At 74.7% G+C, this 115343-nt stretch carries 94 protein-coding genes and 2 pseudogenes (2 of these 96 running past the window's edge); 46 read left to right on the forward strand and 50 right to left on the reverse strand.

Annotation, left to right across the window (positions count from 1 at the left end):
- The 10 genes and pseudogenes from OG982_RS00620 to OG982_RS00665 form a co-directional block, all read left to right on the forward strand.
- Positions 1 to 170 carry the final stretch of a DUF4132 domain-containing protein gene (locus OG982_RS00620; RefSeq protein ID WP_266790744.1) on the forward strand. Its footprint begins 685 nt before the window's first position, so 170 of the gene's 855 nt are visible here — the last part of the coding sequence; its start codon lies off the left edge, out of view; it ends in the stop codon at positions 168 to 170.
- Positions 167 to 5110: a DNA-binding protein gene (locus OG982_RS00625; RefSeq protein WP_266790742.1), complete on the forward strand. Its 4944-nt coding sequence runs from the start codon at positions 167 to 169 to the stop codon at positions 5108 to 5110. The genes OG982_RS00620 and OG982_RS00625 overlap by 4 nt, the downstream gene beginning before the upstream one ends.
- A 134-nt stretch (positions 5111 to 5244) precedes the next feature.
- On the forward strand, positions 5245 to 6399 hold the full coding sequence (locus tag OG982_RS00630; protein WP_266790741.1) for an AAA family ATPase: 1155 nt from the start codon (positions 5245 to 5247) through the stop codon (positions 6397 to 6399).
- Positions 6396 to 9976 (forward strand): annotated as a pseudogene (locus OG982_RS00635) (DUF5682 family protein). The gene OG982_RS00630 and the pseudogene OG982_RS00635 overlap by 4 nt, the downstream one beginning before the upstream one ends.
- Positions 9973 to 12123: a hypothetical protein gene (locus tag OG982_RS00640; protein ID WP_266790738.1), complete on the forward strand. Its 2151-nt coding sequence runs from the start codon at positions 9973 to 9975 to the stop codon at positions 12121 to 12123. The pseudogene OG982_RS00635 and the gene OG982_RS00640 overlap by 4 nt, the downstream one beginning before the upstream one ends.
- Positions 12124 to 12244: 121 nt before the next feature.
- Positions 12245 to 13003, forward strand: coding sequence for an HNH endonuclease family protein (locus OG982_RS00645; RefSeq protein ID WP_266790736.1), 759 nt, complete (start codon positions 12245 to 12247; stop codon positions 13001 to 13003).
- A gap of 50 nt (positions 13004 to 13053) precedes the next feature.
- Positions 13054 to 13275 (forward strand): hypothetical protein, encoded by a 222-nt coding sequence (locus tag OG982_RS00650; RefSeq protein WP_266792307.1) that lies wholly within the window; start codon positions 13054 to 13056, stop codon positions 13273 to 13275.
- A 175-nt stretch (positions 13276 to 13450) separates the two neighbouring features.
- On the forward strand, positions 13451 to 13642 hold the full coding sequence (locus OG982_RS00655; RefSeq protein WP_037796998.1) for a DUF5302 domain-containing protein: 192 nt from the start codon (positions 13451 to 13453) through the stop codon (positions 13640 to 13642).
- A gap of 356 nt (positions 13643 to 13998) precedes the next feature.
- Positions 13999 to 14409, forward strand: coding sequence for a rodlin (locus OG982_RS00660; RefSeq protein ID WP_266790732.1), 411 nt, complete (start codon positions 13999 to 14001; stop codon positions 14407 to 14409).
- Between the two features lie 229 nt (positions 14410 to 14638).
- Positions 14639 to 15523, forward strand: a complete 885-nt coding sequence (locus OG982_RS00665) for a glycoside hydrolase family 19 protein (protein WP_266792306.1) — start codon at positions 14639 to 14641, stop codon at positions 15521 to 15523.
- A gap of 159 nt (positions 15524 to 15682) precedes the next feature.
- Here the strand turns inward: OG982_RS00665 and OG982_RS00670 are convergent, their stop codons facing one another.
- The 3 genes from OG982_RS00670 to OG982_RS00680 form a co-directional block, all read right to left on the reverse strand.
- Positions 15683 to 18445 (reverse strand): LuxR family transcriptional regulator, encoded by a 2763-nt coding sequence (locus tag OG982_RS00670; RefSeq protein ID WP_266790730.1) that lies wholly within the window; start codon positions 18443 to 18445, stop codon positions 15683 to 15685.
- Between the two features lie 223 nt (positions 18446 to 18668).
- Positions 18669 to 20438 carry a S8 family serine peptidase gene (locus OG982_RS00675; RefSeq protein WP_266792305.1) on the reverse strand — a complete coding sequence of 590 codons (1770 nt, stop codon included), beginning with the start codon at positions 20436 to 20438 and terminating at the stop codon, positions 18669 to 18671.
- A gap of 389 nt (positions 20439 to 20827) precedes the next feature.
- Positions 20828 to 21577 (reverse strand): DUF1838 family protein, encoded by a 750-nt coding sequence (locus OG982_RS00680; protein WP_266790728.1) that lies wholly within the window; start codon positions 21575 to 21577, stop codon positions 20828 to 20830.
- Positions 21578 to 21780: 203 nt separating this feature from the next.
- On the opposite strand from OG982_RS00680, the gene OG982_RS00685 reads away from it, so the two are divergent.
- From OG982_RS00685 to OG982_RS00695, 3 genes are all read left to right on the forward strand, one after another.
- Positions 21781 to 22779, forward strand: a complete 999-nt coding sequence (locus OG982_RS00685; protein ID WP_266790726.1) for a DUF1996 domain-containing protein — start codon at positions 21781 to 21783, stop codon at positions 22777 to 22779.
- Positions 22780 to 22878: 99 nt separating this feature from the next.
- Positions 22879 to 23475: a sigma-70 family RNA polymerase sigma factor gene (locus OG982_RS00690; RefSeq protein ID WP_266790724.1), complete on the forward strand. Its 597-nt coding sequence runs from the start codon at positions 22879 to 22881 to the stop codon at positions 23473 to 23475.
- Positions 23472 to 24194 (forward strand): zf-HC2 domain-containing protein, encoded by a 723-nt coding sequence (locus OG982_RS00695; RefSeq protein ID WP_266790722.1) that lies wholly within the window; start codon positions 23472 to 23474, stop codon positions 24192 to 24194. The genes OG982_RS00690 and OG982_RS00695 overlap by 4 nt, the downstream gene beginning before the upstream one ends.
- A gap of 331 nt (positions 24195 to 24525) precedes the next feature.
- Here the strand turns inward: OG982_RS00695 and OG982_RS00700 are convergent, their stop codons facing one another.
- The 6 genes from OG982_RS00700 to OG982_RS00725 all read right to left on the reverse strand — a co-directional run bounded on the left by OG982_RS00700 (position 24526) and on the right by OG982_RS00725 (position 29513).
- A complete protein-coding gene (locus OG982_RS00700) occupies positions 24526 to 25257 on the reverse strand; it encodes a hypothetical protein (protein WP_266790720.1) in 732 nt (243 codons plus the stop codon).
- Positions 25258 to 25333: 76 nt separating this feature from the next.
- A complete protein-coding gene (locus OG982_RS00705) occupies positions 25334 to 26572 on the reverse strand; it encodes a cytochrome P450 (RefSeq protein WP_266790718.1) in 1239 nt (412 codons plus the stop codon).
- Positions 26569 to 27144, reverse strand: a complete 576-nt coding sequence (locus OG982_RS00710; protein WP_266792304.1) for an ATP/GTP-binding protein — start codon at positions 27142 to 27144, stop codon at positions 26569 to 26571. The genes OG982_RS00705 and OG982_RS00710 overlap by 4 nt, the downstream gene beginning before the upstream one ends.
- Positions 27145 to 27190: 46 nt before the next feature.
- Entirely contained in the window at positions 27191 to 27589 is a 399-nt protein-coding gene (locus tag OG982_RS00715) for a DUF742 domain-containing protein (protein ID WP_266790717.1), read from the reverse strand.
- Entirely contained in the window at positions 27586 to 27987 is a 402-nt protein-coding gene (locus OG982_RS00720) for a roadblock/LC7 domain-containing protein (protein ID WP_266790716.1), read from the reverse strand. The genes OG982_RS00715 and OG982_RS00720 overlap by 4 nt, the downstream gene beginning before the upstream one ends.
- Entirely contained in the window at positions 27984 to 29513 is a 1530-nt protein-coding gene (locus OG982_RS00725; RefSeq protein WP_266790714.1) for a sensor histidine kinase KdpD, read from the reverse strand. The genes OG982_RS00720 and OG982_RS00725 overlap by 4 nt, the downstream gene beginning before the upstream one ends.
- A 312-nt stretch (positions 29514 to 29825) precedes the next feature.
- Between OG982_RS00725 and OG982_RS00730 the strand changes: the two genes are divergently transcribed.
- Genes OG982_RS00730 through OG982_RS00740 form a run of 3 tightly spaced genes read left to right on the forward strand, consistent with a single transcriptional unit; the run spans position 29826 to position 32157 of the window.
- Entirely contained in the window at positions 29826 to 30806 is a 981-nt protein-coding gene (locus OG982_RS00730) for a RimK family alpha-L-glutamate ligase (protein ID WP_266790712.1), read from the forward strand.
- Positions 30803 to 31630, forward strand: a complete 828-nt coding sequence (locus tag OG982_RS00735; RefSeq protein ID WP_266790710.1) for a RimK family alpha-L-glutamate ligase — start codon at positions 30803 to 30805, stop codon at positions 31628 to 31630. Before OG982_RS00730 ends, OG982_RS00735 begins: the two co-directional genes overlap by 4 nt.
- Complete coding sequence (locus OG982_RS00740; RefSeq protein ID WP_266790708.1) at positions 31627 to 32157, forward strand: MepB family protein; 531 nt, start codon at positions 31627 to 31629, stop codon at positions 32155 to 32157. The genes OG982_RS00735 and OG982_RS00740 overlap by 4 nt, the downstream gene beginning before the upstream one ends.
- Here OG982_RS00740 and OG982_RS00745 read toward each other — a convergent pair.
- Positions 32144 to 32917, reverse strand: coding sequence for a hypothetical protein (locus OG982_RS00745; RefSeq protein WP_266790706.1), 774 nt, complete (start codon positions 32915 to 32917; stop codon positions 32144 to 32146). The genes OG982_RS00740 and OG982_RS00745 overlap by 14 nt on opposite strands.
- Positions 32918 to 33038: 121 nt before the next feature.
- On the opposite strand from OG982_RS00745, the gene OG982_RS00750 reads away from it, so the two are divergent.
- Entirely contained in the window at positions 33039 to 33902 is an 864-nt protein-coding gene (locus tag OG982_RS00750) for a DMT family transporter (RefSeq protein WP_266790705.1), read from the forward strand.
- Positions 33903 to 33965: 63 nt separating this feature from the next.
- Complete coding sequence (locus tag OG982_RS00755) at positions 33966 to 35018, forward strand: zinc-dependent alcohol dehydrogenase family protein (protein ID WP_266790703.1); 1053 nt, start codon at positions 33966 to 33968, stop codon at positions 35016 to 35018.
- A gap of 30 nt (positions 35019 to 35048) precedes the next feature.
- Here OG982_RS00755 and OG982_RS00760 read toward each other — a convergent pair whose 3' ends face one another.
- The 12 genes and pseudogenes from OG982_RS00760 to OG982_RS00815 all read right to left on the reverse strand — a co-directional run bounded on the left by OG982_RS00760 (position 35049) and on the right by OG982_RS00815 (position 49634).
- Positions 35049 to 36017 (reverse strand): antibiotic biosynthesis monooxygenase, encoded by a 969-nt coding sequence (locus OG982_RS00760; RefSeq protein WP_266790701.1) that lies wholly within the window; start codon positions 36015 to 36017, stop codon positions 35049 to 35051.
- 7 nt (positions 36018 to 36024) lie between these two features.
- Positions 36025 to 38742: a molybdopterin-dependent oxidoreductase gene (locus OG982_RS00765; protein ID WP_266790699.1), complete on the reverse strand. Its 2718-nt coding sequence runs from the start codon at positions 38740 to 38742 to the stop codon at positions 36025 to 36027.
- A complete protein-coding gene (locus tag OG982_RS00770; RefSeq protein ID WP_266790697.1) occupies positions 38739 to 39566 on the reverse strand; it encodes a xanthine dehydrogenase family protein subunit M in 828 nt (275 codons plus the stop codon). The genes OG982_RS00765 and OG982_RS00770 overlap by 4 nt, the downstream gene beginning before the upstream one ends.
- Before the next feature lie 217 nt (positions 39567 to 39783).
- Complete coding sequence (locus OG982_RS00775; RefSeq protein ID WP_266790695.1) at positions 39784 to 40611, reverse strand: PaaX family transcriptional regulator C-terminal domain-containing protein; 828 nt, start codon at positions 40609 to 40611, stop codon at positions 39784 to 39786.
- Positions 40612 to 40682: 71 nt separating this feature from the next.
- Positions 40683 to 41390, reverse strand: coding sequence for an Asp/Glu racemase (locus tag OG982_RS00780; RefSeq protein WP_266792303.1), 708 nt, complete (start codon positions 41388 to 41390; stop codon positions 40683 to 40685).
- Between the two features lie 88 nt (positions 41391 to 41478).
- Positions 41479 to 42390, reverse strand: a complete 912-nt coding sequence (locus tag OG982_RS00785; protein WP_266790694.1) for a fumarylacetoacetate hydrolase family protein — start codon at positions 42388 to 42390, stop codon at positions 41479 to 41481.
- Positions 42391 to 42407: 17 nt separating this feature from the next.
- Positions 42408 to 43535: a cupin domain-containing protein gene (locus tag OG982_RS00790; protein WP_266790692.1), complete on the reverse strand. Its 1128-nt coding sequence runs from the start codon at positions 43533 to 43535 to the stop codon at positions 42408 to 42410.
- Positions 43532 to 44554, reverse strand: a complete 1023-nt coding sequence (locus OG982_RS00795; RefSeq protein WP_266790690.1) for a carbon-nitrogen hydrolase family protein — start codon at positions 44552 to 44554, stop codon at positions 43532 to 43534. Before OG982_RS00795 ends, OG982_RS00790 begins: the two co-directional genes overlap by 4 nt.
- A 14-nt stretch (positions 44555 to 44568) precedes the next feature.
- On the reverse strand, positions 44569 to 46869 hold the full coding sequence (locus OG982_RS00800) for an FAD-dependent monooxygenase (protein ID WP_266790688.1): 2301 nt from the start codon (positions 46867 to 46869) through the stop codon (positions 44569 to 44571).
- On the reverse strand, positions 46860 to 47408 hold the full coding sequence (locus tag OG982_RS00805) for a thioesterase family protein (RefSeq protein WP_266949840.1): 549 nt from the start codon (positions 47406 to 47408) through the stop codon (positions 46860 to 46862). Before OG982_RS00805 ends, OG982_RS00800 begins: the two co-directional genes overlap by 10 nt.
- A gap of 60 nt (positions 47409 to 47468) precedes the next feature.
- Positions 47469 to 49079: pseudogene (locus OG982_RS00810) on the reverse strand (AMP-binding protein); the annotation flags it as partial.
- Positions 49080 to 49202: 123 nt separating this feature from the next.
- Positions 49203 to 49634, reverse strand: coding sequence for an ATP-binding protein (locus tag OG982_RS00815; RefSeq protein ID WP_266790686.1), 432 nt, complete (start codon positions 49632 to 49634; stop codon positions 49203 to 49205).
- A 208-nt stretch (positions 49635 to 49842) separates the two neighbouring features.
- Between OG982_RS00815 and OG982_RS00820 the strand changes: the two genes are divergently transcribed.
- Complete coding sequence (locus tag OG982_RS00820; protein WP_266947688.1) at positions 49843 to 50796, forward strand: alpha/beta hydrolase; 954 nt, start codon at positions 49843 to 49845, stop codon at positions 50794 to 50796.
- A 160-nt stretch (positions 50797 to 50956) separates the two neighbouring features.
- Positions 50957 to 51685: a phosphatase PAP2 family protein gene (locus tag OG982_RS00825; protein WP_266790683.1), complete on the forward strand. Its 729-nt coding sequence runs from the start codon at positions 50957 to 50959 to the stop codon at positions 51683 to 51685.
- 46 nt (positions 51686 to 51731) lie between these two features.
- Here OG982_RS00825 and OG982_RS00830 read toward each other — a convergent pair whose 3' ends face one another.
- From OG982_RS00830 to OG982_RS00840, 3 genes are all read right to left on the reverse strand, one after another.
- Positions 51732 to 52739, reverse strand: coding sequence for a LacI family DNA-binding transcriptional regulator (locus OG982_RS00830; protein ID WP_266790681.1), 1008 nt, complete (start codon positions 52737 to 52739; stop codon positions 51732 to 51734).
- Positions 52740 to 52866: 127 nt separating this feature from the next.
- On the reverse strand, positions 52867 to 54420 hold the full coding sequence (locus OG982_RS00835; protein WP_266790680.1) for a carboxylesterase/lipase family protein: 1554 nt from the start codon (positions 54418 to 54420) through the stop codon (positions 52867 to 52869).
- A 98-nt stretch (positions 54421 to 54518) separates the two neighbouring features.
- Positions 54519 to 55253: a phosphatase PAP2 family protein gene (locus OG982_RS00840; protein WP_266790678.1), complete on the reverse strand. Its 735-nt coding sequence runs from the start codon at positions 55251 to 55253 to the stop codon at positions 54519 to 54521.
- 1044 nt (positions 55254 to 56297) lie between these two features.
- Between OG982_RS00840 and OG982_RS00845 the strand changes: the two genes are divergently transcribed.
- The 3 genes from OG982_RS00845 (at position 56298) to OG982_RS00855 (ending at position 60320) form a co-directional block, all read left to right on the forward strand.
- Positions 56298 to 57578 (forward strand): MFS transporter, encoded by a 1281-nt coding sequence (locus tag OG982_RS00845; protein WP_266947689.1) that lies wholly within the window; start codon positions 56298 to 56300, stop codon positions 57576 to 57578.
- Between the two features lie 143 nt (positions 57579 to 57721).
- Entirely contained in the window at positions 57722 to 58633 is a 912-nt protein-coding gene (gene surE, locus OG982_RS00850) for a 5'/3'-nucleotidase SurE (RefSeq protein ID WP_266947691.1), read from the forward strand.
- A 79-nt stretch (positions 58634 to 58712) separates the two neighbouring features.
- Positions 58713 to 60320: a carboxylesterase/lipase family protein gene (locus tag OG982_RS00855; protein WP_266947693.1), complete on the forward strand. Its 1608-nt coding sequence runs from the start codon at positions 58713 to 58715 to the stop codon at positions 60318 to 60320.
- A gap of 35 nt (positions 60321 to 60355) precedes the next feature.
- Here OG982_RS00855 and OG982_RS00860 read toward each other — a convergent pair whose 3' ends face one another.
- Entirely contained in the window at positions 60356 to 61435 is a 1080-nt protein-coding gene (locus OG982_RS00860; RefSeq protein ID WP_266790671.1) for a DUF2330 domain-containing protein, read from the reverse strand.
- Between the two features lie 153 nt (positions 61436 to 61588).
- On the opposite strand from OG982_RS00860, the gene OG982_RS00865 reads away from it, so the two are divergent.
- Entirely contained in the window at positions 61589 to 62095 is a 507-nt protein-coding gene (locus OG982_RS00865; RefSeq protein WP_266790670.1) for a hypothetical protein, read from the forward strand.
- An 87-nt stretch (positions 62096 to 62182) separates the two neighbouring features.
- Here the strand turns inward: OG982_RS00865 and OG982_RS00870 are convergent, their stop codons facing one another.
- Genes OG982_RS00870 through OG982_RS00890 form a run of 5 tightly spaced genes read right to left on the reverse strand, consistent with a single transcriptional unit; the run spans position 62183 to position 66898 of the window.
- The gene (locus OG982_RS00870) at positions 62183 to 62848 is read right to left on the reverse strand and encodes an HAD family phosphatase (RefSeq protein ID WP_266790668.1); all 666 of its coding nucleotides are present in this window, start codon (positions 62846 to 62848) and stop codon (positions 62183 to 62185) included.
- Positions 62845 to 63948, reverse strand: a complete 1104-nt coding sequence (locus tag OG982_RS00875; protein WP_266947694.1) for an ABC transporter ATP-binding protein — start codon at positions 63946 to 63948, stop codon at positions 62845 to 62847. The genes OG982_RS00870 and OG982_RS00875 overlap by 4 nt, the downstream gene beginning before the upstream one ends.
- 6 nt (positions 63949 to 63954) lie before the next feature.
- The gene (locus OG982_RS00880; protein WP_266947695.1) at positions 63955 to 64878 is read right to left on the reverse strand and encodes an ABC transporter permease; all 924 of its coding nucleotides are present in this window, start codon (positions 64876 to 64878) and stop codon (positions 63955 to 63957) included.
- On the reverse strand, positions 64866 to 65765 hold the full coding sequence (locus OG982_RS00885; protein WP_266790663.1) for an ABC transporter permease subunit: 900 nt from the start codon (positions 65763 to 65765) through the stop codon (positions 64866 to 64868). The genes OG982_RS00880 and OG982_RS00885 overlap by 13 nt, the downstream gene beginning before the upstream one ends.
- A complete protein-coding gene (locus OG982_RS00890) occupies positions 65765 to 66898 on the reverse strand; it encodes an ABC transporter substrate-binding protein (RefSeq protein WP_266949841.1) in 1134 nt (377 codons plus the stop codon). Before OG982_RS00890 ends, OG982_RS00885 begins: the two co-directional genes overlap by 1 nt.
- Before the next feature lie 280 nt (positions 66899 to 67178).
- Here OG982_RS00890 and OG982_RS00895 point away from each other — a divergent pair, with 280 nt between their 5' ends.
- Positions 67179 to 67925 (forward strand): GntR family transcriptional regulator, encoded by a 747-nt coding sequence (locus OG982_RS00895; RefSeq protein ID WP_266792299.1) that lies wholly within the window; start codon positions 67179 to 67181, stop codon positions 67923 to 67925.
- Here the strand turns inward: OG982_RS00895 and OG982_RS00900 are convergent.
- A complete protein-coding gene (locus OG982_RS00900; protein WP_266947697.1) occupies positions 67922 to 68764 on the reverse strand; it encodes an NAD-dependent epimerase/dehydratase family protein in 843 nt (280 codons plus the stop codon). The two genes, OG982_RS00895 and OG982_RS00900, sit on opposite strands and share 4 nt — an antisense overlap.
- A gap of 71 nt (positions 68765 to 68835) precedes the next feature.
- On the opposite strand from OG982_RS00900, the gene OG982_RS00905 reads away from it, so the two are divergent.
- A complete protein-coding gene (locus OG982_RS00905) occupies positions 68836 to 69015 on the forward strand; it encodes a hypothetical protein (RefSeq protein ID WP_266790659.1) in 180 nt (59 codons plus the stop codon).
- A complete protein-coding gene (locus tag OG982_RS00910) occupies positions 69012 to 70538 on the forward strand; it encodes a hypothetical protein (RefSeq protein ID WP_266790658.1) in 1527 nt (508 codons plus the stop codon). The genes OG982_RS00905 and OG982_RS00910 overlap by 4 nt, the downstream gene beginning before the upstream one ends.
- Before the next feature lie 65 nt (positions 70539 to 70603).
- Here OG982_RS00910 and OG982_RS00915 read toward each other — a convergent pair whose 3' ends face one another.
- Positions 70604 to 71368 carry a response regulator transcription factor gene (locus OG982_RS00915; protein ID WP_266947699.1) on the reverse strand — a complete coding sequence of 255 codons (765 nt, stop codon included), beginning with the start codon at positions 71366 to 71368 and terminating at the stop codon, positions 70604 to 70606.
- Positions 71365 to 72153 (reverse strand): sensor histidine kinase, encoded by a 789-nt coding sequence (locus OG982_RS00920; RefSeq protein ID WP_266790654.1) that lies wholly within the window; start codon positions 72151 to 72153, stop codon positions 71365 to 71367. Before OG982_RS00920 ends, OG982_RS00915 begins: the two co-directional genes overlap by 4 nt.
- A 286-nt stretch (positions 72154 to 72439) precedes the next feature.
- On the opposite strand from OG982_RS00920, the gene OG982_RS00925 reads away from it, so the two are divergent.
- From OG982_RS00925 to OG982_RS00935, 3 genes are all read left to right on the forward strand, one after another.
- Positions 72440 to 73168: an ABC transporter ATP-binding protein gene (locus tag OG982_RS00925; protein ID WP_266790652.1), complete on the forward strand. Its 729-nt coding sequence runs from the start codon at positions 72440 to 72442 to the stop codon at positions 73166 to 73168.
- Positions 73165 to 75474, forward strand: coding sequence for an ABC transporter permease (locus tag OG982_RS00930; protein ID WP_266790651.1), 2310 nt, complete (start codon positions 73165 to 73167; stop codon positions 75472 to 75474). The genes OG982_RS00925 and OG982_RS00930 overlap by 4 nt, the downstream gene beginning before the upstream one ends.
- Before the next feature lie 84 nt (positions 75475 to 75558).
- Positions 75559 to 79140, forward strand: coding sequence for an AAA family ATPase (locus OG982_RS00935; protein ID WP_266947700.1), 3582 nt, complete (start codon positions 75559 to 75561; stop codon positions 79138 to 79140).
- On the opposite strand, the gene OG982_RS00940 is transcribed toward OG982_RS00935, so the two are convergent.
- Together OG982_RS00940 and OG982_RS00945 are read right to left on the reverse strand one after the other, a co-directional pair.
- Entirely contained in the window at positions 79119 to 80078 is a 960-nt protein-coding gene (locus OG982_RS00940; protein ID WP_266790647.1) for a hypothetical protein, read from the reverse strand. The genes OG982_RS00935 and OG982_RS00940 overlap by 22 nt on opposite strands.
- Before the next feature lie 62 nt (positions 80079 to 80140).
- Positions 80141 to 80848: an ABC transporter ATP-binding protein gene (locus OG982_RS00945; protein WP_266790646.1), complete on the reverse strand. Its 708-nt coding sequence runs from the start codon at positions 80846 to 80848 to the stop codon at positions 80141 to 80143.
- A gap of 167 nt (positions 80849 to 81015) precedes the next feature.
- On the opposite strand from OG982_RS00945, the gene OG982_RS00950 reads away from it, so the two are divergent.
- The 4 genes from OG982_RS00950 to OG982_RS00965 all read left to right on the forward strand — a co-directional run bounded on the left by OG982_RS00950 (position 81016) and on the right by OG982_RS00965 (position 89643).
- Positions 81016 to 84282 carry an FtsX-like permease family protein gene (locus OG982_RS00950; RefSeq protein WP_266947702.1) on the forward strand — a complete coding sequence of 1089 codons (3267 nt, stop codon included), beginning with the start codon at positions 81016 to 81018 and terminating at the stop codon, positions 84280 to 84282.
- The gene (locus tag OG982_RS00955) at positions 84279 to 87080 is read left to right on the forward strand and encodes a hypothetical protein (protein ID WP_266947704.1); all 2802 of its coding nucleotides are present in this window, start codon (positions 84279 to 84281) and stop codon (positions 87078 to 87080) included. The genes OG982_RS00950 and OG982_RS00955 overlap by 4 nt, the downstream gene beginning before the upstream one ends.
- A gap of 8 nt (positions 87081 to 87088) precedes the next feature.
- The gene (locus OG982_RS00960) at positions 87089 to 88072 is read left to right on the forward strand and encodes an ABC transporter ATP-binding protein (protein ID WP_266792298.1); all 984 of its coding nucleotides are present in this window, start codon (positions 87089 to 87091) and stop codon (positions 88070 to 88072) included.
- Positions 88073 to 88182: 110 nt separating this feature from the next.
- A complete protein-coding gene (locus OG982_RS00965) occupies positions 88183 to 89643 on the forward strand; it encodes a condensation domain-containing protein (protein WP_266947705.1) in 1461 nt (486 codons plus the stop codon).
- A gap of 20 nt (positions 89644 to 89663) precedes the next feature.
- Here OG982_RS00965 and OG982_RS00970 read toward each other — a convergent pair whose 3' ends face one another.
- Positions 89664 to 90893, reverse strand: a complete 1230-nt coding sequence (locus tag OG982_RS00970) for an RNA polymerase sigma factor (RefSeq protein ID WP_266792297.1) — start codon at positions 90891 to 90893, stop codon at positions 89664 to 89666.
- A gap of 72 nt (positions 90894 to 90965) precedes the next feature.
- Positions 90966 to 91325, reverse strand: a complete 360-nt coding sequence (locus OG982_RS00975; RefSeq protein ID WP_266790641.1) for a YciI family protein — start codon at positions 91323 to 91325, stop codon at positions 90966 to 90968.
- 211 nt (positions 91326 to 91536) lie between these two features.
- Between OG982_RS00975 and OG982_RS00980 the strand changes: the two genes are divergently transcribed.
- Positions 91537 to 91914 (forward strand): hypothetical protein, encoded by a 378-nt coding sequence (locus OG982_RS00980; protein ID WP_266790640.1) that lies wholly within the window; start codon positions 91537 to 91539, stop codon positions 91912 to 91914.
- 191 nt (positions 91915 to 92105) lie between these two features.
- Here OG982_RS00980 and OG982_RS00985 read toward each other — a convergent pair whose 3' ends face one another.
- From OG982_RS00985 to OG982_RS00995, 3 genes are read right to left on the reverse strand one after another with little or no spacing between them, the layout of a single operon-like run.
- Positions 92106 to 92375, reverse strand: a complete 270-nt coding sequence (locus OG982_RS00985; RefSeq protein WP_266790639.1) for a hypothetical protein — start codon at positions 92373 to 92375, stop codon at positions 92106 to 92108.
- Positions 92376 to 92430: 55 nt separating this feature from the next.
- The gene (locus tag OG982_RS00990) at positions 92431 to 93753 is read right to left on the reverse strand and encodes a Dyp-type peroxidase (protein WP_266947706.1); all 1323 of its coding nucleotides are present in this window, start codon (positions 93751 to 93753) and stop codon (positions 92431 to 92433) included.
- Positions 93754 to 93755: 2 nt separating this feature from the next.
- Positions 93756 to 94412 carry a molybdopterin-dependent oxidoreductase gene (locus tag OG982_RS00995; protein ID WP_266947708.1) on the reverse strand — a complete coding sequence of 219 codons (657 nt, stop codon included), beginning with the start codon at positions 94410 to 94412 and terminating at the stop codon, positions 93756 to 93758.
- A 256-nt stretch (positions 94413 to 94668) separates the two neighbouring features.
- Between OG982_RS00995 and OG982_RS01000 the strand changes: the two genes are divergently transcribed.
- From OG982_RS01000 to OG982_RS01010, 3 genes are all read left to right on the forward strand, one after another.
- On the forward strand, positions 94669 to 95019 hold the full coding sequence (locus OG982_RS01000) for a co-chaperone YbbN (RefSeq protein ID WP_266947709.1): 351 nt from the start codon (positions 94669 to 94671) through the stop codon (positions 95017 to 95019).
- 88 nt (positions 95020 to 95107) lie between these two features.
- A complete protein-coding gene (locus tag OG982_RS01005) occupies positions 95108 to 96295 on the forward strand; it encodes a cytochrome P450 (protein ID WP_266947711.1) in 1188 nt (395 codons plus the stop codon).
- 5 nt (positions 96296 to 96300) lie between these two features.
- Positions 96301 to 96495, forward strand: a complete 195-nt coding sequence (locus OG982_RS01010; RefSeq protein ID WP_266790634.1) for a ferredoxin — start codon at positions 96301 to 96303, stop codon at positions 96493 to 96495.
- Between the two features lie 45 nt (positions 96496 to 96540).
- Here OG982_RS01010 and OG982_RS01015 read toward each other — a convergent pair whose 3' ends face one another.
- Positions 96541 to 97542: a BtrH N-terminal domain-containing protein gene (locus tag OG982_RS01015; protein ID WP_266790632.1), complete on the reverse strand. Its 1002-nt coding sequence runs from the start codon at positions 97540 to 97542 to the stop codon at positions 96541 to 96543.
- A 111-nt stretch (positions 97543 to 97653) separates the two neighbouring features.
- Between OG982_RS01015 and OG982_RS01020 the strand changes: the two genes are divergently transcribed.
- Positions 97654 to 98007, forward strand: a complete 354-nt coding sequence (locus OG982_RS01020) for a DUF1304 domain-containing protein (RefSeq protein WP_266949842.1) — start codon at positions 97654 to 97656, stop codon at positions 98005 to 98007.
- The gene (locus tag OG982_RS01025; protein ID WP_266790630.1) at positions 98004 to 98570 is read left to right on the forward strand and encodes a TetR/AcrR family transcriptional regulator; all 567 of its coding nucleotides are present in this window, start codon (positions 98004 to 98006) and stop codon (positions 98568 to 98570) included. Before OG982_RS01020 ends, OG982_RS01025 begins: the two co-directional genes overlap by 4 nt.
- 101 nt (positions 98571 to 98671) lie before the next feature.
- Here the strand turns inward: OG982_RS01025 and OG982_RS01030 are convergent, their stop codons facing one another.
- Positions 98672 to 98878 carry a cold-shock protein gene (locus OG982_RS01030; protein ID WP_266790628.1) on the reverse strand — a complete coding sequence of 69 codons (207 nt, stop codon included), beginning with the start codon at positions 98876 to 98878 and terminating at the stop codon, positions 98672 to 98674.
- Between the two features lie 67 nt (positions 98879 to 98945).
- Positions 98946 to 99329: an HGxxPAAW family protein gene (locus OG982_RS01035; RefSeq protein WP_266790626.1), complete on the reverse strand. Its 384-nt coding sequence runs from the start codon at positions 99327 to 99329 to the stop codon at positions 98946 to 98948.
- A 91-nt stretch (positions 99330 to 99420) separates the two neighbouring features.
- On the opposite strand from OG982_RS01035, the gene OG982_RS01040 reads away from it, so the two are divergent.
- Positions 99421 to 99915 (forward strand): MarR family winged helix-turn-helix transcriptional regulator, encoded by a 495-nt coding sequence (locus tag OG982_RS01040; RefSeq protein WP_266947712.1) that lies wholly within the window; start codon positions 99421 to 99423, stop codon positions 99913 to 99915.
- Positions 99916 to 100212: 297 nt separating this feature from the next.
- Positions 100213 to 101589: a DEAD/DEAH box helicase gene (locus OG982_RS01045; RefSeq protein WP_266792296.1), complete on the forward strand. Its 1377-nt coding sequence runs from the start codon at positions 100213 to 100215 to the stop codon at positions 101587 to 101589.
- A gap of 81 nt (positions 101590 to 101670) precedes the next feature.
- Here the strand turns inward: OG982_RS01045 and OG982_RS01050 are convergent, their stop codons facing one another.
- The 4 genes from OG982_RS01050 to OG982_RS01065 form a co-directional block, all read right to left on the reverse strand.
- A complete protein-coding gene (locus OG982_RS01050) occupies positions 101671 to 102606 on the reverse strand; it encodes a class I SAM-dependent methyltransferase (protein WP_266790622.1) in 936 nt (311 codons plus the stop codon).
- 219 nt (positions 102607 to 102825) lie between these two features.
- Positions 102826 to 103359, reverse strand: coding sequence for a hypothetical protein (locus OG982_RS01055; RefSeq protein WP_266790620.1), 534 nt, complete (start codon positions 103357 to 103359; stop codon positions 102826 to 102828).
- 95 nt (positions 103360 to 103454) lie between these two features.
- Positions 103455 to 103985, reverse strand: coding sequence for an SRPBCC family protein (locus OG982_RS01060; protein ID WP_266790619.1), 531 nt, complete (start codon positions 103983 to 103985; stop codon positions 103455 to 103457).
- Between the two features lie 69 nt (positions 103986 to 104054).
- Positions 104055 to 105143, reverse strand: coding sequence for an NUDIX domain-containing protein (locus OG982_RS01065; RefSeq protein WP_266947714.1), 1089 nt, complete (start codon positions 105141 to 105143; stop codon positions 104055 to 104057).
- Positions 105144 to 106121: 978 nt separating this feature from the next.
- Between OG982_RS01065 and OG982_RS01070 the strand changes: the two genes are divergently transcribed.
- The 4 genes from OG982_RS01070 to OG982_RS01085 all read left to right on the forward strand — a co-directional run bounded on the left by OG982_RS01070 (position 106122) and on the right by OG982_RS01085 (position 113704).
- The gene (locus OG982_RS01070) at positions 106122 to 106478 is read left to right on the forward strand and encodes a hypothetical protein (protein WP_266947716.1); all 357 of its coding nucleotides are present in this window, start codon (positions 106122 to 106124) and stop codon (positions 106476 to 106478) included.
- Positions 106479 to 106598: 120 nt separating this feature from the next.
- Positions 106599 to 108350 (forward strand): RNA ligase family protein, encoded by a 1752-nt coding sequence (locus OG982_RS01075; RefSeq protein ID WP_266947717.1) that lies wholly within the window; start codon positions 106599 to 106601, stop codon positions 108348 to 108350.
- Complete coding sequence (locus OG982_RS01080; RefSeq protein ID WP_266947719.1) at positions 108350 to 111217, forward strand: poly(A) polymerase; 2868 nt, start codon at positions 108350 to 108352, stop codon at positions 111215 to 111217. The genes OG982_RS01075 and OG982_RS01080 overlap by 1 nt, the downstream gene beginning before the upstream one ends.
- Positions 111218 to 111544: 327 nt before the next feature.
- Positions 111545 to 113704 (forward strand): discoidin domain-containing protein, encoded by a 2160-nt coding sequence (locus OG982_RS01085; RefSeq protein WP_266947721.1) that lies wholly within the window; start codon positions 111545 to 111547, stop codon positions 113702 to 113704.
- A gap of 50 nt (positions 113705 to 113754) precedes the next feature.
- Here the strand turns inward: OG982_RS01085 and OG982_RS01090 are convergent, their stop codons facing one another.
- Together OG982_RS01090 and OG982_RS01095 are read right to left on the reverse strand one after the other, a co-directional pair.
- Positions 113755 to 114672, reverse strand: coding sequence for an NADP-dependent oxidoreductase (locus OG982_RS01090; RefSeq protein WP_266949843.1), 918 nt, complete (start codon positions 114670 to 114672; stop codon positions 113755 to 113757).
- Between the two features lie 132 nt (positions 114673 to 114804).
- Positions 114805 to 115343, reverse strand: the 3' end of a protein-coding gene (locus OG982_RS01095; protein WP_266947722.1) for a GH1 family beta-glucosidase. Its footprint extends 817 nt past the window's final position; the window shows 539 of its 1356 coding nt (coding positions 818–1356); the start codon falls outside the window, past its right edge — the gene reads right to left on this strand; its stop codon occupies positions 114805 to 114807.

Below are 115343 nucleotides of genomic sequence, written 5' to 3' on the forward strand. Positions count from 1 at the left end.
GCGAGCCGTACTACGACGACGAGCAGACCACCGGCGGGCTGAGCTGGCACGACGAGGACGGCCGGGCGGTGCGCCTGGTGGAGGTCGGACCGGTGGCCTGGTCCGAGGGCATGCGGATGGCCGCGGCGCTGTACGCCGGCCGGAAGATCGAAGAGGGCGGGAACGCGTGAACACGACCACCGAGAACAAGAAGGGCCGGGCCGTGAGCGAGGCCGAACTGCTCCTCAAGGCGGGCGCCGTGCTCCCGCCGGGCACCCCGGACGCGGGCGCCCAGGCCGTCGACTTGACGGCGCGGGCCTACCGCCACCCGGCGCTCGCCGAGGACCGGGTCGTCGTCCGGCTCGCGGCCGCCGAGCTCGGTCCGGCCGAGGACCTCGCCGCCGGGTTCCTGGGGCTCGTACCCGAGGAGGGCGAGCCGCCCGTGGTGGGCCTCGGGCAGCGCCAGGCCCTCGGGTTCCCCGAGTGGGTGCTGGTGCACCACCCCGAGGACGGGCACCACGCGCTCGCCATCGTCCCCGAACTCGACCGGGCCGCCCGGCAGGCCAAGACCAAGCCCAAGGCCGCGCTGGACGCGTGCCTGGAGATGGCCGGCCGGCTCGCCGCCGCCGTCCCGCACTTCCTTCCCGTCTTCTACGAGCAGGCCGCGCGGGTCTTCCTGGCCGTCGAGAACACCACGTACGCCGGGCAGCTGTTCAGCCGTGCCCGCAAGGCCGAGGCGCAGCACGGGCTGACCGTCGACGAGGAGCGCCTGGACGCGGCCTTCCTGGAGTTCGCGCTGGCCGGAGCACTGCCGGTGAAGGTGCTCACCGGGTACGGCAAGGAGCTGGCGGTGCGGGTCTCCCCCGCCGAGGCCTTCGAGCGGTTCCGCCGGCTGTGCGTACGCCGCACCGCGGGCGGCCTGGCGCCGTCCGCGCAGGTCGCCGTCGAGCTGCGCCGCCTGGCCAAGGCCGCGGGGCTGACCGGCACCGAGCCCGAGCAGGAGTACCTCGCCGAGCTGCTGCCGCTGCCCGCCACGCTGCGCGCCGCGTACGGCTGGTGGACGGCGCACCGCGGCGCGCTGATCGCCCTCGCCCGCCGGGTCCCCGCCGTACGGGGGACCCTGCTCGGGCTGACCCTGCCGGGCGGCGGGGACGGCGACCTCACCGGCCTGTGGCTGGACGTCCTGGAGGAGTCCGGCGCGACCGCGGGGCTGACCGGGGAGCAGGTGCCCGCCGAGGAGCGCTCCCCCGACGGCACCGCGGGCTGGCTGGAGCGCTTCCACAAGGCCCGCCACACCGGCTGGGGGCAGCGCCCCACCCCACCGTTCCTGCTCGACATCGTCGAGCGCAGCGCGGCGCGGCTGCGCGCCGAACTGGCCCGGCCCGGCCGGGAGGACGGCCTGCGGGTGACCGTGCAGGACGTCGACCTGGTGGACCTGCTCCTCTCGCTGGAGATCCCGGTCGCCGCTCCCGACCCCAAGGGCAACGCCCAGCTGAACCTGAGCGACTGGGCCCGCGCCGAGCAGCGCCGCGATCTGGTCGCCCTCGGCGCCGACGAGCGGTTCCACCCCGCCTTCCGCGCGGCCCTGAACGGCCTGAGCGACGCCGGCGAGGACATCGTCCGCCGCGTCGCCGCAGCGCCCGGCGGGCGTCCGCTGCTGACGGAGTGGGTGCGCGAGGTCGCCCGCTCGTCGAAGGCCGCCGGGCTGCCCGGGGTGCCCGACGCGATCCGGCGGCTCACCTGGCTGCCGTACGAGGCGCTGGAGCTCGCCCCGGAGGAGGTCGCCGCGGCAGCCGCCACCGACCTCGGGGAGACCCTCGCGCGCACCCTGCGCGCCGGCCTCCTGGAGGAACTGACGTGGCCCGCCTGGGAGAGCGCGGTCGCCGAGATGCGGCCCGGCCAGGGAAGGCAGGACCTGACCGTCGTGGAGGCCTGGCCGTACCTGATCGTCGCCAACCAGACCCAGGTCCGTGTCCTCGACGCCGACGGGGCCGTCCTCACGCACGACCTGCGCGCCCCGAGCGGCAACTCGTACCAGTACGGCTTCCACTACGTCGACGGGGCCCTGCTCGTCTTCTGGTCGTCCTGGAGCACCAACACGACGGAGGGCTACTGGCACACCGCGCCCGACGCCGTCTTCACCCTGGACACGAACGGGCAGCGGCACTGGCAGCTGCGTTCCGATTCCACCACCCTGCCGCTGCCGGGCGGCGGGCGGGCCACCGGCGCCGGCGTCCTGCACGCGGGTGACACCGCGCTGCCCGCCGAGCGGGAGATGCTGTCCGACGGCACCTCGTACTGGGTGTGGGAGGGATGGGACCGCAACCGCGCCGAGACCCCCGAGCCGGGCTGGCGCGAGTACGACCCCACCGCCCCCGCCGGCGCCTCCCACGGCCGCCGGTCGCTGCCTGGCGTCCTGTCCGACGCGCTGCGCGGGCACCCCGAGGGCGCCAAGCTGTCCTTGGCCTCCTGCCGGCTGCGGCCCGCTCCCACCGTCGAGGGTTCGGTGCTCGGCGCGCCCGTGGACGGCCTGCTCGGCTGGCGGCCCGTGCACGTGCGCGGCCGGGGCTGGCACGCCTGCGACCTCGCGGGGCGCACCGTCACCGCGCCCGAGGGCCACGACATGCCCCTCGCCGCCCTGGTGTTCCCCGGCGACGAGCGTCCACGCGCCCTCAGCGCGCGCTGGCGCCAGGTCAGCCTGGCCGACCCCGACGGGGTGGTCACGCTCCAGTCGCGCGACGGCCACCGGGCCGCCGGGTACGCCACCGGCAGCGTCGACCTGCCGCCGCTCGACCACTGGTACGCGCTGCGCCCGCGCGACCCCGAGTCCTCGGCGGCGCTGCGCGCGGCCGACCGGGAGACCGTCGGCGCGCTGCTCAAGGCCGCGGTCGAGGTCCGAAAGGCCGAGGAACTGCCGGACCTGGTGAGCGCCGCGCTGCCGGGCGTCACGGACCCGAAGATGATCGGCGGCGTCGTCGAGGCACTGCGGTTCGCGGTCACCCAGCAGAAGTCCCTGGACCGGGTCGCCGCCCGGCTGCACCCCGAGACCGGGGCGGTCGCCGAGACCGTGCGGGGGCCCGTCGACCGGCTGATCGGCGATGCCCTCAACGGCCTGACCGGCACCGGCTACTACAGCTGGGGCGGGGACAACGACACCGCGCACCGTTTCCTGCGCGAGCTCGCCGCCGCCCGGGCCCTGGCGGACGCGCCCGAGGTGCCCGGCCGGCTGCACTTCGAGATGCCCGTTCTGCCGTACAGCGGGCTGCCGTTCACGCCGCTGCTGGACCACCCGGCGGCCATCGCCTACCGGGCCGTCGCCGTCGGCACGTCCGAGGAGGAGCGCGCGGCGCTCGTCGCCCTGCTCCAGCTGGTGGACGAGCTCGGCCTGGACTGCGCCGAGGGCTCCGCCGCGCACTGGCGCCGGGTCCTGATCCACCTCGACCAGCGCCACCTCAGCACCCCCGACGGCCTCGCGCGGAGCGTGCCGCACCGCGCCGTGCTGCCGCTGGGCGGCGGCGCCGTGCTCGGCCTGACCGAGCACGACACCTCCGTGCCGGACGGCCACCAGTTCGGGGCGCTGCTGTACGACCCCACCGGCCGCCTCGACGTCCCCGGCCCGTACACCGCGCTCGGTGACGCCCCGCTCGGCGAGCGGGAGCACGGCCAGGGCTGGCTGGCCGCCTTCCTCGGCGAGGCCGCCGAGCGGGGCTCTGCGCCCTTCCTCCCGGAGGCCGCCGAGGAGTTCTCCCGGCTCACCGGGGTCTCGGGTGTGATGGCCAAGCTGATCGTGGCGGGGCTGCCGCGCGTCGACAGCTGGCAGGGCAACTTCCTGCCCGCGGACGAGCGCAAGGTGCTCGGCGTCAAGGCGACCGAGGCGGGCCACGCCCGCGACGAGCTCAAGGCGCTCGCCGCCGACGTGCGGCAGGCCGTGGTCGCGGCGCTGCTGCCCGCCGACCCGGCGCGGCTGTGGAGCGAGGGGCCGGACGTGGCCGCGGCCGCGGCGGTGTGGAACCGGCGCGTGGGCCGCCGCACGCCGGTACCGGACTGGCTGGCGACCGAGGCCGCCCGGATCGTCCGGCACGGCTGGGCGGGACAGCGCGGACTGCCCGCGCTGCTCGATCCGGCGGCGGCCCCGGAGCTCTCCACCGACGTGGCCTGGAAGGTCGTCGGCGACCACGTCGAGGCGGCCGTGCCGACCGAACGGCCCTTCACCTCGGCCGTGCTGACGGGCTCGCTGGCCCTGGCCGCCTGGCTCGCCCACCGGCTGCCCGCGGGCGACGCGCTGCGCGCCGGCCTGCCGCCGGTGCTCACCGCCCTGCGACAGCGGCTCGCGGCGCCCGAACTGCTGCTCAGCTACGGGGGCTACGCCGACCTGACCGACTTCCGCAAGGCGGCCGGGAACCCGACCGAGACCGGCGCGGGCTACGAGCGCTACGGCGCGGTCGTCCTGCCCACGCACGACTTCCGGCCCAAGCCCGCGCTGCGGCCGGCGCTGCTGGACTCCACCGGCTCGGACCCGTACCTGCCGCTGCTGCGCGGGGACGAGCAGCGGCCGGACGCCGTCGAGACGGCGCTGCGGGCCGTCCACGAACCGGCGTTCGCCCGGCTGCTCGCCGACCCGGGCGCCCCGGCGGCGGGCGAGGCGGACGCGGACGGCACCTGGTGGCCGCAGGATCCGAGCCGCTCCGTCCCGGGGCTGGTGGCGGAGGCCGCCGAGGCGTACGGGCTGGGCGCCGACGCCGCGGCGCTGTACCTGACGCTGCTCGCGATGCCCGACCCGACCGACCGCAACATCGCGCGCTGGACGGGCTGGAAGCCGGCCCGCCTCAAGGCGGCCCGCGCCGAACTGGCCGCCACCGACCTGGTGGTGGAGGCCAGCCGCAGCCGGGCCGGACGCTCGCTCTTCCTGCCGGGCGGGTGGGCCGAGATGTCCTCGCCCGTGCTGCCGCTGGAGGCGTGGAAGCTCTCGATGTACGGGCCGGCCGGCGGCCGGTACCCGACGCTGGGGGTTCTGGTGCCCACCGAGCCGGTCGCGGAGCTGTACGAGCGGGCCTGGCGGCGGGTGCGGGAGGGCGACGCGCCGCGCTTCGAGGAGCTCAAGGTCAAGCGCACCCGCACGCGGCGGCGCTGACACCGGGCGCCGGCACCCGGCGCTGACACCGGGCCCTCCCGGTGGGCGCGGCGTTGCCCCGCGGGGTGCGCCGCGCCCGCCCCTCCCTTTTGCCTCACATCCGAATTCCCGCATCACCTCAGAGGACGACCCTGATGACCACCACCGAACAGCCCGCACCCGCCCGGCAGGTCATGCCGGCCGAGGAGCGGTACGCCGCCGAACTGGCCTTCCTCGCCGCCCAGGACACCGGGCCGCGGCCGCCCGGCTGGGCGCTGACCCCGCGCGCCGTCGTCACCTTCGTCTGCGGCAGCGACGGCGCCGAACTGGCCCTGCCGGGGCGCCGCGCGGGGCTGCCGGCCAAGCTGGTGATCGCCCCGAAGTTCGTCGGCGAGCGGGCGCTGGTGGAGCGCTGCGTGGTCACCCTCGCGGGTGAGCGCGGGCTGCTCCTGACCGGCGAGCCCGGTACCGCCAAGTCCATGCTCTCCGAGCTGCTGTCGGCCGCCGTCTGCGGGACCAGCGCGCTGACCGTGCAGGGCACCGCCGGCACCACGGAGGACGCCTTCCGCTACGGCTGGAACTACGCGCTGCTGCTGGCCCAGGGGCCGAGTTCGGGCGCGCTGGTCGACTCTCCGGTGCTCTCCGCGATGCGAACGGGCCGGGTGGCGCGCGTCGAGGAGATCACCCGCTGTCTGCCGGAGGTGCAGGACGCGCTGGTGTCGATCCTGTCCGACCGGCGGGTGAGCGTGCCCGAGCTGACCGCCACCGAGGACGCGGTGGTGTCCGCCGCCCCCGGTTTCACGGTCATCGCCACCGCCAACCTGCGCGACCGCGGGGTCTCGGAGATGTCCGCCGCGCTGAAGCGGCGGTTCAACTTCGAGACGGTCGCGCCGATCGCCGACGCGGACGCGGAGGCCACGCTGATCCGCCGGCAGGCGGTCGCGGCGGTGCAGCGGGCCGGGGCGTCGTTCGGGGTGGACGACGCGGTGCTGGACGCGCTCGTCACGGTCTTCCGGGACCTGCGGTCCGGGCGCTCCGCCGAGGGCTGGGACGTGGAGCGGCCGGGCACGGTGATGTCCACCGCCGAGGCGGTGCAGGTGGCCGCGTCGCTGGGGGTCGCGGCCGCGTACCTGCCGGGCGGGGACGTGCTGGACCTGCTGCCGGGGCATCTGCTGGGTGTCGTACGCAAGGACGACCCGGCCGACCACGGGCGGCTGCTGGGGTACTGGGACGGCCCGGTGCGGCGCCGCGCGGAGGACGGTTCGGCGATGTGGCGGCGGCTGTGGGACCTGCGCGGGAGCCTTCGGTGACGGAGCTGATCGATCCGCGGCCCGCGGTGGACGCGCTGGCCGCGAGCCGCGAGCCGTACCTGCTGGGGGTGCGGCACCACAGCCCCGCGCTGGCGGCGGTCGTTCCGGCGCTGCTGGACGAGGCGGGGGCGGAGGTCGTCTGCGTGGAGCTGCCGGCCGACTTCCAGCCGTGGCTGGAGCACCTGGCGGACCCGGAGACGGTGGCGCCGGTGGCGCTGGCCGGGGCCGGGGCGCAGGGCCGGCTGGCCTTCTACCCGTTCGCGGACTTCTCCCCCGAGCTGGCGGCGATCCGCTGGGCGCGGGAGCGCGGGGCGGAGGTCGTGTGCTGCGACCTGCCGCTCGGCGATGCGGGGTGGACGGCGCCGGGCGGGGCCGAGGCCCCGGTCCCGGGGCGGCGGCCGTTCTCGGACGCCCTGTCCGCGTCCGGGACGGGGCGCGACGGTGACGACCTGTGGGACCGCGCGGTGGAGGTGCTCGCCCCGGGCTGCTCCCCGGAGGCGGTCCGGCGCGCCGCGCTGGGCGTCGGATGGGGGCTGCGCGCGGACGCGCCCGTCCCCGCCACCGACCTGGCCCGCGAGGCCCGCATGCGCGAGGTCATCGCCGGCGCCGCGTCCGGCGGCCGCCGCGTGGCCGCCGTCATCGGCGCCTTCCACGCCCCTGCCCTCCTCGCGGCGGTTCCCGCCGCCGGCGCTTCGCCGCCGGGCCGGCCGTGCCGGCCCCGCGCGACGCCGGCCCCGACGCCGGCCCCGGCGCGGGACCGGCTCCGGGCAGGCCCGCTCCCGGGAACCCCGGCGCGGACACCGCCGGTACCGGCGGCGGTGACGTCGTGACGTCGCTCGTCGCGTACGCGTACGAGTTGCTCGACTCGCGGTCCGGGTATCCCGCCGGGATTCGGGATCCGCTCTGGCAGCAGGCCGTGCTGGAGGCCGGTGGGGTGCCGGAGCGGGTGCGGGATGCCGCGTCCGTCGCCATCGTCGGGGTGTGCCGGGAGTTGCGCCGGGTCGGGCACGTCGCCGGGACCGGGGAGGCGGCCGAGATGCTGCGGGTCGCCTGTGACCTGGCCGGGCTTCGGGCGCTGCCGGCTCCCGGGCGCGGGGAGCTGCTGGAGGCCGTGAGCACCGTGCTCGGCCAGGGGCAGCCGCAGGCCCGCGCGCTGGAGGCGGTGCTCGTCGGGACCGGCCGCGGCCGGGTCAGCCCGCACGCCCCGCGGTCCGGGCTCGGGCCCTCCGTCGAGGCCGAACTGGCGGAGCTGAGGCTGCCGTCCCCGCAGGAGCCCGCGTCCCGGGAGGTCCGGCTCGACCCGCTGCGCTCGCCCCTCGACGCCCGTCGCGAGGTCATGCTGCAACGGCTGCTGGTCTGCGGGGCCTCCTACGGGGAGCAGCTGTCCGTGGCGGCCACCGGCGACGGCGCCGCCCTCGGCACCAAGTGGCGGCTGTCCTGGACGCCGTCCGTGCCCGCGCGCCTCGATCTGGCGGGGGTCCGCGGCGTCAACGCCGCCCAGGCGGCCGCCGGGACGCTGCGTGACATCGCACGCCGGGCCACCGCGGAGGGCGGCCCGACGCCCGCGCAGATCCTGGCCGGGCTGGGCGCCGCCGCGCGGTGTGACCTGCCCGAACTGGTCGACGTACGACTGGACGAGGCGGCGGCCGTGCTGCCCGAGACCGCCGGCCTGCCCGAACTCCTCGAAGCGCTCGCGCTGCTGGAAGGCCTGCGGCGCGGGCACTTCCCCGGTACGTCCGCCGGGGCCCGGGCGGCCGCCGCCGAGCTGACCGGCGAGCTCCTGGAGGCGGCGGTACGGGCCCTGCCCGGCCTGGCCGGCAGTGACGACCCCGCCGACGCGGGCGCCCTGGTGGCCTTCGCCGACCGGGCCGCGGGCCGGCACCTGGGGCTCCGGATCGACTCCGCCCTGGCGGAACTGGCCGACAGCGCGTCCCCGCTGATGCAGGGCGCGGCCCTGGCCGTACGGGTGCTCCTGGACCTGGATCCCGCCGCCGGACTCGGGGGCCGCGCCGCCGGCTGGATCGACGGCGCCGTCACGCCCGAGAGCCGGCGCGCCCTGGCCCGTCGCCTCGGCGGCCTGCTCACCGCCGCGGGCCCCCTGCTCCAGTCCTCCCCGGCGGCGCTCACCCCGCTGCTGGACCGCGTGGACAGCCTCGCCGACCAGGCGTTCCTGGACCGGCTCCCGGCCCTGCGCGGCGGCTTCGACGTACTGGCTCCGGCGGCCCGCGGGCGGCTGCTGGACACCGTCACCGAGCGGCTCGGCGACCGGATCGACGTGTCGCTGGAGGCACCGCCCGCGCTGCTCGCCCTGTGGGCGGCGGCGGACGCGGCCGGACGCGCGGCGCTCAAGGCCCTGCCGCTGCCCGCCCCGGACACGGAGGCCGATACGGAAGCGCAGGCGGATGCGGTCGCCGACGCGCCGGCCGGGGCTGCCCGCGGCCCCGTTCCGACGGATCGCCGGCTGGCTCCGGCCGACCGGTGGCGGCTGTTGCTCGGCCGCCAGCGCGACCGGCTTCCGGCCGACGCGCGCCGCTACGCCCGCGCGCTCGACGAGTTGTACGGCGCCGGGCGCGGCGAGGGTGCCTCCGATGTCGAGGGCGGCACGGGCCCGGGCGGCGGCCAGGACCCCTCCTTCCCGACGGCCCGCGAGTGGTCGGCGGAGCTGGAGGCGCTGTTCGGCGCGGACGTACGGGAGGAGGTGCTGGCCGACGCGGCCGGCACGGGGCGCACGGACGTGCTGGCCCAGCTCGACCCGGCGCTGGTGCGTCCCTCGGTGGAGCTGCTGACCTCGGTCCTGTCGCTGGCCGGGGGCATGCCGGAGGCGCAACTCGCCCGGCTGCGCCCGCTGGTCAAGCGGCTGGTGGACGAGCTGGCCAGGGAGCTGGCGACCCGGCTGCGGCCGGCGCTGTCGGGCATCGCCACCCCGCGCCCGACCCGCCGGCCCGGCGGCCGGCTCGACCTGGCCCGGACCCTGCGGGCCAACCTCGCGCACACCCGGCGGCTGGACGACGGCCGGGTGGTGGTCGTGCCGGAGCGCCCGGTGTTCAGCACGCGGGCGAGCCGGGAGGCCGACTGGCGGCTGATCCTGGTCGTGGACGTCTCCGGCTCGATGGAGGCCTCCGTCATCTGGTCGGCGCTGACGGCCGCCGTGCTGGGCGGGGTGCCGACCCTGTCCACGCACTTCCTCGCCTTCTCCACGCAGGTGGTGGACCTCACCGACCGGGTCGAGGACCCGCTGTCGCTGCTGCTGGAGGTCCGGGTCGGCGGCGGTACGCACATCGCGGCGGGTCTCGCGCACGCCCGTTCGCTGATCACCGTGCCGAGCCGGACGCTGGTCGTGGTGGTCAGCGACTTCGAGGAGGGCGCGCCGCTCGGCGGGCTGCTCGGCGAGGTCCGCGCGCTCGCCTCCAGCGGCGCCCACCTGCTGGGCTGCGCCGCGCTCGACGACGCGGGCACGCCGCGGTACTCGGTGCCGGTGGCGCGGCAGCTCGTCGCGGCCGGGATGCCGGTGGCCGCGCTCAGTCCCCTCGCCCTCGCCCGCTGGGTGGGCGAACGCCTTCGTGGAGAATCCAATTGAGCACCACCGACGAGTCGAACACGTTTCCCCTGCCGGCCATCGCCCCCGAGGTGTTCGCCGAGGCGGTGGAGAACCTGAGCGCGCGGCTGCGCAAGAAGCTCGACGCCGCGATCGAGGGCTGTGCCGGCGCCGCCGGTGCCGGTACCGGTACCGTCCGGGACGCTGACGGGAGCGTCAGTTTCCGGTTCGGCGAGGACGCCGTGGTGACGCTCCGGCCCGGGCCGTCGGGCGCGGTCACGGAGGCGGAACAGGCCGTCTGCACCTGCCTGCTGGCGCCACGCTGCCTGCACCGGGCGGCGCTTCTGGGGGCGGCGCCGATCGCCGATGCCGATGCTCTGGCCGAGCGGGACGGGGATGCGCTGGCCGAGCCGGGCGCGAACGCCGAACCGGTATCCGCCCAGGGCCGGCAGCAGCCGGACCGGGACCCCGAGGCAGGCACAAGCGCCGAAGCGGACGCGGGCGCCTGGACGGTGTCCGCGCATGGCGCGAACGCGGCCGCGGGCGCCACGGCGGCCGCGGGCGGCCAGGCAGGCGCGGGCGCCGAAGCAGGCACGGGCGCCGGGCCGGTGTCCGCGCGGGGCACGAAGGCGGCCGCGGGCGCCGAGGAGGGCGCGGGCGCCAGGCGGGGTGGTGGTGGCGGGGCTGGAGTGGGAGGCGAGGCCGGGCGCGGCCTCGTCGTTCAGCGGGGCGGACGGACCGAGGTGGCGGGGGGTGGGGACGGGCAGGGGCTTACCGCCGCGCAGGCGCGGGCGGCCGGGGCGCTGTGGGAGGCGGCTGCCGAGGCGCTGGCTGCGGGGGTCACCGCCGGTGGCGCCGTCGTTCAGGCCGAGTTGCTCCGGGCCGCGCACACCGCGCGGATCGCCGGGCTGCCGCGCGCCGAGGCCGCCGCCCTGCGGGTGGTACGGGGTCTGCGCGCCGCCCGCGACCGCAGCGCCGCCCAGCGGCTCTCGGAGCTCACCACGGCCTTCCGCGAGCTGCTGTACACCGCCGGGCTGCTGGCCTCCGGCGCGGCGGACGCCGGCCTGGTCGGCACCGTCCGCCGCGCCTACGAGGCGGGCGGGAGCCTGCGCGTGTACGGGCTGTGCCGCGAGCCGGTGTTGTCCGCCACCGGGTACGGCGGTGTGGTCACGCACCTGCTGGGCCCGGACGGCGCGCGCTACTCCGTGTCCGACGTCCGCCCCGGCGGCCTGGCCCGCGCCCGGGGCGCCGGCTCCGCCTCCGTGGCGCTCGGCGGGGCGGTGCTCGACCACGCCGGGCTCGCGCGCGGCGGCCTGCGCGTCGTCGGCGCGACCGTCTCCCCCGAAGGGCGGCTCGGGGCCGGGCGCGGGGTGCGGGCGACCCCGGTGGGCGGGGTGGGCTGGGGCGAGGGGCCGACGGCGGCGCTGTTCTCCCGGCCGGCGGCCGAGGCGGTGGCCGCGATGCCCGCCGAGGACGCCGAGCCGGGTCTGCTGGGCTGCGACGTCCGGGTGGTCGGGGCATCCGGCGACCACGTCCTGGTCCGCGAGCTGACCCCGGGCGCGCCGCTGTTGCGGCTGGCGCCCGCCCATCCGCATCCGGAGCTGCCGCACGCGGCCAACCTGCGCCGGATCGCCGGTCGTCCGGGGCTGGAGCTGCGGGTGCTGGGGCGCCCCGACCTGGACCGGGCCGCGACGTTGCGGCCGCTGGCGGTGGGCGCCGTACCCGGGGCGCGGTACACGCTGCGGCTGCCGCCCGAGTGGCTCGGCCGGGCGGACCTCGGCTACGACCGGCTCCAGGGCGTGCACTTCCCAGGTGATGCCGAAGGCCTCGTACCAGAGGTGCCGGCGTCCGCGGTCGCGCCGGCGAGCGGTCCGGATCCGCTGGCCGACTCCCCGTTGTGGCGGGTACGGCGGCTGCTGGAGACGGGAGTCGCGGGCGGCCGGCGAGCGGTCGCCGAGGCCGCGCGCGGCGCGGAGCCGCTCGCTCTCGCCGGGCCGTTGCGGCGGTCCGGGTTCGGCTCGGCGGCGGAGCTGGCCGCCGCGCTCACCGCGGAGGCGGACCGGCGGCCCCGCGACGCCTTCGGCCGGCTCGCGGACGCGTCGGCCGAGCGGTACGCCTGGGCGTGGCTGGCGGCGGCCGCCCATCTCGCGGCGGCGGAGCGGTCGTTGGTGGCGGCGTCCTGGGCGTGATCCCGGGCATGCCCCCGGTGTGACCCCGGCCCTCGGGGCGGCGCCGCCCTTCCGGCGGTTGGATGTCCGGATATGGGTAGTCTTCCCGGGTCGGAGTGCGGAGTCTGCTCGGGGTGGGGTCATGGGACGTCAGATACGTGTACGGGGCGGCGCGCTGGCGGTGGCGCTGGTGCTGGGCCTGTCCGGGTGCGCCGGCTCCGGCGGCGGCGCGGACGGCAAGGGGGACGGCAAGGCCGACGGCAAACCGGGCGGGCAGGCGAGCGGGAAGGCGTCCGCGCCGACCTCGGCCCCTCCGGCGGCCGGCGGCAAGCCGGCCGCCGGGGACGTGCTGCCCGGCATGGTCACCGCCGCCGAGGCGCGCACCCGGCTGGCCGGGCTGAAGGTGGCCAAGGCGGGCACCATGGTCGGCTACAGCCGGGACAAGTTCACGCACTGGGCCGAGCAGGGCAACAAGTGCGACACCCGCGAGGTCGTCCTCAAGCGGGACGGTTCCGGAGTCAAGCAGGACGCCGAGTGCCGTGCCGTGTCGGGCAGTTGGAAGAGCCTGTACGACGGGGCGGCGCTGGGCGACGCGGGGAAGCTGGACATCGACCACATGGTGCCGCTCGCGGAGGCCTGGCGCTCCGGCGCCGCCGGCTGGGACGCCGCCCGGCGCAAGGCCTTCGCGAACGACCTGACCCACCCGCAGCTGCTGGCCGTGTCGGCGTCGTCCAACCGCTCGAAGGGCGACCAGAGCCCGGACCTGTGGCAGCCGACGGACAAGAGCAGCTGGTGCCAGTACGGGCGGGCCTGGACCACCGTGAAGTCCGACTACGGCCTGACCGTCACCGAACCGGAGAAAGCCATGCTGACCACCATGATCGACACGTGCGCCCGGTGAACGCGCCCCAGGAGTGGCGGGACGAGGTCCTGGCCGGGCCGGGCGGCGCGATGACCGACGAGGTCGGAGTCATCACCGGACCGCTCACGCTCCGTACCGTCGCCGGACCGGACGGCAAGGTCCGCTTCGAGGTCCAGTACACCGACGCGGACGAGTGGTACACGCTCAGCGGCAGCCCGCTCCCGCACGGTGATCCGCACACGCTCCACCGGGCCACGCTGGCCGCGATCCGAGCGGGGAACGGGGCCCAGGCACCGGCCGCTCCCGCCTGATCCCGGGCGCGACGGCCGGCGCGGAGCCCGTGCGGAGGAAGTGCGGGAACGGTGCGCGGCCGGCGCGGGGACGGTGCCGTCGCGGCGGCCGTCCGCCACGTCCGGCGGGAAACCGCTGGTCAGCGGGCACGGCAGCTGACAGACTGAAACGGCTTGATCACCCCAGGAGGACAAAATGGCTGACGAAACAGACACCCCGCAGGACGAGTCGCCGGCCGACGCGGCCAAGCGCAAGTTCCGGGAGGCGCTGGATCGCAACGCGGCGAACGCCCACGCGCAGCAGGCCCACCAGAACCGGGCCAAGGTGCAGGGCTCCAGCAGCGGCGCCGGCGGCAAGAACAAGAAGGTCCGCCGCAAGACCGGCTGACCCTCGCCCTCACCGTCGAGGAGCTCAGTCTCGCCGTCCCGACGGCGGGACCGGGCGACTCCGCCCGGCCCGGCCCATCGGCCTGGTCGGCGTCGTTCCCGGGCTCCCCACACCTCCGCGCCGATCATCGAGGGTGACGGCGACCGCGCGATCCCCGCCGGGCGGCCCACCTCCAGGTTCGGCGTGACCATCGCCGCCGTGACCTCGGACCACCCCGACGACAGGGGGGCGCCTCCGGCGCATGGGGGGCGAGTTGTTGGGCCGCACGGGTGACGGGCGATAACCATGAGTCGTGGTGGCAGTTGACCAGCATGTCCCGCCGGGGAACGACTCATGCGACAGAAGGATTCTCAGAGATGCTGAAGAAGTTCATGACCTCCGCCGCGATCACCGCCACCGCCCTGGGCGCGGGCGCCTTCGCCGCCTCCCCGGCGATGGCGATCGGCAACGACAACGGCGTCAACACGATCAACGGCAACCACTCCTCGCAGATCTACGGCAACCAGGAGACCGAGGGCGCCATGAGCCCGCAGCTCAACGTGGTCCAGGGCTCCCTGAACAAGCCCTGCATCGGTCTGCCGTTGAAGGTGAACGCGCAGGGGCTGCTCGGCGCCGTCCCGATCAACGTCCAGGACATCAACGTCCTGTCGAACCCGCAGAACCAGCAGTGCACCGAGAACTCCACCCAGGCCAAGGGCGACGAGCCCCTGTCGCACATCCTGGACAACATCCCGGTACTCTCCGGCAACCTCTCCGCCGGCAGCTGATCCGTTTCCTCCGGTCCGGCGTGACGACCTTCGTCGTCACGCCGGACCGGCGTTTTGCGGCGGGTGCCAGGCTCCCGGAGCGCGAGCGGAGCAAAGGATTCATTTGGTCTAGACCTTGACAGGTCCAGACCACCTTCGGTTCAGTGGCCGTAGTCGCCGCCCCCACGGCAACTCCCCCCACCGAAGGAGCAGTTACGTGATACGTGCGCTACGCCGCCGTGCCCTCTCCCTGGCCGCCGCCGCTGCCGTCACCCTCGGCCTCGCGATCGCCCTCCCCGCCTCGTCCGCCGCGGCCGCCCCGGCCTGCGTCGGCGCCTGGGCCTCCTCGGCCGTCTACACCAACGGCATGACCGCCTCGTACGGCGGCCACAACTGGCAGGCCAAGTGGTGGACGCAGGGCGAGACGCCCGGCACCACCGGCCAGTGGGGCGTCTGGTCGGACCAGGGTGCCTGCGGTGGGGGCGGTGGCCAGGACCCGGACCCGGGCAACCCCTCCGGATTCGTGGTCAGCGAAGCCCAGTTCAACCAGATGTTCCCGAACCGGAACTCCTTCTACACCTACAACGGCCTGGTCGCCGCGCTGTCGGCGTACCCCGGCTTCGCCAACACCGGCGACGACACCGTCAAGCGCCGGGAGGCCGCCGCCTTCCTAGCGAACGTCTCGCACGAGACGGGCGGGCTGGTGTACATCGTCGAGCAGAACACGGCCAACTACCCCCACTACTGCGACGCGACGCAGCCGTACGGCTGTCCGGCGGGACAGGCCGCCTACTACGGCCGCGGCCCGATCCAGCTGAGCTGGAACTTCAACTACAAGGCCGCCGGCGACGCCCTCGGCATCAACCTGCTCGCCAACCCCTACCTCGTCGAGCAGGACCCGGCCGTCGCCATGAAGACGGCGCTCTGGTACTGGAACACCCAGAACGGCCCGGGCACGATGACCGCGCACGCGGCGATGGTCAACGGCGCGGGCTTCGGCGAGACGATCCGCTCCATCAACGGCTCCCTGGAGTGCAACGGCGGCAACCCCGGCCAGGTCCAGAGCCGCGTCTCGAAGTACCAGAGCTTCACACAGCTGCTCGGTGTGACGCCGGGGAACAACCTCAGCTGCTGATCCGACCGCCGGGGGCCGTCGCCCTCGCCGCCGACGATGACCAGGGTGCCGCGCGGGACGACCGCGCGGCGCGGGTCGGCGAGGGCGGCGACCCCCGGCCGCGAAGGGCTCCGACGTCGAAGGGCTCCGGCCGCGAAGGGCTCCGGCCTTTGACGGGCCTCAGCCCGTGCGGAGCGCGGTGGCCAGCTGGGCCCGGGAGCGGACGTCGAGTTTCTGGTAGATCCGGGTCAGCCGGGACTCCACCGTCTTGACGCTGAGGAACAGCTTGGCCGCCGCCTCCTGGTTGCTGGCGCCCTGGCTGACGAGGAGCGCGAGCTTCGTCTCGGCCTCGGTCAGCGCCGCCACCCCGGGATGGTGGGCCGCGGCGGCCTCGGGCGCGGTCTCGCGTGCCAGGTCCAGCCAGGGTTTCGCGCCGGCCCGGTCGAACACCTCGGCGGCCGCCCGCAGCGCGGCGCGTGCCGGGGCGCGGCGGCGCCGGCGCCGCTCCACCCGGGCGAGCGCGAGCAGGGTGCGGCCGCGTTCCAACGGGAGCCCGAACGCCTCGAACCGCAGCGCGGTGGCCTCCAGCAGGGCCACGGCCGCCTCCGCGTCGCCGAGCGCCGACAGACACAGGCCCTGGGCACGGTCGAGGGCGGCCAGGACGGTGGTACGGCCGAGCGCTTCGGCCGTCGTACGGACTCCGTCGATCAGGCGGGCCGCCTCGTCGGGGGCGTCGGCGGCGACGAGGGCCTCGGCGAGCTCCCCGTGCCAGCGCAGCACGGACGGGTCCACCACCTGCTGGGCGTCCTCCAGTTCCGCCACCCGGCGCAGGGTGGCGACCGCCTTCGCGGCCTCCCCCGTGGCCAGCTCGACCAGGCCCAGGGCGTACAGGCTCCGGGAGAGGAACACCTGGTCCTGTTCCTCCTCGGAGGCCTGGATGCCGCGCCGGGCGTATCCGGCGGCCCGGGCGAAACTGCCGCCCAGCGCCTCGGCGGTGGCGGCGCAGTACCAGGCGGGGCCGGGCGAGAGGCCCGCCTCGATGGTCAGCTCCAGGGCGTGGCGGGCGTGCGTGGTCCCGGCGGCGCACCGGCCGCCGCGCAGCTCGACCTCGGTGAGGCTGCGCAGCACCTCGAAGACGTCCTCGGCGGAGCCGGTGCGCCGGACGGCGGGCAGCAGCACTAGCAGCTGGCGGCGGGCGTCGCCGAGCCGGTCGTCGAAGAGGGCGTGGCGGACGGCGAGGTACTGGGGTGCGTTGCGCATGCCGAGCGGCACCTCGGGGGCGGGCAGGGCGAGCGCCTCGGCGAGGATCTCCTCGGCGTCCCGGTCGCCGAGGATGCGGCCCATCCGGGCCCGTACGGTCAGGGCCATGGCCTCGGCGACCTGGTCCCCGCCGGTGGCGGCGAGGGCCCCGGCGGCGGCCGCCGCGTCGCGGGAGCGGACGGGGTCGCCGTCGCTGAGGTTGTGCTTCCAGGCCACCCGGAGCTGGACGGCGGCCTGCAGCGAGGGGTCTCCGGCTGCGTCGGCCATGGCGTGGGCGAAGGTCTCGTCGAGGTCGGCGAGGGCCTGCCCGGCGGCGTCGATCACGGCGAGCCGGGCCCGTACCCGGTCGGCGGGCGAGGCGTCGCGGGCCAGCACGGCGCGGGTGGCTCGGCGGGCGAGGTCGGCGCGGCCGGCCCAGCCGGCGTCCTCGGCGGCGGCGACGAGCCGGGCGAGTTCGTCCCCGGACAGGCGCAGCGGCGTGCGCTCGGCGGCGAGCAGGCCGAGTTCGGCGGCGAGGGCGCGCTGGCCGCGGCGCCGGCAGGCCGCGGCGGCCTCGGTGATCTCGGCGGCGAGCCACTCGTCGGGGGTGTCCACGGCCAGCGCGCGGTGCCGCACGGCCTGGACGGGGTCGTCCACGGCGGTGGCCAGCGCCGCGTGGGCGGCGGCGCGTTCGGGCCAGCCGGCGTCGGCGGCGAGGGCGGTCGGCAGGGCCCCGGCGGTGAACCGGACCGCGCCGTCCTCTCCCACGGTGACCAGCGCGGCCCGTTCCGCCTCCGCGAGCTCGGCTTCGGCGTCGGGACGGCCGGCCCTGCGCAGCAGCGCCGTGGTGGGGCGGGCCGCGAGGGCGGCGAGCAGCAGGGTGCGGCGGGTCTGGGCGGGGGCTGGGGCGAGCAGCCGGCGGGCGACCTCGCGGGCCTGCCCGGAGACGGGCAGGGTGTCGGCGTGGTGGGCGCCGCCGTCGCGGGCCCCGGCGGCTTCGGCGAGGGAGCGCCCGAGGGCGAGTGCGAGCCGGGGGTTTCCGCCGCTGGCCTGGTGGATGCGGCCGGCGAGGCGGGCGGGCAGGCCGTGTCGGACGAGCAGTTCGGCGATCTCCTCGGCGCCGAGCGGGGGCACTCGGATCACGGGGGTGCCGGGGCCGCAGAGGGGTTCGGCGACGGGGGCGCCGCCCTGGACGCATTCGGCCACGAGGACCCGTACGCGGGGCGGGGTGAGGCGCAGGGCGAACCGGAGCAGATCGGTGCTCTCGGCGTCGAGCCACTGGGCGTTGTCGAGGACGATCAGCACGGGGGTGCGGGCGGCGAGGGTGCGCAGGACCTCGACGAGGGCGAGGCGCGGGGCGACGTGGTCGCGGCCGGCGCGGGGCTCGTCCGCCTCGCGGCGCAGCAGGGCGATGGCGGTGCGCTGCGGTCCGGCCAGGCGCTCCAGCGCGGTGCGCGGGACGGCGGAGAGCAGGGAGGCGGCCGCGGCCTCGGGTATCCACTGGTCGGCGGCCTCGGGGGCGAGCCGGAGCACCGTTTCGTGGCGCTCGGCGGCGGCCGCGACGGCGCGGACCACCTCGGTCTTGCCCGCGCCCGCGGGTCCGGTGAGGATGGCCCGGCCGTGCGTGGTCAGCGCACGGTCGACCGCCTCGATGATGTCGCCCTGTCCGACGGTCGTGTCAGCGTTCCCCGTCGCCGCCACCACGCACAGCCACCAGCCTCTCGGTCCCCAGCTCCTGTGCCTTTCCTGTGAGAGGCGACAATACGAGGTCGGGGGGCGAGTGGACCCTGATTGTGACGCAGAATTCAGTCGGATGCCGGGAAAGCCCGGCGGGCCTGCCGCTACGAGGTGTATCGGCAGGCCCGCGGACTCGGTTGGTCCGTACTATCGGCCCGTCAGTTCGGCCCGGCAGTACGGCGGCCTGGTGTCAGAAGCTGAGGCTCCAGGAGTCGATCTTTCCGGTGTCGCCGCCCGCGTTGTCGTTCACGCGGAGCTTCCAGGTGCCGTTCGCGGCCTCGGAGGAGGCGTTGACGGTGTAGACCTGGTTGATGTTGGCGGTGCTGCCGCCGGCCCGGTTGTGGACGGTGTAGACCGTGCCGTCGGGGGCCACCAGGTCGACCTTGAGGTCGCCGATGTAGCTGTGGACGATGTTCACGCCGACCTTGAGGGTGGCCGGCGCGTTGCCGGTGACACCGCTGACGGTGATCGGGCTCTCCACGGTGGTGTTGTCACCGATGGCGAAGTCCGTGGTGTTCTCGAAGCTGCCGGCGGGCGGGGTCGTCGACGTCACGGCGGCGACGGCCGCGGCCGCGTCGGCGAGACCGGCGCCGCAGCCACCGGTGCAGGTACCGGCCAGCGGGCGGGCGCTGGACTTGATCGCCGACTCGATCTGGGCCGGGGTCAGCGAGCTCTTCGCCGACTTCAGCAGGGCGGCGAGACCCGCGACGTGCGGGGCGGCCATGCTGGTGCCCTGGTACGGCTTGTAGGTCTCGGCACCGGGGGTGGTGGTGCCGGCGTTCAGGGTGGAGAGGATCGCGTTCTCGGGGGTGGTGACGGTGCCGGGCGTGTCCGTGGCGCGGCGGGTCTCACCGCCCGGGGCGGCGATGTCGATGATCGTGCCGAAGTTGGAGTAGTACGAGCGGTCGCCGGCGCGGTTGGTCGACGCCACGTTGATCACGTTGTTGCAGCTGGCGGGCGAGAAGCCGGACGCGTTCGCGTTGCTGTTGCCGGCGGCGACGACGACGGTCGTACCGCGGGCGACGGCGGCGTTGATGGCGTTCTGGTAGCTGGTGCCGCAGGCGCCCGAGCCGCCGAGGCTCATGTTGATGACCTTGGCCGGGGTGGCGTTGGCCGGCACGCCCGCGACGGAGCCGCCGGAGGCCCAGGTGATGGCGTCGACGATGTCCGAGGTGGCACCGCCGCACTTGCCGAGCACGCGGACGGGCTGGATCTTCGCGCCGTACGCGATGCCGGCGACGCCCTTGGAGTTGTTGGTGGCCGCGGCGATGGTGCCCGCGACGTGGGTGCCGTGCCAGGAGGAGGTGCTGGCCTTGGAGCCGACACCGCACTCGCCGTCGGTGGCGTTCCAGTCGCCCTCGTCGGCGGGGTTGGCGTCACGGCCGTTGCCGTCGCGGGCCTCGGAGGAGGTCGAGATGAAGTCGTAGCCGGCGACGATGTTCGGGGCGACGTCCGAGTGGGCGACGTAGCCGGTGTCGATCACGGCGACGGTGACGCCGGAGCCGGTGGTCTTGTCCCAGGCGGCCGGAACGTTCATGCCGGCGGTGGGCTCGAAGAGGTCCCACTGCTTGGCGTACTCGGTGTCGTTCGGAGTGACGGCCATGGCGTAGGCGCGGGAGTCCGGCTCGACGTAGGCGACGTCCGGGTCGGCGCGGAACTGGGCCATCACGTTCGCCGCGTCGGCCGGGGCGGTCGCACCACCCAGGTTGACGAGGGCGGCTCCGGTACCGAGGCGGCGGTCGAACTTCGCCTTCTTGCCGGCCTTCTTGCCCTTGGCGGTGGCGTCGTCGGCGGCCGCGGTGTTGGAACTGGCCTCCGTGGCGGAGGACTTGTACCCGACGATGAGGTTCTCGACCGGCGCGTTGCCGGCGGGGACCGCGGCGGCCGGGGCCGGGGCGGGTGCCGGCTGGGTCAGGGCCACCGAAGCGGTGGCGGAACCGGCGAGGAGGGTGACGGACATGGCCACCACGGATATGAGCCGACGTCTCGATGCGTGCACGGTGTTCCCTTCGCCGGCCGGTTCCGGGCAGGCCGGAGCGGCCGGTCTGAGCTGTGTGGGAGGTGAACCGGCGGCCGCGGAGCCTGGCGCGGGGTGGTCAATCCCGCGCCGGCACCGCCGCGCGCCGCGTTGCCCGGCCGCGACGGCGGGGCTGGGCAACGGCGGTTACCGGCGATCCGCCCGGCCACTCGGCTTCACACCATGTGGGGTTGGTGCGGGGGCACGCGGGGCGGGGGAAGATCGCCGGTGGGCAGACAGTAGGCAACGCGGGGATGAACCCGATACGGGGAAAACCCTTGTCGAGCCCCTACGGCACCCCCCACGCGGGGGGTGCGGGCCCTGAGCAGGGGCTATGCGGGCGGGTTGAGCTTGCGGAAGTAGGTCCAGCTGGTCTCGTTCGGCTCGGCCCACTTCTGCGGGGCGTGCGCGAACTCGGGGTGGTGCGCGGCGACGTACGCGCGGGTCCGCTCGGGGACCTCCTCGTAGGAGCCGAGCTTGCGGCCCCGGCAGTGGAAGGTGAGCCCGCCCGGCCGCGCGCCCTGTTCCATCCAGGGCAGCCAGGGGGACATCCGGGTCCACGACAGGGAGGCGGGGACGCCGGGCGCGTCGGTGGTGAGCACCGAGGCGGGTGCGTAGAACTGGAAGAGCTCCAGCGCCCGGTACGTGTCGTCGCCCGAATTGGCCGGATAGTCCGCGACGGGCAGCGGCGAGGGGTAGGCGAGCGGGATCTCCAGGCTGAAGCAGACCTGGTCGCCGAGGTGCGTCATGGGGACGGGGAAGGGCCGCCACCGCTGGTTCGCGGGGTCGTTCCAGACGTGGACCACCTGCTTGCCCCGCCAGGTCTCCAGGATCTCGCGGCTGCCGGGGTCGAGGTAGAACGCGGCCTCCCGGCTGAGGAACCGGTACGCGTCGGGTCCGGCGCCCTCGTCCTCGTCGGGGACGAGCCGTGCGACGTTGACCCCCTCGAAGCCGAAGAGCCGCTCGTACGGCTCGCCCGGCGCCCAGGAGTAGACGTCACCGGTCCACCAGCAGGTCACCTCGCTCCCGTCCAGTGAGGCGCGGGTGCGGGCGAAGGCCTGGAAGAGTTCCGTGGGTGTCATACCGCGTACTCTGCGTGATCTCCGTCGGGGACGGCAAGCGTCGGCCCGGCCAACCGGGCCGGTGCGGGGCGGAGTTCGAGGAGCGGCGGACGGCGCGGGCAAGGCCGGTTCGAGACGTTCGGCGCACCGGGTTCTGGGCAGTCGTTCCCGGCATCCGGATCCCAGGTTGACGGGCATGGCGGACACCGGCAACCGTGACCGCCATGGGGAATGAACACCGACTGCTGACACTGGTCGTCTGCCTGGTCCTGGGCGGCGGGCTGGTCGCCGCCGTGCTCGGGGCCTCGCGGGTGGCCGGGTCGCGGTCGCACGCCTCGGCCGGGTCCGGGACCGCAGTGGAGTACGTGGACATACGTGACGTACCGCCCGGGCCCGGCGAGCCGCGCCCCATCGGGCCCGACGCCTCGACGGGCACGGTGACGGTGGAGTGCGGCCGCAACGAGGAGGGCCACTACAACGAGGACAACCTGGTGGTCTCGCCGGGTCTGAAGGCCGGCGCCCACCACACGCACGCGTACGTGGGGAACCTGTCCACGGACGCCCTGTCCACCGACGCCACGCTGGACACCGCAGCCACGAGCTGCCGCGGGGGCGACCGGTCCACGTACTACTGGCCCGTGCTGCGCCGTACGGACCGGCCGGGCAGCGGGGCGCACGAGAGTTCCGCCGGGCACGGCAACGCGGGCGCGATCCTGCCCGAGACCGCGGTGAGCGTGGAGTTCCGGGGCAACCCGGCCGGCAAGGTGGTGCCGATGCCGCGGTTCCTGCGCGGGATGACCGGGGACGCGGTGGCGTACACCGCGGGCGCCGACGCCGACGTCCGGGCCCGCTGGGGCTGTTCGGGCTCCCCCGACCGCTCGACGACCCGCTACCCGCGCTGCCCGGCGGGCGAGCGCGTGACCCGCACCCTGGTCTTCCCCAGCTGCTGGAACGGGCTGGACACGGCCGGCGCGGGACACCGCTCGCACCTGGCGTTCCCCGGCACGGGCGGGATCTGCCCGAAGGACACCTTCCCCGTGCCCGAACTGCGGCTGTCCCTCGCGTACGAGGTGCCGCGGGGCGCGCCGCTCGCGATGGACTCCTTCCCGGAGCAGCGGCACAGCCCGAAGACGGACCACGCGATGTTCGTGAACGTGATGACCGACCGGCAGATGCGGGGGGTCGTCGACTGCCTCAACGAGGGCCGCCGCTGCCGGATCTGACGGCGCGCGGCGGGAGTGACGTACATCACGTGAACCGGTTCCGGGCGGGTGGCGTGTTCTGTCCGCACCACGGAACGCGAGGAAGACGGAGAGGGTGAGATGGCCGGACCACTGTGGCCCCGCACTCGGCGGGGCTCGACCGATGAAGCACTGATCAGGTCGGTGTACGAGGAGCACGGCCATGCCCTGCTCGCGTACGCCACCCGGCTGACCGGGGACCGTGCCGCGGCCGAGGATGTCGTCCAGGAGACGCTCATCCGGGCCTGGCGGCACTCCGAGGTACTGGTGAACGGGAAGGGCTCGGTGCGCGGCTGGCTGCTCACGGTGGCCCGCAACATCATCACGGACCGGTACCGCGCCAAGGCCGCCCGGCCGGCGGAGGTCTCGGGCTCCGCGGCCACTCCCCCGGTGGAGGCGGACCACGCGGACGCGGTGGTGGACACCATGACCGTGCTCGGGGCGCTCGACCAGCTGTCACCGGAACACCGGGACGTGCTGACGGAGTTGTACTACCGCCAGCTGAGCGTGACCGAGGCGGCCGACCGCCTCGGCATTCCGGCGGGCACGGTCAAATCGCGCTCGCACTACGCGCTCAAGGCCTTGCGCGAGGTCTTCCAGAACAGCGGCGGCAGGGACGACAGACGAAGGGGCAGGCCGCCGCAGAAGCCGGCAGGACTGCGGGAGGTGGTGGCATGAACCGGCAGCGGCACGAGGAGGAGCTGCTCGGACCATACGTTCTCGGCGTCCTCGACGACGAGGAGGTCCGCCGGCTCGAGGAACACATGACCGGCTGCGTGAGGTGCCGGGAGGAGGTGACGGCGTTGCGCGAGATGGAGGCGGTGCTCGGCGAGGTGCCCGAGGAGGCGTTCCTGGACGGACCGCCGCAGGGCGGCGATCTGCTGCTCCAGCGCACGCTGAGGCAGGTGCGGGCCGAGAAGACGTCCGCGCGGCGCCGCGGCGGCGGCCTGGTGGGACTGGCGGCGGCGGCAGCGCTGGCCGCCGTGTTCTGGGCGGGCACGCAGCTGGGCACGGACGACGGGCGCAGCGTGGCGCAGACTCCCCCGCCGTCCCCGACGGTGTCGGCGGCGCCGACCCCGGTGCCGGGGACCAAGGTGGCCTCCGCGACCGACAACGTCACGGGCGCGCGGGCGACCGTCCAGGTGACGCCCGCCGCGAAGTGGGTGCGGGTGCACGCCGCGGTGACCGGGGTGCCGCCGGGTGAGCGGTGCCGGCTGGTCGTGATCTCCAAGGACGGCAAGCGGACCAGCGCGGGCAGCTGGGTCGTGGGCAGCCAGGAGAACGGCGAGGGCAAGGGCGCCGCCCTGGACGGCTCGGCGGCGGTCGACCCGGCCGACGTCAAGGAGGTCCTGGTCGAGAACGAGGCCGGCACCAAGTTCGTCTCCGTACGGGTGTAGCGGACGTGACAGGGCCCGGGAGCATGTCCAGCTCCCGGGCCCCTGCTTGCCACCCAATTGCGCACACCGGCGGCGTTTAAGAGTCGCGGATCATTCTCATACCGACGTGTTCTGCCTTTGAACTACCGCGCCACGAGAGAGGCGCAGAGGGGACTTGAACCCCCATCCGTCGGTGGCCGTCCGCGCTCGGTCGATCCGGTGATCGGCGGCGAATACTGAGACTGGAGCGAGAGTCTGAGATTGAAAGGGCTGACACCCCTTTTTCAGCTTCAACATCAGTTTCAGCTTGCGCTTTCGCGCCACCCCCTGCTCCCAGGGGGCGATCGTGGGGCTACCGGAACAGGTAGCCGAACACCGCGTCCCCGACCCGCTGGTCGGTGACCTCGGCGCCGTTCGCCTCCTCGCGGGCGAACTTGACGGCCTGCTGGAGCTTCTCGACGCGGTCCAGCAGCTCGTTGACCCGGCGGGCGGGAAGTGCCCCCGAGAACTTCACCGTCGTCCAGTATCCGACGGCGACGTCCTCGTAGTACACCTCGACCTGGGCCGGGTGCTTCTCCGTGGCCTCGGCCTTGACGTGGTTGCGCGGCACCTTCTTGGTGCGGATGGTGCGCACCGGATCCGTCTTCCAGGCGTCCGTGGACGGGTCGAGGTTCCAGGACTCGGAGGCGTCCAGGACGGGCAGCTTGCGTACGAAGGTGTGCAGGTCGGTGAGCTGCTTCTCCAGGAAGAGCAGGTACGGGACCGGCACCTGCGCGAGCAGCGTGTTCCCGTCGACGACGACGTCGGCGGCCGCCGTGCGGTTCGCCCAGTCCTTGGTCGCCGTCACGTCGAACAGCCGCGTCAGCGTGGTCGCCGTCGCGCGCAGCACGTCCTCCGCCTGGACCTGGACCCGGGTGGATTCGGGCGGCAGCTGCTCGCCCTCCTCGTCCTTGGGCTGGTACGTCCGCGAGATGCCGGCCAGCAGGGCGGGCTTCTGGACGTCGTGGTGAGCCTGGGTCAGCTCCTGGAGGGACTTGGACTTGACGCCCTTTTCGACTGCGATGATCTGATTCAGCTTCGGCACGTGACGAACCTATCCGCTCCGGTACGCAGGCACATTCGATTTTCCGGGGGCCGTCAGGACAGCCGGACGGGGAGGGTCATCGGTGGGCTCCGAGGGCGGGGGTGGGGGTGTAGGACACCGGCAGTTCGCCGAGGCCGCGCAGCCAGGGCGAGGGGCGCCGCTTCAGCTCGTCGGCGGGCACCGCGAGGTCGACGTCGGGGAGCCGGTCGAGGAGCACCTCGATGCCGGTGCGGGCGATGACCTCGGCGATCTCCTGGGCCGGGAAGGGGCAGCGGTGTTCGCCGTGCCCGAAGGAGAAGAAGGCGCTGTTGCCGCCGGTGAGGGCGCCCGCGTCGGTGCGCACCTGGGGGTCGGAGTTGGCGGCGGCCAGGCCGAGCAGCACCAGGTCGCCGCGGCCGATGCGGCGACCGCCGAGGTGGGTGTCACGGGAGGCCCAGCGGCCGGCCACGTTCTGGGTGGGGGTGTCCTCCCAGAGGACCTCGTTCATGGCCTCGCCGACGCTGTGCCGGCCGCCCGCGAGGGAGGCCGCGAACCGGTCGTCGGTGAGCATGAGGCGCAGCGAGTTGCCGATCCAGTCGGCGGTGGGCTGGTGGCCGGCGGCCAGCATCACCATCAGGTCCTGGGCGATCTCGTCGACGGTGAGCCCGGTGCCGGCGGCGAGCATCCGGGAGGCGACGTCGGGGCCGGGCTCGGCCCGCTTGGCGGCGAGCAGCCCGTACATCGACTCGGCGACGTGGCGCTGGCCGTCCAGGGCGCCCTCCCGCCCGTTGACCATGTCGTTCATGGCGGTGACCAGGCCGGGGCCCTGCTCGTCGGAGAAGCCGTAGATCCGGGCGAGGACGCGCAGCGGCAGCAGCATCGCGTACTCGGCGACGATGTCACAGGCCCCCTTGCCGCACAGGGCGTCGATCAGCTCGTCGGCGAACCGCTCGGCGTGGCCCTTGAGTTCGAAGGGATCCACGGACTCCAGGGCATCGCAGATGAGCCCGGCCCGCTGCCGGTGGCGTTCGCCGACGGTGTAGAGGACCGACTTCTGCTCGCGGCTGATCACGGGGAGCAGGGGCCAGTCGGCCGGGATGCGGTCCCACTGGTTCCACAGGGCCGAGTCGCGGGAGAACAGCACGGGGTCGCCGGTGACCTGGTGCAGTTCGCGGTAGCCGAGGACCAGCCAGGCGGGCACGTCGCCGTCGAGGACGACGGGCGCGACGGCGCCGTGGTCGCGCCGCATCTCCCGGTACAGCTCGGCGGGTTCGGTCTGGAACCGGGGGCCGCCGAGGTAGACGGGCGGGGCTTCGTGGTCGGCGGGCGTGGTCACGGGGCGGGCTCCGGGGTCGGTGGCACGAGGTGCGCTTGGAGGTGCTGGACGAGGGAGATCAGGACGTCCTTGGCGGACGCGCGCGAGCGGGCGTCGCAGAACACCAGCGGGACGTTCTCGGGCAGGTCGAGGGCCTGGCGGACCTGCTCGGCGGTGTGGGCGGGGCCGCCGAAGTCGTTGCAGGCCACGATGAAGGGCGTGCCGTGGTGTTCGAGCCGGTCGATGGCGTACCAGGAGTCGGCGAGCCGGCGGGTGTCGACGAGGACGACCGCGCCGAGGGTGCCGGAGAACAGCCGGTCCCACAGGAACCAGAACCGCTCCTGACCCGGGGCGCCGAACAGGTAGAGGACGTTGTGCGCGTCGAGGGTGATGCGGCCGAAGTCGAAGGCGACGGTGGTCGCGGTCTTCGTCGCGACACCGGCGGTGTCGTCGACGGCCTCGCCGGCCTGGGTCATGGTCTCTTCGGTGTTCAGCGGGCGGATCTCGCTGACGGAGCGGACCATGGTCGTCTTGCCGACGCCGAAACCACCCACGATGACGATCTTCAGCCCGTTGTCGGCGGTGCTCCGCAGCGCCGGGGTCCGGCGCCGGTCGTCGTCGGGCCGGTCTGCGCCCTGGTCAGAGATCGCGGAGTCCAACGAGCACCTGCTCCAGGATGGCGGGATCGGGAAGTCGGTACGAGGGGTACGCCGAGCCGGGTTCCGTGCGGGGTCCTCTGCCGGGAGCCGTGCGCGGGTGGCGGGCGCTGATGCGGCCGGTGCCGAGCAGGTCGTCGAGGAGGATCCGGACGATCGACACCGGCAGTTCCAGCTCGGCGGCGATCTCCACGACCGCGGTCGGGAACCGGCACATCCGCAGGATCGCCGCGTGCTCCGACTGCATGCCCGCCACCGGGTCGCACTCGGCGACGATCAGGGTGACCAGGTCGAACGCGTCGGAGCCGGAGCGGCTGCGGCCCCCGGTGAGGGTGTACAGCCGGTCCGGGGAGTCGTCCCGGCCCGGCCTCTTGCGGCTCAACCCCGTGGCCTGGCGATCAGATGCTCGCTCAGCTGCTCCACCAGTTCGGACATGTTGTGACCGACGAGCCCGGCGTCCGCGTCGTCGGCGGCGACCAGCGCGAGGTGCGCGCCCTCACCGGCTTCGACGATGAACAGGATTCCGCCGTGGAACTCGGCCATCGCGGAGCGGACGCCGCCGGTGCCGTCGCCGAACTCGATGGACGCGCCGTGCGACAGGCTCTGGATGCCGGCGGCTATCGCGGCGAGCTGGTCGGCCTGGTCAACGGAGAGCTCGGGGGTGCGGCACAGCTTGAGGCCGTCCCGGGAGAGGACGAGGGCGTGCCGGGCGCCGGGGGTGCGTTCCAGGAGGCCTTCCAGGAGCCAGTTGAGCGTCTCGTCGGTGGTGGTGCCGGTCATTTTTCCGTTTCGCCTTCCGGGTGCGGGGGGTTCGAGGGCTGCGTCGGCGCGGCCGCGGCGCGTACGGCCTGGCGGAAGCTGCCGAAGCGGGCGGCCGAGCGGGACGCTCCGCCAGGCGGGGGCGCGGTACGGGGCGCGGCGTCGGGCCCCTCGGGGTGAGCGGCGGCCAGCGTCCGCCCCCGCCGCCGCTGCGGCAGCCCGCCGGGGCCGGTCGCCGGCTCCTCGCCGCCGGGGCGCGCGCCCGGGCCGTCCTCTCCCCGGGACTCGACGCCGCGCGCCGCCACCGCGGCGGGGCCCACCGGGTCGGCCGGAGTGCCGTGGGCAGCCTCGGGCTCGGCGGCGTCGGCCGTCGTCCGGGCCGGGGCGCGGCCCTCGGCAGACGCCGGGCCGGCGGCGGGCGGAAGGTCGATCGGGAGGGGGGCCACCGGCGGATCCGACGGCGTGCGGCTGAGGAGGTCGTGCGGGAGGAGCATCAGGGCGCCCGTGCCGCCGCGGGCGGAGGGGCGGAAGGAGACGGTGAGGCCGTGCTTGCGGGCGAGGCGGCCGACGACGGCGAGGCCGAGGCGGGTTCCGGAGAGCCCGGCGAGGTCGAGGGACTCGGCGGTCACGGCGCGTTCGGCGCGCCGCAGCTGCACGTCGCTCATCACCAGCCCGCTGTCCTCGACGGTGATGACGATCCCGGCCGGCACCTCCTCCACGTACACGTGGACCTCGGCGGTCGGCGGGGAGAAGTTCGCGGCGTTGTCGAGGAGTTCGGCCAGCGCGTGCATGACGCCCTCGGCGGCGTGCCCGGCGACGGCGGCGTCGCTGGTGGAGTGCAGCCGGACCCGCTGGTAGGCGCCGATCCGGCCCATGGCGCCGCGCAGGATGGACTCCATGACGATCGGCTTCGCCCAGCGGCGGCCCGAGCGGGCTCCGGTGAGGACGGCGATGGAGTCGGCCATGCGCCCGGCCTGGGCGGTGCGGTGGTCGAGGTGGAGCAGGTCCCCGAGGACGTCCTCGTCGGCGTGCCGGTGCTCCATCTCGCGCAGGTCGGCCAGCATGCCGGTGGCGAGCGCCTGCATCCGCCCGGCCGTGTTGGCGGCGGCGGCCATCGCGGCGGCACGGCCGGACTCGGCGCGGCGCAGTTCCTCGCCGAGCCGCTCGCGGGTGGCGGCGTGGGCGGCGTTCGCGGCGCCGAGTTCGGCGGCGTGCGCGGAGGCACGGCGCGCCAGTTCGTCGGCGTGGATCCCGGTGAGCCGGTCGAGTTCGGCGGTGCGGGCGGCCGTCTCGGAGGTCAGCCGTGCGATCCGCGCCTCACCGTCGCCGATCCGGCGGCGGAGCACCCGGGCCGTCTGGGCCAGCCAGGTCACGGCGAAGGCGGCGACGCTGAGCAGCAGGGCGCCGGAGCCGGCGAACCAGGCCAGGGGAACCTGGACGGACGAGGGGGCCGCTGCCACCGCCGCCGTGCAGAACGCGCCCGAGGCCAGCGTGGTGACCAGCATGGCGAGGGCGGAGGGGCGAAGGGGGGAAGGCGACGCCGACATCAATCAAAGCCTCAAACCGGGGCGAAAATGGAAGAACGGGTTCCTGTGGCAACGAGGCCCAACTATAGGAGGCTCCCTGATCGTTTCGGCTAGCCCCTGGCTGAAATCTCCCCCTCCGCAGACCGGTTGCGCACGATCTGCGACCATTTCTGAGCGCCGCCCGTTCCGCCCACCGGACGCCGGAAGGAGTCGGCGCGCCGCCGACGACGCGGATGCGGAGCGATCACCACATTGCGGTCCATGACATCCTGTGACGTCACAACTCGCCGGACGGGATCGGCGGACGTCCGGGGAATGTGGGGGGATAGGTCGATGAGGCTCTGCTTCCTGGTGGAGGAGCACTACCGTCACGACGGCATGCCCAACGAGGTCGTCCGGCAGCTGACGGCCTGGGGCCACCAGGTCGACGTGGTGCGGCCGGGCGGATCGTTGCTGCGCATGACCGAGGTCGTGGGCGCGGGCACGCACGACGCGTGGGTGCTCAAGACAGTGTCCGGCGGACCGGGACTGACCCTGCTCGAAGCGGCCGCCGCGGCCGGCCTGACCACCGTCAACGACGCGCGCTCCATCCGGGGCGTACGGGACAAGGCGCTGGCCGCCGCCATCGGCCGCACCCGGGGGCTGCCGATGCCGGCGACGTACGCCGTGGCCCGGCCGGAGCTGCTGCGGGAGATCCCGGCCACCGAGTACCCCCTCGTCGTCAAGCCCGCCGACGGCAGTTCGGGGCGGGCGGTGCACCTGGTGTCCTCGCCGCGGCAGCTCGAACCGCTGCTCCCGGAGCTGGCGGGCGAGGGCCTGCTCATCGCCCAGCCGTACGTGCCCAACTCGGGCACCGACATCAAGGTGTACGCCGTCGGCGGGGAGCTGTTCGCGACCGAGCGCTGCTCGCCGCTGCACCCGGATCCGGCGGTACGGGAGCGCCGGGTGCCGCTGTCGGCGGAAGTCGCCGCGATCGCCGCGCAGGTGGGGGCGGTGTACGGGCTGGACCTGTACGGGGTGGACGTCCTGCTGGGCCCGGACGGGCCGATGGTCGTCGACGTGAACGACTTCCCGAGTTTCCGTCAGGTCCCGGACGCGGCGGCCCGGGTGGCCCGGGCGGTACTGGACCTGGCCCGGGCGGGCGGTGCGTCCGCGGCCCCGGCAGCCGCCCCGACGGCCTCCGTCCCAGCGGCCTCCGCCCCGGCCGTGAACCCCCTCCCGCCCACGGCGGCCCCCGTACCGCGCTCCCGGGCGCAGGCGCTGCCCGTGTCGATCCCGGCGCAGGTCTCGGTGCGGGTCGGTGAGTCGCTGTGAGGATCGGCCTCATCACGCCGGAGCCCGGGCATCCGCTGCTGGCGGGCATGGCCGCGCTGCTCGCCCCCGGGCACCGGGTGGAGGTGCTGGACCCGGGGGCGGGGGCCGACGCCGCGCCCCCCGGCTCGCCGGCCGACCTGTATCTGCTGAAGTCGGGCACGCCGCGGGCCCTGGAGCTCGCGCGGGAGCTGGAGCGGCGGGGAGCGCCCGTGGTGAACTCCGCCGCGGCGACCGCGTTGTGCCAGGACCGGACGGAGATGGCGGAGCTGGCCGTGCGGGCGGGCCTGCCGTTCGCGGCCACCCGTACGCACGAGGCGCTGTCGGCCTGGGCCGCCGGGGTGTCGCTGGCCTCCCCCGTGGTGGTCAAGAGCCGGCGCAACCGCCGGGGCGATCTGGTCGCCCGCGTGGACACCCCGGCGGAGCTGCGTGAGCTGGCCCGGGCGTGGCCGGGCGAGCCGGTGGTGGTGCAGGAGTTCGCGCCCAACAGCGGCTGGGACCACAAGCTCTGGGCGATCGGGGACCGGATCTTCGCGGCCCGGCGCCGCTCCGAACTCTCGCCGCAGGGGCGGGGTCCCAACCTGCCGCTCGCGCGGCTGCCGTCCGGCTGGGCGGATCTGACGCTCCGCGTCGGCGAGGTGTTCGGGCTGGACGTGTACGGCGTGGACATCATCGACGTGGGCGACGGCGCCCCGCTGATCGTGGACGTCAACGCTTTCCCCGGGGTCCGCGGCCAGGCCGGCGCCCCCGAGGCCCTGGCCGCGCTGGCCCTGCGCCGGGCCGGATCCCCCTCGGTCCCGGCCCCTCGTGACGGGAGCGACACGTGAACCCCGATCTGCGCGCGGCCCGCGAACTCGTCTACGTCCCGTGCGGCTTCGCCTGCTCCGAGCCCGTGCCCGAGGCGGAGAGCGCCGAGTACGCCGCCCACACGTTCACCCTCGACGGCCGCTCCGTCCGGTTCCGGGCGGCGCGGACGACGCCCACCAAGGCCGGCCAGTTCGTCACGGTGTGGCAGAGGTCCCCCGGCGGGCCCATCCGGCCCTTCGACGCGGCGGATCCCGTGGACCTCTTCGTCGTCAGCTGCCGCGACCGGGGCCGCTTCGGCCAGTTCGTCTTCTCCGTGGACGCGTTCCGCCGGCACGGGGTCGTCTCCGTGGACGGCGCCGGGGGCAAGCGGGCCCTGCGCGTGTACCCGCCCTGGGTGACGACGACCAGCCGCCAGGCCGCCCGTACCCAAGCCTGGCAGCTGGAGCACTTCCTGGACCTGAGCGTGCCCGCCGCCGTCGACCTCGGCCGGGCCCGGGAGCTCTACGGGCCTCCGGCGGCCGCCCCGCCCGACGTCAGCCGCGGCTGACCGTCGCGGCGGGCAGGGAGCGCAGCCGGATGCCGTGCCGGCTGCGCAGGCGCATCAGTTCGAAGGCCGCGATGGCAGTGGTCGTGGTGGCGCCGCCGACGGGGAGCAGGAGGGTGTCCTGCGGCCAGTCCCCGAAGGGGAAGAAGGCGTCCTGGAGGACGAACTCCCAGGCGAGCACCACGGTGATCAGGGCGGGCAGCGCCTGGTGGACCTCGACCGTACGGAACATGTGCCGGGAGACGGCCGGAAAGGCGTAGAGGACGAACCCGATCCCGCGGGCCAGGCCGTAGACGCCGAGCACGATCGCGAGGAACGTCGTCACGGTGAACCCGTAGCGGTCGAACAGCCACCACGGCACCAGGGCGGAGAGCGCCGCGAGCAGGACGTGCCCGAGGAAGGCCCCGACGGCCTTCAGGGGGCCCGGTAATCGCCCGATCATGCGGCGGCGCGACCCCGGCCGGGCGGCCGCGACGTATCCGGCGACCACCACGGGGACGGTGACCAGCAGGAGCACCGGCGTCAGCAGGACGCGCAGAGCCCCGTCCAGCGCCCAGGCGGCCGCCCAGTCGCCCTTGTGCATCGCGGTCGGCCCCTTCACCAGGACCGCGATCCCCAGCCCGCCCCAGAACCGGATCTCCTGGAGCACCCGGATGGGCCGGTCGTCCAGGACCGCCTCCCGCGGCGGCTCCATGAAACGCCCGACCAGCGAGCGGTCCTTGTTCTCCGGTTCCCTGCGCTGTGCGTAGTCCCCCACGGTCATGCGGCGATGGTGGCACCGGAGGGCCGCCGGAGGACAGGGCTCCGCCGCCCGGACGGGGGAATGCGGGCCGCCCGGCGTGTCGGCGGGCCGGGCGGGCGGCGGGCGCCGTGAGGATCGCGGGATGGGCGTCGTCCTGCCGGTCCTCCTCGCGCTGTTCGCGGCGCTCAGCAACGCGTTCGCCACCGTCCTCCAGCGGCGGGCGGCCCTCACCGTGCCGCAGAGCGCCGGGTTCCGGTTCAGCCTGATCCTCGATCTGCTGCGGCGGCCGGTGTGGGTGGCCGGGATCATCGCCGTGATCGCCGCCGGGGCCGGGCAGGCCGCGGCGCTGGCGACGGGCCCGCTGGCCCTCGTACAGCCGCTGTTCGTGCTGGAGTTGCCGCTCGCGCTGCTGATCGCCTCGCTGCTGGCCCGGCGGCGGCTGCCGGGGGCGCTGTGGCTGGCCGTGGCGGCGGTGGTCGGCGGGCTGGGGCTGGCCCTGGCAGGGGCCTCGCCCGAGGGGAATCTGACGGACGTGCCCGCCGATCGCTGGATCCCGACCCTGGCGGGGTGCGCGGTGGCCGTCGCGGCCCTGGCCGTGGCCGGGCTGCGCCGCCCGCCCGGGCGGGCCCGGGCCGGCTGCCTCGGGGCCGCCACGGCCGTCTGCTACGCGCTCACCGCCGCGCTGATGAAGTCGGCCGTGGTCCGCCTCGGCGACGGCGGCGGCATCGTGGCGTTCCTGACCGCCTGGCAGACGTACGCCTTCGTGGTGACCGGCATCTGCGCGCTGCTGCTGCTCGAACACGCCATGCAGGGCGGGCCGCTGGTCGCCTCGCAGCCCGCGCTGACGCTGGGCGACGCCATGCTCGGCATCGCGCTGGGCGTCCTGTTGTACGAGGAGCACGTCCGGGCGGGGTGGTGGCTGCTCCCCCAGCTGCTGGGCGTCGCCCTGATCGCGGCCGGCATCCGCGCCCTGTCCCGCCCGGAGGTCGGGGACGGGGCACCGTAACGCCCGCCGGGAGGCGCAGGCGGCGGGTAGCGTGCGGGGCAGTCGAACGGAGGGCGGAGTGCCATGCGCGCGGTGGTGTTCGAGCGGTACGGCGAGCCGGCCGAGGTCCGGGAGGTGCCCGAGCCGGGCCCGGCCGCGGGCGGGGTCGTGGTCCGCGTCGAGGCGACGGGGCTGTGCCGCAGCGACTGGCACGGGTGGATGGGGCACGACCCGGACATCGTGCTGCCGCACGTGCCGGGGCACGAACTGGCCGGGGTGGTGGAGGCGGTGGGCACGGGCGTGACCCGCTGGCGGGTCGGCGACCGGGTCACGGCGCCGTTCGTCTGCGCCTGCGGGAGCTGCGCGGACTGCGCGGCCGGCGACCACCAGGTGTGCGCCCGGCAGACGCAGCCCGGTTTCACGCACTGGGGGTCCTTCGCCGAGTACGTGGCGCTGGACCACGCCGACGTGAACCTGGTGGCGGTGCCCGAGGAGCTCTCGTACGCGACGGCCGCCTCGCTGGGCTGCCGGTTCGCGACGGCGTTCCGGGCCGTGGTCGCGCAGGGGCGGGTGGCGCCGGGCGAGTGGGTCGCCGTCCACGGCTGCGGCGGGGTGGGCCTGTCCGCGGTGATGATCGCGGCGGCGGCCGGGGCAAGGGTGGTGGCGGTGGACACCGCGCCGGGGGCGCTGGAGCTGGCGCGCGAGTTCGGGGCGGCGCACTGCGTGGACGCGGGGCGCGGCGACGTGGCCGAGGCCGTCCGGGAGGCGACGGGGGGCGGGGCGCAGCTGTCGCTGGACGCCCTGGGGTCCCCGGCGACGGCGGCGGCCTCGGTGTCGGGGCTGCGCAGGCGCGGACGGCACGTACAGGTCGGGCTGCTGCCGGCGGCGGCCGGGGCAACGGCCTTGCCGATGGAGCGGGTGATCGGCTGGGAGCTGGAGATCCTCGGCAGCCACGGGATGGCGGCGCACGCGTACCCGCCGATGATGGAGCTGGTCAGGTCCGGGATCCTGCGCCCGGACCTGCTGGTCACCTCGGTGATCCCCCTCGCCGGGGCCCCGGCGGCCCTCGCCGCGATGGGCACGTCCCCGGGCCGCGGGGTCAGCGTGATCCTGCCGGGCGGGCCCTCCCGCGCCTGACACCACGATCACGGCGCGGCCCGGCCCTGGCTACGGCAACGTCCAGATCTGTCGCGTCACGAGGTAGAACACCGCGACCCAGAACAGGTTGAGCGCGACGACGAGGCCGATGCCGACGAGGTTGTTCTTCCTCGGCGATTCGTCCCGTGGCGGGCGCAGCCACCGTCCCAGCAAGGGGTTCACGTAGAACGGCATCGTGAAGAAGCTCATGACGAGGCTCGACAGCAGGTTGCCCACGAGCAGGCCGATCCAGATCGGCAGCTGCAACGGGGACAGGGCGAGCGCAAGCAACACGACCGTCGGGTACAGGCCGACCCAGACCGCGATGGCCGTCTTGGTCACCGACGGCGGTGGCGCTTCCTTGCCGTTCTCCTCGAAGGCGAACCAGCTGCCGAACGAGTTGTCGATGGTGCGCATCCTGTAGTCGTCGAACTTCTCGCCCTCGGCGAGGACTTCCTGGCGCTCGGCGGAGGTCAGCCACGCATCGAGGTGTTCGGCGCTGTCGAAGCGGTACAGCGTCGTCCAGTCGTCCTGGAGTCCCTCGACCGGGCGGAAGATCTCCGTACCGCGGAACCCCTCGAACTTGCTCTCCTCCTCGCTCATGTGGCGCTGCCACTTGAGGAAGTCCTCGACGGAGTGCGGGTGGACGCGATGGGTGACGACCACGGTCACCAGTGGGTCCGTGGGGCGCGTGCCGCCGCTGACCACCTGCTGGGTCGCGGGGCCGTCGAAGTACTTGCCGCCCGCGTCGAGCAGCCGCTGCCGGGTCGCGCTGTTGATCCACGCCTGCAGATGGGCGATCGAGTCGAACCGGTACACGGTCACCCAGTCGGGTTGCAGCGGTGTCGGCGGGGAGACCTCGGAACCGAGAGATCCGGGATAGCCGGCCGCCGCGGCGTTGACGTCCTCCTGCCAGGAGGCGTATTCGCGCTCCAGCCCGGGCACGACCTTCTGGCCGATGATGGCCGTCGCGGCCTCTTCGTGATCGTGGGTGTTCATGGTGGCCTCAGGCCGTCCGTACCGGCTTGCTCTCGCCCAGTCGGCTGTAGATTCGTTCCGGGGTCAGGGGCAGCTCGCGGTAGCGGACGCCCGTGGCGTCCTGGAGGGCGTTCGCCAGAGCGGGGGCCACCGGGTTGATGCAGCATTCCGCCATGCCCTTCGCGCGCATGGGCCCGACGGAATCGGCCGACTTCACCAGGAGCACCTCGGTGCGGGGGACGTCGGCGTAGGTGGGGATGCGGTAGTTGCGGAAGTTCGGGTTCAGCATTACGCCGCCCGCATCGACCTGGTAGTTCTCGGTCAGCGTGAAGCCGAGGCCCTGGGCGACACCGCCCTCCACCTGGCCCCGTACCTGGGCCGGGTTGATGACGACGGCGGCGTCGGTCGCCTGGACGCTGTGCAGGACGCGGATCTCACCCGTCACCCGGTGGACGGCGATGCGGAACCCCTGCGTGTTGGAGACCAGGCTCCGGGGCGAGCCGTAGGCCTTGCGTGCGGCGGTGAACCGGATGCCGCGCGCCCGCGCCAGTGCGACGAGCTCCGCCAGCGATACGCGGTGGTCGCCGCAGAGGACGCCGTCGTCGTCCATGGAGCACATCACGAGGTGGACGCCGGTGTGGGCGGCGGCGAATTCGAGGATCCGGTCGCGCACGGCGTTGGCCGCGCGCAAGACCGCGTTTCCGGCGACGAAGAGTCCCGCGCTCGCGAACGCGCCGGTGTCGAACCCCGTGCGGTCGGTGTCGGACTGCACGAGGCGTATCCGCGCCGGCGTCGTGCCCAGCTGGTTGGCCGCGATCTGGACGTGCGCGGTCGAGGTGCCCTCGCCGAACTCGACCGTCCCGACGGCCAGTTCGTAGACGAGGTCGTTTCCGAGGGTGACCCAGGCCTCCGAGATGTGCTCGGTCGGGGGTGCGGTCTCGTGCAGGGAGCTCGCGACGCCGACCCCGACGAGCCACCCGGGACCGGGGGGAGACGCGTCGGCCGAGCGGGCCATGGCCCGTTCCACCTCGTCGATGCACTTCGCGAGCCCGTCCTCGGTGAAGATGACGTCGTCGGGGCCGTCGTGCGTCGAGACGAGCGGATCGCCCGGCCTCACGATGTTGCGCCGCCGCAGTTCGAGCGGATCCATGTGCAGGGCGACAGCGAGTTCGTGCATCGCCGATTCGACGGCGAACGCCGGCTGTGTCATCCCGTACCCGCGCAGCGCGCCGCTGGGGACGGTGTTCGTGTAGACGGAGAACGCGTCGTACTTCTTGTTGGGGCAGCGGTAGATCATGACGGCCGCGCCGCCCGCGTAGAGCGTCTCACCGCCGTGGTTGCCGTAGGCGCCCGTGTTGGACACGTTGCGCACCTGGAACGCCGTGAGCGTCCCGTCCGCCTTCGCGCCCAGCTTGACCGTCAGCTTCATCGGGTGCCGGGGCGAGGCCGTGGTGAACTCCTCCTCGCGGGTGTACTCGAAGCAGACGGGCCGACCGGTGTCGAGGGTGGCGAGGGCGACGAGATCCTCCGAGATCACCTCCTGTTTGCCGCCGAACCCGCCCCCGACGCGCTCGCAGAACACGCGCAGCTGGTCCGGGCGCAGCGCGAACAGGTAGGAGAGCTTCACCTTGGCGATCGACGGCGACTGCGAGCTGGTGCGGACGTTGAGGCGGCCGTTGTCCATCCACGCGATCGAGCCGTGCGTCTCCAGGTGCGCGTGCTGCACGCGCGGGGAGACGTACGTGCCCTCGTGGATCACGTCGGCCGCGGCGAAGCCCTCCTCGACGTCGCCGATGTGCGAATGGATCTCAAGCAGGACGTTGCGGACGGGGTCACGGACAAACGGGTCGTCCGCGCCGTGGATCTGCGGGGCGCCCTCGGCCATTGCCTCCTCCGGGTCGAACACCGCGGGCAGCAGCTCGTATGCGACGGCAACCTTGCGGCAGCCCTCCTCCGCCGCCCCGGGGGTGTCGGCCAGGACGGCGACGACGCGCTGTCCGACGAAGCGCACCGTCCGGTCGAGGATGAAGGTGTCGTCGGGGTCGACGAGATGATCGGTGTGGATCGCGGTGGTGAAGCGTCTGCGCGGCACGTCTTCCCAGGTGTAGACCCGGTGCACGCCGGGAACGGCGAGCGCGGCGGTCTTGTCGACCGAGACGATCCGGGCATGCGCGTGGGGCGAGTGCAGCACCTTGAGGTGCAGCATCCCGTCGATGTGGGTGTCCATCGTGAACCTGGCGCGGCCGGTGACGACGTCGTTGGCCGCCGGCGCGCCGACGCTCGTCCCCACGGCCTTGCCGGGCGCGGCCGTCTCCACGCCGACGACGCCCCGCACCGCGTCCTCGATCGCCCTGTAGCCGGTGCACCGGCACAGATTGCCCTTCAGCGCCCGCGGCAGGTCCGCCTTCTGGCCCTCGGTGAACGTCGCCGCCGTCATGATCATCCCTGCGGTGCAGAAGCCGCACTGGAACCCGGGGGCGTCACGGAAGCGCCGCTGCACAGGATGCAGGTCGCCGGGTGAGCCGAGGCCCTCGATCGTGGTCACCTCCCGGCCTTCCGCACGGAATGCGGGGGTGACGCAGCTGTGGACCGGGATCCCGTCGAGCCACACCGTGCACGCGCCGCAATCGCCGGCGTCACAGCCCTTCTTGACTCCGAAGTGACCGAGGGAGCGGAGGAAGGTACGCAGGCACTGGCCGGGGGCGGGTTCCCCGTCGAGGTTCCTGCCGTTCACGCGGTACGTCATGCCGGTCCTCCAGCCGCGAGTTCGCGCCGCATCTCCTCGACGAAGTGCTTCGTCAGGTGGCGGCGGTGTTCGGGGGTTCCGTTGGGATCCGCGAACCACACGTCGACGGGTATGACGTCGAGGCTCTGCTGCAGGGTCCCCGCATCGGGCATGGTGTCGAAAACCATGCGCACGGGCCGGGTGGTGCCCGCGGTGACGGTGAGCAGCAGGTCGCTCGTGCCCGGCGTCTGGGTGGCGATGAGGAAGACCGTCGAGCGGCCGAGGCGGGTCAGCGAGAAGCGGCGGTGCGTGGTGCGCTTGCGCAGGGCGTGCGCGGGGATCCGCACGCGCCGCAGGAGTTCGCCGGGCGTGAGCACGTTCCGGTGGTCGCCGGTCACGAAGTCGAGGGCGTCGACGGTGCGCGTGGACCCGTCGGGGGCCCACAGCTCGTACGTGGCCTCCAGGGCGACGGTCAGCGTGATCATCGGCCCGGCGGGCAGGGACATGCAGATGTTGCCTCCGACGGTCGCCGCGTTCCAGATCTTGAACGAGGAGAGGAACGCCTCGCAGCTCGTCGCGAACAGGGGGCCCGCGGACCAGTGCGTCGGCGGCCGGAACGCGTACAGCTCACCGATGGTGCAGGTGGCACCGATCTCGAGGCCGTCGTCGCTCGGGACGAGGGCGTCCCACCGCAGTGAGGTCAGGTCGACGAGCCGGCGCAGGTCCGGCTGCTCCGCGGAGTACAGCCACGTTCCGCCCGCCAGCCACGCATCACCCTCGCGCCAGTCGGCACCTGGCCGGTCGGCCGGGCGGCGGACGACATCGGCGATCGTGTTGAGGTCCATGGATACGCCCTCCCTCACGGCGACGATCACGTGACGGACTGGGGGAATCCCTTTCAGGATATGCCCGGACGGACGGGGCAGCCCGCCCGGCGAGTGCCCTCCCGGGCAGCGCTTCGCCCGTCACCGCTCCCGCCCGGTCGCGGCGCACCGCGCGGCGGATCGCGCCGACCCGGCCGGGAGCAGGCGCCCCGGCGGGTGCGGCGCGGGCCCGGCGCCGTCAGGCCCGCAGGCCCGTGATCTCGCCGACGTGGCGCAGGCTCGGGTCGAGGAGGATCCCGTGCAGGCGCTGGAAGACCTGGCGGGCCGCCACCGCGTTCCAGTCCGCCGGGAGCAGTTCGGTGGGCAGGCCCGGGTCCAGGTAGGGCAGGCGTCGCCACTGGGTGAGCAGCGGGACGTAGTGCCGGAACGCCTCGGCTGGGTCGGGTTCCGCCTCGGCCCGCGCCAGTCGCTCCGCCACCGGCGCGTAGGTGTCGGTGAACGCCGCGTACTGCGTCTGGATCGCCGGGAAGTCCCACCACGAGCTGACGGTGCCCGGCAGATCGCTGAAAGCGGCGTATTCGGCGGCGAAGAGGTGCACGTAGTCGCTGAGGCCGAGCCGGACGAGCATGCTGCGCGCGTCCTCCAGCAGCCGCCCCGGCGCCAGCCACACGCCCGGAGCGATGTTGCCGAAGCCGAGCCAGCTCAACCGGGTGCGCAGCTGGTAGCGGTGGGAGCGTTCCGACTCGGGTACGGAGAACACCGCCATGGCCCAGCCGTCCGCGAGGTCGGCGGGTTCGAGGCTGGCGAAGATGCGGCGGTCGCCCTCGTCGAAGACGGGCAGGACGGCGGGGCTGAGGCGGTAGCCGGTGGCGCCGCGGCGCTCCGGTTCGAGGACTCCGCGCTTCTTGAGCCGGGAGATCGCCGAGCGCACCGCCGGGCCGTCGACGTCCAGCTCCCCCATCAGCGTGATCAGGTCGGCGATGGAGATCCAGCCACCGAGGCGGCGCAGGAACGCCCCGTAGACCGTGTTGATCAACGAGCTGGGCCTGAGGGGGCTGTCCGACATGATCGCCTTCCGTTGTACGCGGTCGCGATCATATCGGGGCCCCCTCAGGGCCTCGCCGGCCAGGCGGCCGGTCAGGCATAGGCCCCCGACAGCAGGTGCCCGGCCCCGGGGGCCACGGCCGGGAGGTCCAGGGCGCGCAGCATCTGGTGGGCGGTGCACACGGCCGCCGACACGACCGGCTTGCCCAGGAGCTGTTCGGCCTCCTCGATGACGCCGAGCGAGGGCATCTGCACACACGCGGACAGGACGACGGCGTCCGCCTCGGCGTACTCCAGCGCGCGGGCCAGGCCGGGCAGCCGGGCCGGGTCGTGGGCGGCCACGTCCAGGTTGTCCGGGATCTCCAGGGCCCGGTAGTCGAGGACCTCGATGCCCTCCCGGCCGAGGTAGTCCACGACGGTCCGCGTGAGGGGCCGCATGTACGGGGCGAGCAGGGCGATCTTCTTGGCGCCGATGGTGTTCAGCCCGTGTACGAGGGCGCCCGCGCTGGTGACGACGGGCGCGGGGGCGCCGTTCTCCACCGTGCGCAGGTGCAGCCGCTCCTGCGAGACGCGGTGGTAGCCGGGGCCCATGCTCATGATGGCGACGAGGCAGGCGTAGCCGAGTACGTCGACCCGCGCGTCGGAGAGTTCCACGGCGCAGCGGTCGGAGTCGGCGTCCATGGCCTTGAGCTGCTCCGGGGTCACATGGGTCATGCGCATCCGGCTGGAGTGGAAGGTGAACCGCTCGTCCGGCGCGAGGGCCGCGCGGGAGCGCAGGATCGCGGGGACCTCGGTTTCCATGGTGACGTTGGAGCTCGGCACGATCTGGCCGATGCGGTAGGTGCGGGGCGGCACGGGTACTCCTCGGTTCTCGGGGCGGCGCAGGGGATCAGCGGGATCGGCGCGAGTCGACGACGGGGTTGGCCAGGGTGCCGATCAGCTCCACCGTGGCCTCCACCGTGTCACCGGGCCGGAGGAACTCGGGCGGGACCATGCCGGCCCCGACCCCGGAGGGCGAACCGGTCGCGATGACGTCTCCGGGCTCCAGGGTCACGCCGGAGCTGATGTCGGCGATGAGGCGGGCGATGGGGAAGAGCATGTGCCGGGTGTTCGACTTCTGCTTGGTGACGCCGTTGACCCGCAGTGACAGGTCCAGCGCCATGGGGTCCGGGATCTCGTCGGCGGTGACGACGACCGGCCCGAAGGGCGCGTACGAGTCCTGCCCCTTGGAGAAGAACCACTGGCCGGAGCGGCGCTGGTCGCGGGCGCTGATGTCGTTGACGATGCTGAAGCCGAAGACGTGGTCGTACGCGTCCTCCTCGCTCACCCGGAACGCGGTGCGGCCGATCACGACGGCGAGTTCGCACTCCCAGTCCAGCTGGGTGGTGAGGTCGGCGTTGTGCAGGATGGGCGCGCCGGGGCCGGTGACGGCGGTGGCGGGCTTGCTGAACAGCACGGGGCGGGGCGGGAGTTCCTTGTCGGTGTCGAGACTGCGGCTGGACTCCTCGACGTGTTCCACGTAGTTGAGCCCGACCCCGATGATCTTGCCGGGTCGCAGGGGGGCGCTCAGTCGGACGTCCTCGGTCCGGTGGACGGCGTGGGCGGGCCGGTCGCCGTCGAGCAGTCGGCGCACCGCGTCCAGCGCGTCGGGGCCGGCCTGCACGAGGCCGAGCAGGTCGTGCGGGAGCGCGGCGCCCGCGTGCTCGGCGAGCGCGGCGAGGTCGAGGACGTGGCCGTCGGTCTCGATGCCGAGCCGCGGTGCGGCGCCGGGGGCGGTGGTGGTGAAGGTCAGCAAACGCATGAGGGGCTCCTCGTGGGTCAGGCGGCGGGTTCGGCGGTGACGGGCTGGTGGCCGCCGTGGTCGGGGTAGGCCTCTTCGCGGTGGAAGCCGAGCGAGCGCATGACCGGGAAGTCGTTGAAGGAGAACAGGCAGGCGTCCTCGGACGGGTCGAGGTTGTGGTGCTCGTGCCAGGCCCAGGACGGGACGCAGAAGATGTCCCCTTCCCGCCACTCGAAGCGCCGGCCGGCGATCACCGATGCGCCCCGGCCCTTGGCGACCGTGTAGATCACCGAGCCGGTGTGCCGGTGGGCCGCGGTGGCCTGCCCGGGGCGCAGCAGCTGCATGTGGGCGCCCATGGTCGGCATCACCGAGCCGCCCGTCACCGGGTTGGTGTACTCGGCGATGACCCCGTCGTACGGGGAGCCCTCGGTCGCCTTGGCGAGGCCGCGCAGGGCCTCGTACGTCGGCTCCCACGGGTAGGCGAGGAGCGGCGAGTAGGGCCGGGTCCACTTCTGCGCCCCGTACGGCAGCAGGGTGCCCGAGTAGGTGAGGACGGAGGAGTTGACCACCCTCCCGGGGGTCTGGTGGAGCTCGGGGTGCACCTCGTAGAACCCGGCGTCCAGGGCGTTGACGAGGGGGATGTCCAGGCCGTCCTGCCAGATCACCGGGGCGTCGGTCCCGTCGTTGCCGTGTTCGTGCCAGGTGCCGTTCGGGGTGATGGCGAAGTCGCGCGGGCCGACCTTGAGCTTCTGGCCGTCGACGATCGTCCAGGCGCCGGTGCCCTCGTGGACGAAGCGCAGCGCGGCGGCCTGGTGGCGGTGGGCGGTCATGGCCTCGCCGGGGCCCATGATCTGGAGGCCGGTGTAGAGGAGTCCGGCGGCGGCGCTGACGTCCTTGCGGCCGGGGTTGACGAGCATGACGACGCGGCGGCCGGCGTCGTCGGCCTTGACGAGGCCGAGGGCCTTGTGGACGAGGGGCCGCAGTTCCTCGTAACGCCACAGCACGGGAACGGACTTGGGCTGGGGGTACCAGGGCTCGATGTCGTTGGCGACGGTCCACAGGGCGCCGGCGTCCAGGGCCTCGAGTTCGCCGTAGTAGGCGGTGAGTTCGGGGGTGTCGAAGACCCGGGCGCGGCCGAGCATGGTGTCGTCCTGCTCGATGGTCATGCGTCCTCCTCGGACGTGGTGGTCAGCGGGCCCGCCTGCGCCGCGGTGAAGGTCACGGGCGGGCGCGGGGTGTTGTCGACTTCGAGGCGGAAGATGTCGAAGCGGTTGTAGTGGCCGGTGATGTCGTGCATCTGCTTGGGCTGGATGCAGCGGCCGAGGTCGATCTCGCCGTAGACGATGCCCTCGTCGTCGACGAGCGGTTCGGTGACGGGGCGGCCGTCCGGGCCGAAGATGCCGGACAGGGCGCTGCGCGGCCGCTGGAACAGGGCGCGCAGCTCCTCGTCGTCACCGGCGAGGGTGTCGACGATCTCCGGGGAGACGGTGGAGCAGGCGACGACGGAGAAGACCTTGCCCTCGAAGCTGTGGGCGGCGGTCCGCACGGCGATCGCGTCGGCCATGTCGTAGTCGGCCGGGGCGACGGGCAGTGCGATGTAGCAGGAGGCGTGGACGAGTTCGCCCTGTGCGAGGAGGGTGAACCGGGCCAGGGTGTTGGTGTTCTCGCCACAGGCGAGGGCGCCGAGCGGGCCGACCGGGGTCCGGTGGACGCGCAGCGAGCTGCCGTCGCCGCCGGTCCAGGTGAGCTTCTCGGCCCAGGTGGGGACCAGCTTGCGGTGCACGCCCAGGAGTTCGCCGTCGGGGCCGATGGTGAGCAGGGTGTTGTAGAGGACGCCGAGGCTGTGGGCGGCGCGCTCGTTGACGCCGATGACGAGGACCACGCCGTGCTGGCGGGCCGCCGCACGCAGGGCGTCGACGTGCGGGCCGGGGATGTCGACGGAGGCGCGCTGGAGGCGCTCGAACCAGGGCGAGCCCTGGACCGGGTTCATCGTCCAGTTCCAGTACGGGTATCCGGGGACGAACACCTCGGGGAAGACGACCAGTTCGGCTCCGTTCCCGGCGGCCTCGGCGATCAGGGCGACGGCCTTGTCGACGGTCGCGGCGGGGTCGAGGTAGACGGGCGCGGCCTGGACGGCGGCGGCCGTGAAGCGGGGCAGGGTGTCGAGGGACGGCGGCGGTGGCACGGGATGCTCCCCTTTCAGCGGGCGCGGGAGGCGGCGGCCACGCGTGGCCGCCAGCGCTGGTGCACGGGCGCGGCGGGCTGCCGCAGGAGTTCCAGGCGCGGCGGCACCCGGTCGGTGCGGCCGGCGGGCGGCCGGCCGCTTCCCGCCCGCCAGGACGGCGCCCAGGGCGCGGCCGGGCCGCGGTAGTCCTGGGCGGCGGCCGCGTGCAGGGTCCACAGCGGGTCGTGGAGCTGGGCGCGGCCCACGCCGCACAGGTCGGCGCGGCCGGCCAGGATGATCGAGTTGACGTCGTCGTACGTGGAGATGGCGCCGACGGCAATCGTCGGGATCCCGGTGGCGTTGCGGATCAGGTCGGCGTACGGGGTCTGGTAGCTGCGGCCGTAGCGGGGCTTCTCGTACGGGACGACCTCGCCGGTGGAGACGTCGATGGCGTCGGCGCCCGCCTCGGCCAGCGCCCGGGCGATGCCCACGGCGTCGGCCTCGCTCAGCCCGCCCTGCGCCCAGTCGGCGGCTGAGATCCGCACCAGCAGCGCCTTGCCGGCGGGCCAGACCTCCCGTACGGCGCGCAGCACTTCGAGCGGGAAGCGCAGCCGCCCGGCGAGGTCGCCGCCGTAGTCGTCGGTGCGCAGGTTGGTCAGCGGCGAGAGGAACCCGGAGAGCAGGTGGCCGTGCCCGTACTGGAGTTCCAGGACGTCGAAGCCCGCCCGGTCGGCGCGTTCGGCCGCGCGCGTGAAGTCCCGTACGACGAGGTCCATGTCGGCGCGGGTGGCCTCGCGCGGCGCCGGGCCGTGCTCGTCCCAGGGCAGTGCGGAGGCGGCGATCGGCGCTCCGGCGGCCGCGCGTCGGCCGGCGTGGGTGAGCTGGATGCCGAGGCAGGTGTCGCTCTGGCCGTGCACGAAGCCGGTGATGCGGCGCCAGGCCGCCTCCTGGTCGTCGTTCCACAGTCCGGGGCAGCCGGGGTCCGGGCGGGCGTCGGCGGCGACGGCGGTCATGCCGGCGATGACCAGGCCGGCCCCGCCGAGGGCCTGCGTGCCCAGGTGGACGAGGTCGAAGTCGCCCGGGATGCCGCCCTGGGCCGTGGCGAGGGCGGTGGGCGGGACGACGACCCGGTTGCGCAGCCGCAGCCCGCCGATCCGCAGCGGCCGGAACATGGGCGGGACGGGCGCGGTGGTGTTGACGGCGGTGGTGAAGGCCTCGTCGCGCACGCGCAGGTTGTCGTAGGTGACGCGGCGGCTGCGGGTCAGCAGGTTGAAGGCGAACTGGTGTGGGTCCTGGCCGGTGTAGCGGTCGATGTTCTCGAACCATTCGAGGCTCGCCTGGGCGGCCCGCTGGGTGGACTCCACGACCGGCCGGCGCTCGTCCTCGTACGAGGCGAGCGCGCCCGGGATGTCGTCCGGGTGCTCGTGCAGGCAGGCCGCGAGGGCGAGAGCGTCCTCCATGGCCAGCTTGGTGCCGGAGCCGATGGAGAAGTGCGCGGTGTGCGCGGCGTCCCCGAGCAGGACCACGTTCTCGTGGCGCCAGGTGCGGTTGCGTACCGTCGTGAAGCGCAGCCACTTGGAGTTGTTGGGCAGCAGCCGGTGACCGTCCAGGTGCCCGGCGAGGATCTCCTCGCAGCGCCGGATGCCCTCCTCGTCGCTGGCGCCGGGCGGGTACGGACGGCCTGCGGACTCCGCGAACCCGGCGCGCCGCCAGCTCTCCTCGTCCAGTTCGACGATGAAGGTGGAGCGGGTGTCGTCGTACGGATAGGCGTGCACCTGGAGGGTGCCGAAGTCGCACTCCTCCACGATGAAGGTGAAGGCCTCGAAGACCTTGTCGGTGCCGAGCCACATGTAGCGGCCGGAGCGCTCGTCGAGGTCGGGGCCGAAGGTGTCGGCGTAACCGGCGCGGGTGGCCGAACGGACGCCGTCGCACGCCACCACCAGGTCGTACTCGGCGGCGAGTTGGGCTGCCGGCGGAGCCTGGGTGCGGTAGCGGACGTCCACGGCTAGGGCGGCGCAGCGGTCCTGGAGGATCCGCAGCAGGCTCCGGCGGCCCAGGGCGGCGAAGCCGTGGCCGCCGGAGGTCAGCGTCTGGCCCCGGTAGCGGACGTCGATGTCGCTCCAGCGGGCGAACTCCGCCGACATGGCGGCGTGGATGACGGGGTCGGCGGTCGCGATGCCGTCGAGGGTCTCGTCGGAGAAGACGACCCCGAAGCCGAACGTGTCGTCGGGGGCGTTGCGCTCCCAGACCGTGACCTCCCAGTCCGGGGAGAGCTGTTTGGCCAGGGCCGCGAAGTACAGGCCGCCGGGCCCTCCTCCGATGACTGCTACGCGCACGGGGTACCTCCTGTGGTTCGGGTGATCAGCTCGGGGGCCTGCGGGCCCGCCTTGGTGAGGACCTCGCGTACGTCGGCGGGCCAGGGCGTGGAGCCGGTGGCGCGGGCCGCCGAGTGGGCGATGACCATGCGGCCGGTGGCGGCCTGCCCGCCCTCCTCGCCGAGGACCGTGAAGGCGTAGTGCAGGGAGCTCGCGCCGACCTTGGTGACGCGCAGCTCGGTGCGGACGGCCTCGCCGAACCAGAGCCGGGCGCGGTAGTCGGCCTCGAAGTGGACGCGGGGCGTACTGCCGAAGAGGTGGGACAGGCCCAGGCGGCGCAGCAGCACGGCCTCGGCCGCCTCGACCCAGCGGACGACGGTCGAGTGGTGGTAGTGCCCGGCCGCGTCGGTGTCGGGCCACTCGACGCGGCGTTCGACGACGACGCTGGGCAGGCGCGGGGCGAGCGCCCCGGGGGCTCCGGCGGCGCAGCCGACCTCGGTGGCGTCGGCGGCCACCGCGTCGGCCTCCACGGCATCGGTGTCCACCGATTCGGCGTCCACCGCCTCGGTGCGGGCGCCGGCGGCGCCGTTGTCCTCGGCGCGGGCCTCGGCCCGGGCCCGCCCGCGCAGTTCGGCGCGCTGGAGCTTGCCGTTGGCGGTCTTCGGAAGTTCCGCGACGAACTCGACGGCCCTCGGGTACTTGTACGGGGCGATGGCCTGCTTGACGTGGGCCTGGAGCTCGCGGACGGTGGCCCCGTCCGCCGGGACGCCGTCGCGCAGGACGACGTATGCCTTGACGAGCATGCCGCGCCGCTCGTCGGGGGCGCCGACGACCCCGCAGTCCTCGACGTACGGGTGGGCGCCGAGGGCCTTCTCGACCTCCGGGCCCGCGATGTTGTAGCCGGAGGAGACGATCATGTCGTCGCTGCGGGCCACGTACCAGAAGTACCCGTCGGCGTCCCGGATGTAGGTGTCGCCGGTGATGTTCCAGCCGTTCCGGACGTACGTGGTCTGGCGCGGGTCGGCGAGGTAGCGGCAACCGGTGGGGCCGGTGACGGCCAGCAGGCCGGGCTGCCCGTCGGGGACGGGATCACCCCGCTCGTCGACCACGGCCGCGCGGTATCCGGGGACGGGGCGGCCCGTGGAACCGGGCCGGATGTCCTCGTCCGCGGCGGAGATGAACACGTGCAGCATCTCGGTGGCGCCGATGCCGTCGATGATCCGCAGGCCGGTGGCGGCGTGGAACTCCTCCCACACGGCGGCGGGCAGGGGCTCCCCGGCGGACACGCACCGGCGCAGGCCGGACAGCCGCCCGGTCGCCCCGGCGGCCATGATCGCCCGGTAGGCGGTGGGCGCGGTGAACAGGACGCTCACCCCGTGCTCGGCGACCAGGTCGGCCAGCTGCTCGGGGGTGGCCTGCTCGATCAGCAGGGTCGCGGCCCCCACGGAGAGGGGGAAGACCACGAGCCCGCCGAGGCCGAAGGTGAAGGCGAGCGGCGGGGTGCCGGTGAAGACGTCCTCGGGGCGGGGCCTCAGGACGTGCCGGGAGAACGTGTCGGCGTTGGCGAGGACGTCCCGGTGGAAGTGCAGGGTCGCCTTGGGGCGCCCGGTCGTACCGGAGGTGAAGGCGATCAGCGCCACGTCGTCGGCGGCCGTCTCGACGGCGGTGAACCGGCCGGCCTTCGCGGCGCACCGGGCGGTCAGATCGGCCGCGCCGGCGCCCCCGTACGGGATGACGGGCAGGCCGGGGAGGCCCGGCGGGTCGGCCGCCTCGAGTTCCGCGACGTAGCGGTGGTCGCACACCGCGACCGTCGGGCGGCTGATCTCGCGCAGCTCGGCCAGTTCGGCGGAGCGCAGCAGCGGCATCGTGGTGACGGCCACGCCGCCGGCCTTGAGCACGCCGAACCACGCGGCGACGAGCCAGGGATTGTTCGGGCCGCGCAGCAGGACGCGGTTCCCGGGCCGGAGCCCGTGGTCCTCGGTGAGCACCTGGGCGACCTGGTCGGCGCGCCGCTGGAGCTCGCCGTAGGTCCAGCGCTCGGTCGGGGTCAGAAGACAGGGACGGTCGGGGCCCCAGCGCTCGACGGCGTCGTCGAGCAGGCGGCGGGCGCAGTTGAGCCGGTCGGGATAGTCCAACTCCGGTAGCTCGAAGTGGAGTTCGGGCCAGAGGGAGAAGTCGGGCAGCCGGTCGCGGCAGAAGGAATCGGCATGTGCCGAGGGGGAGAGCTCCATGGGGCGGCACCTCATTCAGGGAGCAGCGGGGAGATGGGGCAAGTATCTCGATAATTTGGCGGCCGTCAACTTTCCGCGATATATCCATGGCGCCCAGAGCCCCCGCGGCGCCACCGGAACCCCTCAGGCGATGGGGACGCGCACCCGCACCGACTTGCCGAACTCGTGTACCAGCACGGCGAGTTCACCGCCCGCCTCGGCGGCCAGCAGCTGGACCAGCAACAGACCCCGCCCACCCTCGGCGTCCAGCTCGACCTGCACCGCCGGATCGGGCAGCCGGGGCAGTTCGGCTGCCCCGTCGGCCACCTCCAGGCGCAGCCATCCCCCGCCGCACGAGACGCCGACGCGCATCCGGCCGGTCTGGGCGGCGGCGTGCTGGACGACGTTGCCGACCAGTTCACTGACGGCCAGCAGCAGGGTGTCCGCGACATCGCCGGCGATCCGCCAGCCGTCGAGCACGGCGCGGACCCGGGTCCGGACCAGGGGGACGCTCGCGGGGGTGGGGGCGCAGACCCAGTGGACGAAGGTCCGGGCGGGAGTGGGGGCGGTGAGCATGACGTGCTCCCAGAGGGGGTGAGCGAAGACACCGCCGGGGCGACTCGTGTAACTGCTTCGAGAATCACACAGCCGATGGGCTTGTCCTCGGCGGAAATGCATCGCTAGTGTCTTGATTACACGTGTAACACGTTAAGACCCCCCGGGCGCCACGCGCAAGCATTTCGGACAAAGCGTTACGAAGCCCGGGGCCGGCAGAAGGGCCGCAATGACGCAATCCCACCCGGCCGAGTTCGATCTGGCCGACATGACCTGGCCGCCCCCGCCCTACCAGCCCCCGGTGCCGCCCGTGACGGACGAGCACGGGGTGCGGCACTTCGACGGGGTCACGTACGCCACCACACCCGGCTACCGCCCCCGGCTCCTCGATGTCCGGCTCCCGGCCGGCGAGGGCCCCTTCCCGGTGGTCGTCTGGATCCACGGCGGCGGCTGGCTGGACGGCGACCGGCGCTACCCGCCGCCGACCGTGCCCGCCGCCCTGCTGCACGGCTCGGTCCTGGCCGCGGGTCTCGCGCTCGTCTCCATCGACTACCGGCACAGCCTCGAAGCCCCCTTCCCGGCGCAGCTGCACGACGTGAAGGCCGCGATCCGCTACGTCCGCCACTTCGCCGACGCCCTCGGCATCGACCCGGACCGGATGGCGGTCTGGGGCGAGTCGGCGGGCGGCCATCTGGCGGCGCTGGCCGGCCTCGTCGGCCCGCACAGCGCGGACGCCGAGGCGCTGGAGGGCGCGCACGGGGTGGGCGCCGGGGACACCGGGGTCCGGGCCGTCGTCGACTGGTACGGGGTCTCCGACCTCGTCGCCCTGGCCGGGCACCCCATGCCGGCGATGCCCTCGGGCGCCGACTTCCCCGACCCGTACGAGGCGCTGCTCGGCGGAACCGAGGCGGAGCGCCCGGCGCTGGCCCTGGCCGCCAGCCCGGTGACGTACGCGGCGGGCGCGACCCCGCCGCCGTTCCTGCTGGTCCACGGCACGCGGGACGGCCTGGTGCCGTTCAGTCAGAGCGAGGTGCTCGCCGAGGCCCTGACGGGCGCGGGCGGCAAGGTGACCCTGCGGCCCGTCGACGGCGCCGACCACATCTTCCTGGGCTCGCCCGACATCCCGGAGATCGTCGCCGAGAGCGTCGCGTTCCTGGCCGGGCACCTGGGCGCGGGGGCCTGAGCCCGGGAGCCCGCTCCCACTCTCCCCCTCCCCCGACCCCTTCCCCTTCTCCCGCTTCCGTCGCAGTCCTGTTCCGCCGCGGGGCCCGGTCCGGCCGGGCCCCGCGGGTACGTCGATCACCAAGGGCCGCGCCTACGTGCCGCGGTCGCGAGAGGCACTCATGTCCCGGAATCCGGTCGCCCCGGTCCTGTCCCCCGTCACCGCGAGAGCGCCCGAGGCGGTGGTCGCCCGGCGCCCTCCCGGTGTCCTCGCGGCAGGACTCCTGCTGCTGGGCGGCGCCGCGCTGCCGGCCCTCGCCGTCCGGCCGGACCCGGCGAACCCGCCGTTCCAGGAGCTGGACGACCGCTGGCTGACCTGGATGGGCGGCCCGCACGACGGGCCGTACGCCGCGCTCGCCGCGGCCCTGAACTGGTTCGGCGGCCCGCTGGGGGTCGTCGTACCGCTGGGCCTGCTGTTCTTCCTGCTCTTGCGCAGGCGCTGGACCTCGGCCGGGTTCCTGCTCGGGGTCTACCTGGCCGGCAGTCTGCTCGTCGTCCAGGGGCTCAAGCACCTGGTGGACCGGCCGCGGCCGGCGAACCCGCTGGTCCGGGTCGACCACGGCTCCTACCCGTCCGGCCACGCGGCCGGGGCGGCGCTGCTGGTCGTACTCGTCGGGGTGCTGCTGGTCCCGGCGGCGCGCCGGCGGGCCTGGTGGCTCGGGGGCGCGGTGTTCACGCTGGCCATGATGTGGAGCCGTACCTGGCTGCACGCGCACTGGCTCACCGACACGGCGGCGGGCGCGGCCGCCGGCGCGGGCGCGGGCCTGCTGGCCTGGTGGCTCTTCGCCCCCGCCCTCACCCGGGAGTCCGGTCGCGACCGCCGGGGGGCGGCCGCGACCGCGGTTCCGTAGCGGAGGGTGACGCGGACGCGGGGGGATTCGGGAAGGGGAAAGGGGCTCAGGACGTCTGGCGCGGGACCAGGACGGCCTCTATCGCCGGGAGCGGCGGGGTCGACCCGGTCTCCAGCAGTTCGTGCACGGCGTCCGCGACCCGCGCGGGCGAGGCCAGGTCCAGGCGGATCGTGGTGAGCGCGGGCTGCTGGAGACCCGAGAGGACGAGGTCGTCGGAGCCAACGATCGCGACCTCGTCCGGTACGGCGATCCCCTCGGCCTGGAGCGCGTGCAGGAGCAACGCGGCGTACTCGTCGTTGTAGGCGAAGACGGAGTCCAGCTCCAGGCCGGCCCAGCGCCGGGCGAGCGCGGTCGCGGACTCCCGGGTGTAGGCCAGCTCCACCGGTGTGACGGTGGCCATGTGACGGGCGGCGACCGACTCGGCTCCCGCGAGGCGCGGCCGGGCGAGGGTACCGAGGCCGCGCTCCTGGGGCATGACGACGCCGATCCGGGTCCGGCCGCGGGAGATCAGGTGCTCGGCGGCGGCGGCGCCGATCCGGGCGTGGTCGAAGCCGATGGTGTGGACGCCGGGCACGGGGCGGGCGGCGAACGCCAGCAGTCCGCGCACCCCGGCGCGGCGCAGCAACTCGGCCGCCTGCGCGGTGAGGCGGTCGCCGTCGAGGGCGATCACCGCCGCCGGGCGCAGTTCCGCCCAGGCCCGGGCGGCGTCCACGGGGTCGGCGAAGCGGCCCGCGTGCAGCACTGCCGTGTAGCCGTGGCGGTCGAGTTCGCTGTGCAGGTCGTCGACCCAGTCGCTGACGAGCCGGCCGATCGCGGAGATCGACGCGGGCATCAGGACGAGGTTGCTGCGGCCGGCGCGCAGGGAGCGGGCGGCGGCGTGCGGGACGTAGCCCAGCTGGCGGGCCGCGTCCAGGACACGGGCGCGGGTGGCCTCGCTGACCCGGTGGCCCTGCGTGTCGTTGAGGACGAAGGAGACGGTGGCGCGCGACACTCCGGCGAGGCGTGCCACGTCGGCGCTGGTGATCGACGCGGGGACGGGGGTTTCTTCGGCCATGACGTCCCTCGGCTGTGTGCGTACCTGCTGTTGCTACCACTCTCTCCTTCGAGGTTACACGAGTTAGACGGCGGGATCGGGGGCGCGCGGCCGTGCGCGGCCCCCGATGCGGCCCGTCGGCCGTCTCCTACGCCGGGAGGGGGCCCGCCGCCTGCGCGTGCAGGCGGCGCGCGTCACCGGCGAGGTCGCCGAGGGCGGTCACCACCGAGTCGAAGCGCATCGTGGTGCGCGTGTCCGCGCCGTACGGGTCCCACGTCGGCATCGCCGGGTGGTTGGGGTCACCGGTGCGGGCGAAGGCGATCCAGGCCTGGTGCATGGTGTGCGCGAGCCCGTCGCGGACCGCGGGGTCGAGCCCGGCCAGGAACGGCGCGTGCGCCCACTGGTCGAAGTTGGCGAACACGAAGGGGAGTTCCAGGCAGTGCGCGGCGCCGAGCCGGCCCTCGTACGCGGGCGTGGGGAGATCGAACTGGTAGGCCCAGACGGGACGCCCCGAGGCCGCCCTGGCCTCGGCCAGCCGCACGGCGGGCACCCGGAAGAGCTCGTCCGTGATCAGGTCCATCAGCACGTCGGCGGGGCGCGCCCCGGGCCGGGCCCGTTCGTACGCCGCGTACACCTCGGGCGCGGCCTCGGCGCCGAAGGTGTCGGCGATCCGGGCGATCACCCGGTCCTGGCCCGCGGCCGCGTACCCCGGGTCGAGGGCGAAGCCGAAGTTGGCCTCCTCGCGGGTCCAGCCGATCATCACGTCGATGCCGGTCGCGGCTCCGTGCAGCAGGGCCTCCACCGGGTGGCGCGTGAGGGTGACCCCGTCGATGACGGGCAGGAACGGGGTCGGCCAATAGCCCCAGCGCACGGTCCGGGCGAAGAGCCCGCCGGTCGCGCCGATCAGCGCGGGCCAGGGCAGCTCGCGCAGCTCCTCGACGGTCTTGACGCCGGCCAGCTCCAGATAGGCGGCGGTCCGCTCCAGGTAGGCGTCCGGGCCGGGGAGGTCGAGGCCGAAGGGCGGGCTCTGCAGGATCACGCGCCGGATCAGCCCCTGGGCCTCGGGGAGTCCGGCGAGGGCGGCGGTGGAGACCGCGCCGCCCGACTGCCCGGCGACGGTGATGTTCTGCGGGTCGCCGCCGAAGGAGGCGATGTGGGCGGCGATCCAGCGCAGGGCGGCGAGCTGGTCGCTGAGCCAGGGGTTCCCGGCGCCGTCGGGGTTGCCCTCCTCGGGGCCGGAGTAGAGGTAACCCAGCGGTCCGATGCGGTAGTTGATGCCGACCACGACGAGGTCGCCGTTCCGGGCGAAGGTCTCGCCGGAGTAGTTGGGCAGCGATCCGGAGCCCGAGACGAAGCCGCCTCCGTGGATCCAGACGAGCACCGGGCGCCGGGCGCCGTCGGCCGCGGGGGTCCAGATGTTCAGGGTCAGGCTGTCCTCGTCGAAGGGCGGCGAGCCGTGGCCGCCGAGGACCGGGTCCCCGCCTTCCGTGTACGGCTGAGGCGCGCTGGGCCCGTCGGTGGTGGCGTCCCGGGTGCCGCTCCAGCCCGGGTGCGGTCGCGCGGGGCGCCAGCGCAGGTCGCCGACGGGGGGTGCGGCGTAGGGCACGGCCCGGAACACGGCCACCCCGCCTTCGATCGCGCCGCGGAGGCGTCCTGCGGGGAGGTCCACCAGCGTGTGGTCCCGGGCCGGGGTCAGAGCCATGAGCCAAATCCTTCCTGGTCCGCACGCCGAGCACGCGCCGACCCGTCGAGGGTATTGCGGAAATTCATCGACCGTCAATGATTCGCGATATCGACTCTTCAGAGCCAGAGGCTGTTGGACGCCACCCGCTCCGCCTCCGTCTCCAGCAGGGGCGCGAACGCCCGCCACAGCACCAGGCCGGCTCCGGCCCCGGCGAGCGCGCCGGCCAGCGTGTCGGTGAACCACTGGGCGTGCAGCCAGGTGCGGCTCCACATCATGGCGCCGACGTACACGGCCGCGAACAGCCACCACCAGCGTCGCGCACGCGGCGGGAACAGCACCACCGCGGCCACGACCATCAAGGTCACGGCGCTGAAGACCTGGCCGGAGGGGTACGAGCCGTCGTTGACGAGGACCCAGGTGTGCGGCGGGCGCGGGCGGTCGACGAGCTGCTTGAGGGGCATCACGACGAACATGCTGGTGAGGACGGCGGCGACGAACACGTAGAGCGCGGAGCGCCAGCGGCCGTAGACGCAGAGGCAGCCGATCAGCATCAGCGGCAGCACCAGGCCGAGGGGGCCGCCGAGCCGGTCGAGGACGGTGGCGAAGCCGGTGGCCGCGTCGGCGGGCGAGCCGTCCATGGAGGCGGCCCAGCGGTCGTCGAACCCCTGGAAGAAGGGGCGGTCGACGATGCGCAGCAGCAGCCCGATCAGCAGCGCCGCGACGAGCAGCCCGACCCCGGAGGCGAGCGCGTGACGCGGGGGCGCGGCCGGGAGCGGGGCGCGGGGTGCGCGCGGAGGGCGCGGGGGACGCGGGGGACGCGGGGTCGGAGCGGCGTCAGGGGAAAGCGGCATGTCGGACCTTTCAGGGTCGCCACCCGAGGCGAAACGATGCGCTGCGACGGGCGGGCGGGGGTATGCGGAACTGGGGTACCGACCCCGGGAAACCCGGAGCGGGGGCGGAGCGGAGCGACGCCGGAGCCGGGAACCCGGAACGGGCGACCCGGAACGGGCGACCCGGAACAGGGGCCCGGAACAGGGGCCCGGAACAGGCCCCTTGGGGCAGACGGCCCGAGGCACACAGCCCGACGCAGGGCCGGAAACAGAACCCCGAGCCGAGGCTTGAGCGGGTGGCCGAGAGCCGGGCGGAAACGGAGACGCGAGAGCGGGAACTCGGGAGCGGATCGCGGAAGCGGGGACGCGGAAGCGGGGACGCGGAAGCGTGGAGTTGGCCCCAGCGGGACAGGTGCGAGCGGGAACGGCCGGCGGCCCGGGGTCGCGTGGGGGCGGCCGGGACGGGGCGCGTGGGGGGCGGCCGGGGCGGTGGGGCGTGGGGGCGGCCGGGACGGGGGCGCGTGGGGGTGATGCGGCTGCCGGGTTGGGTGGCCGCGACCCCGCGGGGTGGGCCGGCGGATCGCGCACGGTGGTGCGGTCGCCGCCGCGGCTCGGTGGCCGCGAGGGGGTGCCGGGGGTGGACCGCGGGGCCGGGGACGGAGCCGTCGCGGTGCGGCACGGAGTATTGCGGATGCGTGACCACCGCCACAAGGGCAAGAGGGTTTCGAGACACGATCGGCCTGGTCAGCACCACCCACAGGCTGGTTACACGTGCTCCACCGGCGAATCCCCTCTCGGTCACGATCTGCGCAACGACGCGCCGCAGGCTCTAGCGGGGCCCGGAAATGGGTGCTACACAGTGTCCAAGCGCTCCGGTGACACGTGTAACAACATCACGTGAATCCCAGCCGGCCGCGACGGCTTCCGGTGACTCCACCGCCCCCGCGACCGCTCGCGCGGCGGAGCGTCTCCCTCACCCCCGTACCGCCCACCCGCGGACCGGAACCGGCGCACCACAGCCACCGCACCACGCCACCTCCCCGCTCCGTCCCCCGAGGAGTCGTCATGGCCACGAACGAGCTCACCGATCCGATCGAGCAGCCGCCCGCCGGCAGCACGACCGCCACCACCTCCGCACCGGAACATGCGGCTCCGCGCCAGCGCGGCCTCATGCTGCTCCTCCTGATCGCGAACTCCGCCATGATGGCGGTCTACATGGGCGTCGGCTCCGTCCTCCTGCCCACGCAGGTCGCCGCGATCGCGCCCGACGACAAGGTCGCCGTCCTCGGCCTGATCGGCGGCATCAGCGCCATCTTCGCGACCGCCTTCAACCCGATCGCCGGCGCCCTCTCCGACCGCAGCGGCCGCCGCAACCCCTGGATCCTCGGCGGCGCCCTCGCCTCGCTGCTCGGCCTGGCCTTCCTCGGCAGCGTCTCCACCGCCCTGCTCGTCGGCATCGGCTGGTGCCTCGTCCAGGCGACGATGAACACCTACCAGGCGGCGGTCACCGCGATCGTGCCCGACCGCATCCCCGCCACCCGCCGCGGCACCGCGTCCGCGCTGGTGGGGCTGGGCCTGCCGATCGGCGGCACGGTCGGCGTCCTGATCGCCTCCCAGACCGCGGCGCACGTGCGCACCGGATACCTGGTCTTCGGCGCCATCGTCGCCGGGGCCGCCCTGCTGCTCTCCGTCTTCTGCCGCGACACGCCCCGCACCGAGCCCGCGCCGAAAGCCGTCAAGGGCTCCCAAATCGCGGCGTTCCTCTCCTCGTTGGCCAACCACGACTTCCGCTGGGCCTTCATCGGCCGCGCCCTGATGGTGCTGGGCTACTTCTCCGTCGTCGGCTACCAGCTGTACATCCTGGACGACCACATCGCGCTGCCCGCCGGACTGACCCCGCCCGAGGCGATCGCGGTCCTGACCCCGGTGTCGATGGTCGCGGTGGCGCTGTCGACCGTCGTCGGCGGCCTGCTGTCCGACCGCTGGAACCGCCGCAAGGTGTTCGTCGGCGTATCGGCCGCCCTCGCCGGGATCGTCATGGTGGTCCCCGTCATCAGCCCGACCTGGACCGGCATGCTCGTCTTCAGCGCGCTCAACGGACTCGCCTTCGGCTGCTTCATGGCCGTCGACACCGCGCTCGTGACGCTGGTCCTCCCCCGGGCCGAGGACGCCGCCCGCGACATGGGCGTACTCAACGTCGCGAACGCCGGGCCGCAGATCGTCGCCCCGTTCGTCGCCTCCGCCATCGTCACCGCCCTGGGCGGGTACACCCCGCTGTTCCTGGCCGGCGGCGCCCTGTCGCTGATCGGCGCGCTCGCCATCCTCCCGATCCGCAGCGTGCGCTGATCCCCGCCGGGCCGCCTCCCACGCCGACGCGGCCCGGCCCGTGCTCCGGCGGGCGCATGCCGAGGGTCACGCGCCCGCCGGTCCCGTACCGAAACCCCCACCGCACCCTCGTTCCCCCTCCCTCCCCTTCCAAGGAGCCTTCTGTGCGACGCACGCGAGTCCTGCCGCCCGCCCTCCTGATGCTGTGCACCGCGGCCCTCGCCGGCACCGCCCCCGCGGTCGCCTCGCCGCAGGCCGCGCCGGCGCCCACCGCCCCGCTGCGGATCCTGCTCACGAACGACGACGGCTACAACGCGCCGGGCATCCGCAAGGCGTTCGAGCGGCTCACCGCCGCCGGGCACGACGTCACCATCGTCGCCCCGCTCACCAACCAGAGCGGCACCGGTACGAAGATGATGAGCGCCCCCACGATCACGGTGAAGCACCCCGAACCCAAGGTGTGGGCCGTGGACGGCACGCCCGGCGACTCGGTGGCCTTCGGCCTCTCCGAGGTGTTCGAGGGGCGCGCCCCCGACCTGGTGGTGTCCGGCACCAACTTCGGGCCGAACGTCGCCGGTCTCGCCACCCACTCCGGTACGGTCGGCGGCGCCGTCGCCGCGCTGGAGTCGGGCGTGCCGGCCATCGCGCTCAGCACGGGCGGCGTCGGGGCGCCGGATCCGGTCACCACCGTCAACGCGATGGGCCCGACGGTCGATTTCGCCGTCAAGCTCATCGACCGGCTCCGGGCGCGGGCGGGGTCCGGGCCGCTCCTGCCCAAGGGCGTCGGCCTGAACGTGAACCACCCGGTGGTCGGCGCCGACGGCAAGGGCACCGCCGCCGGTGTGGCGGCCACGTTCCAGGACCCGCAGACGATCCTCGAACCGGACTTCACCGACTCCGGTGACGGCACCTGGAAGGTGACCGTTTCGGTGGACCTCCGCCCGGCGGCCCGGGGCGGCGACGTGGAGGCCGTCAGCGCCGGCCGGATCGCCGTCAGCCCGATGAACGCCAACTGGAACACCGGCCCCGCCGACCAGGCCACGACCGCGGCCCTGATCGCCGGCCTCCGCCCGTGACGCCCGCTTCGCACCAGCCACATCGGCCGCATCGGCCACACCGGCCCACGCGGCCCACCCAGCCCACCCAGGAGGACGGATGAAGCGGCCCGGCAACCGGCTCACTTCGGCAAGACCCCTGCTCGGTACGGCCCTCGCGCTGCTGGCCCTGCTCGCGACGGCGGGCCCCGCCACGGCCGCGGCGGCGAGCGCGCCGCCGCGACCGGTGGTCACCGTCGCGCAGGGGCAGCTGCGGGGACAGAACCACGACGGGGCGCAGGAGTTCCTCGGCGTCCCCTACGCCGCTCCCCCTGTGGGGGAGGCCCGGCTGCGGGCGCCGCGGGAGCCGCGTCGCTGGAGCGGGGTGCGCGAGGCGGACCGGCAGGCGCCGGCGTGCGTGCAGTTCTCGCCCTTCGGCCTGGCGGACCCGGCGGCCGTCGCCGAGGACTGCCTCTACTTGGACGTGTACCGGCCCGCGGGCGCCCGGACGGGCGCCCGGCTGCCGGTGATCCTGTGGATGCACGGGGGTGCGTACAGCCAGGGCACGGGTACCCAGTTCGGCGGCCGCACGATGGCCGAGCTCACGAACAGCGTCGTGGTCAGCATCAACTACCGGCTGGGCCAGCTGGGTTATCTGGCGCTGCCGGAGCTCGCGCGGGAGAACGCCCGGCGTTCCGGCTCGTTCGGTCTGATGGACCAGGTCGAGGCGCTGCGCTGGACGCGCGAGAACATCGCGGCGTTCGGCGGGAACCCCGGCAACGTGACGGTCTCGGGGCAGTCCGCGGGCAGCGGTTCGGTCTGCGCGCTGCTGGCGACGCCGTCGGCGGCCGGGCTGTTCCACCGCGCCGTGCTGCAGAGCGGGCCGTGCACGCTGCTGCGTACGCCCGACGGCGCGCGGGCCGCTTCGCAGGCCCGGGCGTACGCCGAGAAGGCGGGCTGCGCCGATCCGGCCGGGGTCGCGGCGTGCCTGCGCGCCTCTCCCGCCGCGGCGCTGGTCGAGGCCGCGCGCACGCTGGCGACCTCCGGACCGGCCTCGGGTGACGGGCTGTTGCCGGTGGATCCGGCCGACGCGATCGGGAGCGGGCGCTGGAACAAGGTGCCGGTGCTGATCGGGAGCACCCGGTCGGAGTCACGGCTGTTCGTGGCGCTGACGCAGCCGCGGCTGACGGCTCAGGAGTACACGGCTCAGGTGCTGGCCGGGTACGGGGCGGCGGGCCCGGAGGTGCTGGCGCGCTATCCGCTCTCGGCGTACGGTTCGCCGTACCTGGCGCTGTCGGCGGTGACGACCGACTCCTCCTTCGCCTGTCACACGGCGTGGACGGCGCAGCTGTTCGCCGCTCAAGTGCCCACGTACACGTACGAGTTCGACGACCCTGACTCCCCGACCCTGGCGGGCGCGCAGGTTCCGGGCCTGGACGAGTCGAACGCGCACAGCGCGGAGCTGGCGTACCTGCACGACTTCACGATGGGCGACCGGCCGCTGGCCCCGGCGCAGGTGGCGCTGGCGACCCGGATGAAGCGCTACTGGGGCGCCTTCGCCCGCTCCGGGTCGCCGGCCGTCCCGGGGCAGACCGCCTGGCCCGCGACCGGGACCGGGACGGGTACGGTGCTGACGCTCAACCCCCGTACGACGAGCCCGAGTTCGTCGTTCACGGCGGACCACCAGTGCGCGTTCTGGCGGACCCTGCCGACCCGGCCGCCGCTGTAGGCGCTGACGGGGCGTCCGGCGCGCCGCGGCCGCGGTCAGGCCGTGGCGCGCCGGACGCCCCGCGCCCGGCGGACGCGCAGGCCCACGGCGGCGGCCACGGCCAGCAGGCCGCCGCCGGCGGTCAGGAGCCAGACCGGGATGTCGTCCCCGACGGTGAGCAGCCTGTCGCGGTAGACGACCCGGCGGTAGGGGGTGTCTGCGGCGGTCGCGCGCAGTTCGTGGTCGCCGTCGATGCGCCCCGGATCGGGGAACCGCTGGTCGATGGCGGTGAGGAACGCGGGCTTGCCGCCGGTGAGTTCGGCGAGCCCGTCCCTCGGGGTGATGCGCCCGGCGAAGGTCACCTCGGGCGTGTTCCCGCCGATCGGGGAGCTGGGTTCCATCCGGTGGTCGGCCAGTACGTACAGCCCGAGGGACTGGGCGGTCTTGGCCATCCGGGACAGCCGCATCGGGTAGACGAGCCGGTCGCTCTCGAAGCGGATCCGCAGCGGGTCGAGGGTGCCGAGCAGCGGCTTGCCCGGCCGGCGGGGCGCGAGGCGGACGGCGACGTACTCCCACTTCTGGTCGACGTAGGGCCGCAGCTCGGTGGCGAGGCGGTCCGGGAGCGTGAAGCCGTTGGACTCCAGCCAGTCGCGCAGGGCGTCGGGGTCGGTGGCGGTGAGCCGGGCCACGTCGAAGTCGCCGAGCTGTTCGCGGCCGACGACGTCGACGGAGGGGGCCCCGGCGCCGGGCAGCGCGGCCGTGGCCCCGTCCCCGATGTCACTGGAGAAGGGCCAGTCGCCGCCGCGCGGCCAGAAGTGGGTGCGGGTCCTGCGCTCGGGCCGGGTCATCTCGGTGAGCTGGTCGAAGACGGTCGGGTCGCCGAGTTCCACCGTGGCGCGGTGCGGCACGGGCATGACCCAAGCCGCCCGCTTGGCGTCACCGCCGACGGTGAAGCGCATGACGATCTGCTCCGTGGCACCGTCCCAGCGCACGACCGACGTCTCCCGGTCGACGCCGATCCGCGACATCCGGTCGGGGATCATCGCGCCGCAGCCGCACGCGTACGCCGGGCTGACGAGCGACCCCACCTGCGTCGCGAGCAGGGCGAACAGCAGCGCCAGAATTCTTCGTTTCATCCACACGGGATCTCAGACGGCCCCTCCCGGGATACGGTTCCGGCCACTTGGGGACCAGGGCGGGGCCCGGTCCGGGGCCGGCTCCGGGCCACGATCCGGAACCCGGCCGACCACCCTCGCGGGCCGGCCGCCGCGGCCCTCATACTGTGCGCCATGTGGGGAAACGACATGCCGCAGCGGACGGGGAAGCGCCGTTCCGCGCCGCCGCCCAGTCCGCTGATTCCGGATTCCGTGGAGGCGGAGCTCGCCCGGCACGACTGGGACGCGATCCCGTGCGGCTGCGGGCATTCCGCGGGCCATCTGGTGGGCACCGTGCGGGACGCGGCCGAGGGCCATCCGTCCGCGTTCCGGGCCTTCCAGGGCCACGTCTTCTTCCAGGAGGCCCTGATGCCGCCCGCCCCCGCGGTCTGCGGCGTGCTGATGGCGGTGTGGGCCGCGGGGCCGCCCCGGCGGGACACCCGCGAGGCCCTGCTGTGGACGCTGCTGAGCCTGCTGTGCTGCGTGGACGACGGGAGCAGCCACGAGGCCGGGCTGTACGGCCAGTGCGCCGCGTTCATCCGGACCGGGACGGCCGGGTTCCGCCGGGAGGCGGCGGGCGGCCCGGCCTGCGGGGACGGCGAGTACGCCCGGGCCGTCCTGGACGTCCTCGGCATGACCTGACCCGCGCGGCGGGCCGGGCGACCGGCATCGGCAGGCCGCCCGGCCGCCCGCCCTCGGGCCCGGCCATCCGCCCTGCGGCGGGCCCGGTTATCGCGCCTGGGCCGCCGCCAGGCAGCGGCGCAGCAGCCCCGTGTCCGCCTCCTCCAGCGAGCGGGCGAACACCCGCCGCGGGGACGGCACGACCGGCAGCAGCGAGGGCACGACGAGCACCCCGCACCCGGCGGCCTCGGCCGAGGCCGCCCCGTCCGGGGAGTCCTCGACGGCGACGCACACGTGCGGCTCCAGGCCCAGTCTCCCGGCGGCCGCCCGGTAGGGGTCCGGGTGCGGCTTGGTGCGCGGGGTGTCGTCGGCGGACATCGTGAACGCGAACGGCACCCGGGCCAGCGAGCCGCCGACCACCGAGTCGACGACCACCCGCGGGGAGGCGCTGACCAGGGCGAACGGCACGCCCTGGGCCTCCAGCTCGGTCAGCAGCCGCTCGGCGCCGGGCCGCATCGGCGCCCCGGCCTCCACCTTGCGGAAGAAGTTCGCGGTGAGCTCCGCCGCCACCGCGGCGGGGTCTCCCGCGCGGGCCACCCGTACCAGGTGGGCGGCGGTGTCCTCCACCGCGCGGCCCACCACCTCGGGCGCGTCGGCATCGGAGAGTCCGTACCCCAGGCCGTCCGCGATCTCCTCGGTGGTGCGCCACCACAGCACCTCGGTGTCGACGAGGGTGCCGTCCATGTCGAACAGGACGGCTCCGAGCTCGTTCACTCGGTCCTCGCCACGACGAGTACGGGCCGCTCGGTCAGGCCCACGGTCGCCCGCGCGCCCGGGACCAGCTCGCCCGCGTCGCGCGACGGCAGGTCGGCCTTGACGGAGGTGCCGCCGGGCAGGTCCAGGTGGAGCCGGGTCACGGAGCCGAGGAAGGAGGCGGAGACCACGGTGGCCGTGCCGTCCGCGTCGGCGCGGACGGTGACGTTCTCGGGGCGTACGAGGACCTCCACGTCCCGCGTCGCCGGCACCGGGCCGTCCACGGGGAGCCGGGCGCCGGCGACTTCCACCAGCCCGGAGTCGGCGAGCCGCCCCGGCAGCCGGTTCATGGTGCCGACGAACTCGGCGACGAACGGCGTGGCGGGACGCTCGTACAGCTCGGCGGGGGCCGCGCACTGCTCCAGGCGGCCGGCGTTCAGCACGGCGACCCGGTCGGCCATGGACAGGGCCTCCTCCTGGTCGTGCGTGACGAACACGGTGGTGATGCCGAGGGAGAGCTGGAGGCGGCGGATCTCCTCCCGCAGGCTGGCCCGGACCTTGGCGTCCAGCGCGGAGAGCGGTTCGTCGAGCAGCAGCACGCGCGGTCGCAGCGCCAGGGCGCGGGCGAGCGCGACGCGCTGCTGCTGGCCGCCGGACATCTGGTGCGGGTAGCGGTCGCCGTGGTCGGGGAGGCCGACCAGGTCGAGGAGTTCGGCGGCCCGCTCCCGGCGCTCGGCCGCGCCGACCTTGCGGACGCGCAGGCCGAAGGCCACGTTGTCGCGGGCGCTGAGGTTCGGGAAGAGGCTGTACGACTGGAACACCATGCCGGCGTCGCGGCGGTTGGCCGGGACCCGGGTGATGTCCTGCCCGTCGACGAGGACTTCACCGGAGTCGGGCTGCTCGAAGCCGGCGACGACGCGCAGGGCGGTGGTCTTGCCGCAGCCGGACGGGCCGAGGAGTGCGACGAGTTCGCCGGGCTCGATGGTCAGGTCGAGGCCGTCGAGGGCGACGGTGGAGCCGAACGCCCGGCGCAGGCCGCGGAATTCGACGCGCGCTCCCGCCGGGCTGTCCGTGTCGCCGGCGTCTCCCGGCTTCCGCGCCGCGGGAAGGGTGGTGGACATGAGGGTTCAGGACTCCTTGCGGGAGGTGGCGGGGGCGGAGGACACGGTGGCTGGGTTGGTTCCGGCCCGCGACAGGAGGAGGAGCAGCAGCCAGGTGATGAGCAGGCTGAGGATGGAGACGGCGACCGACATCCGGGCCTGGGCGCCGGAGATGGAGACGATCCACACGGCGAAGGGCTGGAAGCCGAGGAGCGAGGCGATGGTGAACTCGCCGAGTACGAGCGCCAGCGTGAGGAAGGCGGCTCCGGCGAGCGAGGCCCGCAGGTTCGGCAGCAGCACGCGCAGGACGACGTGGGGCCAGCTCGCCCCGCAGCTGCGGGCGGCCTCGACCAGCGTCGGCACGTCGACGGCGCGCAGCCCGGCGTCGAGCGAGCGGTAGACGAACGGCAGCGCCAGCACGGTGTAGGCGAGGACCAGGACGACGGGGAAGTCCTCGTTCTGGACGGCCAGGAACGTCTGGTAGAGCGGGGTCCGCGAGAGGTGCTCCGGTCCCCAGCGCAGCACCGTGGTGATGCCGGTGACCAGGGCGATCGGCGGCACCACCAGGGGCAGCATGCACATCACCTCGACGACGGGCCGCAGCCGCGGCGAGCCGATCCGTACGGCGACCAGTGCCGGGACGGCCAGCAGCAGCGACAGTGCGATGGTCGCGGCGGCCAGGCCGAGGGAGAGCAGCAGGCTCTCGGTGAATCCGTCGGCGGCGAGCAGCTCGGTGTACGCCTCGAAGGTGATCCCCTGGCCGGGCACGTGCACGGTGAAGACGAAGGAGGCGATGAGCGGGGTGAGGAAGTACGCGCCGGCCAGCGCGAGGACGGCTCCGCGCCAGACGCGGGGGCGGGCGCGCGGGCGGTGGGCGCTCGCGTGCGGTGCGGCGTCGGGGGTCCGGGCCGGTTCGGCCGTGTCCGCGGCCGTCGGGGTCATCGCAGCCATCGGGCGCTCCGTCGCTGGAGGGGCAGGTAGACCGCCATGACCAGGCCGGCGATCAGGATCATGTCGAGGCCGAGGGCCAGCGCCACGTTCTCCTGGCCGGTCAGCACGTTGCCGGACAGCGCGTCCGCGATCTTGAGGGTGACCAGCGGGACGGAGCCGCCGACCAGGGCTGCGGCCGTGGCGTGCGCGGCGAAGGCGGTGCCGAAGAGCAGCACGAAACCGCCGAGCAGGGAGGGGGCGAGGACCGGCAGGCCGACGTGGCGCCAGAACTGGCCCGCGGTGGCGCCGTTGTTCTGGGCGGCCTCGCGCCACTGGGGACGCAGTCCGTCCAGCGCCGGGGCGATCACCAGCACCATCAGCGGGATCAGGAAGTACAGGTACACCACGGTGAGGCCGGTGAAGGAGTACAGGCTCCAGCCGAGGCTGCCGAGGTCGGCGAGCTGGGTGACGACTCCGGAGATGCCGACGGTCGCGATGAACGCGAACGCGAGCGGGACGCCGCCGAAGTTGGCGAGGACGCCCGAGGCGGTCAGCGTGGCGTTGCGCAGGGCGGTGGAGCGGGAGGTGACCACGGCCTGGGCGATCAGGACGCCGAGCAGTCCGCCGACGAGTGCGGTGAGGGCGGAGAGCTGCACGCTGCCGATGAGCGAGCCGAGGTAGGGGCCCTGGAGCGAGCGCGCCAGGTGTTCACCGGTCGGCTGGACGGCGCCGGTCACCGGGTCGGTGCGGGTGACCGCCCCGAAGGCGATGGCGCCGAGCGGGATGCCGAAGCAGAGCCCGGTGAAGACGAGGAGGGGGAGGGCGGCGAGCCAGGTGCGCGGGCCGCGCCGCCGGCGGCGGTTGCCGCCGGCGGTCCCCTTCGGGTGAGGGGTGGTGGTTGCGGACATCAGCTGACGGCCTTGTCCCACTTCTGGGCGAGGGCGGCCTTGGCCTTGTCCAGCTCCTCGGAGGCCGGGAAGGACGGGGTGCCCTCGACCTTGGGGAGCTTGGTGACGGCGTCCTTGTCGGCGGTGCCGTCCTGGGTCATGCCGGGGAGCAGGACCGGGCGGGCGTACCCCTTGAGCCAGAGGTTCTGGCCCTCGGCGCTGTAGAGGAACTCCATCCACAGGCGGGCGGCCGCCGGGTTCGGGGCCTCCTTGTTGATGGCCTGCGAGTAGTACTGGGCGTAGACGCCGTCGGTGGGAACGGCGACCTTCCAGTCGACGCCCTTGCCCTTGAACTGGTCGGCGTAGCCGGCGTTCAGGTAGTCCCAGTCGATCGAGATGGGCGTCTCGCCCTTCTCGACGGTGGCCGGGGTGGACTCGACCGGGATGAAGTTCCCGTTCTTCTTCAGCTGGCCGAAGAAGTCGATGCCGGGCTGGATGTCGGCGAAGGAGCCCTTGTTGGCGAGGGCGGCCGCGTAGACGCCGCCGAAGGCGGAACCCGACTTGGTGGGGTTGCCGTTGAGGGCGACCTTGCCCTTGTACTCGGGCTTGAGCAGGTCCGCGAAGGTCTGCGGGCAGTTCGGGATGCGGGCGGCGTCGCAGCCGATGGAGACGTAGCCGCCGTAGTCGTTGTACCAGCGGCCGTCCGCGTCCTTCTGGGCGGCGGGGATCTTGTCCCAGGCGGTGACCTTGTACGGGGCGAACAGGTTCTCGGCGGCGCCGCTGCGCGCGAAGGCGATGCCGAGGTCCAGGACGTCGGGGGCGCGCTTTTGGCCCTTGCGGGACTTCACGGCGGCGATCTCGTCGGCGCTGGCGGCGTCCGGGTTCTCGCTGTTGATCTTGATCTTGGGATACTTGGCCTGGAAGGCCTTGACGATCTCGCCGTAGTTCGCCCAGTCCGGCGGCAGCGCGATCACATTGAGCTGGCCCTCCTTCTCGGCGGCCGCGACCAGGGCTTCCATGCCGCCCAGGTCGGCCACCGAGGCGGCGGCGCCCGGCTGGACCTTGGCCTTGCCGTCGGCAGAGGTGCCGGCGGACTTCTGGTCGGGTGCCGCACCACACGCGCTGAGCGTGGTGAGAACGGCGGCGCTGAGCAGTACGGCCGCACCGCGACGGGCGGAGGAACTGAGCACGGTCTCTCCCGGAGACTAAGGGGGCAATCACTTGTCTGAACAAGTTGGCTCCAGTTCGCCCGGGCTCGCTGTACGGACGGTGAACGGCGACTGGACCGCGGAGCACGGCTCGACGAAGAGATGCGATTGACCGAAAGAAGTCGTGACAGAGCAGCGTTAATGATCAAGGGCAGCGCCGCGGCGGGCGCGCTGCGCCATGCTGGCCAGGGTGGCCGGACACGACGACGATCAAGGGGCACAGCTGATGGGCACGGTCCGCTATCTGGAGATCGCCGAGGCGCTGCGCGCCGCGATCCTCTCCGGCGAGTACCCGGTGGGCGCCCAGCTGCCCTCCGAGAGCGACCTGGCCGCGCGCTGGTCCGCCTCGCGCGGCACCGTCCGGCAGGCGGTGGCCACCCTCGCGTCCGAGGGGCTGATCGGCTCCCGGCAGGGTGCCCGGCGGATCGTGCTGCGCCAGGAGCGCCGGCACAGCTTCGGCGAGCTGAACAGCTTCGCCCAGTGGGCCGAGGGCGTCGGGCACGAGGTCCGCAGCCGGTTCCTGTCCCGGACCCGGCGGCCGGCCACGCCGGAGGAGGCGGAGCGCCTCGCGCTGGCGCCGGGCACGGAGATCCTGGCCGCGCTGCGACTGCGCCTGCTCGACGGGGAACCGACCATGGTGGAGCGGACCGCGTACGCCGACTGGGTCGCGGCGGCGGTCGAGGCGATGCCGCTGGACTGCCGCTCGGTGATGGACGGCCTGGCGGGCGACTCCGGGATCGTCGCGCACTACGGCGAGCACCTGATCGACGCGCTCGCGGCCGGCAGCGAGGACGCCCGGCTGCTGGGGATCCGGCGCGGCAGCCCTCTGCTGCGCCAGCGGCATGTTTCGGCCACCAACACGGGGCGCCCGATCGAGTGGTCGGACGACCGCTACCTCGCCGGAAGCGTCACGTTCAGTGTGAGCAACTCGGCGGTAGCAACCCCGCTGGAACGGCACGCCGGCGATCGTTAGCCGGAGGCCGGGGCGGCGTTCACCGTCTCGTCGACGGCCCGCGGCAGCCAGTGCGCGACCCGGCCGAAGCGGAAACCGAGGGCGGTGGCCCGGGAGTTGTCCAGGGCGTACGCGCGGTCGAAGGAGAACGGCGAGGCCGTGGCGCCCCGGGGGACGACCCGGTAGCGCACCGGCCGGCCCGTCCGCTCGCCGATCAGCGCGCACAGGTCGCGGACGTCCAGCGCGCCGTGGGAGGCCGCGTCGACCGGGCCGGTGAAGCCGCCCACCGCCGCCCAGCCCAGGAACTCCGCGATCTCGCGGTGGTGGATGAACGAGGTGGCGTACGGGGCCTCGTGCACCTCGACCGGGGTTCCGGCGCCGATCCGCCCGACGTAGTGGGCCAGCCGCCCGGTGAACTCCTCGCGGCCGCCGCCGAGGACGTGGGCGGTGCGGACGGTGACGAAGGCGAAGGGGACCGGCTCCGCCAGGAACACCGCTTCGGCAAGCCGCTTGCCCTCGGCGTAGTCGAGGGCCTCGGGGGTGGGCGGCGCGGGGTCGTACACCTCCATCGTCGAGGTCATCACGTACCGCGCGGTCCGGCCGGCGAAGACGCGGCGGGCGACGGCCGCTTGGGCTGGCGTGTAGCAGACCTGGTCGACGACGGTGTCGAAGGTGCGCCCGCCGAGCGCGGCGAGCAGCTGCCCCTCGTCGTCGCGGTCGGCGACGAGGTGGCCGACGCCCCGGGGCGGGACGCCGGAGCCCCGGTTGAGGACGGTCACCTCGTGCCCGGCGTCCGCGAGCAGGGCGACCAGGTGCCTGCCGAAGTACCGGCTGCCGCCGATCACAAGAATTCGCTTCATGGGTCCGACTCTGCCGCTGTAGGGTCCCCAGCGGAACTGGCCACTTGCTGAACGGGCGTTAAGGAAAACTGTTGACTGTCTCCCGCGAGATCGACCGGCAGGCGGCGCGGCCGCGCTACGCCGAGGCCCGCGTCGCGGCCCTCATCGAGTCGGGCGACGGTCCGGACGCGGGCACGGATGGCTCTGCGGGGGCCGGGCGCGCCTCTACGGGGGCCGGGGGCGCCTCGGGGGCCGGGGAGGGGGTCGGGTGAACCACGTCCTCGAAGGGCTCGCTGCCAACCCCGCGCTGCCGTCCCGGCTGGTGGACCGGCTGATCCCGGTCGCGGAGGAGTGGGTGGCCCTCGCGCTCGGCGAGCGCACCGACCTCGCTCCCGCTCAGGTCCTCGCGCTCGCCGCCCGCGACGAGGACGCCGCGACCAGGCTGGCGCGCACGGGCCTGCTGGCCGCCGGGGACATCGACCCGGTGGCGCGGCCGGAGGCCGCGCTCGCTCTGCTCGACGAGCGCGGCGGACCGCCCGAATGGGCCCGCCTGTTCGCGGCCGACCCGGACCCCTACACCCGGCAGCGCCTCGCCGCCTGCCCCGGTCTGCCGCCCGAGGTGGTCGAGACGCTGGCCGCCGACCGGGCGGTCTCCGTGGTCGCCGAACTCGCCCTGGAGGCCCCGCCCGAGCTGGCCGGGCGCCTCGCGCGCCATCCGCACGCCGAGGTGCGCCGCGCGGTGGCGGCCAACGAGACGGCCCCGCCGGCCGTGCTCGCCGCGCTGGTCACCGGCGCCGGGCTGCCACCCGCGACGTCGTGTCTGGTCTGCGGCGCCGAGTCGACGCCGTCCGAGCGCGAGCAGTACCAGCCGTACGGGCCGGGGCACGGGGACGGCTGTGACGGCGTCCACGCCCTCACGCTCGTCGCGACGCTGTACGCCGCCGCGGGGAACCCGGCCACGCCGCCCGAGGTGCTCGCCGGGTTCGCCGGCCACCCCTCTTCGGGGGTGCGCTGGGCGCTCGCCGAACGGGTCGATCTGCCGCCCGAGGTGTACACCCGGCTCGCCGGGGATCCGGTACCCGGGGTACGGGCGGCCCTCGCCCGGAATCCCGCGATCGGGGAGGCGCTGGTCCGGGCCATGGCCGCCGACCAGGACAGCGACGTCCGGCGGGCCCTGGCGCACCATCCCCGGGTGCCGCTGGACGTCCTCGCTGAGCTGGCCGAGAGGACGCGGATCGGGGCGATCCCGCTGCCCCGGATCGCCGCCGCCTCGCCGGGCGAACTCGCGGAGCTGGTCGCGTCGGCTCCCGCGACCGTACGGGCGCTGGTGGGCGAACGCCATGACCTGCCGCCTGGGATACGCGACGCCCTCGCCGCCGATCCGGACACGAAGGTGGCCAAGGCCGTCGCCCCGCACCCCGGGCTGAGCGAGGCCCGGTTGCGCGGCATGGTCGCGCGGCACGGCGTGGCCGTCCACGCGCGGGTGGCGGCCAACCCGGACGCCCCGCCCGCCCTGTTGGCGCGGCTGGCCCGGCACGAGCCGCCGGTGCGGGGGGCGCTGCGCGCGATCGCGGGGCACCCGCGCGCGACGGCCGAGGCGCTGCTCCCCTGCCTGGACGACGAGCGGGCCGCCCGCCACGCCGCGGCCCATCCGGCGCTGCCCCCGCAGACCCTCGTGGCCTTGCTGACCCACCTGGACCCCCGGGGCGCGGAGGCCGCGGCCGCCCATCCGGCGCTGCCGCCCGAGGCGATGGAGGAGCTGCTGACGCAGCAGTTGGCGGCGTTGTCGCCCTGAGGGATACACACATGCCCACCGCCGCGTTCCGGCAGCCGTCCTCGCGCCCCGGCGGACGGCCCGGGTCATGCTCCAGGCACCGGACGGCGTACTGAACCGGCCGAAGGGCTGACCGACCCCGGGGTGACCGACCCGGGGGTGACCGACCCGGGGGTGACCGACCCGGGGGTGACCAGGCCCGTCTCATAGGCGAGGACCACGGCCTGGGCACGGTCACGGAGGCCGAGTTTGGCGAAGATCCGGGCCACATGGGTCTTCACCGTCGCCTCGCTGAGCGTCAGCTCCCCCGCCAGCTCCGTGTTGGAGAGGCCCTGCCCCATCAGGGTCAGCACCTCCCGCTCGCGCGGGGTCAGCGCGTCGAGGCCGCGGTACGCGCCCTCCCCCGCCCCCCGGTCCGCCGCCGGGCCGGCGGGGGCGCAGCGCTCCACCAGTCGGCGCGTGATGGACGGCGCGAGCAGCGCGTCCCCGGTGTCGACGAGGCGGACGGCGGCCGCGAGGTGTGCGGGGGTGACGTCCTTGAGCAGGAACCCGCTGGCCCCGGCGGCGAGGGCGGCGTAGACGTACTGGTCGAGGTCGAAGGTGGTCAGCATGACGACCCGGCAGTGCGCGTTCTCGGCGAGGATGCGGCGGGCGGCCTCCAGGCCGTCCATGTTCGGCATCCGGATGTCGAGCAGGACCACGTCCGGCCGCAGCCGGCGCGCCATCGAGACGGCTTCCACCCCGTCGGCGGCCACCCCCACCACATCGATCCCCCGGGCCGTCAGGATCAGCCGGAACCCGGTGCGTACGAGCTCCTGGTCATCGGCGATCAGCACCCGCGGCGCCGTCACGGCCGGTCCAGGGGCAGCTTGGCGCGGACCCGGTAGCCGCCGCCGATGCGGCGCCGGGCGTCGAGGTCGCCCCCGTAGACGGCGACCCGCTCGCGCAGGCCGATCAGCCCCCGCCCGGCTCCCTCGGCCTTCGGTATCGAACGCCGCCGCTCCCCCGCCCCGTGAGCGGGATCCGCACCCGCACCCGCCAGCACGCTCGGGCCGCTGTTGAGCACCTCCACCCGCAGCGCGTGGTCCGCGTATCTCACCGTCACCTCCGCCTTCACCCCGTCCCCGTGTTTGAGCGCGTTGGTCAGCGCTTCCTGGATGATCCGGTACGCCGTCACGTCGATGCCCGCCGGCAGCGGCCGCGGCTCGCCGGAAATCCGGACCTCAACGGGCAGCCCCGCGAAGGCGATCCGGTCGACCAGCCGGCTGAGCCCGCTCAGGCTCGGCTGCGGCGTCAGCGGGGTCACCGCCGTGAGCCGGGTGTCCGCGCCGCCGCCCCCGTACGCCGCGAGCGGCTCGTCCGTGCCGTCCTGCGCGGGCGCGAGCAGGCCCAGCAGGTGGCGCAGCTCGGTCATCGTGTTCCGGCCGGCGCTCTCGACGGCGCCCATCGCGGCCGCCGCCTCCTGCGGCATGGTGGCCAGCACCTCCCGGGCCGCCCCGGCCTGGACCACCATGAGGCTCACGTTGTGGCTGACTATGTCGTGGAGTTCGGCCGCGAGCCTGGCCCGCTCGGCGTCGACGGCGGTACGGGCCGCGCTCTCGCGCTCCCGCTCCAGCAGCCACCCGCGCTCCCCCATCGCCTCCCGGTGCGCACACCGTGCCCGCCGCAGCGCCACTCCCAGCAAGCCGGCCGCCCCGCACACCGCGGCCAAGGCGGCCCACAGCCATCCCACCCCGCCCGACCCGAACACCGCCCCGCCCCCTCTCCCGCAAGATCATCGACCTGGACAAGCCTCGCAGGCAAGGCCCGTAGTCCGCATCCCTCCCCCGAGCCAGCCCGCGTACATCCCCAGGATGACCTCGCCGACCGCTTACATCCGGGGGGTGACGCAGCCGCCCCGGGCGCCCTTCTACGTTCGTGCCATGACAACTGATCACGGCAGTGACCGGCAGGTCGTCGTACGGCTCGACGGGGTGCACAAGGAGTACGGCGACGCGAAGGCCCTGGACGGGCTGTCCCTGGAGATCCGCAAGGGCGACGCGGTCGCCGTGATGGGCCCCTCCGGTTGCGGCAAGTCGACCCTCCTCAACATGGTGGCCGGCCTGGACCGCCCCGACGCGGGGACCGTCGAGGTGCACGGCCAGGACCTGGGAACGCTCAACGAGACCGGCCTGGCACTGTTCCGGCGGCGCGGCGTCGGCATGATCTTCCAGTTCTTCAACCTCATCGACGACCTCCCGGCCCTCGACAACGTGGCCCTGGCCGCCCAGTTGACCGGCACCCCCGCCAAGCAGGCCCGCCGCCGCGCCCTGGAACTCCTCGACGAGCTCGGGGTGGCCGACCGCCGCGACAACTACCCGGCCACCCTCAGCGGTGGCGAGCGCCAACGCGTCGCCGTGGCCCGCGCACTGATGAACCGTCCGGCCCTGCTGCTGGCCGACGAGCCGACCGGCGCCCTCGACAGCCGCTCCGGCGAACAGGTGATGGACCTGCTGATCGACCTCAACCAGATCGGCCAGACCCTGCTGATCGTCACCCACGACCCGCACCTGGCCACCCGGTGCGCGAGCCGCCTGGTCGAGATGGCCGACGGCCGGGTGGCCCGCGAGCGCGCGATCGACGACAACGCCTCGCTGGGAGCGGCCGTATGAGCGCCGTGTGGCGGGCCTCGCGCGCGGCCGTCAAGCGCCGCCGGCTCCAGACGTTCGTCATCGGGCTCGTGGTCCTGTGCTCCACCACGACCGTCGTCCTCGCGCTGGGGCTGCTCGCCTCCGCCTCCGGCCCCTTCGACACGGCGTACGCCGCACAGCGCGGGGCGCACGCGGTGGCGACCTTCGACTCCTCGAAGGCGTCGCCGGAGCAGCTCGCCGCCACCGCCCGGCGCCCCGGGGTGACGGCGGCCGCCGGGCCGTTCGGGCAGGCCGTCCTCGACGTGCCCGAGGACTGGCTCTGGATGCCGGCCGGCCCCCTGACCGTGGTGGGCCGGGCCGATCCGGGCGGCCCGGTGGACCGGATCGAGCTGCTGGACGGGCGCTGGGCGACGGCTCCCGGGGAGATCGTCGTCAACTGGGGCGTGGACGGCGCGCCGTACAGCGAGCTGCTGGGTACGCGACTGGAGGCCCGCGGGGCCCCGCCGCTCACGGTGGTCGGATTCGCCACCAGCATGAGCAAGTCGGCGGCCGCCTGGGTGACTCCCGAGCAGCTGTCGGCGCTGCACCCGACGTCCGCCCAGATGCTGTACCGGTTCGCGGACGCGTCGACGGGCGCGGCGCTGCGCTCCTCGCTGGCCGGCGCCACCGCCGAGCTGCCCGCGCGGTCGCTGGCCGCCTCGCAGTCCTACCTCACCCTGAAGAAGGCCTTCTCCTCCCGGGCCGACGCGTACCTGCCGTTCATGACCCTCTTCGGCGTCCTCGGTCTCCTCGTCTCCGTCCTGATCGTCGGGAACGTGGTCAGCGGCGCCGTGGTCTCCGGACACCGGCACATCGGGGTCCTCAAGGCGCTCGGCTTCACCCCGAACCAGGTGGTGGCCGTCTACCTGACGATGGTCTCGGTCCCCGCCGTCGCGGGGACCGTCCTCGGCACGGCGCTCGGCTCCGCGCTGACCGGACCGATCCTCAAAGTCGCCTTCTCCGGGGTCGAGACCGGCCTGGCCGAGGTCGGACCCGTGTCTTCCTGGGTCCCCGCCGTCTGCCTCGCGGGGATGCCCGCCCTCGTCCTGCTCGCGGCGCTGCTCCCGGCCCTGCGGGCGCACCGGCTGTCGGCCGCCGTCGCCATCAGCGCGGGCGGCGCGCCCCGGACCGGGCGCGGACGGCGCGTCCAGCGGCGCCTCGCGGCCACCCGGCTGCCGCGCCCCGTCAGCCTGGGCCTGGGCCAGCCGTTCGCCCGTCCGGCGCGGACGCTGCTGACCCTCGCCGCCGTGGTCCTCGGCGTCACCACCGTCACCCTGGCCACCGGTCTGACCGGCACGATGCTCGCGTTCGGGGAAGCCGCCCGGGGCGACGGAGGCCCGCGGATCGCCGTGTACACCGGTGGTCTCGGCAGCGAGCCCGGCCCGCCGCGCCTGAGCGACGCGCGGATCGAGGAACGGCTGCGGGCCCTGCCGGGCGCGCGGACGGTGGTGGCGCGCGGTCTGTCCCAGGTGACGGTGGTCGGGTACACCCAGCCGGCGTTCGCAAACTTCCACCGCGGGGACCTCGCCGGGTTCGCGTCCCACCTCGTGGAGGGGCGGCCGCCGACCGCACCCGGCGAGGTCGTCGCCGGACCCGGGTTCCTGACCGAGCGCGGACTCGCGCTCGGCGACCGGATCACCCTCGGGCTGGGCGGCCGGCAGGTCACCGGAAGAATCGTCGGCGAGCTCGTCGACGGCGACGCCCGCGCCCTGGACACCACTTGGGAGACCCTCACCCTGCTCGCCCCGGACGCGCGCGCCGTCGACTACGGCGTACAGCTGGCCCCCGGCACGGACGCCCGGGCCTCCGCGGACGCGGTCAACGCCCTCGACCCGGGGCTGCGCGCCGAGGTGGCGGAGTCCGGCAACGCGGCGACCACCACCGTCGTCGGGTTCTCCTCCGTCTTCACCCTGCTGCTGACGGTCGTCGCGGCGCTCGGCGTCTTCAACACGGTGCTGCTCAACACCCGTGAGCGCCGCCGGGACCTGGGCATGCTCAAGTCGATCGGGATGACCCCGCGGCAGGTTGTGGTGATGACGGTGACCTCGGTGGCGGGTCTGGGAGCGGTCGGCGGGCTGCTCGGGATCCCGCTCGGGATGGTGGCGCACCGGCTGGTCGTCGACAACGTCGGGGTGGTCGCCTTCCCGGAGTCCATGAAGGACGTATGGCACGCCCCGCAGCTGACGGGGCTGCTGTTGGCCGGGGTCGCGATCGCCGTCCTGGGCGCGCTGGTACCGGCCCGTTCGGCGGCCCGCATGACGATCGCAACGGTGCTGCACACCGAGTAGCGGAACCCGCCCGGCCGCTCCCCGGCGTCCGCGGGCCGGGCTCGGTTTCACAACTCCCCGGCGCGACGGCTAGGTTCGTCCGCTATGCAACGACGGCCCCTCGCACTGGTACTCGACGTCCTCCTGATGTTGCTGGGAGCCCTCCTCGGGATCGCCACCAACTACGCGACGAGCGTGGAGGGCGAGGTGCCGCTGCCGCTGCGCGTGCTGCGCCAGTGGTCGATCCCCCTGGTCGGGCTGACGCTCCTCGCCCTGGCCGTCGGCCAGTTGTGGCTGCGCTGGCTGGAGCGGCGCCCGCTGCCCGCGCCCCCGACGTGGACGGCCGGGCAGCCCCCGTACCCGGGCCTGGAGGCGTTCGGGGAGCAGGACGCGGCCGTGTTCTTCGGCCGCGAGCGGGAGACCGCGGAGCTGGTGGCGCGGCTGCACCCGCCGGTGCCGGCCCAGGCCCGGCGGTTCGTGACCGTGGTCGGCCCCTCCGGTTCGGGCAAGTCCTCCCTGGTGCGGGCCGGGTTGCTGCCCGCCCTGACCGCCCGGCGCTCCCGGTGGAACGCGGGAGGGGCGTTCACCCCCGGGACCGACCCGGTCGGCGCGCTCCGGCAGGCCTTCGCCGAGGCCGGACACGCGCGCCCGCTCGCGCTGGTGGTGGACCAGCTGGAGGAGCTGCTGACGCTGTCGGGGCCCCGGGAGCGGACGGCGTTCGCCGAGGAGGTACGGGAACTGCTGCGCCGGGAGCCGAAGGTGTGGCTGATCGGCACGCTGCGGTCGGACTTCCTGACCGGCTTCCTGGAGGCCGACCTCGCCGCCCTCGCCCGCGAACCGGTGGTGATCGGGCCGCTCGGCCGGGACGCCCTGCACGAGGTGGTGGCCCGGCCCGCCGCCGCGGCCGGGGTCGGGTTCGAACCGGGCCTGGTCTCCCGGATCGTCGACGACTGCGGCGGTGGCGACGCCCTGCCGCTGCTCGCGTACACCCTCCAGGAGCTGTACGGACGCGCCGGCGGCGCGGGGTCCACGATCACGCACGCCCACTACGGGGAGGTCGGCGGGGTCGCGGGGGCGCTGGTCGGGCAAGCCGACCGGATCCACGCGGCGCTCCTGGGGCCGGGCCCCCGGACGGACGCCGACCCGGTCGTGGCGATGCTGCTGCGGATGGTCACCGTGGAGCGCGACGAGCCGACGCGGCGGCGGGTGGCCCGGGAGGAACTGGGGCCCGCCGAGCGGGAGATGGCCGACGCGTTCGTCGCCGGTCGGCTGCTCACCTCCGACGCCGGGATGCTCGACGTCGCGCACGAGGCGCTGCTGCGGCAGTGGCGGCCGCTGCGGTTGGCGGTGGCGGACCGGCTCGACCAGCTGCGCCGCCGGGCCGAGTTGGAGCGCTGGGCTCAGGAGTGGGAGTTCGCGGGCCGCGCGGAGGCGTACCTGCTGACCGGCGAGCGCCTCCAGGCGGCCCTGGCGTGGCCGGCGGCGGCAGGCCCGGCGCTGTCCGCGCTCGCGGCGGAGTTCGCCCGGGCCTCCGCCCGGTCCGACGGCGACGCAAGGGCCCGCACGGCGGACGCGGTGGCGGCGCGGGTGCTGGAGAACGTCGAGCGGGAGCCGGAGACCGCGATCGGCATCGCGCACGCGGCGGTCACCGAGTACGCCCCGACACCGGCCGCCGTCCAGGCCCTGCGCTCGGCGGTCGACGCCTCCCGGCTGCGCGCCGTCCACCACGACTTCGACCGCCCCGTGACGGACGCCGCCTGGTCCCCCGACGGAAGCCGCCTCGCGGCATGCTCGGGCGACGGACGCATCCGCGTGTGGTCGCAGGCGGGCCTGCAAGCCCGGCCGGTCCCCGACGCCGCACCCGGACCCGCACCTGCTCCCGGGTCCGGGTCCGCGGCGGGGCCCGTCGAGATCCGGGTCCCGGGGGACTGGCCGCGGGCCGTCGCCTGGTCCCCCGACGGGAGCCGGCTTGCGTGCGTGACGCGCGACGCCCACCTCACGCTCTGGTCCACCACCACCTGGCGGCCGCTCAACACCGTGAGCCAGCCCGACATGCGCGGCGGGGGCGGCGGCGCCGGTCTCGCCGTCGTGGCGTTCTCCCCGGACGGCCGCCTCCTCGTCACGGGCGGCGCCGGCCCGCTGCGGCTCTGGCACACCGACAGCCTCACCCTGGCCGGGACCCTCGTCGGCCACGCCCGCATGCTCTGGAACGCCGTCTGGTCCCCCGACGGAACGCTGCTGGCCGCCTCCGGCAAGGACCGCCGGGTCCGGATCTGGCGGGTGGCGGACGGCCGGGTGGTCCGCGTACTGCGGCACCAGGACACCGTCGCCGCGCTGGCCTGGTCCCCGGACGGCACCCGGCTGGCCTCCGGATCGTCGGACCGGACGGCCGTGCTCTGGGACCCGTACACCGGCGAGAACCTGCGCACGCTGCGCAGCATGGACGGCATCAACTGCCTGGCCTGGTCTCCGGACGGCACCCGGCTCGCCGCCGGGGACCAGGACCGGGGCGCCCGGATCTGGGACCTGGACGCGCCCGACCCGGAGGACGCCGCCGCCGTCTGGCTGGCCGGGCACACCGACACCCTGTACGCCGTGGCCTGGTCCCCCGACGGGACCCGGCTCGCGACGGCCTCCCGGGACCGGACCGTCGCCGTGTGGGACGCGGGCGCCCCGCGCGCGGTGCTGCGCGGGCACACCGAATCCGTGTGGCAGACCGCCTGGTCTCCGGACGGCACCCGGCTCGCGAGCGCCTCGCAGGACGGCACCGTACGGCTGTGGGACCCGGCCGACGGGACGCCCGCCGGAGTCCTGCCCACCGGGCAGTGCGGGGACCTGGCCTGGTCCCCCGACGGCACGCGGATCGCCGTGGGGCGCCGCGACGGCACCGCGGCCGTCTTCGGCCCGGACGGTACGGAGCACGCCGCCTTCCACGGGCACGGCGAGGAGCTGTCGGCGGTGTGCTGGTCCCCGGACGGCACCCGGATCGCGACCACCTCGCGCGACAGCACCGTACGGATCTGGGACGCGGCCGAAGCCCGGGCGCCGCGGGTCCTTTCGGGGCACGCCGACTGGGTGACGGGGGCTGCCTGGTCCCCGGGCGGGGCGTGGCTGGCGACCTGCGGAACCGACCGTACGGTCATCGTCTGGGACACCGAGACCGGGCGGGCCGTCGCCACCCTGCGGGGCCACACCGACCACGTGTGGAAGGTCGCCTGGTCCCCGGACGGCACCCGGCTGGCCACCGGATCACGGGACCGGACCCTGCGCGTGTGGGAGTTCCCCGGGACGAGCGGAACACCCGGGACACCGGGGGCGGCCGACGCGGTCGACGCGGTCGACGCGGCCGTCGTGCTGTCGGGGCACGACGAGCGGATCCAGGACCTCGCCTGGTCCCCCGACGGAACGCGGCTCGCGTCCGTCTCCCGGGACCGGACGGTGCGGCTGTGGGACCCCGTGCACGGTACGGCCGTCTCCGTCCTCGGCGTGCACGCCGACTGGGTCAACGGGCTGTGCTGGTCCCCGGACGGCACCCGGATCGCCACCGCCTCGCGCGACCGGACCGTACGGCTGTGGACCCCGGCCGGCGCGGACGCGGAGCCGCTGCTGCGGCTGGCCGCCGCCCGGATCCTCCATCCGCCGACCCCGGAGGAGCGGCGGGCCTATCAACTGCCCGCGCCGTCCTGAGGCCCCTCCAGTTCACGCAGCCGGCGCTCGGCGGCCGTCGCTGCCCGGGCGGCCCGGCGCGCCGCCTCCCGCGCCGCGCGGTGGCGTTCCCCGGCCTCGGTCGCGGCGGCGTGCGCCAGGTCCCGGGCGGCGTCCGCGGCGGCGGCGTCGGCCTTGGCCCGGTCACGGGCCTCCTCGGCCAGGCGCCGCTCCTCCTCCCGGGCGGCGGCCTCCCGCGCAGCTTCCCGGGCGGCGGCGCGGGCCGCCTGAAGACGCGCGTCACGCGGCCCGGGCGCGGCCTCCGGCGCAGGCTCGGACGCAGGCCCGGACTCCGGCTCGGGCCCGGACTCCGGCTCGGGCCCCGGCGTATGCCCGGGCTCCGACCCCGGCGCAGGCCCCGGCTTCCGCTGCCCTGAAGGCCGCTCCGAATCCCGTACCGCCTGCCGCCCCGGAGGCCTTGCGGAGGCCACCGCCCCCGGGTCCACCGCCGGGAACTCCGCCACCAGCGCCGGGGCCTTCGCCAGCCGCCCGGAAGCCCACTCCGCGGCGACCTCCGGATCGGCGAGGACGGCGTGCAGGATCTGCTCGACCTCCCGCACCACCGCCTCCGAAACCGGCGTCCCCGCCTCCCCCGTCAGCCGCCCGGCCTCCCGGGCGAGCGCCCCGATCACCACGTGCTGCTCGTGCGACAGCTCCCGCAACCGCTCCCCGTCCAGCGAGCGGTGCGCCGCCCTCAGCGCCTCGCCCAACTGCATGAACTGCTCCGCCTCCTCGGACTTCTCCCGTACCAGCGCGTTCGACGCCCAGGCCGCCAGGGTCGGCCGCCGCAGGCCCGCGATCCGCTTGGCCGCCGCCGGGTCCCCGGCCTCCTTCACCCGGGCCGCCGCCCGGTCGCGCGCCGCGGTGAACCCCGCCGGGGGCAGTCCGTACAGGCCGTCGATGACCTCGTCCACATCCACGCCGCCCACTTTCGGCCATCGCCGCCCGGGTACGCGGGACCGGCGCGGCGACGGGCCGACCGCTACTCGGTCGGCTCCACGAGGCGCCCGTCGCGCAGTTCCACCACCCGGTCCGCGAGTTCCATCAGGGCCGGGTCGTGGGTCGCCACCAGGACGGTCACCCCCTCGCTCCGCACCACCGCGCGCAGCAGCCGCATGATCGAGCGGCCCGTCTCGGAGTCCAGCTGCCCGGTGGGCTCGTCCGCGATGATCAGCGCGGGGTCGTTGGCCAGGGCGCGGGCCACGGCGACGCGCTGCTGCTGTCCGCCGGAGAGTTCGCCGGGGCGCTGTTCGGCGTGGTCGGCGAGGCCGACCAGGGCCAGCAGGGTACGGACCCGCTCCTCGCGCTGCTTGGCCGGAACCTTGCGCATCCGCATCGGGACGCCGACGTTCTCGGCGGCGGTGAGCACGGGTATCAGGCCGAAGGACTGGAACACGAAACCGATGCGGTCGCGGCGCATCGCGAGCAGTCCCTTCTCGTCCAGCCCGGCCAGGTCGGTGCCGTCGAGGGTGACGCTGCCGGCGGTCGGGGAATCGAGGCCGCCGAGCAGATTGAGAAGGGTGGTCTTGCCGGAACCGGAACGTCCTTTGAGGGCGGTGAGTTCACCGCGGCGAATTTCGAAGGAGACCCCGCGCAGGGCGTGTACGGCCCTCTCTCCGGTGCCGAAACTGCGGTGCAGGTCCTCGGCCACCACCATCGGAGCCAGGGTCGTGGTCAGTTGTCGCGTCATGCTGGAATCCCCCTCGATTCGGCCGGATAATTCCCCCCGGCACGCTGCTTTCTCGAATTTGCTCATCTCTCACATCCTGCCCGCAAGGCCCTTCCCTTGCGTTTTGCCGTCTGACAGCATCGTCCGCTATCCGGTGCCGAAGGTCCGGATGGGGGAGGGTGAAACAGATGATCGGCTTCGTCATGCGCCGGTTGCGCGGGCGATGGCCGCTCGCCGCCGCCGTGCTGCTGACCGCGCTCATCACCACCACCGTGCTGACCGCGCTGCTCGCGTTCACCCGGACCGTGGGAGACGCGGGAACACGCCAGGCGTTCCAGGGTCCGGGCCGGGCTCGCACCGCGGTCGTGGTCGGCGGCGACCATCCGGTGACGGCCCGCGCCAAGGACGACGAGGCGGTACGGGCCTTCGCGCTCGGGCTGTTCGGTGAGCGGCGGGTCGGCGTCGAGACCCTGGCGCGCAGCCGCTCGTACGGGCTGCCCGGTACGCCCGCCCCGGGCAAGGACGCCGATCTGACCGTGCTGGCGGCCCTCGACCGCGACCGCGTGCGGCTGCTGGCGGGCCGGCTGCCGGAGCCGGTGGCGGACCGGGACGACCGGATCCAGCTGGCCGTTCCGCAGACGGCCCTGGCCCGGCTCGGGCTGGCCGCGGGCGCGCTGCCCGCCGCGGTGCGGCTGGACGACCGGTTCGGCGGGCCGCCGCTGACGGTGCTGGTCACGGGCGTCTACCGGGCGGCCGAGCCCGACTCCCCGTACTGGCGCCTCGATCCGCTGGGCGGCCGGGAGATCCAGGTCGGCACGTTCACCACGTACGGCCCGCTGCTCGTGGACGACTCCGTCTTCACCGCGGGCGAGCTGCCGCAGAACAGCCGGGGTTCGCTCCTCACGCCCGCTCTGGAGGGCATCCGGCCCGCCGAGTCGGAGGCGATCCGGGCGCGCGTCGCCAACTTGCAGGCCGGGCTCCAGACCTCCGCCGGGCTCCAGTCGGAGACCGAACTCCCCCAGTTCCTGACCGACTTGGCATCGGGCCAGCTGGTCGCCCGGTCCACCCTGCTGGTCGGGGCGCTGCAACTGGCCGTACTGGCGTCGGCGGCGCTGCTGCTCGTCGCCCATCTGCTGACGGAGCGGCAGGAGTTCGAGCGGGTCCTGCTCACCGCGCGCGGCGCCTCGCGACGGCGGCTCGGGGTGCTGACCGCGGCCGAGTCGCTGCTGCTGGCCTTGCCCGCGGCCGTGCTCGCACCGCTGCTCACCCCGCCGCTGCTGGGTCTGCTGGGCCGGTTCGGCCCGCTGGCCCGGGTGCCGTACGACACCTCCGGGACCTGGCTGCTGTGGCCGGTGGCGGCGGGCTGCGCGCTCGGGTGCGTGCTGCTGACCGCGCTGCCGTCCGTACTGCGCGGGGCGGCCGCCGGGGCCCTGCGCCTGACCGGGCGCCGCCAGGCCCTGGTCGGGGGCGTGGCCCGCTCCGGCGCGGACCTGGCGCTGCTGGCGCTCGCCTTCCTCGCGTACCGCCAGCTCGACCGGTACAGCGGGGAGGGCGGCGTGTCGGCTGACGGGTCCGGGAGCCTGGGCGTGGACCCGGTCCTGGTCGCGGCGCCGACGCTGGCGCTGTGCGCGGGCACCGTGCTCGTCCTGCGGCTGCTGCCGTTCGCCGCGCGGCTGGGCGGCCGGGTCGCCGCCCGGGGGCGGAGTCTGGGCCCCGCGCTGGTCGGCTGGCAGCTGGCGCGCCGGCCCGGGCGGGCCACCGGGCCAGTCCTGCTGCTGGTGCTGGCGGTCTCCAGCGGGGTCCTGGCGCTGGGGCAGCACACCGCGTGGTCCCAGTCCCAGCGCGACCAGGCCGATTTCGCCACCGCCGGCGGCCTTCGGATCTCCGGGAGCGAGCTGGCGCCGCTGGGCCGGGGCGGCCGGTACGCGGCCCTGCCGGGCGGGGATCGGGTCCTTCCCGTGATCCGGTCCCAGCAGGACCTGCCGGCCGGGAAGAAGGGGCAACTGCTGGCGCTGGACGCCGCCGCGGCCGCCGACCGGGTGCCGCTGCGCGAGGACTTGCGGGGCGGGCGGTCGATGGAGCGGCTGTTCTCCCCGCTCGCCGCGGGCGCTTCCGGCTCGGGCGCCTCCCCCGCCTCGGCCGGGATCCCGCTGCCCGGGAACCCCCGGCGCATCGACGTCGACGTGACGATCCAGGGCACCGGTGACGGCGCCGGCCCGCGCCTCGGGCTGCTGCTGCGCGACCGGTTCGGGCTGACCTACCAGGTGCCGATGGTCCGGCTGCCGGCCCGCGGTGACGCCACCGTGGCGCTCGACATCGGCGCGCTGGTCGACGCCCCGCTAGGTTCGGCGGCGACACCGCTGAGCATCGCCGGGGTGCTGGTCGCGCACAGCACCCCCTCGGGCAGCGCCGGCCGGCTGACCGTGCGCGGGGTCTCCGTGGCCGAGACGGCGACCGGCCCGGCGGTTCCCGTCCGGGCCACCGCCCCGGCCTGGAACCTGTCGGCCCCGGCGCGGGGCGGCAACGACGCCGCCTCCCCCAACGGGATGCTGCTGGCGGACGACCCGGACGGCTCCGGTGGCACCGCGGCCCTGTTGCGGCTGGGCTTCAGCGGCGGCGCCGGCTCCGAGCTCGCGGCGACCACGGGCGGGCGCGGAGCCGCCGACATCCCCGGGATCGCCACGCACACCTACCTCGACGCCCTCGGTGCCGAGGTCGGCGACGTCGTCCCCGTCTCGCTGGGGGACACCACCGTGCCGGTCCGCGTCACCGCCGCCGTCGGCTCGCTCCCCACCGCCGGGGACACCGCCCTGGCCGTCGACGCGGCCACCGCGGGGCGGCTGCTCGCCGCGCGCGGCGGGCTGGCGCTGCCGGCCCCCGGCGAGTGGTGGCTGCCGGCCGCGTCCGCCCACGACCGGGCGCCCGCCGAGGCCGCCGCCGAACTGCGCGCCGGTGCCCGCACCCAGCGGGTGGAGCTGCGCGAGGAGGTGGCCGCCGGACTGCTGGACGACCCGCTCAGCGCGGGCCCGCAGGCGGCGCTGGCCGCGCTCGCGCTGGCCTGCGCGGTGCTCGCCGCGATCGGTTTCGCCGCCTCGGCGGCTGCCGCCGCACGGGAGCGGGGCCGGGAGTTCGCCATCCTGCTCGCGCTCGGGGCGCCCCGGCGGGACCTGGCCCGGACGGCCGCCGCCGAGAGCGCTGTGCTGGTCGGTCTCGGGACCGGGGTCGGGCTCGCGCTGGGGGCGGCCATCGTGCACCTGGTGGTCCCGCTGGTGGTGCTGACCCCCGCAGCGCGCCACCCGGTGCCGGAGGTCCTGGTGGACCTGCCGACGGGAGAAACGTTGCTGCTGGCCGCCGCCATCGCCGCGGTACCGCTGCTGTCGGCGGTCCTCGGCGGCAGAAGGAACACGAACGTCATGAACACAGCAACCCGGCTGCGGCACGTGGAGGAGATGTGACCACCCCGGCCCCCGAGCCGCCGCCGAACCCCGTGCCGACCTCGGCCCCCGGGTCGCAGCCGGCCCCCGAGCCGCCGGCCCCGCGGACCCGCCCCGCGCCCTGGGTGCGTACCCGGCTGCTCGCGACCCCGACGGCCTCGCTGCTCGCCGCCGCCCTGGCCTTCGTCGCCGTACTCCTGGCCGCGGGGCTGCCGCGCGCCCTGGACCGAAGCGCCGACCAGGCCCTGCGCGACTACCTGACGGACAAGGGCCCCACCGCGGCGAGCCTCTACGCCACCGCCGGCGCCCGGCCCGTCGGCACCTCCGCCGCCGAACTGGACTCCGTGCTGGACGTCCTGCGCGGCGAGGCGGGCGACGGCTACGCCCTCGTCCCCGGGGGTGAGGTGCACGGCTCGCTCGGCACCAAGACCCGCTCCCTCACCAACCCCGAACTCCCCCGGCCCGAAGGCAGGCCGGTCACCCTCGGCATCGGTTACCTCAAGCAGGCGCCGCAGCACACCAGGCTCACCGCCGGACGCTGGCCGGCCGGCGGGGCGGCCGGGAAGCCGGTCCAGGTCGCGCTGTCGAGGCGCGCGGCCGAGACCCTGAACGTCCGCGTCGGCACGGTGCTGAACGCGGCCCCCTCCGTCCACGCCCCGGTCAGCGCCGAGGTGGTCGGCCTGTACGAGGCCGACGAGGCCGATCCGTTCTGGAGCGACCTGCCCTGCTTCACCAGCGCCTGCCTGCGCATCTGGCCCAGCTTCCCGCCCGAGGCGTACTGGCAGACCTACGCCCTCGTCGGAACCGACGGCCTGGAGCGGATGGTCGAATGGGGCGAGGGGGCCCAGGACTTCTGGCGGCTCCCGGTGGACACCAGCCGCCTGCACGCCGACCGGCTGCCCGAGACCAAGCAGAAGATCGCCGCGTACGTGGCCGGCCCGACGGCCGCCCTGCTGACACAGGCCACCCGCCGCAACGACCTGCGGATCAGCTCCAAGCTGCCGGGTCTGTTCGAAGAGGCCGAGGCGCGCCGGCAGGCCGCCGCGCCGCTCACCGCGATCGGCCCCGCCGGGGTCGCCGGGGTGGCCCTGGTGGTGTTCTGCCTGGCCGCCGCGCTGACCGGGGACCGGCGCGAGACCGAGCTGCGGCTGCTGCTGGCGCGCGGCGGCTCACGCCCCGACATCCTGCGCCGGCTCCTCGGCGAGGGCGCCGTGACCGTCCTGCCGGGCGCGCTGGTCGCGACGGCGCTCGCGGTGGCGCTGCTGCCGACGCCCCGGCTGGCGCCGGCCCTCCTCGCGGCCGCCGCGACCGCGTTGTTCGCCCTCCTCGCCTTTCCCGTACGAGCCTTCGCGCTGCTGTCCGCCCGGCGCGGGCGGGGTCCCACCGCGCGCCGCAGGCTGGTCGGGGAACTGCTCGTCGTCGCCGCCACCGCGGCGGCCGTGTACGAGGTCCGCTCGCGCGGGATCGCCCCCGCCGGGCAGGGCGTGGACCCGCTGCTCGTCGCGGCGCCGCTGCTGCTCGCCCTGTCCGGCGGGCTGTTGCTGGCCCGGATCCAGCCGCCTCTGATGGCGGCACTGGCCCGGGGCGCCGGGCGGGGTTCCGGAGTCGTCGGCTTCCTCGGCCTGGCGCGCGCGGCCCGGGATGCCGGCGGCCGGGGGCGGCCCTCCGTGCTGCCCCTGGTGGCACTGCTGCTGGCCGTCACCACGGCCGGGTTCGGGGCGAGCGTACTGACGGCGGTGGACGCCTCCCGGTCGGCGGTCGCACGCCAGACCGTCGGCGGCGACGCCGTGATCTCCGCGCCCGACGGTGACTCGGTGCCGGAGGAACTGGCCAGGGCGGCCGACGCGCTGCCCGGTGTGCGCACCGGACTCTCCGTGTGGACGGACCACGAGTCCTTCCTGTTCGGCGTCGACGGCCTGGGCTCCCCGCAGGTCACGGTGGTCGTCGCGGACCCCGTCGCGTACGCCGAGCTGGCCCGGGCCGTCGGGCGCGGGCGGTTCGACCCGGCGCTGCTCGCGGGCGGCCCCGGGGCGGCGGACGCGCCGGTGCCCGCCCTGTTCAGCGCGGACATGGCCGCGAAGGCCACCGAAGGCGGCTACCGGCTGCGGCTCGGCGGCGGTGAGGAACTGCGGGCGCGGCCCGTCGGGGTGTTCGACGGCACGCCCGCGCTGCCGGGCGCGGGCGCCGCCACGGTGGTCCTGCCCGCCGGTCCCGTCCTGGCCCACGTCCCCCGGGCCGCGAAGCCCAACCACTGGTTCGCGGTCGGGCCGGTCGAGGACGCCCGGCTGCGCGCGCTCGTCCGCGAGACGGTCCCGGCCGCTGCCGCCGACCGGCTGCTGATCCGGACCAGTGACGGGGCCGCCGCCGAGCTCGGGCGCGATCCTCTCCAGGCGTCCGCCGGGCGGATCTTCTGGGCCTCGGTCGGCGCTGCCGCCGCCTTCGCGCTGCTGGCGTTGCTGATCACGCTGGCGCGGGCGGCGCCCGAGCGGGTGGCGTTGCTGGCCCGGCTGCGGACCATGGGCCTGCGCCCCCGCCAGGGCATCGCCCTGATCCTCGCCGAGGCCCTCCCCCAAGCCGTCGCCGCCGCGCTCGGCGGAGGACTGCTCGCCGCGGCCGCCGTCGCCCTCCTGGGCCCCGCCGTGGACCTGTCCGCGCTCGTCGGCTCCCCCGTTCCCACCGGCCTCACCGTCCAGACCGGCCCCGTGGCCACCCAGGCCCTCGGCCTCGCCGCGCTCGCCGCCCTCGCCGTACTCACCGAAGCCGCCGTCTCCGGACGGCGCCAGATCACCACCGAGCTGAGAGCGGGAGACACCCCATGACCAGCCCCATGACCAGCCCGAACCCCAGCCCCACGCTGGAGGAGCTGCGCCGGGAGGCCCTCACCGCCGCCGCACCCCGCGCCACCGCCCCCGACACCGCCATCACCTGCGACCGCCTGGTCCGCGTCTTCACCACCGACGGCATCGAGGTCCAAGCCCTCCAAGGCCTCGAACTGACCGTCCGGCAAGGCGACCTGGTCGCCCTCGTCGGCGCCTCCGGCAGCGGCAAGTCCACCCTCCTCAACATCCTGGCCGGCCTCGACACCCCCACCGCCGGCCACGCGAGCGTCGCGGGCCACGACCTCCTCGACATGACCCCCAAGGACCGCCTGCGCTACCGGCGTCAGGCCGTCGGCTTCGTCTGGCAGCAGACCGCCCGCAACCTCCTCCCCTTCCTCACCGCCGCGCAGAACATCGCGCTCCCCATGCAACTCGCCACCGGCACCGGCCGCAGAGCCGCCCGAACACACGCCGCGCGCGTCGACAGGCTCCTCGACGCCCTCGACATCGGCGACCTCGGCCACCGCCGCCCCGGCGAACTCTCGGGCGGACAGCAACAACGCGTCGCGATCGCCGTGGCGATGGCCAACAACCCCGCGGTCCTCCTCGCCGACGAACCCACCGGAGAACTCGACTCCGAAACCGGCGCCGCCGTCTTCGAGGCCTTCCGCACCGTCAACCGCGAACTCGGCGCCACCGTCGTCATCGTCACCCACGACCCCCTCGTCGCCGGCGAGGTGCGCCGCACCGTCGCCATCCGCGACGGCCGCACCAGCAGCGAAGTCCTGCGCCGCATGACCACCGACGAACACGGCACCGAGACCCTCACCGAACGCGAGTACGTCATGCTCGACCGCACCGGCCGCGTCCAGCTCCCCCACAGCTTCCTCGAAGCCCTCGGCATGGAGCACCGCGTCGCCGTCGACCTCGCCGGCGACCACATCGCCATCCACCCCGACGACACCGAAGAGCCCGACGCCACGGGCCACTAGGTGCTGTCGTCAAAGTGGCGCCCGGCCCGCGACGCCCGGTGGGCGTCACTTCCTTGTGGGGGGTGTCGTTAGGGGCTCGGGGTTGACTCTGGGGGCGAAGGGATGACGGAATGCGGCAGTTTCCTCTGGAGATGCACCACATGGCACCCGGACGGGTGGTCGAGTGGCGGTTGCGGTCCACGGCGGCGCAGGCCCCCGGCCGGGACGAGACGGCGGACAGGAGGGCGTCCTTCAACCAGGACAAGCACTTCACCGTCGCTGAGGAGAGCCGTGGGTCCGACGACCCGGTCGCGTCCTGGCTCGCGGTGACGTTCGAGGTGGCGGGCCCGCTCGACGAACGAGCCCTAGCCCAGGCCCTGTTGGCCTTCGTGAGGCGGCACGAGGTGCTCCGCTGCGAGTTCCGCCGGCTGGCGGGGGAGCTCGCGTGCGCGCCCTTCACCCCCGGCGAACTCGCCCTCGACACCGAGCACGTGGGCACCTTCGACACCACCGAGCGGCTGCGCCGGTTCCTGACCGAGCGGTTCACGCGGAGCATCGACACCCTGTCCTGGCCCCTGTTCACCATGGGCGCCGTCGTCCGCGAGGACTCCGCCACCGTCTACCTGGCCTTCGACCACATCGTCTGCGACGGCATGTCGATGCCGGTCGTCGTCCGCGAGGTGCTGACCGAGTACGAGGCGCTGAGCCGCGGCGCGGATTCCGGACTGGCTGCCGCCGCCCCGAGCTATCTCGACTTCGCCGACGAGCAGCGGCGGCGCTACCTCTCCATCGACGTGAGCGACGAACGCCTCGACTACTGGAAGTCGTTCATCGCGCGGGGCGGGGAGTTCTTCCCGAGGTTCCCGCTCGACCTCGGTGTGGAGCCGGACCGGATGTACCCGATCGTCAACGAGGCCTCCGAGCTGCTGGACGCCGCCGAGGCGGAGGTGTTCGAGAAGTCCTGTCTCGCGGTCGACGGGAAGCCGTTCATGGGCGTTCTCGCGGCGGTCGCCGTCTGCCTGCGGGAGGCCGGCGGCCCCGGCGTCTACCGCGGGTTCATGCCGGTCAGCGAGCGCGGACGCGGCCCGTGGAACGATGCGGTGGGCTGGTTCGTCAACACCATGCCGATCGAGTTCGACGCCTCGCCCGGCCGGGACTTCGCGCGGGTGATGGCCGGGGTCCGGGCCGGATTCAGCGAGATGATCGGCCACATCGACGTGCCGTTCGTCCGGGCGTGGCAGCTGCTGGCGCCCAAGGAGTTCGCCGCAAGGTCCTGGCCGTACCCGGTGAACTTCTTCTCGTACATCGACATGCGCAAGGTCGTGGGCGCCGAACGCCACGGCGACTGGCGGCCGGCCACCCACGTCTGGTCGGCGCGCGCCAACGGGGCCTGCTCCTGGTTCCAGCGGGACGCGGACGGCCTGCACATGAACTCCCTGTACGTGGACACCCCGGCGGCGCGCCGCACGATGGGCGACTTCCAGGAGGCGCTGCGGCGCACGGTGCAGGACATCGCCCGCGGCGGCGGCTTCCGGCGGCCGATCGCGCTGACCTCGCCCCGGCAGCCGACGCACGAGCCCGTCGAGGCCTGACCGGCGGGCGTCTCCCGCGCTCAGGCGTCCGACACCTCGGCGGCGCGCCGCAGCAGCAGGGCCCGCTCCCGGGCGTTGCGGGTGAGGGAGGCGGCCCGCTCGAACTCGGCGCGGGCCTCCGCCCGGCGCCCCAGCCGCCCCAGCAGGTCCCCTCGTACGCTCGGCAGCAGGTGGTACGCGCGCAGGGCCGGTTCCTCCGCCAGGGCGTCGACGAGCGGAAGCGCCGCTTCCGGGCCGTCCGCCATGGAGACGGCGACCGCCCGGTTGAGCTCCACCACCGGGGACGGGATCAGCTGGACGAGCCGCCCGTAGAGCGCGGCGATGGTCGGCCAGTCGGTGTCCTCGTACCGGACGGCGTCCGCGTGGCAGCCCGCGATGGCGGCCTGTACGGAGTAGGGGCCGCTGCCCGCGCGGCCCATGGCCAGGACGCCCCGGCGGATGAGCAGGCGGTTCCACTTGCCCCGGTTCTGGTCGGCGAGCAGCACCGGCTCGCCGTCGGGGCCGGTGCGGGCGGCGATCCGGGAGGCCTGGAACTCCAGCAGCGCCGCGAGGCCGTGCACCTCGGGCTCCTTGGGCATCAGGGCGGCCAGGACCCGGGCCAGCCTGAGGGCGTCCTCACACAGGGCCGGGCGGACGAGGTCGTCGCCGGCGGTCGCCGAGTAGCCCTCGTTGAAGATCAGGTAGATCACTTCGAGGACGGAGGAGAGCCGTTGCTCGCGGTCCGCTCCGTACGGGACCTCGAACGGCACCCCGGCCTTGGCCAGGGCCCGCTTCGCCCGGACGATGCGCTGGGCGACGGTGGGTTCGGAGGTGAGGAACGCGCGGGCGATCTCCTGCGTGGTCAGCCCGCCCATCAGACGCAGCGTGAGCGCGATGCGGGCCTCGGTGGCCAGTACGGGATGGCAGGCCGTGAAGATCAGCCGGAGCAGGTCGTCGTCGATGTCCTCCGGGCCCGCCGGTTCCTCCGGCGGCGGTACGTCCTCCAGGGTGCGGCCGACCTCGGCGAGCTTGCGGGCGTAGGTCTCCTTGCGGCGGACGAGGTCGATGGCGCGGTGCTTGGCCGTGGCCATGAGCCAGGCGCCCGGCTTGTCCGGGACACCCGACTCGGGCCACTGTTCGAGCGCGGCGACCAGGGCGTCCTGCGCGATCTCCTCGGCGATGCCGACGTCCCGCACGATGCGGGCGACACCGGCGATGATGCGCGCGGACTCGATCCTGAACACCGTCTCGACCGCTTGGGCCGCGCTCACTGCCGTCACGGCCACCCATCAGAGCAGCCGTGACGAGGCAGGGCAAACGCGGCGCGGCGCTCGGCGGCCCGGTCAGCCTTCGGCGATCTGGCGGAGCTCCGCGCCGACCGTCCACTGCTCGGGGTGGATCTCCAGGAACCGCTTCGTCCACTCCAGCGCCTCGGCCTTGTCCTTGGCCTGGAGGATGGCGTAGCCGCCCACGACCTCCTTGGTCTCGGTGAAGGGACCGTCGGTGTAGCTCAGCTTGCCGCCGGACCAGGTGACCCGGGTGCCCTCGGCGGTGGGGAGCAGCCCGGCGGTGTCGAGCATGACCCCGGCCTTGGTGATCTCCTCCATCAGCGCGCCCATGCGCTCCATGAAGTCCGGGGGGAACTCGGTGTCGGCGGTGAGGCTCTGCTCGTCGATGCGGATCATCGAAAGGAAGCGCGGCATGGTGACTCCTCGGTCGGGAGGGCGGGGGCTTTCCCTGCCTCTCACCCCTGCGTCGAACGGGAGACGCCCGGATCGACAGCTTCCCGGAAATTATTCGGGGAATCTTCGGCGCGGGTGCGGCGGCTCGGCGGGCCGGCCCGGAAACCTGCCTCCGCCCCGCCCTACCGACGAGTAGGATCGCGGGCCCAGGCCCCTCCGAGAGGAACCCCCGATGCCGCGCACCCCCTCCTCGCCCCTGCTGCTCGCCGGTCTGCTGGCCGCGGCGGGCGTGGCGCACGCGGTCGTGCCGAAGAAGTTCGACGCGACCGTCCCGCGCTCGCTGCCCGGCACCCCTCGGCAGTGGACGTACCTGAGCGGAGCGGCCGAACTCGCCCTCGCCGCCGGTGTCGCCCACCCGCGGACCCGGCGCGCGGCGGCGATGGCCACGGCGGCGTTCTTCGTCGGGGTGTTCCCGGCGAACGTGAAGATGGCCGTGGACGCGCGCGGCCAGGCGCCCGCCGTGCGGGCCGCGGCGCTCGGCCGGCTGCCGCTCCAGGTCCCGCTGGTCCTGTGGGCCCGCAGCGTGAGCCGCGGGGCCGGCGGGAACTGACCCGCCGGGCCATCACCCACCCCGCGGCGCATCCGAACGACACCCGGCGGCCGAAGTGAGGTACAGAGCCCCCGGACGGTAGTCGGCGGTCCGGGGGCTCGGGGCCACGGGGGCTCGGGGGCTCGGGGGCTCCAGGGCTCGGGGGCTCCAGGGCTCGGGGGCTCGGGGGCTCGGGGCCCAGCGTCACGGGGTCACGGGCTGTCCCCCGACCAGTCCCAGCGCCCCGGATCGGCCGCCCGGCGGCGGTAGTGGGCGCGCCCGCCCGCTCCGTAGCGCCCTATCTCGGTGGGGAGCCGGGCCTCCTCGGCGAGTTGGGGCTCGCTCCAGCCGGTGACGTCCAGGAGCAGCCCGTCGAGGGGCCCGCCCACGAGTTCGCCGTAGACGTGGCCGGGGCGCGGGCCGGGGTCGGGGTCTTCGTGGTCGGCGCCGTAGACCCGGCGCCGCAGCATCCTGTCGTCCATGCCCCCAAGCTTCACAGTCGGCACTGACAACGGGCCCGTCCGGTGCCCGGGCCGCTCACCCTTCGAGGAGGGCCTGGCCCACGTACTCCCCCTCGGCCGCCCCGCGCGGTACGACGAACAGCGCCGAGGCCTCGTGCTCGACGTAGCGCGCGAGCGCGTCGCCCCGGGCCAGCCGGTGCTGGACGGGGATGAAGCCCGTACGCGGATCGGCCTGCCAGGCGACGAACAGCAGCCCGGCGTCGGGCGTGCCGTCCGGGCGCAGCCCGTCGTAGTACGACCAGCCGCGCCGGAGCATCGTGGCCCCGGCATTGCCCCGCGGGGCGGCGAGCCGGATGTGCGCGTTGGTCGCGATGACCGGGACCCCGTCGGGCCGCGCGGCGTCGAGGTCCACGGGGGTGCGCTCGGTGCCGCCCGTCAGCGGGGCCCCGTCGGTCACCCGGCGCCCGACGGCCTGTTCGCGGTGTTGCTCGGGGAGGCCGTCCCAGTGGTCGAGCAGCATCCGGATCCGGCGTACGACGACGTACGAACCGCCCTCCAGCCACCCGGGCACGCCTGACCCGGATCCGGAACCGGAACCGGTGACCAGGATCCGGGCCCGCTGCGCGGGGTCGGTGGCCACGGCCGGATTGGCGGTGCCGTCGAGCTGGCCCATGAGGTTGCGGTGCGTCCCCTCCGCAGCGCCGTCGGCCGCGCGCGCGAAGCCGGACATCACCCAGCGGGTACTCGCGGCGCCCCGGGCGAGCCGTTGGAGGGTGCGCAGCGCGTGCACGGCGACGAGCGGGTCGTCGGCGGCGACCTGGAGGTACAGGTCGCCGCCGCACCGGGCGGGGTCGAGCGCGTCGTCGGGGAAGGCGGGCAGCGGGGCGAGGGCCTCGGGGCGGGCGGCGGCCAGTCCGGTCCGGTCGAAGAAGCCCGGCCCGAGGCCGAAGGTGACGGTGAGGGCGGCCGGCCCGGCGCCGAGGGCCACGCCGGTGTCGGCCGCGCCCTCGGCCGGCGGCTCGCCCCGGGTCATCCGCGCGGCGGCGGCGCTCCAGGTCCGCAGCAGGGCCGCCGCCTTGGCCCGCCCGGCCGCGGGCTCCGGGTCGGGCGCGCCGGCGGCCGGGGCGGCCAGGTCGAGGGCGGCGAGGTGGGCGTGTGACTGGCGCCGCGTCAGGATCCCGGCCTGGTGCGGTCCGTGGAACGGCACGGCCGCCGCTCCCCCGCCGTCCCGGCCGTCCCGCGGGACCCGCGCGTCGGCCGTGGTCAGTACGGCGCCGCCCGCCGCGAGCGCGGCCAGCCCCCCGGCGCCGAGGACGGCCCGGCGCCCGAGCCGGGAGCGGCCGCCGTTCTCCTGCGGACGGCCGGGCTCCTGCGGACGGCCGGGCTCCTGCGGGCCCACCGTCACTTCACCCCGTCGACCACCGGGTCGACCACCCCGACCCACAGCTGGTTCAGCTCGGACACGTACCGGCCGCCCTTGGTGTCCTGCGGTACGACGAGCCGGGGCCCCGCTGCGTCGTCGAAGGCCACACCGTCCTCGGAGACGGCGAGCAGTACCCGGCTCTTGGCGAACGCCGGGTCGAGTTCGGCCCAGGCGAAGACGGCCCGGTAGTCGCCGCCGCCGGTGGCGGAGACGAAGCCGCGCAGCTGGCCGTTCTTCTTGGTGGAGTCGAAGCGCGGCTCGGCCGTCTTCAGTACCTCGTGCAGCAGGACCCCTTGGTAGGTGTGCTCCTGCTCCCCCTTGGCACTGGCGAACTTGACCTCCACCGAGGCCTGGGGCAGCTTGCGCAGGTCGGCCAGGGTGACGGAGTACGGCTTGGCGACCTCGCCGCCCACCCGCACCTCACCGGGCTTGAGCGGCGCGACGGACGCCTTGGCCGAAGCCCCGGCCCCGGCCCCGGCCCCGGCCCCGGCCCCGGCGGACGGGCTCGCGGACGGGGCCTTCGCGTCCCCCTTCGCGTCCTCCTTCGGGTCCTCCGACTGCCCGCAGCCCGCCAGGAGCAGCGCCGCCGCGAGCGCGAGGCCCGCTCTCCGCTGGTTCTGCCTGCCGTAAGTCATGGACGACCCCTCCCGACGCGCCGACCAACTCCCTCGCAGATGCAAGGCGATCGGCCCCCTGATGGCGGAAATGCCGTGCGCAACATACATCAGGGGACGCACCTGCCCTACCTCTCGCGAGAGGTCCTGGAGCATCGACCGGAAGACCCCCCGCGGACTCCCCGGAACCGGCCGCGCGCCTTGGCGGAAACACCCACCGCGGCGGGCGGCGATGATGGTCACCCGGCCCAACCGAGCACGAGCAGGAGCCCCACCCATGGCACGTCGGATCCATCAGCCACTCGAAGACCAGGAGTTCGACTTCATCCTCTCCATGGCCCCGGGGCCGGTTCTCGCCTACTTCACCGGCACCTGGCCGAAGGCCGTCGAGGCCTGCCGGGCGATGGACACCGTCGTCGCCGAGCTGGCCGAGGAGCACGGGACGCGACTGACCGCCGTCCGCACCGACATGACCCGCTGCCCCGGGCCGACCAGGCGCTACGGCGTGACCGGCGCCCCCACCGTCGTGCTGGTCGAGGGCGGCGAGGCGGTGGCGAGCCAGGCCGGGCCGATGGGCCGGGAGGAGTTCCGCGCGTTCCTGGACGCCCACCTGGGCGAACTCGGATGATGTGGCCGAAAGTGGCATAGGTGGGATAGGTGCCCAAGGCATGTAATGGAGTCCGGCACGACGGAACCATCGCTTGCGAGGTGCTGCAATGTCAGAAACCGTTGCCTTCCCCCAGGACCGGACCTGCCCCTATCACCCCCCGGCCGCCTACGAGCCCCTCCGGGAGGGGCGGCCCCTCTCCCGGGTCACCCTCTTCGACGGCCGCTCCGTGTGGGTGGTCACCGGCCATCCCGAGGCCCGCGCCCTCCTCTCCGACGGCCGGCTCTCCGCCAACCGCCAGAACGCGGCCTTCCCCACTCCCAGCCGACGCTTCCAGGGGCTGCAGAACCGCCGTACCGCCCTCCTCGGCGTGGACGATCCCCAGCACAACACCCAGCGCCGGATGCTGATCCCGAGCTTCACCCTGAAGCGGACCGCCGCGCTGCGGCCGCGGATCCAGGAGACCGTGGACCGGCTGATCGACGAGATGGTCGCCCGGGGCCCGCGCGCCGAGCTGGTGAGCGCCTTCGCCCTGCCGGTGCCGTCGATGGTGATCTGCGCCCTGCTCGGAGTGCCGTACGAGGACCACGAGTTCTTCGAGGCCCAGTCGAGGCGGCTGCTGCGCGGGCCGGAGGTCGCGGACGTGGAGGACGCCCGTGACCAGATCAACGGCTACCTGGCCGGCCTGATCGCGCGCAAGCGGACGGACCCGGGCGACGGGCTGCTGGACGAGCTGGTCGCGCAGCGTCTGGAGACGGGCGAGACGGACGTCGAGGAACTCGTCTCGCTCGCCGCGATCCTGCTCATCGCGGGCCACGAGACCACGGCGAACATGATCTCGCTCGGCACCTTCACCCTGCTGCGGCACCCGGAGCAGCTGGCCGAGCTGCGCGCGGACCCGGCGCTGATGTCCGAGGCCGTGGAGGAGCTGATGCGCTTCCTGTCGATCGCGGACGGGATGCTCCGGGTGGCCACCGAGGACATCGAGATCGGCGGGGTGACGATCCGCCCGGACGACGGGGTGGTCTTCTCGACCTCCGTGATCAACCGCGACGGGGCGGTGTTCGAGAACCCCGACGCGCTGGACTGGCACCGGCCCACCCGGCACCACCTGGCGTTCGGGTTCGGCATCCACCAGTGCCTGGGCCAGAACCTGGCCCGCGCCGAGATGGAGATCGCGCTGGGCACGCTGTTCGACAGGCTGCCCGGGCTGCGGCTGGCGGCGGAGCCCGACCTGATCCCGTTCAAGCCCGGGGACACCATCCAGGGCATGGTCGAACTCCCCGTGGCCTGGTGAGCGGCGTGCGGATCTCGATCGACACGGGCGTCTGCATCGGCGCGGGGCAGTGCGCGCTGACCGCGCCCGAGGTGTTCACCCAGGACGACGACGGGTTCAGCGAGCTGGTGCCGGGGCGCGAGGACGGCCGCGGCAGCGCCCTGGTCCGGGAGGCGGCCCGGGCCTGCCCGGTCGCCGCCATCTCCGTACGGGACGCGTGACGCACGGGACGCGTGACGCCGGAGCCTGACGCCCGCCCGCCGGGCTCAGCGCCCCAGCAGCGCGACCGCCTCGCGCTCCAGGGCCACGGAGCGGTCCACCTCTTCGGCGCACGCGTCGAAGAGGGCCCGCCGCGCGGCCGCGTCGGCGTCCGGCGCGGCCGTACGGGCCAGCTCGGCCAGGCTCGACCAGTGGCGGCCGGATTCCCGGAAGAGCCCGGCCGCCTCCGGCCGTCCGGCGAGGTCGAGGAAGTCGGCGTACAGCGGCCGCGTGGCGCCGGGGGCCGTCCACTCCCGCTCCAGGCAGGCGTGGAGCCGGCCGGTGCCCGCCGCGAAGGCCTCCGGGGTACCGAAGCGGCGTTCCCAGCCGGTCTTGGTGCGGGTGTCGCGCAGCTGGGCGGCGAACTTCTCCATGCCGGAGAAGCCGAAGTTGACGTCGAACTGGTTGCCCAGCACGGGTCCGGTCATGCGGGTGACGGTGGCGGCGACGGCCCCGTCGACGTCCGGCCCGGCGGTGGCGCGCCCCGTCGGCACGACCATCTGGTGGCGGCCCTGGCGGTGCCCGGACCAGGCGGCGCCGAACTCCTCCCGGTCGATCCGGTACGGGGTGGCGGCGCCGTCCTCGATGTAGAGGGCGTCGCCCTCGTACCCGGCCACGACCACGGTGTACGGGTCGGCGCCGGCCATCTCGGGGCTGACGGCGGCGCCGTGCCAGGGCAGTGCGGACTTGTCGACGGTACAGAACACCGGCCACCCCGCGTCGAGCGCGGCGCAGACCCGGCCCCAGCGGGGCTTGGTGCTGCGGGTGGCCTCGTAGGGGACGTTCAGGCGGCCGAGGGCCACTTGTACCCAGGGTTCGGGGTGGGCCTGGGCGACGATCGTCGCGATCGGCGGCCGGCCCGTGTACTCGAAGACGAAGTACATGAATCCGATGCCGCCCGCGAGACCCGCGACCAGCACCTCGTCGTGCTCGCTGCCGAGCGCGTGGCGGATCAGGGAGCTCTCACGGTGGCGTCCGGTACCGAAGTCCTCATACACGAGCACGGTCATGCCGCCACCCTAGCCGGGCTCGGCAGCGCCTCGACTTCCTGGACAACTGTCCAGGAAGTGCTACCTTGAACCGGCGCGCAGCCGCGCACACCTCACAGAGTGGAGACAGCCGTGCACACGGTCGCCCAGGTCCTCATCGGCATAGTCGCCGCGCTCCACGCGTACTTCCTGGTGCTGGAGATGTTCCTGTGGCAACGGCCGCCCGGCCGCGCGCTGTCCGGGTTCGACGCGGACACCGCCCGCCTCACCGCGCCGCTCGCCGCAAACCAGGGCCTCTACAACGGGTTCCTGGCCGCCGGTCTGGTCTGGTCGCTGGTCATCGACTCGCTCGCGACGCAGGTCTTCTTCCTCGTCTGCGTGATCGTCGCCGGGCTCTACGGGGCCGCCACCGCGAACCGGCGGATCCTGATCGCCCAGGCCCTGCCCGGAGCGCTCGCCCTGGGCGCGGCGCTGCCGGCCGCGTGAGCCCCGAGGACCCGCGCACCGCCCGTACGAAGGCCCGGCTGCGCGAGAGCCTGTTCGCGGAGTGCGCGGACCGCCCGCTCGGCGAGGTCAGCGTCTCGGCGGTGGTCCGCCGGGCCGGGGTCGGCCGCGCCACGTTCTACCTGCACTACGAGGACCTGACCGCGCTCGCGGTGGACGCGTGCGCCGAGGTGGTGCACGCGGCGGTCGACGCCCTGCACGCCTGGCAGACGGAGCCCGCCGCGCCGCCCCCGGCCCGGCCCCCGGCGGCGCTGGCCGGCTTCCTCGCGGGCGTCGCCGGGCACGGCGCCCTGTACCGCACCCTGCTCCTGCCGGGCGGCGGCGGCCCGCTGGGCGAGCGCCTGCACCGGGAGCTGCGGGCCCGCTCCCGCGCCGAGCGGGCGGCGGTGGGCGCACCGCACCCCGATCTCGTCGCGTCGGCCGTGGCCGCGGCCTTCACCGGCGTCCTCGCGGACTGGCTGCACGAGCGGATCCCGGTGGCGGACCCCGAGGAACTCGCGGACCTGGTCTGGCGGCTCCTGAAGGCCCTGCACCGCGCGGTGTGAGCGCCGGTTCGGCCGCTCGGGCCCGGCCGTCGCGGCATGGGTGAGCCCCGCCGGGCCGACCCGGCGGGGCTCACCTCACGGGCGGTACTCGTGAAACGCCGTCAGGAGAGGCCGACCACCCGCTCCGCCTGGGGACCCTTGGGGCCCTGGGTGACGTCGTACTCGACCTTCTGGCCTTCCGCCAGCTCCTTGAAGCCGGTGGTCTGGATGGCGGAGAAGTGCACGAACACGTCCGGGCCGCCGTCGTCCTGCTGGATGAAGCCGAAGCCCTTTTCCGCGTTGAACCACTTCACGATGCCTGTTGCCATCAGTACTGATCCTTCTCAACGTTCCACTGCGGGCCGCACACGCGGCCGTCTCGATAGTGCCCGGGTGTCACCCCCGCCACACCCCGGGCGCGGCCAACGGGGGGTTCTCGAACTTACGGTCGCCCCGTACGCGATTCGGGGGGCGGCGGCGTCGGGAGGGCGCGGCACGGCAGCCCAGGCAGTGCTCGTGGCCGGTGCGGGCGGCCGCGTCCCGGGTGCGCCAGTCCCACTCGGACGCCGGTCGGGGGCCGCTCGGCTTGCCCCAGCCGGCGAGGTGCAGCAGCCAGGTGACGAGCCCGGCGACGGCGACCAGGGCGAGGCCGAGCCAGATGCCCGGCGTCCAGGCCGCACACACGGCGAGACCGGTTCCGGTGCAGCCCAGCAGGGCGAGGATGGTTCCGGACCAGCCGGCCACGGTGTGGCCGAGGTCGACATGGCCGTGCGCGCTCATACGTTCTCCCTGGAAGGGCGGGCAGCAGTAGGCTCGGAGCAGGATCTTTTATCTCACGAGCTAAGTAACTTAGATGCTAAGGAGTATCGGCGTGCAGGGCAAGTCCCGCCCCCCGGCCACGGCCGCGGAGGCGATTTCGCGCATGGACCAGTACGTGGCCCTGGGCCTCATCGGCCAGCAGGAGGTGGCGCAGCTGCTCGGGCTGAACGTCACGGACCTGACCTGCCTGGGCCACATCCTGGGCGCCGGGGACACCCCGCTCGCCGCCGGCGACCTCGCCGGGCTGACCAACCTCACCACCGGGGCCGTCACCGGCGTTCTCAACCGCCTGGAACGGGCCGGGTACGCGCACCGGCAGCCGGACCCGGCCGACCGGCGACGCGTCCGGGTGGTGGCCGACCCGGCCGCAGCCGCCCGGCTCGTCGCCGTGTACGAGCCCTTCTACGCCCGGCTCGGCGCCGTGTTCGCCGAGTACTCCCCCGAGGAGGTCGCCGTCATCGCCGACTGGTTCGGGCGGGCGACGGTCGAGATCCGGGCCCATCTGGCCCAGGTCCGGACCGGGGAGCTGGGATCCGTCGCCCCGTAGGCACCGTCGCCGACTGGTAAAATGGCCGGGAAACTTGAAGCGCGGGGCGCATTCGCCCGGTGCGGACACGCACGACGAGCCGGGGCCCGTACCGAAGGGGTACGGGCCCCGGCTCGTCGCCGTTCACCACCCGTGTCCGCATTCCGCGTGTGCACTCCTCACGGAAGGTTCTGCATGAAGAACCCGTCACCTCATGGGCGTTTCGGCATCAAGGCCGGAGCGAAGGCAGGCACCAAGCCGGGCGCCAAGGGCTCCGGCAAGGCCCCCCGGACCCTCGGGCCGCAGGGCGAGTTCGCGATGCCCGCGACCGTCACCCCGGCGCTGCCGCCGGTGGCGGCCTTCGAGGAGCTCGGCCTGCCCCCAGAGCTGGTGACGACGATGACCGGCCTGGGGGTGAAGGAGCCGTTCCCCATCCAGGCGGCGACGCTCCCCAACTCCCTCGCGGGCCGGGACATCCTCGGGCGCGGCCGGACCGGTTCCGGAAAGACCCTCGCCTTCGGGCTGGCCCTGCTGGCGCGTACGGCCGGGCAGAAGGCCGACCCGAAGCGGCCGCTCGCGCTGGTCCTCGTACCGACGCGCGAGCTGGCGCAGCAGGTGACCGAGGCGCTGGCCCCGTACGCCGAGGCCCTGGAGCTGCGGCTGGCCACGGTCGTCGGCGGGCTGTCGATCGGCCGCCAGTCGGGCGCGCTGCGCACCGGCGCCGAGGTCGTCGTGGCCACGCCCGGGCGTCTGAGCGACCTGGTCGGGCGGCGTGACGTCCACCTGGAGCGCGTGAAGATCACCGTCCTCGACGAGGCCGACCAGATGTGCGACCTGGGCTTCATGCCGCAGGTCACCGAGATCCTGGACCAGGTCCACCACGCCGGGCAGCGGATGCTCTTCTCGGCGACCCTGGACCGCAACGTGGACCAGCTGGTGCGCCGGTACCTGAAGGACCCGGTCTCGCACTCGGTGGACCCGCAGTCGGCGACGGTGTCCACGATGGACCACCACGTGCTGCACATCCACGCGGCCGACAAGTACTCGGCGGCGACCGAGATCGCGGCGCGCGAGGGCCGGGTGCTGATGTTCCTGGACACCAAGCACGGCGTCGACCAGTTCGTGAAGCACCTGCGGGCCATGGGCGTACGGGCGGAGGGGCTCCACAGCGGCAAGTCGCAGCCGCAGCGCACGCGCACGCTCGCGCAGTTCAAGACCGGGGCCGTCACGGTCCTGGTCGCCACCAACGTGGCCGCGCGCGGCATCCACGTCGACGACCTCGACCTCGTGGTCAACGTGGACCCGCCGGCCGACAGCAAGGACTACCTGCACCGGGGCGGCCGTACCGCCCGGGCCGGCGAGTCCGGCAAGGTCGTCACCCTGGTCACCCCGAACCAGCGCCGCGACATGGTCCGCCTGATGTCCGACGCGCGGATCCGGCCGACCATCACGCAGGTGCGCTCCGGCGAGGCCGCCCTGAGCCGGATCACCGGCGCGAAGGCCCCGTCCGGGGTGCCGTTGGCGGGCGCCGCGCCGACCGACGCCAAGGGCCGTCCGTCGGGCTCCGACCTCGGGTTCCGGGGCATCGGGACCCGCCCCGGGCGGCCCGGCAAGGGCAAGGAGTCCCGTAAGACCATCGAGGCGCGGCAGGCGGCCGAGGCCCGCCGCGCGGCCCGGGTCCGCAAGGGACTCTGACCCCGCCGGTCCGGGGATGCCCCGACGACGGCGTCGGCCCCCGGAGACGGGGGCCGACGCCGTTTCGGCGTTCGGGCGCGGTCAGCGGCGGCGCTTGCGCCGCACCACGATCGCGCGGGTGACGATCGGCGGGAGCAGGTCCTTGGCCAGCTTGCGCCAGCCCGCCGCCGGCCTGCGCGGCGGGGCGGGCGCCGCCGTACGGGCGGGCGCCGCGGCACGCTCGGGTGCCGGGGCCGGGACGGCGGCCTCGGGAGCGGGGCGCAGCGGCTTCGGAGCCGGCGGCGCGACGAGGCCCTTGTCGCCGATGCGGACCAGCGGGCGCTCCGCCACCGTCTCCACGCCGTGCCAGACGCCCTCGAGCCCTTCCAGCCAGCCGCGCAGCTCCTTCTGGAGGGGCTCCGGGTCGTCCCAGGTCGCGTACAGCTTGTTCGGCGAGATGCAGATGACCCGCAGGTCGCCGGAGGCCACCGCGCCCCAGACCGCGGCGGCGACGCCCGGGCAGTGCGCGGCGCGGTAGTCGTCGAAGACCACGACGGCGCCCGGGGCGGCGAGCAGGCGCGAGGAGGCGACGTCCTCGACGACGTGCTCGTAGAGGTGCGAGGCGTCGATGTGCACGAAGCGGCAGCTGTCGGCGCGCACCTTGCCGGTGACCACGGAGGTCGGGGCCTGGATGACCGTCGGCAGCTCCTCGTGGAACGCCGTGTAGTTCGCCTCGAAGGCGCGACGGGTGAGGGTGGAGTACGAGCCCTGCATCTCGGCGAGGTTCGCGTCGTCCGGCGCGGGCGAGTCGAAGAGGTCGCAGACGGTGAACTCCTCGCCGTCACGCAGGTACCGGCCGAGGAAGATCGCGCTCTTCCCCATGTAGACGCCGAGCTCCAGGATGTCGCCCCGCTGGTCCGCGTCACGGTTCTGGCGGGTCAGGAACCAGTCGAAGAGCGCCTGGTCGTACGCCGAGAACCAGCCCTTCACCTGGCCGAACGCCGTGGGCACCGGCGGGGCGGGGGTGGTGGCGGACATGGGTGAAGCCTGCGACACGGAGAGTCCTCCTCTAGCGGAGTGGCATCGGACAACACTGATCACCGGCCGGGTACGCAGACCATAGACCCCCGAATGGGCGCATGACCCGGTTCTTCGGCGCCGGGTACGGAATGACACTCACCGTTCCGCCGGGGGACACCTGCCCGAAGCTCCGGCGTCCGCCGGAGGTCAGGAACCGCTCGGGGCGCGGCGCTCCCCTCAGCCCGCGGTGCGCCGGAGCAGCCGCTGGGCGGCGGCGTTGCGGACGCGGCGGGTGCGGCCGGCCTCTGCGAGCAGGCCGAGGGCCTCGTACGAGGTCAGCAGGGTGACGGCGGTCCGCTGGCACCAGTCCGAGGCGGCCGAGAGCTCGGCGACGGACCAGGGCTCCCCCTGGTTGATCGACTTCAGCAGGGTCCACTCGCGGAGCCTGCGTACGGGGAACGCGCGCCCTCCGAGGACGCCGCCCATGGCACCGGCCCAGCCGGGGAACCGCTCGTCGGCCAGCAGCTGAGCGGCCCGGCGGTCCATGTGGGTGACCACGGCGCTCTCGGCCATCACCGTGTCGGGGTCGCGCAGTACGGCGGCCACCCGCTCGGCCTCGGCGGCCTCGTCGGGGGCGGCGGCCAGGGAGTCGAGGTGCCGGGCGTAGCGCCAGTGCTCGGGCGGGACCGTCCCCTCGGGCGCGGACGTCTCCTCGGCCGGCCGCACCGGGTCGCCGCCTCCCGCGCGTATCTGGTTCTCAGCTGTCGCCATGGTCCCATTCCACACGACGCGGGCGAACATGTGGCGCGCAGGGTACGGATCAACATCAACGCGCGCGAGCCGGCGCCGCCCGGACCCGTGCGGGGTCAGCGCTGGTGCGCCTCGTGGCCCCCGTGGCCCTGGGGCCCTTCGTGTTCCGGCTCGGGCAGCGCGGCCCCGGTCTCCAGCAGGGTCTTCAGACTGGAGGCGAGCATCGGCCAGGCGCGGCCGCACATGCCGATCAGGATGCCGCCGGGCGTGAACCCCTCGTGGAGGATGGTCAGCCGCGCGAGGGTGTCGCCGACGGGCTCGATCTCGTACGTGACCTTCGTGCGCGGCTCCCCCTCCAGCTCGGCCCGCAGGTCCTCGGCGATCCCGACGGAGGCGGCCCACTGCGGGGTGAAGGTGTGCCAGGTGTAGGAGAGCAGACGGTGCGGAACGCAGGCGAGGACCACCTGGGCGGGGTCGCTGGTGCGGGCTCCGCGCTCCACCCAGGCCATGGCCGAGCCCACCGTCCAGTCGGTCTCGAAACTCAGGCCCCAGTAGCGGCGGGTGAAGGCGGGCTCGGTCAGGGCCTGCCAGACCCGGGAGGGGTCGGCCTGGATGTAGAGGGTGTAGGTGATCGCACTGTCGCTCATGGGCCCCATGCTCCTGGACCGCGGGCCGCGCGCCCGGGATTTCCCCGGTCGCGGCGGCGGCCCGGCGGGTCAGAGGCGCAGACCCTCCCGGGGGAGTTCCGTGGCCGGGGTGCGGGGCGGGGCGGGGAGGGAGAGGCCTTCGCGGGCCGCGTGGACCGCCGCGAGTTCGCGCGAGCCCGCCGGGCCCCAGTCGCTGAGCTCCCGGACCTGTTCGGGGGTGGCGAGCAGGCGCGCGTACGCCGGGTCGGCGGCCGGGGACACCGCTGTGAGGCGGGCCGCGGTGCGGGCGTGCGCGGCCGGGGCCCCGTCCTCGTGGCGGTAGCCCAGCGGGATCGCGTCCCCGGTGGGTTCGGCCTCCGGGGGCGGGAGGTGGGCGGCGCCGGTGGCACGGGAGATCAGCAGCAGGACCCGGCCGTCGGGGGCGAACAGCCAGGCCGAGCGTTCCCGTACCGGCAGGTCCGCGGGGACGGGTCCGGGGTGCCAGGCATCGCGTTGCGGGGCGCGCCGGGTGCGCAGGACGCCGAGCCGGTCGAGGGCGGTGGGCGCGGTGGGGCGGCCGTCCTCCAGCAGGGCGGGGCCGCCGCCGTTGACGCGGGCGCGCAGGGCGGACAGTGCGCGGCGGGCGTCACCCGGGTCCATGAGGCCGGGGAGGTCGGCGGGCTCGGCGAAGTCGATGCCGGTGATCTCCTGGGCGGGGAGGCGGACGGCGTCGATGCGGTCGGGGGTCCAGGTGCCGCCGTCGAAGACGTAGAGGATCTCCCCCGGGAAGCACATCTCGGGCGGGAAGCCGGGGGTGTCCGCGGGGATCCAGTCGACGGCGAGGCCGCGCGGGTAGTGGCCGTCGACGCCGAGCTCCTCGCGCATCTCGCGGGTGGCCGCGGCGGCGGGTGACTCGCCGGCGTCGACGGCGCCGCCGGGCATGAGGCGGTCGGTCCGGTAGTCGACGCTCTGGACGAGGACCCGGCCGTCGGTGTCGGTTACGAGGACGAGAGCTCCGGTCCACAGGGCGGCGCGGGAGGCCCCGTACGCGGCGGGGGTCATCCAAGTGCCGGACCGCTCGGCGCCTCCGCCCCCCGCGGCACCGCCGCGTCCGCCCTCGCCCACCCGGCGCCCCGCCGCCCCGGCCACGGCCCCGGTCGCGACCCCGGCTTCGGGCACAGCCCCGCTCGCAGCCCCGGCCACGACTCCGGGCGCAACCCGGGCCACGACTTCGGGCGCTGCCTGGGGCGCAGACCCGGCCACGGCCTCGGGCCCAGCCCCGGTCTCCGCCCCGATCGCTGCCCCAGCCCCGGCCTCGGGGGCAGCCCCGGCCACGGCTTCGGGCCCAGCCCCGGTCTCCGCTTCGGGCCCGGCCCCGGGCGCAGCCCCGGACGCAGCCCCGGGCACGGATTCGGGCGCGGCCCCGGGCACGGATTCGGGCGCAGCCCCGGGCACGGATTCGGGCGCAGCCCCGGTCGCCGCCTCCGGCACAGCCCCGGGGGCAGCCCCGGCCACGGCTTCGGGCCCAGCCCTGGTCTCCGGTTCGGGCCCAGCCCCGGGCACGGATTCGGGCGCAGCCGTGGTCGCCGCTTCGGGCGCGGCCTCGTCGGTCAGCTGCGGCATCGGAACTCCGTTCACCGTGGGTGGACCCGCCGGGCTGTGCAACAGCGGGCGCGGCCCCCGGGTTACGGCGGTCAGCCGCGGGGAAGCCGGGACTCCGCCGCCGTCCCCATACCTCCTTATTGGCAGGTTATGTCGATCTTGCTACGGTCCGCTTGCGGACTTGCGGCGTGAAAACCGCCGGTCCGACCACGTCACCGACCGAGGAGCAGTCGGCTCGCCCCGCCGCGCTCCTCGGCTTCGGTGTGACCCCTCCCCCGGGCGCCGGGCCGCCGGTCGACCGGCCGTTCTGTTCACCCGTCCGCGTGACGGCGCGTACGCCCAGGGGCGCGGGTGCGGCAGGGTGGGCGGATGCAGCTGCGCCGGGCCCTGCCCCTGACCCTTGCCGTGCTGGTGATGACCGCCGGGTGCGTGACCGTACGGCCGGCGGGGCCGCCGGGACCGCCCGGCCCGGCGCCGGCAGTGGCCCGCCCGGCACCGGCGGTCCGTGAACCCGCGCCCGGGGAACCTACGCCCGGGGCCTGGCCGTTGGGGCAATTGCCGACACTCTCCCCCACCCGGGAGCCGGCTCCAACGGGGCAGCCGGTACGGGAACCCGCCGCTCCGGAGCAGGCCGCCCCGGAGCGGGCCGCCCCGGCCGCGCCGCCGGAGCGGGTCAGGCCGGTGCGCCCGTACCGGCCCGTCCAGCCCGGGCGGCGGCCCGTCCGGCCGCCGAAGGCCGTGCGGCCGGTCCGCCCCGGCGCCGCCGCGAAGCCGCGGGTTCGCGAGCCCGCGCGCCCCAAGCCCCGGCCGGCGCCGCGGCGTACGTACGACATGGCCCCCTTGTGCACGGCGGCCCGTGGCACGCTCGACCCCTCGATCGTCGCCCTCTGCACGAACCGCTACGGCGGCTGAGGCGCCTCCGGCCCGGCCGGCTTTCCAACCGGCAGGAAGCCCCGGGCGATTAACCGGTGGATGACCCCGCTCCGCTTACCTAGAGTGACAGGGCACAGCCTCGTCGACCAGGAGCGGATCATGCGCACCCATTACCCCCGTACAGCGCATCTCCCCTGGTCACCGGGGGTGGGCGGGGATGACGTGCGGGCCGCCGCCGGGCTCGCCGGCCTGGTCGGGCAGGAGGTGGTCGTCACCGAGAAGCTCGACGGCGAAAACACCACCCTCTACGCGGACGGGCTGCACGCGCGCTCGCTCGACTCCGGGCACCACCCCTCGCGGGCCTGGGTGAAGGGCCTGCAGGGCCGGATCGGCGCCGGCATACCCGCCGGGATGCGGGTGTGCGGGGAGAACCTGTACGCCCGGCACTCCATCCCGTACGAGGACCTCGACAGCTGGTTCTACGGGTTCTCCGTGTGGGACGGCGACCGCTGCCTGGACTGGGACCGCACCGTGCGGTTCCTGCACGGCCTCGGGGTGCCCACCCCGCGCGTGCTGTGGCGCGGCACGTTCGACGAGCGGGCGCTGCGCAAGCTGCGGCTGGACACCGCCCGGCAGGAGGGTTACGTCGTACGGACCGCGGCCGGCTTCGGCCGGGCCGACTTCGGGCGGTGCGTGGCCAAGTGGGTGCGCGGCGGGCACGTACAGACCGATACGCACTGGATGTACGCGCAGGTGGTGCCGAACGGCCTCGGGCGCTCCGCACCGCTGTGGGCGGTGCGGTCCGGGGCCGAGCCGGACGCGGCGGAGCTGCTGCACGCCGTCGGGTTCGAGCCGGACGAGGCGGGCCCCGCCGATCCGATGGCCGGTGAGGTGGCCGCCGGGATCGACGGGTTGGGCCGCACCGGGGAGGCCCGGCTGGCCGGCGTGCTGGCCGCCGCGCTGCACCGGGTACCGCGGGCCAGGATCGCGGCGCGGCTCGCCGCAGGGCCGGCCGGGATGCCGCTCGCGCGGCGCGTGGCCGACCTGGTGGGTCTGCACCCGGCGCTGCGGCGGCCGTTCCCGGACGAGGAGCGGCGCGCCGGGCTGGTACGGATGGCCCTCGCGGCCGATCTCGGCGTGCTGCACGCGCTGGCCGGGGCCACCGCCGATCCCGTGGAGCGGGAGCACGCCGAGTGGTCGGCGCTCTGCGCGCAGGAGGCGGGGCTGCTCGGCGCGGCGCCGCTCGAACCGCTGCGCGCCGGGCTGCGGGAGGCGCTCGCCGGGCTCGGCGACACGGACCCGGACGCGGCCGACCGCTGCTGGGCCGAAGCGTGCGAGGCGTTCGCGCGGGGCCGGATCTCCACGCCCGAGGAGGCGGTGGCCGCGACCTGGCGCTGGCGCGGCGGAACGTATCCGCGCCTGGTGCAGCTGTGCGGCCCCTCCGGCAGCGGCAAGAGCACCTTCGCGCGGAACCTGCCCGGCGTCTCCGCGTACATCAGTCTCGACGATCTGAGGGAGGCCCGGGGTTCCCGGTCCGACCAGAGCGCCAACGCCGACGTGCTGCGCGAGGGCCTGGACCGGCTGGACGCCGCGCTGGCCGCGGGCGGCGGCACGGTGGTGTGGGACGCCACCTCCCTCACCGAGCAGCAGCGCGGCCTGGCCGGGGCGGTCGCGCGCCGCCGCGACGCGCTGGTGACGCGCGCGGTGGTGCTGGTGGACGAGGCGGAGCTGCTGCGGCGCAACGCGACGCGGGCGCACCCCGTGCCGCCGCGGGTGCTGACCACCCAGCTGCACCGGTTCGGGCCTCCGTACCCGGGGCAGGGCCGGGCACACCGCCTCTGGTACATCGGCGCGGGCGGCACGGTCGAGGACACGGCGGGCGGTATCCGGAGCGAGGGCGAGGACGGCTGATGCGTACCAGCGAGGAGCTTTACCACCAGGTCCGCTGGGATCCCCGGTTCGACCCGGCGCGGTTCGTGTTCGGGCTGCTCCAGCGCGGGGCCGCCCCGAAGCGGGTTCCGCTGCCCTCCTTCGTGCCCGGGGGCGACATCCCGTGGCACCGGGTGCTGTTCGCGGAGGCGGACGGCGAGCTGGTGTGGGACCGGGCGACCGGCCTCGACCTGATCGACACCACGCGGGCCGGGCGGATCAGCGACCCGCGCCTGCTGCGCTCCCCCTTCTTCACCGCCCGGACCCCGTACGCGTGGGATCCGGCGGGCGGCGGCGCCTGGCGGCCGTCCGAGCCGGGGCCGGCCGCGCTCCTGCCGGACCGGATACGGGTGTTGACCTGGAACACGCTGTGGGACCGGTACGACGGCCCGCTCATCTCCACCGCCCGGCGCAGGCCGCTGCTGCTGGCCGACCTGGCGCGGGCCGACGCCGACGTCATCGCCCTGCAGGAGGTGGAGCCGGCGCTGCTGGACATGCTGCTGGCGGCGCCGTGGGTGCGGGCCGGCTACACCCTGGGCACCGACCCGGGCGCCCGCGACGTCGCCGACAGCGGGCTGCTGATCCTGAGCCGGCTGCCGGTGCGGGAGGCCGGGCTGCACGTGCTGCGGGCGCACAAGGCGGTCGCCGCCGTGACGGTCGACAGCGCGGCCGGGCCCCTCGTGGTCGCCGCCACCCACCTGACGAGCGATCACACCGAGGACGGAGCCGGCCGGCGGCGCAGCGAACTTGCCCGCATCGCCGAGGGGTTGGGCGGCACCGAGGCCGAGATCCTGCTGGTCGGCGACTTCAACGACGGCCGCGGCGGCGCCGAGGGGCCGGCGGCCGCGCTGGGGATGCGGGACGCGTGGAGCGAGGTGCACGGGGCGGCGGACGGGACGCCGACCTTCGACCCGGCCGCCAACCCGCTGGCCGCCGTGGGCTCGCTGTCGGGGCGGGCGGCTCGGCTGGACCGGATCCTGCTGCGCTCCGTCTCGGGGGCGGCGCGGGTACGGGAGGCCTCGCTGCGGGGCGATTCCCCCGCGCCGGACGGGCTGTTCGCCTCGGACCACTACGGCGTGCAGGCGGTGCTGGAGTTCGGTGCGCCCGGCGAGGGCGACGCGCCGCTCGACGTACCGGCGACCGCGCGGACGGCGGTGGCCTGGCTGGCGCCGCACGATCCGGCGGTCGACGAGCTGCGCCGGGCCCACGACCCGCAGGCGGAGCGCTGGCCGGCGCACGTGAACCTGCTGTTCGGCTTCGTGCCGGAGTCCTCGTTCGGGGCGGCCGTGCCACTGCTGGCCGAAGTGGCCGCGGCAACACCGGCGTTCACGGCCCGGCTGGCGGGGGTGCACGGTTTCGGGCACCGGGAGGACGCCACGATCTGGCTGGACCCGGCGGCGGACGGCGACGGCCCGTGGCAGGAGCTGCGGCAGGCACTGGCGCGGCGGTTCCCCGGGTGCCGGGGGCGGCTGGAGGGGTACACGCCGCATCTGACGCTGGGGCGCAGCCGGGATCCACAGCGTGCGGTACGGGAGTTCGCGGCCCGGCTCGGCAGCGGCGCGGGCGTCTCGGCGCGGGTCGCCTCGCTGGCCGTGCTGTCGCGGCGCGGGGACGGGCCGATGCAGGTCCGGGCGACGGTGGAGCTGGGGACGGGCGAGGTGCGGTGGATCCCGGAGCCCGTACCGGAGCCGGTGGTCGAGGCGTCCGGGGCGCGTGACCTCGCCGAGGCGGTCACCGCGCGGATCACCCGGGCGCTGGACGACGGGGTGGTGCACCTCGCCGGATCGCGGCGGATGGGCTGCGCGGGGCCGGGTGCGGACCTGGACCTGGTGGCGGCGCTCCCGGGAACGGTGGGCAGCGCCGAGGTCCGGGACCGGATCGCGGCGGCCCTGCCGGAGGCCGGGCGGCTGCGCGAGGTGAAGGGCGCACGGGTGCCGGGGCTGCGGTTCCGGGTGGCCGGGCTGGACGTGGACCTGGTGGTCGTGGCCACGGGCGCGCTGGACCCGGCGCAGGCCCTGGCCCGGCGGGCGGAGCTCGGCGAGGCGGCCGCGCTCGCGCTGAGCGCGGTGAGCGACGCGGACGCGGTGCGGGAGTCGGTGGGCGCGGAGCACGCCGCGTTCGCCCGGCTGGCGCGCCGGGTGAAGGCGTGGGCCCGGGCCCGGGGCCTGGACTCGGCGCCGTTCGGCGGGCTGCCGGGCATCGCCTGGGCGGTCATGGCGGCGCGGACGGTACGGGAGGCCGCCGACCCGTCCTGCGACGACCTGCTCCGGGAGTTCTTCGGAACCTGGGCCGCCTGGGACTGGCGCGACCCGATCGCGCTGTACCACTCCTCCCCGGGCGTGGGCACGGCCACTGGCACCGGCGCGGGCACGGCCACGGCCACGGGCACTGGCGCGGGCCACGCCGTCACCGTCCTCACCCCCTCCGAGCCGGTCCGCAGCTGCACGCCGCAGGTGGGCCCCGGGCTGCGCGACCTGCTCGGCCGGGAGCTGTACGAGGCGTGGGAGTCCCCGCAGGCCGGGCCGCCGCCGCTGCACCGCCGGCACGCGGCGTGGGCGGTGGTCACCGTACGGGGCGCCACGCCCCGGGAGTTCGAAGAGGCCCTGGGCCGGATGCGCGGTCGCCTGCGCGCCGTGCTCGGCGCCCTGGAGGGCGGCGGCGTCGCGGACGCGCACGCCTGGCCCCGCCCGTTTGAGCTCGGCGACACCGTGGCCCGGTACGCGATCGGTCTCGGCGCCGCGCCGCCCGACCCGGCCCGCCTGGCCGCCCTCTGCGCACCGTGGGCGACGGCCCTCGCGGGCGTCGAGGTTGCCTGGGCGGAGTGCGGGGCGGTCCCGGCCCTCTCCTGAGCCGGGCGGTCCCGGCCGACAAGTAACGAACGCACGACAGCACCTGCCCGGGCGGCGAGGTCACCCCTCGAACCTTCGTGACCACTCCGTCCCGACCGGCGAGCGCGGCGGAACGGAGCGGTCAGGAGCCTCAGTACAGCCCTGCCGTCTTTTTTCGTCAACACTTTTCACAAGGATTGAAGAAACCCCAAGTTCACAGGCCTGACGGCCAGTTGACACAACTTCCGGCCTTCACTTCATGAACGCCGAACCCCTTGACGGCCCTCGTGGCGGGGCAGTTCACTCACGCTTCGATCCCCCGGATCCAAGACGTCAGGAGCGCCCCCCATGCCTCGCCTCTGCGACCGTCCACCACGACTCACCGCCGCGACCCTCGCCGCCGCGCTGGTCGCGGCCCTCCTCGCGCTGCTCCCCGGCAGCGCGGCCCACGCCGCACCCGTCCTGCTCTCGCAGGGCCGGCCCGTCACCGCCTCCAGCCAGGAGAACGGCGGCACACCCGCCTCCGCCGCCGTCGACGGCGACACCACCACCCGCTGGTCCAGCCAGTTCGCCGATCCGCAGTGGATACAGGTGGACCTCGGCGCGCCCGCCCGGCTCAGCCAGGTCGTACTGCGCTGGGAGACCGCGCACGCGAAGTCGTACCGCGTCGAGCTCTCCACCGACGGCGCCACCTGGTCCACCGCCCACGCCACGACCGCGGGCACCGGCGGCGTCCAGACCCTCGCCGTCTCCGGCACCGCCCGCCACGTCCGCGTCTTCGGCACCGAGCGTGCCACCGCCTGGGGGTACTCGCTCTACGAGTTCCAGGTCTACGGCACCACCGACACCGGCCCGACCCTCCCCGGCGGCGGCGACCTCGGCCCCAACGTGATCGTCTTCGACCCGTCCACCCCGAACATCCAGGCCCGGCTCGACGAGGTCTTCGCCCGCCAGGAGTCCGCCCAATTCGGTTCCGGCCGCTACCAGTTCCTGTTCAAGCCCGGCACGTACAACGGGCTCAACGCCCAGATCGGCTTCTACACCTCGATCTCGGGCCTCGGCCTGAGCCCCGACGACACCACCATCAACGGCGACGTGACCGTGGACGCGGGCTGGTTCGGCGGCAACGCCACCCAGAACTTCTGGCGTTCGGCCGAGAACCTCGCGCTCAACCCGGTGAACGGAACCGACCGCTGGGCCGTCTCCCAGGCCGCCCCCTTCCGCCGGATGCACGTCAAGGGCGGGCTCAACCTCTCCCCCGACGGCTACGGCTGGGCCTCCGGCGGCTACATCGCGGACTCGAGGATCGACGGCCAGGTCGGCAACTACTCCCAGCAGCAGTGGTACACCCGGGACAGCTCCGTCGGCGGCTGGTCCAACGCCGTCTGGAACCAGGTCTTCTCCGGCACCCCGGGCGCGCCGGCGCAGTCCTTCCCGAACGCGCCGTACACCACGCTCGACACCACCCCCGTGTCCCGGGAGAAGCCCTTCCTCTACCTCGACGGCGCCGAGTACAAGGTGTTCGTCCCGGCCAAACGGGTGAACGCGCGCGGCACCTCCTGGGGCAACGGCACCGCACCGCAGGGCACTTCGGTGCCGCTCAGCCGGTTCTACGTGGTCAAGCCCGGGACGAGCGCCGCCACGGTCAACCAGGCGCTGGCACAGGGCCTGCACCTGCTCTTCACCCCCGGCGTCTACCACCTCGACCGGACCATCCAGGTCAACCGCCCCGACACGGTCGTCCTCGGTCTGGGCCTGGCGACCCTCGTCCCGGACAACGGGGTGACCGCGATGAGGGTCGCCGACGTGGACGGCGTCCGGCTCGCGGGCTTCCTGATCGACGCGGGCCCGGTCAACTCGCCGAGCCTCCTGGAGGTCGGCCCGGCGGGCTCGGCGAGCGACCACGCCGCGAACCCGACCACCGTGCAGGACGTGTTCGTCCGGGTCGGCGGCGCCGGCCCCGGCAAGGCCACCGTCGGCATGGTGATCAACAGTCACGACACGATCGTCGACCACACCTGGATCTGGCGGGCCGACCACGGTGACGGGGTGGGCTGGGAGACCAACCGCTCCGACTACGGGTTCACGGTCAACGGCGACGACGTCCTGGCCACCGGTCTGTTCGTCGAGCACTTCAACAAGTACGACGTCCAGTGGAACGGCGAGCGGGGCCGCACGGTCTTCTTCCAGAACGAGAAGGCCTACGACGCCCCCAACCAGGCGGCGATCCAGAACGGTTCGACCAAGGGCTACGCGGCGTACAAGGTGGCGGACTCGGTCGCCGTCCACGAGGGCTGGGGGCTCGGCAGCTACTGCTACTACAACGTCGACCCGACGATCCGTCAGGACCACGGGTTCCAGGCGCCGGTGAAGCCGGGCGTCAGGTTCCACGACCTGCTGGTCGTCTCGCTCGGCGGCAACGGCCAGTACGAGCACGTCGTCAACGGCACGGGCGCCCCGACCTCGGGCACCTCGACGGTCCCCTCCACCGTCACTTCGTTCCCGTAGGTCGGGGGTGAGCGCGGGGCGGCCATGAGGCCGCCCCGCGCATCCGCGCGTCAGAGCTCGATGACGATCTTGCCGGCCGCGCGCCCGGTCCGGCTGAGCTCGAACGCCGCCGCCAGCTCCGCGAGCGGGAAGGTCCGCTCGACGGGAACGGTGAGCTGTCCGCTGTCGGCGAGCCGCCCCAGTTCGGCCAGGTCGGTGCCGACCGGCCGGACCCACATCCACTGGCCGCCCGCGCCGAGCACGCCGGGGTCGGCGATCGAGGCGTGCCGGCCGCCCGGGGCCAGCACCGCCCGGGTGACGTCGAGGACGCCGCCGACGAAGTCCGCGACGACGGTGACGCCGTCGGGGGCCAGCGCGCGGACCCGCTCGGTCAGGCCCTCCCCGTACTCGACCGGCTCGCAGCCGAGCCCCCGCAGCCGCTCGTGGTTGCGCTGGGAGGCCGTACCGATCACGCGCGCGCCCAGCACCCGGGCGATCTGCACGCCGAGGGAACCGACCCCGCCCGCCGCGCCGTGGATGAGGACGGTGTCGTCCTTGCCCGTGCCGAGGCGGGTGAGCAGCTGGTACGCGGTGAGCCCGGCCAGCGGCAGGCCGGCCGCCTCCTGCCAGCTGAGGCGGGCGGGCTTGGGCGCGAGCATCCGTACGGGGACGCTGACGAACTCGGCGAAGGTCCCGCCGCGCACGTAGTCCTTGCGGGCGTTCGAGATCACCTCGTCGCCGACCGCGTACTCGGGCGCGTCGATGCCGACCTTCTCCACGGTTCCGGCGACGTCCCAGCCCGGGACGACGGGGTACATGACGTCCATCAGCGGGTCGAGCCCGCCGGCCATGATCTTCCAGTCGACGGGGTTGACCGCGGCGCACTTGACCCGGACGAGGACCTCGCCGGGGCCGACCTTGGGCATCGGGAGGCGGGTCTCGGTAAGCACCTCCGTCCCGCCGTACGTCTCGTACGCCATCGCGCGCATGGTGTTCTGGGTCTCCTGGGACATGTACCCGGCCTCTCCGCGAGCTGCTGGAATCACTCGCTCCGTATCCCATCACGAAGGCCGCGCCCGCCCCTCGAAGCAGGGCGGGCACGGCCCGGATCGGGGCACGCTCTAGCGCAGGGCCCGGTGGGCGGCGATCACCTCCGCGTACCGGCGGCCGCTGGACTTCACCGTGCGGCACTGGGTGGCGTAGTCGACGTGGACCAGGCCGAAGCGCTTGTCGTACCCGTAGGCCCACTCGAAATTGTCCAGCAGGGACCAGGCGTAGTACCCGGCCAGCGGGGCGCCCCGACGGGCGGCGCGGGCGCAGGCGGCGAGGTGGGCGGTCAGGTAGTCGGCCCGCTCGGGGTCGTGGACGCGGCCGTCGGGGCCGACGGTGTCGGGGTACGAGGAGCCGTTCTCGGTGACGTGGATCCGCCGGGCCCCGTACTCCTCGGTGAGCCGCATGAGCAGGGTCTCGATGCCGCTCGCGTCGACCTCCCAGTCCATGCCGGTGCGCGGGACGCCGGGGCGGGCGATCTGGCGGGCGTGGGGCGCGGGGCCGGCCGGGTCGGCGGTGACGGTCTGCGGGAAGTAGTAGTTCAGGCCGGTCCAGTCGAGCGGGGCGGCGATGGTGGCGAGGTCGCCGGGGCGTTCGGGGAGGTCCACGC

Origin of the sequence: Streptomyces sp. NBC_01551 (assembly GCF_026339935.1) — a bacterium.
GTDB lineage: Bacteria > Actinomycetota > Actinomycetes > Streptomycetales > Streptomycetaceae > Streptomyces.

Bases quoted from the DNA above. Each gene is read 5' to 3' on its own strand.
- OG982_RS00935 (WP_266947700.1), top strand. From the start codon at position 75,559: ATGCAACGACGGCCCCTCGCACTGGTACTCGACGTCCTCCTGATGTTG.
- OG982_RS00760 (WP_266790701.1), bottom strand. From the start codon at position 36,017: ATGAACACCCACGATCACGAAGAGGCCGCGACGGCCATCATCGGCCAG.
- OG982_RS00765 (WP_266790699.1), bottom strand. From the start codon at position 38,742: ATGACGTACCGCGTGAACGGCAGGAACCTCGACGGGGAACCCGCCCCC.
- OG982_RS00785 (WP_266790694.1), bottom strand. From the start codon at position 42,390: ATGCGTTTGCTGACCTTCACCACCACCGCCCCCGGCGCCGCACCGCGG.
- OG982_RS00695 (WP_266790722.1), top strand. From the start codon at position 23,472: ATGAACCGGCAGCGGCACGAGGAGGAGCTGCTCGGACCATACGTTCTC.
- OG982_RS00655 (WP_037796998.1), top strand. From the start codon at position 13,451: ATGGCTGACGAAACAGACACCCCGCAGGACGAGTCGCCGGCCGACGCG.
- OG982_RS00650 (WP_266792307.1), top strand. From the start codon at position 13,054: ATGACCGACGAGGTCGGAGTCATCACCGGACCGCTCACGCTCCGTACC.
- OG982_RS00995 (WP_266947708.1), bottom strand. From the start codon at position 94,412: ATGACTTACGGCAGGCAGAACCAGCGGAGAGCGGGCCTCGCGCTCGCG.
- OG982_RS00815 (WP_266790686.1), bottom strand. From the start codon at position 49,634: ATGCTCACCGCCCCCACTCCCGCCCGGACCTTCGTCCACTGGGTCTGC.
- OG982_RS01060 (WP_266790619.1), bottom strand. From the start codon at position 103,985: ATGAGCGACAGTGCGATCACCTACACCCTCTACATCCAGGCCGACCCC.
- OG982_RS00725 (WP_266790714.1), bottom strand. From the start codon at position 29,513: ATGTCGGCGTCGCCTTCCCCCCTTCGCCCCTCCGCCCTCGCCATGCTG.
- OG982_RS00780 (WP_266792303.1), bottom strand. From the start codon at position 41,390: ATGGAAACCGAGGTCCCCGCGATCCTGCGCTCCCGCGCGGCCCTCGCG.
- OG982_RS01080 (WP_266947719.1), top strand. From the start codon at position 108,350: ATGCGTACCAGCGAGGAGCTTTACCACCAGGTCCGCTGGGATCCCCGG.
- OG982_RS00920 (WP_266790654.1), bottom strand. From the start codon at position 72,153: ATGGGGGAGCGCGGGTGGCTGCTGGAGCGGGAGCGCGAGAGCGCGGCC.
- OG982_RS00835 (WP_266790680.1), bottom strand. From the start codon at position 54,420: ATGGCTCTGACCCCGGCCCGGGACCACACGCTGGTGGACCTCCCCGCA.
- OG982_RS00630 (WP_266790741.1), top strand. From the start codon at position 5,245: ATGACCACCACCGAACAGCCCGCACCCGCCCGGCAGGTCATGCCGGCC.
- OG982_RS00980 (WP_266790640.1), top strand. From the start codon at position 91,537: ATGCCGCGCACCCCCTCCTCGCCCCTGCTGCTCGCCGGTCTGCTGGCC.
- OG982_RS00950 (WP_266947702.1), top strand. From the start codon at position 81,016: ATGATCGGCTTCGTCATGCGCCGGTTGCGCGGGCGATGGCCGCTCGCC.
- OG982_RS00885 (WP_266790663.1), bottom strand. From the start codon at position 65,765: ATGTCCGCAACCACCACCCCTCACCCGAAGGGGACCGCCGGCGGCAAC.
- OG982_RS01030 (WP_266790628.1), bottom strand. From the start codon at position 98,878: ATGGCAACAGGCATCGTGAAGTGGTTCAACGCGGAAAAGGGCTTCGGC.
- OG982_RS00975 (WP_266790641.1), bottom strand. From the start codon at position 91,325: ATGCCGCGCTTCCTTTCGATGATCCGCATCGACGAGCAGAGCCTCACC.
- OG982_RS00730 (WP_266790712.1), top strand. From the start codon at position 29,826: ATGAGGCTCTGCTTCCTGGTGGAGGAGCACTACCGTCACGACGGCATG.
- OG982_RS00880 (WP_266947695.1), bottom strand. From the start codon at position 64,878: ATGGCTGCGATGACCCCGACGGCCGCGGACACGGCCGAACCGGCCCGG.
- OG982_RS00865 (WP_266790670.1), top strand. From the start codon at position 61,589: ATGTGGGGAAACGACATGCCGCAGCGGACGGGGAAGCGCCGTTCCGCG.
- OG982_RS00680 (WP_266790728.1), bottom strand. From the start codon at position 21,577: ATGACACCCACGGAACTCTTCCAGGCCTTCGCCCGCACCCGCGCCTCA.
- OG982_RS00965 (WP_266947705.1), top strand. From the start codon at position 88,183: ATGCGGCAGTTTCCTCTGGAGATGCACCACATGGCACCCGGACGGGTG.
- OG982_RS00845 (WP_266947689.1), top strand. From the start codon at position 56,298: ATGGCCACGAACGAGCTCACCGATCCGATCGAGCAGCCGCCCGCCGGC.
- OG982_RS00645 (WP_266790736.1), top strand. From the start codon at position 12,245: ATGGGACGTCAGATACGTGTACGGGGCGGCGCGCTGGCGGTGGCGCTG.
- OG982_RS00755 (WP_266790703.1), top strand. From the start codon at position 33,966: ATGCGCGCGGTGGTGTTCGAGCGGTACGGCGAGCCGGCCGAGGTCCGG.
- OG982_RS00855 (WP_266947693.1), top strand. From the start codon at position 58,713: ATGAAGCGGCCCGGCAACCGGCTCACTTCGGCAAGACCCCTGCTCGGT.
- OG982_RS00675 (WP_266792305.1), bottom strand. From the start codon at position 20,438: ATGTCCGTCACCCTCCTCGCCGGTTCCGCCACCGCTTCGGTGGCCCTG.
- OG982_RS00900 (WP_266947697.1), bottom strand. From the start codon at position 68,764: ATGAAGCGAATTCTTGTGATCGGCGGCAGCCGGTACTTCGGCAGGCAC.
- OG982_RS01050 (WP_266790622.1), bottom strand. From the start codon at position 102,606: ATGTCCGCCACCACCCCCGCCCCGCCGGTGCCCACGGCGTTCGGCCAG.
- OG982_RS00720 (WP_266790716.1), bottom strand. From the start codon at position 27,987: ATGACCGGCACCACCACCGACGAGACGCTCAACTGGCTCCTGGAAGGC.
- OG982_RS00825 (WP_266790683.1), top strand. From the start codon at position 50,957: ATGTCCCGGAATCCGGTCGCCCCGGTCCTGTCCCCCGTCACCGCGAGA.
- OG982_RS00985 (WP_266790639.1), bottom strand. From the start codon at position 92,375: ATGGACGACAGGATGCTGCGGCGCCGGGTCTACGGCGCCGACCACGAA.
- OG982_RS00830 (WP_266790681.1), bottom strand. From the start codon at position 52,739: ATGGCCGAAGAAACCCCCGTCCCCGCGTCGATCACCAGCGCCGACGTG.
- OG982_RS00960 (WP_266792298.1), top strand. From the start codon at position 87,089: ATGACCAGCCCGAACCCCAGCCCCACGCTGGAGGAGCTGCGCCGGGAG.
- OG982_RS00925 (WP_266790652.1), top strand. From the start codon at position 72,440: ATGACAACTGATCACGGCAGTGACCGGCAGGTCGTCGTACGGCTCGAC.
- OG982_RS00875 (WP_266947694.1), bottom strand. From the start codon at position 63,948: ATGTCCACCACCCTTCCCGCGGCGCGGAAGCCGGGAGACGCCGGCGAC.
- OG982_RS01055 (WP_266790620.1), bottom strand. From the start codon at position 103,359: ATGGCGACAGCTGAGAACCAGATACGCGCGGGAGGCGGCGACCCGGTG.
- OG982_RS00685 (WP_266790726.1), top strand. From the start codon at position 21,781: ATGGGGAATGAACACCGACTGCTGACACTGGTCGTCTGCCTGGTCCTG.
- OG982_RS01035 (WP_266790626.1), bottom strand. From the start codon at position 99,329: ATGAGCGCGCACGGCCATGTCGACCTCGGCCACACCGTGGCCGGCTGG.
- OG982_RS00860 (WP_266790671.1), bottom strand. From the start codon at position 61,435: ATGAAACGAAGAATTCTGGCGCTGCTGTTCGCCCTGCTCGCGACGCAG.
- OG982_RS00930 (WP_266790651.1), top strand. From the start codon at position 73,165: ATGAGCGCCGTGTGGCGGGCCTCGCGCGCGGCCGTCAAGCGCCGCCGG.
- OG982_RS00690 (WP_266790724.1), top strand. From the start codon at position 22,879: ATGGCCGGACCACTGTGGCCCCGCACTCGGCGGGGCTCGACCGATGAA.
- OG982_RS01000 (WP_266947709.1), top strand. From the start codon at position 94,669: ATGGCACGTCGGATCCATCAGCCACTCGAAGACCAGGAGTTCGACTTC.
- OG982_RS00770 (WP_266790697.1), bottom strand. From the start codon at position 39,566: ATGGACCTCAACACGATCGCCGATGTCGTCCGCCGCCCGGCCGACCGG.
- OG982_RS01045 (WP_266792296.1), top strand. From the start codon at position 100,213: ATGCCCGCGACCGTCACCCCGGCGCTGCCGCCGGTGGCGGCCTTCGAG.
- OG982_RS00895 (WP_266792299.1), top strand. From the start codon at position 67,179: ATGGGCACGGTCCGCTATCTGGAGATCGCCGAGGCGCTGCGCGCCGCG.
- OG982_RS00945 (WP_266790646.1), bottom strand. From the start codon at position 80,848: ATGACGCGACAACTGACCACGACCCTGGCTCCGATGGTGGTGGCCGAG.
- OG982_RS00840 (WP_266790678.1), bottom strand. From the start codon at position 55,253: ATGCCGCTTTCCCCTGACGCCGCTCCGACCCCGCGTCCCCCGCGTCCC.
- OG982_RS00660 (WP_266790732.1), top strand. From the start codon at position 13,999: ATGCTGAAGAAGTTCATGACCTCCGCCGCGATCACCGCCACCGCCCTG.
- OG982_RS00745 (WP_266790706.1), bottom strand. From the start codon at position 32,917: ATGACCGTGGGGGACTACGCACAGCGCAGGGAACCGGAGAACAAGGAC.
- OG982_RS01090 (WP_266949843.1), bottom strand. From the start codon at position 114,672: ATGCGCGCGATGGCGTACGAGACGTACGGCGGGACGGAGGTGCTTACC.
- OG982_RS00775 (WP_266790695.1), bottom strand. From the start codon at position 40,611: ATGTCGGACAGCCCCCTCAGGCCCAGCTCGTTGATCAACACGGTCTAC.
- OG982_RS01085 (WP_266947721.1), top strand. From the start codon at position 111,545: ATGCCTCGCCTCTGCGACCGTCCACCACGACTCACCGCCGCGACCCTC.
- OG982_RS01015 (WP_266790632.1), bottom strand. From the start codon at position 97,542: ATGACCGTGCTCGTGTATGAGGACTTCGGTACCGGACGCCACCGTGAG.
- OG982_RS00820 (WP_266947688.1), top strand. From the start codon at position 49,843: ATGACGCAATCCCACCCGGCCGAGTTCGATCTGGCCGACATGACCTGG.
- OG982_RS00750 (WP_266790705.1), top strand. From the start codon at position 33,039: ATGGGCGTCGTCCTGCCGGTCCTCCTCGCGCTGTTCGCGGCGCTCAGC.
- OG982_RS01005 (WP_266947711.1), top strand. From the start codon at position 95,108: ATGTCAGAAACCGTTGCCTTCCCCCAGGACCGGACCTGCCCCTATCAC.
- OG982_RS00790 (WP_266790692.1), bottom strand. From the start codon at position 43,535: ATGACCATCGAGCAGGACGACACCATGCTCGGCCGCGCCCGGGTCTTC.
- OG982_RS01075 (WP_266947717.1), top strand. From the start codon at position 106,599: ATGCGCACCCATTACCCCCGTACAGCGCATCTCCCCTGGTCACCGGGG.